This is a genomic window from uncultured Thiothrix sp. (assembly GCF_937873765.1).
Classification (GTDB): domain Bacteria; phylum Pseudomonadota; class Gammaproteobacteria; order Thiotrichales; family Thiotrichaceae; genus Thiolinea.
In genome coordinates, this window is record NZ_CALMZC010000014.1 from 57,349 (window position 1) to 170,062 (window position 112,714).

Genomic DNA, 112,714 nt, shown 5'->3' on the forward strand with positions numbered 1-112,714 from the left:
TTATCCGCTAAGGGTTCAAAACTTAAAATCTTGCTGGAATGTCCATCCGCTTGCTGATTATTAATATCGACCAAGCAAATCAGATTACTCAAGCTATAATGTGCCGCCGACATCGCGGCTTCCCATGTAGCACCTTCATCTAACTCCCCATCAGACATGGAGTTATAGACAAAGGCTGGGTTATTTTGATGGCGCAAACCTAACGCTATCCCAACACCAATAGCTAAGCCTTGTCCTAAAGAGCCGCCCGAAATTTCCATCCCCGGTGTATAAGCGGCCATGCCTGACATGGGTAAGCGGCTATCATCACAGCCATAAGTTTCTAATTCCTCAGCCGGAATAATCCCTGCTTCAATCAACGCCGCATAATGCGCAATCGCATAATGCCCGTGTGAGAGTAGAAAACGGTCGCGTTGCTGCCAATCAGGATCAGCCGCTTTAAATTGCATAGCATGGCAATAGGCGGTGGCTAAAACATCGGCATAACCCAAAGCTTGACCGATATAGCCTTGGCCTTGGATTTCACCCATCTGTAGGGCATAACGTCGAATATGATAAGCGTGTTCGGCAAGTGGGTTTAAATTGCTAGCTGTGTGCATTTTTTATTCCTTTAGTGAATCAACATGCCGCCATTGACATCCAAAGTAATACCCGTGAGGTAAGTGGATAAGTTACTGGCTAGGAATAAACAGGCATTGCCCACATCGGCTGCGTCACCTAAACGATTCAAAGGAATGCCTTTAAGAATATCGGTACGCATCTGATCAGTGAGCTTGCCCGAGGTAATATCGGTTTGAATTAAGCCGGGAGTGATTGAGTTAACCCGAATATTATCAGCACCCAATTCACGCGCCATCGCTTTGGCAAGGCCTAATACCCCAGCTTTTGCCGCTGAATAATGTGGGCCACCAAAGATACCGCCACCGCGCTGTGCAGAAACCGAAGACATGCAGATAATGCTGCCACTTCGACGACTGCGGAAATGGGGGACGAGGGCTTGACTCATGTACAGCGTACCGCGTAAAGATACGTCGGTAATCGCTTCGTAATCGCGCGGTTGAATGTCCATGAATTTGACAGGCTGAGTGATACCCGCGTTATTGACCAGAATATCGACTTGCCCAAAGGCAGCTAGGACTTGTTCGGCTGCTGCCAAGCAGGATTCGCGATGAGTCACATTGCAAGCTAAGCCAATATGCCCTTCACCTAAACTTGCTGCTGCATCGCTAGCCGCTTGAGCATCTAAATCCAGAATGGCGACTCGTGCACCGTGCTCGGCAAAAATTTGTGCGGTACGCCGCCCGATTCCACGTAAGGATGCCGCGCCCGTAATGACGGCAGTACGATCTTTTAACAGCATAAACACCTCTCCTAGGTTTAGCGGGGTTGATCCCCTTGCTTGATGTGGACTTAAGGTTATATGCTAGGACGCACAAGCTCAAACGAATAAAAATGGTAAATAGATGAATCTAATTCATGTGAAACGATGCGTAAAATCCCCCCTTTAAAAGCACTGCAAGCCTTTGAAGCTGCGTCTCGTTTAGGTTCTTTTGCCGCTGCTTCAGATGAATTGCATCTCACCCCTTCAGCGATTAGTCATCAAATACGCTTGCTCGAGCAACAATTAGGCGTGACCTTATTTCATCGGGTGCATCGAGCGGTGGAACTAACAGATATTGGGCGGCGTTATGCCGAGGTGATTGCCGAAGCCTTTGGTTTAATTGAGGCTAATACCCGTAGCATCGAACGCACGGGTAAAAGCGATATTCTAACCATTCACAGTGTGCCGAGCTTTGCGACGCAGTGGTTGATGCCGCGCTTATCACGCTTCTCGGCGCTTAATCCTGATATTGATGTGCGCTTGAATGCTTCAGTAGCGACCATTGATTTAGCGGCTGGTGAGGCGGATTTTGATATTCGCTATGGCAGTGTATTTCCCAGTTCTGGTATGGAGGTGCAGCCCTTTCCTGAAGAAACGATTGTTATCACCTGCTCACCGAAAGTCCTCGTGGGGCAAACACTCAATCTCGCCGAAACGGCTTTAATTCACTCTGAAATCAATCTGTATACTTGGCGCGAATGGCAGCGTGATCATCCTGAAACCAAGCTGCCTTTGGATCGCGGCTTACGTTTTGACCGCTCGTTTATGGCAATTAATGCGGCGGTGGATGGTTTGGGAGTGGCGATTGAAAGTCGCCTGATGATCGAGCGTGAATTAGAGGCAGGTAAGCTGATATTGCCGTTTGGCATGATCGGACCGAAGTTAGTATGCCATCGCTTAACTTATTTAAAGACCAAAGCGCATTTTCAGAAAATGAAAGCCTTTCGGCAGTGGTTGTTTGAGGAGTTGAATAAGACGATGGCGAATCTTACTTGAAACTAGGTGAGCGCAACATCTTCAAGCTCCTATGTTTAACTAATGATGCCCGTTCAGTTATAGGAAGTGAAATATGTCTGAATCGCTAGTGAGCTCGAAAGCACTAAACAAAGAGGTATTAGCCGCCGCTTTAGGACAGCTACCTGATTGGCAGATAGTTAGCTCCAACTCACCTAAATACCCTAGCCAACAGTATCAGGAGCTTTATCGGAGTTTCAAATTTGAGAGTTTCGAGGCGGCGATGGGCTTTATGACGCAAGCCACTCCCATTATTAGCCAGCTTGATCATCATCTGCGTTGGGAAAATAATTGGCGCACCGTTGCGGTTTGGCTAACCACTTGGGATGCAGGACATCAAATTTCTAGTTTGGATCTTGAATTGGCTAAGCAATTAACGCTGCTGTACCAGAAACTCTCTTAAACCAAAGCCAACCGCACCCGCCGATTCAATTTGCCTTTCTTTTCAATTTTCGTAATCGTGACTTGGCCGATTTCACCAGTATGTTTTAAATGTGTGCCACCACAAGGTTGTAAATCCACGCCTTGCACATTAATTAAACGCACTCGACCCGAACCACGGGGCGGCTGCACTGACATAGTTTTCACCAGTTCAGGATTAGCGTCCAATTCAGCATCCGTGATCCAACTTTCACTCACGGGTAAATCTTGGTCGATTAAGGCTTGCAGTTGTGTGGTAATCTGATCTTTATCGAGAATCGAATCGGGAATGTCAAAATCCAAACGGCCTTCGCCTGCACTAATTGAGCCACCCGTGACCGCATAAGGCAGCACCACTGACAGTAAATGTAAAGCGGTGTGCACCCGCATGTGGCTATAACGAGTTGCCCAATCGAGCTGCATCTCGATTCTATCACCAACACTTGGCAGCGCATTATTTTCAGTGGGCAGATGCACCACGCGTGTATGGCTAGCATCCTCCCAAACGGTCGTGGCGATCATGATTTCTCGACCACTACTTAAGCGTAAAATACCTTTATCGCCGGGTTGCCCGCCACCAGTGGGATAAAACAGCGTGCGATCTAAAATGATCCCACCTTGTTCCGAGAGTGCGAGCACGTGAGCTTGGGCCGTGGTTTGATAGGCATCGAGGCGGAAGAGTAATTCGGTGCTCATAGGGTGGGAGATTCTTGAAATAGAAACAAAGACTAATATGACAAATAAAAGCGCCTAAAGAAAGCAAGTCTTGAAGCATTGAGTTATGGTTTGATACTGCGTTAATTATATAAGCTAGTGTGCTCATCAATTGCCCGCACGCTTGCCCCATGCTTTAATGCTCATCCAACCACAGGGAGAGGCATTATGCTGAATGAACAACAACAAACGCAGTTAGTCATCGATCGTCTGCGTAGCCAATGGTTAGCGAAACGTGCAAGTGCAAAAACTAAGGCAGATTGGCAGCCTTTTGAGCAGCGTTTGCAACAATATTTGCCAGCATTAATCAACGAATTAAGCAGTGTGTACGGCGAACGCGCCGACTTTCTGAGTTTCCTTGAGACCCTATTAAAAGCTGCCTATCACGCATGGCTTGAGCGTGCTCCAGCTTTAAAAGCGCAAGATGCAGAGCATGAGCATCACCCTGATTGGTTCACGTCCGAAACGATGGTGGGTGGGGTGTGTTATGTGGATTTATTCGCGGGTAATCTACAAGGTATCATTGCCAAAATACCGTATTTCCAAGAGCTAGGTTTGACCTATCTGCATCTGATGCCGCTGTTTAAATGTCCCGAAGGGCAGAGCGATGGCGGTTATGCGGTGAGTAGTTATCGGGAGGTGAATCCCAGCTTGGGTACGATTGAAGATTTGCGCGCGGTGGCGCAAGCGTTGAAAGCGGCAGGCATTACTTTAGTAGTCGATTTTATTTTTAATCACACTTCCAACGAGCATCATTGGGCGCAGGAGGCGGTGAAGGGTAATCCACACTATCAGGATTTTTATTATTTTTTCCCTGATCGACGTATGCCCGATGCCTATGATCAAACCGTGCGCGAAATCTTCCCTGATCAGCATCCGGGTGCATTTTCGCAGTTGGCGGATGGGCGCTGGGTGTGGACGACGTTTAATAGTTTTCAATGGGATTTGAATTACAGCAATCCAGCCACCTTCACCGCGATGGCCGAAGAAATGCTGTTTATTGCCAATCTTGGCGTGGATATTTTGCGCATGGATGCGGTAGCCTTTATTTGGAAACAACTCGGTACCGATTGTGAAAATCTGCCCCAAGCACATGCCCTGATTCGTGCTTTTAATGCGGTGGCACGTATTGCTGCTCCGAGCTTATTATTCAAATCTGAAGCGATTGTCCATCCTGATAAAGTGGTGCAATACATCGCCCCGAATGAATGCCAACTTTCCTATAACCCCTTACAAATGGCCCTCTTGTGGAATTCACTCGCTACCCGTGAAGTCAATCTGCTCCAACAAGCTTTAGAGCGTCGCCACAATCTGCCTGCACATACCGCTTGGGTGAATTATGTGCGCTGTCATGATGATATTGGCTGGACGTTTGCGGATGAAGATGCTGCCGAGTTTGGTATTAATGGTTTTTTCCATCGCCAGTTTTTGAATCAGTTTTATGTGAATCGCTTTGCGGGTAGTTTCGCACGTGGTGTGCCTTTTCAAGATAATCCAGTGACTGGGGATTGTCGTATTAGTGGTATGTGCGCAGCTTTGGTCGGCTTGGAACAGCATGATCCATTAGCGATTGACCGCATTATGTTACTCCATAGCGTGGCCTTGAGTTCGGGGGGGGTACCTTTGATTTATCTGGGTGATGAAGTGGGCACGCTGAATGATTACGGTTTTGCTCAAGATCTCCATAAAGCTGATGACTCGCGCTGGGTACACCGCCCGCCCGCCGATTTAGTACGTTATGAACAGCGCCACGATCTACAAACTGATGCAGGTAAGGTGTTTAAGCGCTTACTGCATTTAATTCAACTACGCAAAAACACACCTGCTTTGGGGGGTACACAGTTAGTGACGTTTAATGCGCGTAACCCGCATGTTTTGGGTTATTGGCGTGGGGAGCAAGAGCGCGTCTTAGTGTTGGCGAATTTCAGTGACCATGCCCAAGGGGTGAATGCTTTAACACTTTCCGCCTTACCCAATAGAGTACTTGATCTAATTAGTGGTGAGACGGTCTCGGTGGTAAATGGTGTAAAGCTTGAGCCCTATCAGTTTATGTGGCTGAGTATGTCGAACAGCTAAACTGTCTAGCGTGAGCGAGTCTAAGTTGGGTAAAATGATGCATAACTATGCTTTATTATGGATGTTATTTCTGGTCTTACCTGTTTGGGCAGATGACTTTGCTATTGAGAACATTCGCCAAACCTATACGCAAATCCATAGCTCACTACCTAGCCTTAAAGCCTCTGAATTTGAGTCAGGATTGCAAAGTACTGAAGGTGTTCAGGCTGTAAAACACCAAGATCAACAAGGAAAAATTAAGCTCATCAAACTGACTGTGTTTGGTGAAATGGGCAATAACCTTAGCGAATACTATTATCAAGATCAGCAAGTAGTATTTGTTTTAACTAGCGAGCGCCGTTATAACGCACCTATTTATCTAAATGCTACTAAAGCTAAAGAATTAGGCATAGCAGCGTTTGATCCAAAGAAAACGACTCTCACGGAAAACCGTTATTATTTCAAAGCAGAGCAATTGCTCCGCTGGTTGGATAATAATAAATATCCTATCAAATCAAGCGAGCCGCGTTTTAAGCGAGAGGCTAAGCGCGTATTGAGTGAAAGTAAAAAATTATTAACTAAAGCTAAAAATTAACAGAAAAAGCAAATTATGAATCCTTTATGTATTTAGCTCCCCAAACTATAAGGCTTCAAATAAAGAATATGCAGATCTTTTGTTGGGGTGAAGTTGGTCTTTTCCATCACAAAAGTTCTCGCGTCAATCTTTTTTACACCTGAGCCGCAAAAGCTTAGTTTCTCGTTAGGATCAGATTTTTTCACCGTCAATTTGAATTTGCCGATCGGGCCTTTCCAATTTGCACCGGTGGTAAGGATATATTCGATGACATCAGTGGATACTTTGTAGTTAGTTTTTTCCAGTTGCTTCATCCAGCTTTGCAAATCCTGATCAATACAGAATTTACCACTGGCTTCATCTTGCATGCCGTATTCGACTGAACCACCTACACCCGGTGTATATTCATGCACAACAGAAACGATCTTTTTCGCTGGAAAAGTTTGCATCCAATGATGAGTAATTTTGTGCGCATAAGCTTGCACATCCTTATCAAAACGTTTTTTATCTTCACTTTCAAACGGCTGTTTTTTGCCATCGATGGTCACCGAAAATTTCAGAATATTTTTATCTTTTGGCAAGGTTTCTTCGGTGTAATAAGGTATAGAGGAACCATCGGCTTCTAAAATAACTTCAGGCAAAGGAAAAGCTACGCGGGTGGTAATCGGTTTATCACTGGAGTTATAGAATTGATAAGCCACTCGGATTTTGTCTTTGCTGATGAACAAATCTTCTGCCTGCATCACAATATGCTCAGATTTGGTAAAGACTAAACCACCTACACCAAATGCAGCAGTAGAGTCATTAGCAGAAGCAGTCGATGCTGCAAATAGAGCTAAACAGCTAGCTAGAAAAACTGGACGCATTTGAGATTCCTCGCCATTATTGTTGTTACTAAGATACCCATAATAGACCATTAAAGAGGTGATTAGTGCTAGAGCCATTGAACTATCTTTGCCCAGTCGTTTTTATAAGCTAAGTTCGACGATAATAGGATAATGGTCGGAGCCAATATTAGACCCGATGCGAGTAGTCAGTAATTGCCAATGCGAGCTTGCTAAAACTTGATCAATCGGAATTCCTATGATGCCTCTAAGTTTAGTAGGCCAAGTCGGCAACAGGCTCACACTGCGATAATAACCTCGCTTGGCTAAGCCCTGAAAAGCACTCGACCACGGTGTCGCATTGAAATCACCCGCAATGATACGCGGTTGCTGATGGGGTGGTTTAGTCAAATCCTGTAGCAGTTGATCCCGTACTCGATAGGCTTGCTCACTCACTGGTGGTAAAGGATGAAAGCCTACCAGTTGAAACGGTTGGCTAGCTTGCACTTGAGTACGTATGTGCTCGATGCCAAGGCTATCCGTAATGATCTGCGTCTCGCTTAAAGCAAAGCGTGACAAAATAGCCATGCCAAAAGCGCCTGAGCGTGCTTGTAGAATTTGATGCGGGTACGCTGTCCAAGTTTTTACAGGCGCTAAATGCTGCGGTGAAAACTCTAGAAGCACAATCACATCCGGTTGTTCTTGATCGATGAGAATTTTCAGGCGGTTCAAATCAGGATTATCTAAATATACATTGCTGCTAAGAATTTTGAAGGTATGGGTATGAGTGGTAGTCGAACTCAAAACAGGTGAAGCGGTAACCAAGGGTAAAGCCAGTGTAATCAAAGCCAGCAGCCACCATTTTTGTTGGCTAGCTAAAAATAAAATACTCAGTACGAGCAGCAAGCCATATAACCATTGCCAATGACTAGCCAGATCTAAAAGCCATGCTAGCTTGGGGACGCTTTCTGTAAACAAGGGCGTGAGTAATGGGCTAGTTAAGCCCAAAAAGCTAGCTAGCAATAATAAAATACTGAGTATTTTTAGCATGATGAGAAACTCGAAATTGTTTATTCGACACGGCAATAACAGTAGAGGAATTGTTGTGTCATACCGGTAGGCGTTTGGTGCTTAACGGTTAGGCTATCGAGTAGCCGAAAGGTCGCACCAAATTCATGATGTAAGCTGTGGCTGTCATAGCGCATCACCTCCAAACCACTACATTGCTTAGGCCCCTCAGTACCAAAAGTGGCCATAATTACATGCCCATTGGGTTTAACCGCATGCAAGACCTGTTGTACATAACGTTCACGTTGGGCTTTTTCAGTAAGGAAATGAAACACAGCTCGATCATGCCAAACATCCAAGGATTGCGGCGCAAATTCTATCTCTAAAATATCTCCAACCAACCACTGAACTTGCTTAGCTTGCTCACCTAAACGAGTTTGGGTAATTTCCAAAGCTTGCTTAGAAATATCCAGCATACTTAGCTGTCTATAGCCAGCGGCTAATAAATCATCCGGTAAAGTCGAAGCCCCTGAGCCGACATCTAAAATCCTAGCTTGTGTGCTCGGTGCAAGGCGCTTGATCAATTGCAAAGAAGTTTCCAGATGGGGTGCGTACCAACTGACTTGTGCAGAGTCTTTAGTGTGATAAACCGTTTCCCAGTGTTGATGTGTGTTCATTCTGTGGTAGCGACTTGTTTTATTTAAACTCAGTCGATTGTGGTGAGTTAGTTAACTCTTTGCAAGTACAGCTAAGCTTTGATAGGCCTTCATGTGATTAAAGTTTGCTTATTCGACTAGACTCAAGTTGCAATCTAATTAGGTTTTTACTTAAATTTCAGGAGTTGAATGTGATTTTTCGACAATTATTTGAAAAAGATTCCAGTACTTATACCTATTTACTGGCCTGTGAAGTTACAGGGCAGTGTGTGTTAATCGACCCAGTGATTGATACGGTAGAGCGCGATTTAAGAGTACTGCAAGAGCTTGGTTTAAAGCTCACTTACACCCTAGAAACGCATATTCATGCTGATCATTTAAGTGGTGGGAAAAAGCTGCGTGAATTCACAGGTTGCCAAATTGCCGTGCCGGCTTTAGATCAATTAGCATGTGCGGATATTGGTGTGCAGGAAGGTAGTCCGTTTCAGGTAGGGCAATTAACTCTACATCCTTTATTTACCCCCGGTCACACCAGCACGCATCATGCGTATTTATTTGCTAATGGCATGCAACAAGTCTTATTTACCGGAGATGCCTTATTGATTGAAGCCTGTGGGCGTACTGATTTTCAGTCGGGTGATGCACAGGCTTTATATCGCAGTGTGACTGAAAAATTCTTTAGCCTACCTGATGAGACTTTGGTGTACCCTGCGCATGATTATGAAGACCGCCAACTCAGCACGATTGGTCAGGAGAAACAGCGCAATCCACGCTTAGGCAATGGTAAAACAGAGGCTGAGTTTGTCGGGATTATGCAGGGCTTAAATCTGCCTTATCCGCGCAAAATTGATTTTGCAGTACCAGGTAATCAGCTCTGCGGGCAATGTCCTGATACTGTGCCCGAGCAGTATAGAGGGCCTTGTGATCTAATTGAGTTACCGGCTGATCTAAGGCGGGCTTACTGGTTGGGTGATCAAGGGTAGTATTTCAATAAGCTCTAGGTTTGAAGCTGCAGATAGAGTTGTTTTGCGAGGTGCTTTAAGCCTAGTTGTAGGTTATTTTCATAAATCCCATGCCCAGCCTCAACCACTAGCAATTGATAATTCTTAATATATTCCCGCAATAACTCTGCACTCTCAAGCCGACAGACTTGATCATATTTGCCATGCACCGTTAGCACCGGAGTAGCACCTAATTGATCTAAGTTATTCAATACGCCATTTACGGGTAAGAAAAATCGATTCGCCGCGTAATGTGCATAAACACGCATTCGTGCAATACGTGGAAACCAAGTTTGTGGGTCAGAATTAAAACTAGGTGTACCGGTCTGCATAATAGCCGCTTCCCACGCATCCCAAGCTAAAGCAGTTTGATAAGCGCTTTCTGGCTCTGCCTGTAGGCGCTCTAACAAGACACTGGCAGGATCGGTGTGGTAATAAATTTGTAAGGAGGCTAAGAGCGCTTGATAAGCTGCCGGAAACTGTTTACTCGCCCCATCTGTCAGGGCAAACCAGTTCCAATCTTCGTGCCGTGCTAAAAAAACGCCGCGTAATAGCACCCCTAAACTGCGTTCAGGAAAGCGTTTGGCATATTCCAAGGCCAAGACCGTGCCCCATGAGCCACCATAAATTACCCAACGCTCAAGCTGTAAATGCGTGCGTAAATGCTCCATATCCGCGACTAAATCGGCAGTAGTATTGGCTTCAATACTGCCCAAAGGTGTCGATTGCCCGCAGCCACGTTGATCCAGTTGAATAATCCGAAAACCTTCGGGATACAGCAGATTGGCTTGCACTGGATTACAGCCTGAACCAGGGCCACCATGCATAAATAGCAGTGGAATGCCTTGCGGATTGCCAGATTCAGCAAAGTAAAGCGTATGGCCGTGATCAACGCTGAGCCTACTCATAAACGCGCGACTTTAGCCTCCATTCCGCGTGTTTCGCCAGAAAGTTTGAAGAAGGCATCCAATAAGCTGGCAGCATTGGTTTGAGCAATCAATTGCGCTGGGCTGTCTTGCGCGAGTAGCTTGCCTTTATGTAACACCAAGACTTGTTTTGCAGCTTCGGCCTCGTCGATTAAGTGAGTCGCCCACAGTACACACAAGTTCTGCTGGTCACAGAGTTGATGCACATAAGCCAAGAGTGTAGCGCGAGATGCAGGATCGAGGCCAACGGTAGCTTCATCCATTAATAACAACTTCGGTTCGGTCATTAAAGCGCGTGCAAGTTCAACTTTGCGCCGATTGCCACCGCTTAAAGCGCGGCAGGGTGTGCTCGCAACTTCGCTTAATTCGAGTTGTGCTAACACCACTTGGCTACGGGTTTTGATTACGGCTTTATGCATACCATGCAATTTGCCGTGGAAGTCTAAATTAGTTTGCACGCTTAAATCTAAATCGAGGGCAGTTTGTTGAAACACGACACCCATTTGGGCTAAAGCCGCCGGTAAATCTTTTTTGATGGCTAGGCCATTGAGCACAATTTCACCTTGGTCGGGTGCGAACAAGCCTGTCAGTAGTTGGAATAGGGTGCTTTTGCCTGCACCATTGGGCCCGAGTAGCGCATAAAAGCCGCTGTCTAGTTCAAAGCTCACTTGCTGTAAGGCTTGCACCGAGCCATAGGATTTGCTTACTGATTGTACGCTAAGCGTCGCCATGTTTATTCCTTTGCCAAAGAGCCAGACAGCAGTTGCGGGTAGTGTTGCAATAATTGATTTTGCAGGCTTTGTAAATCGCTAGTAATCGCCGAATGTGGACGCGCTAAAGGTACAGGATAATCCAAAATCACTTGTGCAGGACGGCTGGAGAAAAACAGAATCCGATCCGCTAATTGCAAAGCCTCATTCAAACTGTGCGTGACGAATAATACGGTCGGGCGTGTGCTCTGCCATAATTGCATTAAGAGTTGACGTAGATCTTGCGCAGTTGGCTCATCCAAGGATTGAAAGGGTTCATCCATGAGTAGCAATTGCGGCTGTGTCACAAAAGCACGCACTAAAGCCACGCGGCGCTTCAAACCGCCCGATAATTGTTTGGGGAAAGCCGCGCGAAATTCGTTTAAACCCAGTTGCTGTAATAAGTTATTCATGCGTACAAAACGCTCACTATCTGCTTGCAAGGGGGGGGCATCCAGTACTAAACGAATATTATTTTCCACACTCAACCAAGGCATTAAACGGGGTTCTTGAAACATATAGCTCAAAGCATTACGCGGTGCTTGAATCTGGCCTTGAAAATCAGTTTCTAAGCCCGCAATCATATTTAAGAGCGTGGTTTTGCCGGTTCCTGAAGGGCCGACTAAAGCGACAAATTCGCCCGCTTGCACTTCAAATTGCACATCACGCACCGTTTGCACGCCATTCGCAAAGGTCTTATCGCGCAATTCAACTTGCAAAAAATTCATTCGCGCCACCGATTTAAGCGTTTTTCTAAGGGGCGCAAAAATAGTGCTTCGAGCATTAAAATTAAAGTCACAAAAGCAAAGGTATAAGCCAGAATACCTTTAATATCAAAGTAGTGAAAATAGTTACCCAGTTGAAAGCCGATTCCATTACTACGCCCTAGTAACTCGACCACCAGTACAATCTTCCAAATTAGGGCTAAGCCATTGCGCGCCGCCGCAAACAGATAAGGGTAGAGCTGCGGCCAATACACTCGCCAAAAACGCTGCAGGGAGGATAAGCGATATACCTGCGCGACTTGCAATAAATCTTTATCAATGGCACGCGCGCCTTCGCGCAAAGTCACCACTACCATCGGAATTTTATTGATTGCCACTGCTAAAATCGCTGCCGTTTCACCTAAACCCAGCCAGATATAGCAGAGAATAATGGTGACTAAAGCAGGAATATTCAGGCCAATAATCACAAGGGTATCGAGCCATTCATTCCAGTGTGCACGGCTACCCATCAGAATGCCAATGCCTACGCCAATCAACATGGCGAGACTGAAGCTGGCAATCACTCGACCTAAAGTTGCACTCAGGTGAGTAAATAAATCACCTGCTAAAATTTGCTCCCAAAGAGTCAATAAGACCGCACTAGGAGTTGGCAGATAACGACTTTGCAGCCACCATGCGAGCACTTGCCAGATCAGCACAAAGCTGATCAGCACGAGCACACGTGGCTGGAACAAAACTTTCATCAATTAAGGGCAGGCTGGCAAGCTAAAACCGGAGTAAAACACACCTTGTGGCAATTCTTTCAGCTCACCGACTAAATCTTTGCCGCCTAATTCGGCTAAGAGTTTAAAAGTTTGGATGGCAGCCATTTGTTGTTTTTCGCCAAAGCAAACAGGTATACCGGCACGGAAAGCATCACGGAGGGCAGTGAAGATGCTATCTTTATCCGCTTTCATTTTTGGGCGAATTCGCGCCCATTCTTCATCGCTATCTTGCATGACTTTTTTGGTGGCATAGGAGGCAGCTAAAAAGCCTTTAGCGGCAGCTTCATGGTCTTTTGCCCATTTTTCACTAAACACCCAGCCAATCATTGGTAGGTCTTTTTGAATACCTAAACCTTCCAAGACTTGCGGCACGGTGATCACCGTTTGTAAACCATCCTCTTGCAAACGTGCAGCGAAATTCCAGAAATTTAAGACGGCATCCAGCTCGCCTTTCTGCATCACTTCATTCAATAAGGGGGGAGCACCGTACTGAATCTCTGCTTCTTTGGCGAGGTCAATTTTTTCCTGTTGTTGAGCATAGGCACGTAATAACAGCCAACTTTTATCTTTAGCGCCACCGGCAACACCGAGTTTTTTACCTTTTAAATCAGCGAGAGTCTTAATATTTGCTTGCGGGCTAGCGAGCATGCTGCCGACCGCAGTGGAGTAGGGGAATAACACGTGATCTTGTCCTGCTGCGCGTTGTTGCGCGACCCAAATCCAGTCAGTGACGACGATATCGACTGAACCTCCCAATAAAGCCACAGTGGCGGCATCTGCTGAGGCGACGGGTACGACTTCTAATTCAAATTTATTCGCTGCATCCAGTTTATGCTCTTTCATCACGTCCAATTCCCAGTTCACCGTGCCAAACTCCAAGACACCGACGCGTACTTTGTCTACAGCATACGCAAATGGAGAAAGCAAGGTGAGGGCGAGGCTAAGAGCGAGTAGGCGTAAATAATTCATTGTAATTTCTCCATAATTCGGTAGCACTAGGCAGCGGTTAATGATGGGCAGAGCCTGTGCAACAGGGATACGATACTGGAATGTGCATAGACATATTCACCGCACAGCTAGGCCTGACGGGTTCGTTGAATGAGGCCACGTTGAGGATCATAACCCCAAACGGCGAGCAAGAAAAAAATACCTAAAGCGCCCAATACGACCAAAGAGGAGAGGAGATTCAATTGGCCGTAAAGGGCAAACCGGATCATTTCAACCGCATGGGTGAAGGGGTTGAAACTAGCTAGATAATAAACCCACATCGCGCCCGATTCTTTCAATTTCCACAAAGGGTAGAGTGCAGTGGAAATAAAAAACATCGGGAAGATCACGAAGTTCATCGTGCCTGCAAAATTCTCAAGTTGGCGAATGGAAACTGATAGCAATAAGCCCAAAGCGCCAAGCATTAAACCAGCTAGTACGAGTGTTGGAAAAGCCGTGATCCAACCGAACCACGGAATATCCACACGAAACACCAGACAGAGAACAAGAAAAGCATAAGCTTGTAGCACCGATAATAAAGTACCCGCCACTAGTTTACTAAATAGCAAAAACCACCGGGGTTGTGGTGCGGTGAGCAAGAGGCGCATTAGGCCCATTTCGCGGTCATACACCATCGCCAGCGACGACTGCATCCCATTGAATAGTAGTACCATCCCCAATAAACCGGGTACGACATACACTTGGTATTCAATATAAGTTTCGTAAGGAGGAATAATCGACACGCCAAAGATATTCTGGAAGCCTGCTGCAAACACGACCAGCCAGAGTGCAGGGCGCACTAAAGCCGATAGTAAACGTCCGCGCTGATGCCAGAACTTAATTGTTTCACGTTGACAGATGGCCACTAAGGCGGGCCAATGTCGGGTTGCCATACCCTCTCTCCTCTAAACTCGTCTAGTTTATTGATAGCCTAATTTTTTAAGGCGGCTACCAACTTTTTGCCAACCTAGAATTTACATTTGCTCTCAGGTTTATCGAAGCCAAGTGCATCTAAATTATTTGTTTGATGCAGAAAACCCTCTAGGGGAGCACGCTCAACGACCCAATTATGGGTCGCCAATAATAAGGGTTGACGTAATTGATTATCCCAAGGGCGGAAGTTAAGGCGATTGCCTTTGAAACCATCTAACACTAGGTCTTCACTGTGTAGATGTTTGCTCAAAACCGTAAAATCACGGCTTTGGGTACGCTGTACCGCTTCAGCAATGGCCTTAACAGCCATCCACGCTGCCCAATCGGCATCGCGCATAGGGCGACTAGCCTTATCCTCAAAGCGATTTTCTAATTGAGGAGCACCATGTCGTTCCCAAGCCCAATGCCAAGCTACGGGAGCTAAGCCTTCAGCGCCAACCACCAATTGCGGTTTAATGCTGGCATAAGGTACACCACGTGCAAATTCGCCTTGGGTATCAGCAATAAAAATCACATCATAATCTGCATCAGCCGTCAGCAAGCTAATATTATTCTGGTCACGTTGGCGCGGATCATTACCTAAAGCAAAGGGGCGATCTTCATCAATATCTAAGCCATAACGCTTAGCAGAGCGTTTAAAGGCTTGATTCAATTCCAGATCGTCTGCACCTTGCCCACTTAATACTAAGATTTCTTTCCATTTGCGAAACACTAAATATTGCGCAAGAGCATCGGTGAGCATGGCGTAGTTCGGAGTAATGTGTAGCAGGTGTGCTTGGCATTGCTCTTGGCGCAAGCGGTCTTCACGTGCTGATACATTGAACAAAATCAGGTTTTGGCCTTTAGTTGCGGTAGCGATTTCATGTACGGCATCAGCGGGTAAATCCAACAGGAAGAATTGTACACCCTTGGCGTGCATCTCTTTTAAGCTAGTCAAGAGAGCAGCATGATCTTTACCCTTAACCTGCTCCAACTTAAAAGTCGCGCCAATCCCCGAGGCGTGAAATTTACTTTCTTTTAAGGCAACTTCAGCACCGGCATAGGGTCGCCCCAGTGAACCCAGCAAATAGCGCGCAAAGCTTTGCTTTTTGCTATAACGTGCGTCTTTTTCCAATTGTAAGTAGCCAATCGTGAAATCATCAGCATAGCTAGGCATTGCCCAAGCAATACACATGACTAACAGTAGCTTGATTACGTGGCTAATCATCAACTAACACCGTATGAGGGACACGCGCAATCGGTACGGACTTCAAAACTTTACGGCTTGGAACATCAATCACTGACATATCATCGCTCAAGCCGTTAATCACAAAGAGCAGGCTATCATCTTTGTTCAAGGTGGTATTCCACGCACGTTTACCGACTAAGACATAATCTGTGACTTTGCGGCTCGCCACATCGACAAAAGCGACATGATTAGCACGACCTAAAGCAACTACTGCTGTTTTTCCATCTTTATTGAGGGTAATGCCAACCGGAGTCACGTCTTCAGTGCGAAATTTGGGCGGGAGGAAGTTAATGGTTTCAGTGAGTTTATTAGTGGCAAGATCAATGATAGAGACTGAACTACTGAGTTCATTAGAAACCCAGAGTTCTTTTTGATCGGGCGTTAAAGCAAAGCGGCGTGGGCGATTACCGACTACAATGTTGGCTTTGATTTCTTTGCTGGCGGTATCAACCACATGTACAGTGTTAGCAACTTCGGAGGTGACATAGGCAGTTTTGCCATCAGGGCTTACCAGAATACCTTCTGGTTCTTCGCCAACTTCGACGGTGGTCATGCCGGGAAGTTTTTCACCTTCTTCTTCCCCCCCGGCTTCATCATCGGCAGCATCGTCCTCTGCTTCTGAGCTTGCTCCCTCAGGAGCCGCTTCAGCCACTTTTAAATCGGGTTTGCCTTCACGTTTAGCGAAATACTCATCCAAATTGAGAATACCCAAAGCACCATCATCTTCCAGTGAGATATACATGATCTTGCCATCAGCACTTAGATCGAAGAGTTCGGGATCATCAATTTCACCAATCCGATCCACTAATTCGAGCTTTGCCACATCAATCACATCAATCGCATTACCATCACCGGCTGCTGCATAAATCTGGGTTTTATCAGCATTGAATTGCAAATGACGCGGACGCGCCTCAGTACCAATGCGCTTGATGACTTCGTAGGTTTTGCCATCTAAAACAGTGATATTGTTATCTTTTTCGCTGCTGATAAATAAGTAGCCAGTGCCTTTAGCGTACACAGGTAATGTGCAGGTAGTAATCAAACTCGCTAAAAAAATTTGGCGCGATAGACTTTTGTGCATCATTGACTCTCCTCTAGATATGCAGATGTAGATTAGAGCATATACCAGTTGGAAAAAGGTTGGGAAAACTAATGATAAATTTATTCAATAGATGTACGGGTGGTCTAGATTTCAAGCTTTGGAGTTTTGCCATGCTGACTGTCACGGTTATTCGTACTCCTAGCTGTTTTATGGTATCAAAGGCTGATTAGTCTTAATAATCAGGAAACTGTCTCATGTCCTTATTTGATAGCTTTAAACAAAAAGTACAAGAAGCTCGTGGTCAACTGACGGCTGAAGTCGGTAAATATCGTAATCGTGAATTCATGGAAGCCTGTGTAGCGGGCTGCGCTTTAGTCTCGGTTGCTGATGGCAATATCAATTCAGAAGAAAAGCAAAAAATGATGAAGTTCATCCAACAATCGGATGAACTCAAGGTGTTTGATACTAAAGAAGTCATCGACTACTTTAATAAGATTAATAGCAATTTCGACTTTGATTTTGAAATTGGTAAGGCAGAAGCTTTAAAAGTCATTGGTAAGTTGCGTGCTAAACCCGAGGCGGCGCGTTTGATGGTGCGTGTCTGTATCGCGATTGGTAATTCAGACGGCTCCTTCGATCTGAAGGAAAAGCAAATGGTGCGCGATATTTGCGCTGACTTAGGTATTCCTTCTGACGGCTTCAACCTCTAACTTGTCTCATCAAACAAGAAGGGTATTACGCCCTTCTTGCGCATATTTAGCCTTAGCGCCTTGCTGATTAAATAGCAGGGTTTTCTTGTGCTTTCTCCTTGTTTAGCCCTAACTAGTCAGGTAGTTTAATCACTTCAATCTAGCGAGGGTTTTATCTATGAAGGTTCTCTTCTCAGCAACACCGGCTGCAGTGGCTGCTTTATTCTCTACAGTCATTTCTCTGTCGTATAGCCCAGTCATCAGCGCTGAAGAATTTGGCGATGGCGTGGAAACACGTCCGGTTAAATGCTTATTGGAGGTCAAAGGTAAAACTTATCTGACAGGAACCTGTAAATATGATGTCGATGCAGATGGTTCTTTCCGTTTGTATGGCAAGCAATATTTTGTCTATTTGAATACCTTTGAAAAGAATAAGGCTGAAGCATCTTGGAATGCTTCTCCACAAAGTACGCATGCGCAAGCGCCTTTAGGTGAGCTAAAGCGGGAGGGTGCGTGTTGGGTGAATAAAACCACTAAGATTTGCGCTTCGGATCAAGCTCCTAAACCTGCAACAGCGGAGGCTAGTATTCGCGTTAAGTTTGCGCCCGGTGCAATGAGTGCAGTAGTGAACGGTAAACTGAGTAACTACAAGGATCAGGAAACTTATTTGCTAGAGGTGCGTAAAGGTCAAACTCTGCAGGTCGAGCAGCTAAATCCGGGTAATCAGCGCGTCACCCTAGGCATCACTGCGCCCAATGGGGAAGATGCGAGCGATATGGATTTATCCTGCAATAATAAGAAAACGGTCAATCCCACGTTAGCAGGGGATTACAGCATTAGCGTGCACGAATGTATGAAAGCGGATGAGTGGAAAGGCAATTTCAAATTGAAGATCACTGTGAAATAAGCACTCAATCATTAGGCTTTTGCCACCCTAGAGACAGCTTAATAGCAACTAGGGTGGAATCGCGCCATAATCAGGCAAAACCGACTCTATTCGACCGTTAGGAGTGCATTCTATGGTGTATCAAGCTGAGGCTAAGCGTTACGACTCCATGCCTTATCGCCGCTCAGGGCGTAGTGGCTTGCGTCTACCGCTGATTTCGATTGGACTATGGCATAATTTTGGCGGCACGAGTTCGCTAGAGTTAGGCCGTGCTATGTTGCGGCGTTCCTTTGATTTAGGGATTACTCATTTCGATTTGGCGAATAATTATGGCCCACCCCCCGGCTCGGCAGAGTCCGCGTTTGGCAAATTGCTGCAACAAGATTTTCGCCCTTATCGTGATGAGCTGATTATTTCCACTAAAGCGGGTTATGATATGTGGCCGGGGCCTTATGGCGAGTGGGGTTCGCGTAAATATTTGCTGGCCAGTCTTGATCAAAGTCTCAAGCGCATGGGCTTGGATTATGTGGATATTTTTTATTCGCATCGTTTTGACCCTGATACTCCTTTAGAGGAAACGATGGGTGCGTTGGATACTGCAGTGCGTCAAGGTAAGGCTTTGTATGTGGGAATTTCTTCCTATTCACCGGCTAAAACGCAGGAAGCCGTCGCTATTTTGCGGCAAATGGGTACGCCTTGCCTGATTCATCAACCGTCTTATTCGATGCTCAATCGTTGGATTGAAGAGGCACTACTTGATACTTTGCAACAAGAAGGCATGGGCTGTATTGCATTCTCGCCCTTAGCGCAGGGCTTGCTCAGCGATAAATACTTACAAGGCGTACCAGAAGGGTCACGCGCTAGCAAAGGTGGTTCATTCTTAGGCGAGTTTTTAAGTGAGCAGAACTTAAAAATGGTCGCTGATCTGAATCAAGTGGCGGCTGAGCGTGGGCAATCTTTAGCGCAAATGGCCTTGGCTTGGGCTTTGCGCGATTCGCGTATGACCTCGGTCTTGATTGGAGCAAGCAGTGTGCAGCAGATTGAAGAGAATGTCGCTGCTTTGAATAATTTAGCGTTTAGCACTGAGCAATTAGCGCGAATCGATCAAATTGCTCAGGATGGTGGGATTAATCTCTGGGCTAAGTCGAGCGCGCATTAAGCAATCATTTGCCGGTTTAGCCCCCATAAACTGGCAAATGCCAATTCGGCCCTTGGCTGTGTGCATATGCGACGGCTTGCTGGATTTGGGCAAGTAGTTTCGCTTTGTCCTTACCTAAAGCACCTTTCAGCACCAAATTATTAGAAATATGATCACTACGGAAAATCGTTTGTTTTAATTCTAAATGCTGAATAAACGTCTGCATTTCAGTGAATAAATCCAAAGTAGAGCAGGGCGTATAGTCTTCACCGAAAATCTCGGTAAAACGCCGCTCGCCATAACGGAAGAATAAAGCCAAAGTCGCGAGGTATTCTGGCTGGGTGGCGTTAATTAATTCGGCCGAAGCTAGCGCATGCTGTTCACTATACTGCTTGCCGCCTAAGCCATTAATAATCATCACTGAAGTTTTAATTCTCGCAGCCTTAAGCTTTAAAATGGCATCCCGCGTGCTGGCAAAGGTTTCGCTTTTTTGTACTTTTTGCAGCACTGTATCATCGCCACTTTCCGCACCAATATAAACCAAGCTTAAACCTAATTCGCGTAAGGTTTGTAATTGCTCTGGCGTTTTATTAGCAATATTCTGTGGTAGGCAATAGGAAGAAACGCGGCTCACACTGGGTAAATAAGTACGAATTGCTTGCAAAATCGCTTCAAGGCGACGGAAAGATAAAACCATCGCATCACCATCGGCTAAGAAAATGCGCCGTACGCCTTGCAAGCTCTCACCACAGCGCTGAATTTCAGCTAAGACTTCCGTTTCAGGGCGCGGCTTAAACTTTTTCTGCGGCTGGGTATACATCTCGCAAAACGAACATTGATTCCAACTACAACCATTGGTGACTTGCAGAATCAAAGAATCCGCTTCGCTGGGTGGGCGGAACAGAGGCTCGATGTAATGGACGGGGGTGGTGAAGTACATAAGGGTTACCTTGGCAGATGAGCATCATTACTATAGTGAAGCTGAGGTGAGCTATGCAATATTCAGTTGATTCCGGTTGTCGGTCTGTGCATCAACCACCCTCGCACCCGCCGTTTTCCCAACACATTCACTGCCAATGACCACAGCACCACGCGCGTATCTAGCCACCACGACATTTGCGCTTGATACACCTGATCCATATGCCATGACACCTTCGCACTACGCCCACCATATAATTGTGCTAAGCCGGTAATGCCGGGTTTAATCGCCCAACGTTTCGCGTGATAGACATCATCCCAGCCAAGGCGCAGCACATCCGCTTGAGTCAAAGGCCGTGGGCCTACCACACTCATATCGCCTTGTAGAATATTTAAAATCTGTGCTAATTCATCCAAGCCCGTTTGACGCAAAAACTGACCGCTTTTAGTCACCACTTCATTCTGCATAGTACGGAACTTATAGATAGAAAACGGCTGCTTGTGTAAACCTAAACGCTGCTGGCGGAATAAAATCGGGCGACCATCCAAAATCCAAATGCTTAAAGCAATCAGCCCTAAGACCCAGCCTATCAGGATTAAACCGACCACGACAGCTAAGCCATCAAAGCACTTTTTCCAGAACATCTCGATTCCTTGGTTTGGGTTGAGGTGTGCGCCCGTCTAACACAGTTTCTAGGACTTGAAGCATCGGGCTGAGTAGCTGGTGTTGAATCATGAAATTCCACACAGGCTCGGCTTTTTTCCAGCCTGCGCTATAGGCAAAATGACGTAAGCGTTGATTGAAAGCAGCATGATTTTGACTGGCTTTAGCAATATTCGCCCAACTATAAAACGCTTGATAAGCCCAATCATAACCTTCTTTCAGTTGGGTGCGGCTCATGCTTCTAGGTTCAAACACGACATGGCGAGTGTTGTATAAGTCCCAATCCTGAGTAATGAGCCGCCCTTGTGCCTGCATCTGCTGATAATATTCCGTACCCGGATAGGGGGTCGCGATATGAAAGGTCGCGGTCGTTAAACCTTGTGCTACTGCCCAATCCACGGTGCGCTCAAATACATCTGGGGCGTCACCATCTAGTCCAAAGACAAAGCTGCCATTGATTTTAATACCCAAGCTATCGAGGCGTTGAATCGCTGCTGCATAATCGCGCCCCAAGTTTTGGGCTTTATTAGAAAAGCTCAAACTATCTGCCGCTAGCGATTCAAAACCAATGAAAATACTCCGCAACCCAGCGTCTGCGGCTTGCTCAATCAAGTTACCTTTCAAGATGGCATTCACGGTAGAAGCACCTTGAAATAGCCGCCCCATACCGCGCATCCCACTAAATAATTGGCTCGCAAAGCGCGGATCACCGAGCAAATGATCATCCAGAAAATACAAATGTTTACCGGGTAAGCGCTCAATTTCCGCCAGAGCAGCATCAACTTTTTGGGTATAAAACGAGCGTCCGTGCTCAAAAAACGCATCCTTATAACAAAAACTACAGTGATAGGGGCAGCCGCGACTCACTACGATGGAATTAGGTACTAAGTAGTGCTGGCGTTTAATTAGATCACGTCGAATTGGCGGCAAAGTTGCCAGCGTGCGTAAGGTCGATTGATAACGCTTTTGAGGGGTTCGCTTATGAAAATCAAGTAGAAATTGTGGGAAGGTATCCTCCCCTGGCCCTAGAAAAATCGAATCGGCATGTAAAGTGGCTTCATCGGGTAAAGAGGTGACATGCAAACCACCTAAACAGACATAACAGCCTTTAGCACGATAATGATCAGCAATTTGATAAGCACGTTTAGCGCTGGTGATATAGACCTGAATGATCACTAAATCAGGGCAATCATCGGTGTGTAAGGTTTCCACATGCTGATCGACTAGCTCAATCTGATCGCTAGGGTCTAAGTAGGCGGCTAAAGTGGCTAAGCCCAAAGGTGGAAACAGTGAATATTTAATCGGTCGCCAATCCGGTGAACCCGCTTCTTGAAGCGAGGGAAGAATGAGTTTGACGTGCATAGCGCTGGCTCAGTAGTACGATGAACAGAAGTTTGAGCGCTAGCTTTGCAAGGGGTGTGCAGGGGATTTGGAATTGTGGCGGGGATTTGGTGGAGAAACCATTTCATTCTAATCAAGTGTTATACTGCTGTTATAAGCCAGCTTGTTTAGTCCAAAATCAATAGCGCGAGCCATATTTATGTCTGAAAATATCTATCCTATCGGTTTAAGCATTTTGTTCTGGTTCTTGTGGATTGTCGGTTTAGCGGTCTTGTTGCTGTTTGGATTCTTTACGCTAGCGACTGCTACTGATGCTAAAGTCATGGCGATTTGGAATGGCCTAGTGGTTTTAGTAGAAGGTTTTTTGCTGTTCAACACTGGCTTGCATTTCGTGCGTAAGGCTATGCCGTTGCCGAAATTGTTGTTATGGATTGCTGTGGCAGCGATTGCAATACCCTTCGTTGCTTTTGGTGGCTGCTTCATGTTGGAGAGTATGAGCTTTGGCCTACGTTTTGCTGGTTAAGTGGTATGTTTATCCACCTGCTTTTTGATCTACTCGCGCTTCTCAGTGGCGTGTTGATGAGCGTTTGGTTTCGGCGCAAATACGGTTTACAGCGTCCGGCGGGTGTCACACAAGAGTCTCAACATCATTATTATTTGCTCGCACTGCTCTTCGGTTTAATCGCTGGCAGTATCTTATTTGGTACTTTGAACTTGCATTGGTCTGGGCAAACAGGCGTGGCAAAAAGCATGCTTGGTGGGGTATTTGGGGCAATTGTCAGTGCTGAGGTTTTTAAATATTTTGCAGGGATTCGCCAGTCGACTGGGCTTTATTTTGTGCCCGGCTTGATGGTTTTGATTGCGGTGGGGCGTATCGGTTGCTTTCTGGCAGGTTTGGAGGATTTCACCTATGGGATTGAAACGACTCTGCCTTGGGGTGTGGATTTTGGGGATGGTCTCAAGCGTCATCCGGTACAACTTTATGAAACGTTGATGATCCTCGTTGGCTTACTCATCCTGCTCGTCAGTTATCCTAAGCATCCTCATTTTTGGCAGGCACAAGGTTTTTATATTTTCGTCTTGTTCTATGCAGGGCAACGGTTTTGGTGGGAAAACCTCAAGCCTTATTCAGCGGTTTTCGGCACGGTTAATCTTTTCCAGTTGTTATGTTTGGGCTTAGTCGGCTACGCTGTACTCATGCTCATCACCCTAAGGAAAAATCATGGTTGATCCTACACAAGTACCCACCAGCTATGTGCGCTCCATGAGTGATCAAGTGGCATTTTGGATATTGTGGGTGTTATTACTGATACCAGCAATTGTTCTGCTGATAATGGCCGTGGGTAGTGGCGGATTTAGCATTATTCTCTTACCACTATTGGTTCAACTGGTGATTCATGGCTTGGCGCTGAAATGGTTTTTAGAATTAGCTAAGCCCATGTCTAAAGTATTACTGATGCTACTAGGTGGTACAGGTTTACTGTATTTTCTATCCTTTAGTGGCTGTGTCCTTCTGCTTTTCACCGCTTAGAGACTGATTGCTTTGAGTAATAAAGTTCGCCCTTACATTTTTTATGGTCACACCCAATCACTCTGCGAAGAATGTCTGGCGGTGGTGCCGACCAAAATTCTTTTTCAAAATGAGAAGGTTTATTATCAAAAGCGCTGTGCTGAGCATGGGGTGCAAAAAACCTTAGTCTCTACCGATATCGAATATTTCAAGCGTTGCAAAGAATATCTCAAGCCGGGCGATATGCCGAGCCAGTTTCAAACCGCGATCAATAAGGGATGCCCACATGATTGTGGTTTGTGTCCTGATCACGAGCAGCATTCTTGCTTAGCTCTGTTTGAAATTATTGATGAATGTAATATGCGCTGTCCGGTGTGTTTTGCCAATTCTGCCCCGGGTTTAGGCAATCCGCGTAGTATGGAACAGATCGAAACCATGCTACAAACCTTATTGGCTAGTGAGCAACAACCGGACTTAGTGCAAGTTTCTGGTGGCGAACCCACTTTACATCCGCAACTCATGCCGATTTTGCGTCGTCTTAAAGCTAGCCCGATTCGGCATTTAATGCTCAATACTAATGGGATTCGTCTTGCACGTGATCCACATTTAGTTGAAGAGTTAGCCAGCTTAAAACCTGGTTTTGAAGTGTATTTGCAATTCGACTCTTTAAAAGCCGCAGCCTTACAGAATATTCGCGGGCAAGATATGCGTAATATTCGCCGTCAAGCTTTGGAGAAATTAGAACAGTATAATATTTCCACGACATTAGTTTGTGTAGTGCGCAAAGGCGTGAATGACGACGAAATCGGTGACCTGATTCAATTCGCCCAGCAATGGAAATGTGTACGCGGCATTACTTTTCAGCCGGTACAAGATGCTGGACGCAATGAAGACGGCAAGCTAGCGAATCGAATGACCTTAAGTGAAATTCGCACCCGTATTATTGAAGCAGATAATCCATTTGGCGATACGGATATGATTCCCTTGCCTTGTCATCCTGAAAATATTTCTATTGGGTATGGCATTCGTATGGATGAAAAAATTATTCCGGTCACGGGTTTATTGCCGCGTGAGGAGTTACTCAAAGGCGTTGATAATACGATCACTTTTGAGAAGAGTGCTGGCTTAAAAGAAACTTTCTTTAAGCTATTTTCGCTTGATGCTTGTAGCGAGCAAACCACTGAAAAATTAGAAACCTTACTCTGTTGTTTGCCTAAGATTCAAAGCAATGGCGGCCTTACTTACGATAATGTCTTTCGCATTGTGATCATGTCGTTTATGGATAAATACGATTTTGATCTAGGCTCAATCAAACGTTCCTGTACGCACTTTGTCGAGCCAAATGGCAAGATTTATCCGTTTGATACTTGGAATTTGTTTTATCGGGAGAGAGTACGTTCAGGCTATTAATTAGGTGTATCATTCTTGTGAGAAGTTATCGTTATAAATAACCTCGGAAAACGAGTTTTGAATAATTTGCCAACGCCCATTTTCGAAATTTCTAGGTAAAAGATTGTTTTCTGTATCTACATAACACATTCTAATAAGCAAATTTCTATTAATAATTTTGCTCTCTATTTCAAAGCTAAATTCTACTAAAACATTAGAAATGGCAGATGTTTCATCATTAACATCTAGTATTACATATGATGTTGGTGTGTATTTACTAAAGTCTTGTTTAGCTCTACCTGCTTTAATGCCTTGTGAAGGATTTGTGTAGTTTAACAAATCTTCGGATAAGAGACCGAAGCGTTTAGCTTGCCAATTATTTATAAACCGACCAACTATTGCCTCTGGAGTATTAGATGGCAATTCGCTTATATTCCCATTGAAAGGTAAGTAGGGCATATCACTAACAGAGCGTGCTTTCCAGTTTTCTAATGCCTTATTAATCTGATTTGTTTCGTTAATTTTTGAAAAAAATTCTTGCCAACTAAGTTCTTTTTTATGCGATGCTTCTTTTTTACCATCTTGAAGAGCACTTGCCCAGTCTCTAATAGCAAATAAAGCCGCCCAACATTTGGCAGCAACTATCTTATTATCAAATGCTAGATCACGACCATGTAATATGCCATTTCGATAGGGGATTGTAATTGAATCTTCACTCGTTTTATTTCTACCTTTGTTCAAAAGCCCTGCTAAATTTTGAAGTCCTGTTTCATGTCCAGCTATACAATCCCATGCAGTTAAGTTTGTATTGCCAGCAAAAAATCCAACATGTTTAGATACATCATTAACTATGCCATCAAGTAAGCTCAATAAAAGGGGAACACATGCATGATAGCGACCTTCTAAGTAATCAATCTTAGCTAACTCTGCTAACCGCATTCTTCTACGAAATTCAAAATAGCTGGTAAAACGCATTATTCCCCAATTGAGAATCGCTTCATCATAAGTTTCAGCTAGGTATGCATCAGCAACGTCTAATCCACTAGTTTCATGTAAATGAATGGCATTCTTAATGACCTCGGCACTCATGCTTTCATATGCAATCCAGCCGTGAGTGGAAAATAATTCGTTAAACTTATCAGGTAATAAAAGTATTGAAGTTTGATCTTTGAGTTGAGCGAATGAAGAAAGCACATTTTCAAATTTAGGAAAGATTTTTTCTGAAAATGGGATTGCTTCACAGATAGATTTGGCTTCATCTAAAAACTTAACCGTATCGAGTAACTCTTTAGTTGATTCATTGTCAGTAATTTTAGGTTTGTTAGTCATAAGCTTTGTAAATTTATAAGATTACCAGTGCATCACTAAGGGCAGGTGTGGGCGAAAATCATAATCTAAGCCAGCTTGCTCATGATCAAAGCTTAATTCTACCAATTGCTCCTTGCCTTTTTTGATATGAAAGCTGTCAAGAGTATTTGCTTGTGTTGCTGCTATGGATAAAAGTGCAGAGGGTTGGGTAATTTGTACTTTAGTTAATTGCCGAAAACCTTTTTCATGTTGCAGTGGCTGCAGTTTATCAGTTGCCGCTAATGCAGGTGCTATCCCAAACGGCAGTACAAACCATAAAGGCTCAGTCAGGGGATTATCAAGCGCCATCGTGATACTCAAATGTGACGGCAAATAGGTTGGACGATAATCCCAACACGGAAAAGGAGTTTGCTTTTCAACGCCTTGCTGATAGCGAAAACACACACCAAACGGTGAAATCGACGGGGTATCTTGCGTTAAGCGCTCGTATAAATGTGTCTCCCGCATTACTTCACTTTGTGCTTCTGCTGCATCCGTTAAATACAGTAATTCAACAAAAGCATTTTCAAAGAAAAAGCGTCGATTCGCAGTACCTTGTCCCAAATGTTGATTGGGTGTGCCTTCTATTAAACCGAAGTCTCTGAATAGCTCAGCTTCTGGAGCATTAGGCGCTACTGCTATGAAAATATGATCGAGTTCTAAAGTCATTTTGCTAAGAGTTTTTAAAGGTTTTTAATAAAGTAGTCATGTCTAGCACGTTGCCATAAGTGTGATCTAGTATATGCGTGAATTGATGCAAGTTGCTTTCGTTTTCACTAATGCGGGGCCAAGGTGGAGGATGTGCTAACCAACCTTGGGGTGTTTGCATATGCCTACGATCTGATTTTAGATGCTTCACATAATCCTGTGCGCTGAGGACGCGAAATAGCGGTACATATTCAGGATCAAGCAAATCCTCTGCTAAAAACGATTGCTGCATATAGTCTTCAAGTGGTGTACAAAAGGCTAAGCACGTATCGAAATCGATCAGATAATTGCGTTCAGCGTTTTGCCATAGCAACACCACATGATAATCCCAGAGTAAAGGCTCTTGTGCTGAATTAGCCGCACGTTGGCAGAGCATTGGAAAGCAGCCGGCCTGTGCCGCAATCACAATGACCCAGCTTCGAGCAAGTTCAGGGCATTGACACAAATGCCAGATATTTTCCTCACAATAACGGGAGTGGTAAAGATACGATTCGCGTTGGGGTAATGACATAGTTTTACCGCTTAACGCTGTTCTGGAGTCAAGCCTTGGAGTTTATTTAATAATTGCTGATGGGCAGTAAAATCTACAGGTCGGAATTTAACCTTGGCACTAGCAGGGTATTGACCCAAATAATTATTACCTAGCCAATTATTTGCAGGTCGGATAGGGCGTAGGGTAAAACCGCCGCCACAATTGGGGCAAGTATTTTGTAATAAAGCCACACAATCGCTACAAAAAGTACATTCAAAGCTACAAATCATGGCGTCTATTGTATTAGGTGGCAGCGATTTATTGCAGTTTTCGCAAGCAGGGCGTAGTTCTAACATAACACATCCTTTTAACAATGGCTCAGCACGGTGGGAGTGATTCAACTAAGTTTTTCCCATCTAGCTGTTTACGTAAATCATAATCCACTAGCACTGGTAAATAACCTTGTTCGGCATTTAAACGCAAGTAATTACTCACCAAGATAGCCCCATCTTTTAATTCACCCTTGCGACACCCCTTCATACCCGCACTCATGGATCCCTTAGTTTTTATACCGGCTGCTTTTTGAGCTTTAACCGTTTCACGAAAGGCTTCAAGGCGAGGTAAATCAGTCGGGTTGAGGCGATAGACATAGAGCTTATACCCCAGTTTGGCTTCAGCCTGTAAATTACTTGATTCCAAAGACAAAGGGATAGGTTGTAGAATAAAAATTTCTTGTTTTTCCTTGCCAGCGAATTCCGCTTTGATCTCTAAGCTAGCGCCATTAGTGCGTGGCTCAAGCCAATCTGGCATGCGAGCTGCAGTCCGAATGATTTTGGGGTCAACGGTGATAGGGTCAGTGGTGGCAAGTGTATATATGGTTTTGACCGGAATGGCAGTGCAGGCACTTAGGGATAAGGTTAGGCCTAATAGGAGGAGTTTGTTCATAAAGTTTACCTAAATACGGTTTAATTTGTAAAAATTATTGTATTACGATAATATTTTAAAATGCAAATTTAACTTAGAGGCCAGTATGTCTGCTTTTAATCCACGTGTGGCGCGTTGGTTGGCTTTCCTAACTAAAGCTTTGGTTAGTGTCTGTTTACTTGCCAATCTGTTCGGCTGGTTCATTCCAGAAGCTGCTGAAACGATTGCACGAAATATCACAACTCTCATCACTGAACCCATCAGTTTGACAACTCGAGCCTTAGTGTTGGGTGGATTGATTTCTACTGTCCAATTAGGAATTCTGACCATAGGTTTCTGGGCGATGGCAGCCGTTTTTAAGTTGTTTGCGCAAGGGGATTATTTGCACCCAGATATAGGTAAACAGGTACAGTGCTTTGGCAAATCCCTAGCCCTCTTTGGAGTGCTTAGTCCTTTGATGCGTACCTTATTGGCCTTAGTCATTACCTTGGATAATCCTGAAGGTCAGCAGATCCTGATGATTCGTTTGGTGACCAATGATTTTGTAATCATACTGGTGGGAATGCTATTAATTATGCTGGGCTATGCACTCAAACAAGCAGCCATGATTGCTGAAGAAAACCGGCAGATTGTGTGATTTTTATGCCAATTATTGTCAATCTCGATGTGATGCTCGCTAGGCGCAAAATGCGTTCTAAAGAACTTGCCGAGCGCATTGGCCTTACTGAGCAAAATGTATCACTGCTAAAGTCAGGTAAAGTGAAGGGCATACGCTTTGAAACTTTGGAAAAGATTTGTGAAGTATTGGCGTGTCAACCGGGGGATATTTTGATGTTTGAACCTACCGTGAAGAGCGACTGAAAGACTATGCTAACTAACATATTGTTGTTAATACTAGCAACTGGTTTTGCTGGGGGTTTCTATCTGCGTTATCGCTTACGTACACTCAAGGATCGAGGCAATTTAGCGGCTGCTATTGATCAAGAGTTCCATAAAGTCACTAAGCGACATCAGTGTGGTGGCTTAGTTCTTGGAGTTTATAAATCAGGAAAAACTTTATTTAAAAGCTATGGCTCGGTTAATGCAGCTAATCCTCATCTACCCAATGCTCAAGCTATTTTTCAAATTGGCTCAGTAAGCAAGGTTTTTACAGGAGTGACTTTACAAATTTTATGTGATGAAGGTATTGTCAGCCTAGATGACAATTTAGAGCAGTTAATCGGGCATAAAATTCCATTAGCGGCGGCTATCAAACCGATTACTTTGCGTCAGCTCGCCACGCATACGTCTGGATTCCCACGTGTTCCGAAAATATTACTAGAGCAACTGGAAGCTAAGGTTGGTAAACAACACCTGCTAGATAATCCCTATAATGAAACAGCATTGGCAGATATTTATGCTTACTTACAAAAACCTAGCGACTTGGGAAAGGCAGGAGATTTTTTTTACTCCAATTATGGCATGGGTTTATTAGGGCATATTCTGGAGCAGGCGACTGGACAGAGTTTAGAAACGCTGGTACAAGAGAAAATTTTCCAGCCTTTGCAGATGCAACATAGCGGCATTAATTTGAATAAAGAAAATCCCACGCAAATTATGCAAGGTTATACTGCTAATGGTGAGTTAGCTCAAGTTTGGACTTTTCAAGTACTAGCAGGGGCAGGTGCTTTTTATTCCACGGCTGAGGATATGCTGCAATTTATTCAGGCGAATTTAAGTAAAGATAATCCTTTGATGCATAGCTTACAAAAAACACATCTACCTCAAGCGAGTGGGAAAACGGGTATAGCTTGGATGCAGGCTAGTGGTTTAGATCGCTTTATCGGCAATCAACATACTATTTGGCATGATGGACAAGTCGGTGGGTTTACTGCCTATTTAGGCTTTGATCCTAAACAAGACTGTGGCCTAGTCGTTTTATCAAGTCGCTCAATAAGTATAAATATGCTAGGCATGATGGTGATGCGTCAATTACGTTCACAGTCGTGGGCAAGCTAGTTGTATATTTGCTGATAAACCTAAGCCGAGGAGTTTTGTATGCAGTCTTTCGCTATTCTTTATCCCGCTTTTGCTATGGCATTTCTCACGTTTGGCGTAGGTGTGTGGTTGTTAATGATGCGCATCAAGGCTTACAAATCGGGGACACACCCAAGCTACTTTAAATTTAATGAAGGGGATTTGCCTGCCTATGCCAAGCAAGCTGAGCAGCATTATGCGAATCTGTTTGAAATGCCAGTGCTGTTTTACGTGATCGTGCTGCTAGCCTTTGTCACCCAAACCGCTAATCTGGGTTTAGTCTTACTCGCATGGGTTTATGTGCTGCTTAGAGCAGGGCATAGTTATGTGCATTTGGGTACGAATAAACTGCTACTGCGTCGTAATATGTTTTTAGCCAGCTTTATCATTTTAGTGGTGATGTGGGTTTGGGTTTTGTTGGCTTTGTTGATGCGTTAAGTAGACAGATTAGGCTGAAATTGTTCAGTCCAATCTGTAAGTAATGCATTTTTGACTGAGTCTGTTGCGCTTTACGGGTTTGGCCTTGGTGGTTTAAAAGATTGGCATAGCACCAACGTGCTTCCTCACCGCAGAAGGTTAGTATTCCTCTAAAGCACGGAGTAGCTCATTGTTTGCTGAGCTAAAAAATCGCAAGATGCATGATTCATAGTTGGATAGCTTTACGCTTTGAAGCTTTAGTCGGCGTATTCCGCGCAGACTGAATCGCTGCTTTAGCCCATCTCAGTAATATCCCATGATCTGCTAGCACTTCTTCAGGTACAGCAAAATAGCGTCGCACTTGTACACGACTTTTTTTCGTATCGTAAGCGAAGCAAGACATGCCATAGGCTTCATATTGGGGGCGAGTCAGCTCATCCACCACAAAGTACAAACCCTCGTTGGGCATAATCGCGAAGGCCAAACCATATTGTGTGAAGCAGACACCACCAAACATGCGTTTCATTTGGATGCCGCCGAGAACTTCAAGTTGCTCTAAGAGATAAAGTGCGTATTCTGAATAGTTACTCATCCATTCAGTTTAGGTGTAATAGGTTAGATGTTCATTGAGGATAGTGGCTTGATGTGAGTCAATGCGCTGGTCGCTGTAGCTACTTAGTCTTAAGTGTTTTGATTCATTCCTTAGGTTTCGTGCATGCTGCAAATCACAGAACCCTCCACCCCTATACCACGCTACGCATTGTGGCAATTAGGGTTTCGCCCGTTTTTTTTCGCGGCCAGTTTGTTTGCAGTACTTGGCACGATGTTGTGGACGGCTTTATATAGTTTTCATTGGGTGGGTTTACCAGCCTCATATCCGGCGATGACTTGGCATGCGCATGAAATGATTTTTGCCTATGCCCTAGCCGTGATTGCGGGCTTCTTACTGACGGCAGTAAAAAATTGGACTGGGATAGCTACCTTACAAGGCTATGGCTTGGCAGCGTTGGTGAGTGTTTGGCTGCTAGCTCGCTGTTTACCGTTTACAGGCTTGCCTCTGATTTGGACAGCTTTAGCTGATTTAAGCTTTTTAGTCGGTTTATTCAGCGCTGTGGCTCGTCCCATTGTACTGGCTAAACAATGGAAGCAAGTTGGGATTCTAGCCAAAGTTGCTCTGTTAACCCTTGCCAATAGTCTATTTTATTTGGGTTTGTTAGGTTATTGGCCGTTGGGATTAGTCTTGGGTTTGTATTTGAGTTTTTATTTAGTGATTGCGCTGATTTTGACGATGGGGCGGCGGGTCATTCCATTTTTTATTGAAAAAGGTATTGGCGTTCCCTTTGCAGCACGCAATTATCCATGGCTTGATCGGGCTAGCTTAGTTCTATTTTTGGCTTTTGCTCTCCTCGATTTAGCGGCGATGAGCACCGGCAATCAACTCGTCATTTATCTGGTTGCTACTTTGGCTGTGCTTCAGGTGGTGTTGCACAGTATACGCTTGCGAGGCTGGTATCATCCCTTGATTTGGAAAAAGCCACTGCTCTGGGTGTTGTATCTGGCTTATGCGTGGCTGGTGCTTGGGTTTTTACTGAAATTCTTGAGCTTAATGGGAAATATTTCACCGTGGCTGGCGGTACATGCCTTCGCTTATGGTGGGATTGGCATGATGACATTGGGGATGATGGCGCGTGTCAGTTTAGGGCATACTGGACGCGATGTGGCTAATCCACCAGCGATACTATTTGTGTTGTTTGCTGTATTAGCTTTAGGTACCTTGATTCGGGTATTTTTGGTCTGGTGGCTACCGGATGCACAGGCCATCTGGATTCTAGCTGCACAATATCTATGGACCACAGCCTTTGCTGGTTTGGTTTGGGTCTATGCGCCGATGTGGTGGTCTGCCAGAGTGGATGGACGCCCCGGCTAAGCTTGCTTGACTCACATCAAGGTGAGAACTGCACAAACTCCTTAATTTGCTATTTTCAAATGCAATTAAGGAGTTTCTATGTCGAGTGATACTTTAGATTTATCAGCTAGTCACCTGCCACAAGTGGCTTTAGCGTTTATGAATAGCGTACATAGTGAGGAACTAGCGCTGGTCAGTGAACTACTTACACAGCTCGATGACGACACTAATAATGCAGATATTAGTATGCAACTAAACGCTTGGGTTGCTCACACGCAAGCCCATTTTGAGCGCGAAAATTTCTTGATGCAGGAGTATCATTTCTTCGCTTATCCCATGCATGCTGCTGAGCATGTGCAAGCTTTGCAACAGTTAAACTCCGTGCAGGCCTTCTGGGATGAGGCCGCAGATCGTGAGGTTTTACGCGGCTATATTCAGTCGTGGCGGCAATGGTTGCAGCAGCATATTTCCACCATGGATTTTGTCACTGCGCAGTTTTTAAGCCAGTTTCCGCTTCCTAATGAGGCGATTCGGATTGATGAATTACGCGGGCATGATACTCACTGAACCTAGTTTAAGTTTATTAAAGCAAGCTCCCCTGTTAAATGCGCTAGAACCTGAACAATTTAAGGCGCTCTTAAACACAGCTACCGTTTACGATTTAGCGGAAGGCGAGTTTTTATTCCAACAAGGCCAGCGTTTAGAGCAAATTTTTATTTGCACGGAGGGCTTTATCAAGCTGTTCCGTTTAACACCGAATGGTGATGAGAAAATTGTTGAAATTATTAGCGTAGGGAATAGCTTTGCTGAAGCAGTCTTATTCCTTGGTGGACAGCAATATCCTGTGCATGCCGTTGCTTTAAAAGCGGCACAAGTCGTTGGGATTAATGCTGCACAATATCAACAAACGCTGCGTGCTTCGGTCGATGTTTGCTTTAATTTAATGGGTTTAATGAGCAAACGAATGCATTGGTTATTAACTGAAGTTGACCGTCTGACTTTACATAATGCTACTTTTCGCTTGTTGACATGGTTATTGGAAGCTCCCACCCACTCAGCCGATACCATTTTGCTGGATGTGCCTAAGCATGTGCTGGCTTCGCGCTTATCGATTAAACCCGAAACCCTTTCCCGGATTTTAAAGCGTTTAAGTGAGCAGCAATTGATTCGGGTTGAAGAGCAGATGATTGAATTATTAGATCGGGCGGCGTTGCAAACAATGGTGGCCTTGGAGGCTTAAGCTGCACTTGACCGGTTTCTAGGCAAGCGCTTAAAGTCATCCTGTTAATATCTTCAATAAAATGGTGGAAGAGAGGGCAATATGCAAGCGCGTCATGCCAAACTAGGAGGGTGTAAAATTGGAGCGGTTCCACCCCAAGCGAAACGGCGTAAAGTCGGGCGTTCTGCCGCGAAGCCTTTACCATCCAAAGTCGATTTACGTCCTTTCTTAACCAAGATCGAAGAGCAAGTGGGGATGAGTTGCGTGGCGAATACTTGTGCGGGTGCGTATGAGTATTTGGCGAAACGTAATTTGGGAAATGCCAGCGATGTGAGCCGCTTGTTTATTTATTATAACGCGCGTGCCGAGTCAGATAGTCAAGAAGAAGACGATGGCACGAGCATGATTGACGCGATTGAAGCACTGAAAAAATATGGTGCTTGTCGCGAAGATCTGTGGCCGAATGAAGAAGATGCGATCAATGAAGAGCCTTCCACGGAAGCCTATACGCATGGCGAACATTTCAAAATTGCTGAAGCCGAATACGTATCCACCGATTTAGACCTGTGGAAGCACACGCTCGCCGATGGTTATCCGATAGCCTTTTGCTTGAATACCTTCACTTCCTTTGATCAGGCTACGAAAAGTCGTGGGCGTGTGCCTTTGCCGAAACAAGCAGAGCAAGAGCGTGAGGAGCACGGTTGGCATGCGATGTTATGCGTAGGTTATTTGGAAAAAGATCAGCTATTCATCGTGCGCAATTCTTGGGGGACTGAATGGGGGGATCGCGGTTACTGCTATATTCCTTACAAATATGTGATTCATTCAGAACTCAATGGGCATGATAGCTGGGTAGTGAAATCGCTTGAGGATTTGGATTTCAGCCAAGAGATCGAGTCGGAAGATGATAGCTCCTATTTCGCGGAAGAAGGCTCGATTCAACTTTTCGATTTTTATGTGGCGACTGAGGATGTGGAAGGCTTTGCTAGCGCTTTGGACGAACTGTGTGATGAATACGCTACGGATGAAGATTACTACTTCGATTATGAAGAAACGGAAGAGGATGATACGACTTACGCAGAAATGAGTAATTTTGATATTACTTTAGAAGACCCCGATGGTTTCCTTGAAGCGTTAGAGGAGTTATGTGATGACTGGGCTGAAGACGAAGATTATGACTATTCGGTCGAAGGCGTAGATGGTAGTGCGGAAGATGCGGAGGAAGATGAAGAGTCTGAGGATGAAGACAGCGACGGTGAAACTTTAAGCCTCACTGATTTTTATATCTACACCGAAAATGGCGAGCAAGTCGTCGAGAAAATCGACAAGCTGTGTGCCAAACACAGCCAAGATAGTGAGCATTACGCCTACGATTGGGAAAAGGAAGAAGACGCAGATGGCACTTATGTATCCTTCACTCGTTTCGAGATTATTCCAGATGATGAGGACAAGTTCTTAGCCGCACTTGAAGTGTTGTGTGAGAAGCTGGCGGAGGATGGGGGATATGATTGGGGGTAGAGGCTGTTGCTAGGTATAAAAATCGAAGTTTCTACTTATCAGGAGATAGGTAAGAAGTAACCCCTCCCAGCCTCCCCTTGTCAGGTGAGGAGTTAAGCGATTGCTCCCTTCCCTGACAAGGGAAGGGTTGGGGATGGGTTGCTAAAGTGTCCTGGAAATACGAAAACCAATATTGTTGTTACGACCAGACGGATTGATCCCGTTACGGAGAGCCGAGCGCAAGCCCCGTGGTAAGCTGTACCAAGAACCACCGCGCAACACACGGGATTCACAATTTTTTTCTAACCACGCGCTACCATCTTCCGGCGCACCTTTGTAGCTATTATGATAACAGTCTTGAGTCCATTCCCAAACATTGCCATGCATATCTACCAAGCCCCATGAATTAGCAGGAAAACTTGCTACGGGAGCAGTTTGCTGATTATCCCATTGACTACCGCATCCATCACAGTTAGCTTTATTTTTACCTATATTATCACCCCCAAAATAACTGGTTTTAGTACCCGCTCTGGCGGCATATTCCCACTCAGCTTCAGTCGGTAAACGATAATTTAAACTCGTTTTCCTACTTAGCCACCGCACATAGTTTTGAGCATCTTCCCAACTGACATTTATCACAGGGCGATTATTTCGTCCCCACTTCTCATCACTTGGCTTATAATTATCGCAACTATTATCGGCGACACAGGCATCCCACTGAGCAAACGTCACTTCAGTTTTGCTCATCTCAAAAGCAGCTACTTGTACAGTTCGCACTGGCTTTTCATCATCATAACAATCTTTGCTATTGCTACAGCCCATTTCAAAAGAGCCTGCTTCAATCTTAATCATTGCTGGCAGTGGAATCGTGGGTGCGGCTGGTTCAGCTACTGCTGTTTGAGTGGTTGCAGGTGCAGTCATGGGTATAGCTACTTCTGTTGATTGAGGGGCAGGGCTTGATCCTTGCATTTTCCACGCGACCACACTGACCAGCGCGGTTATTCCAATCCCACCCCAGAACCATTTCGCTAGATTAAGGCGCACCTTGCGCTTTTTGCTCCTCTCGCGCCTGTCGCTTTAATGCTGCCTGTTCCCGCGCTAAGCGCTCTTTTTCTGCTTGTGCCGCCGCCGCTTGCTCCCGTTGGATTTGCTCCAAGCGGGCACGTTCAGCAGCTTGTGCTTGTTCCTGTGCCAATTGCTCACGTTGAGCTTGTTCAGCGCGTTCCTGTTGAACTTGTAATTCAGCTTGGCGAACTCGTTCTGCTGCTTCACGCTCGGCCTGTTCTTGTGCCAAGCGTTGTTGTTCAGCTTGTCGGTTTAAACGTTCTTGTTCTAAGCGTTGCTGTTCGGCTTGTTTAGCTAAGGCTGCTAAGCGTTTGGCTTCTTCAGTTTGTTTTGCTGCTTGTAACAGCTCATAAACTTTCAGAGTAATTTCACTAAATGCTTGTTCCGATTCAAATGACCCTAAGGTAAATTGCGCCAATGGGCGATTATCCTTGGTTCCCCCTTGTAAGGCTGCCAGCCACGGTACGGTCGTCCAAGCACAAGGGCGGATAATAATCGGAACGACTTGTAAGCCTTCAGCCTCACGGCGTTGTAAAAAGCGCGGAATTTCTTTGCGCGTAACAAACTCCGAAGTTAAAAAATCACTACTGACGAGGAGTAAAGCGACTTTGGCTTGCTCAATCGCGCCTTCAATCGCAGGCAGCCAATTCGCACCCACTTCAATTTGCCTGTCATCCCAAATCGAAAATTTATTATGCGCCTGCAATACCTTCAGATGGCGTTGTAAAGCCTCTTTCCATGCTTCATCTTTATGGCTATAGCTAATGAAAATATCGGTCATAGCAGGCGATTAAATGGGGGTTGATTCCAGATAAACGGAATCATAACGAATTTTGTGCAAAGGGTTTAGCCGCTTACAGTAAATAGTGAAGCAAGATAAGGATTTAAGCCCTTTTAAAGCTGCTGGATACAATCAATACGGCTTAGTGCATAGTACAGTTTCAGATGAAATTGAGCCTAAATCAGCTTTTTAATTATTAATCGGCTTATAAAATAAACAAAAATGACCTGCTATCACTGCTTATTGCCCACCTATCAGGAAAAAGCCTAGGTTTCTCTGCGAGCTATACCACCCTCTAGTGTAAGTAGTGCAGGACGCACTGCGATTAGAAATAAAGTCATTATGGATAGATGAGGTGTTTAATCATGACATTCGGTGCAATTGGTAGTGTTGGTTTAGGTGCATTAACAGGTGTCTCAGCCAACCAACAGGTGAATCAAGTTAAACCTAACGATGTGAATTATGGTTCAGGTTTTAGTACACACGCCAGTTCTGGCGGTAGCTTCGCTAGTCATATGCAAGGTGCTGGCGCTATGGGTAATTTATGCTCGCAATGGTCACAAGGTATTTGCGGCTCAGAGGGGGCAAAAGGTAGCTCAGGTTCTTGGGGTGTAGATGGCTCGAAAGGTAGCTCAGGTTCTTGGGGTGTAGATGGCTCCAAAGGTAGTTCAGGTTCTTGGGGAACTGAGGGTTCTAAAGGCAGCGGCGGCGTCGATGGTTCTAAGGGTAGTTCTGGCTCTTGGGGATCTGAGGGTTCCAAGGGCTGTCATGGTGTTGATGGCTCCAAAGGCTCTGATGGTTCTAAAGGTGGTGGCAGTGTTGATAGTCCGAAAGGTAGTTCAGGCTCTTGGGGATCTGAAGGATCGAAGGGGTCGGATGGTTCAAAAGGTGGCGGCGGGGTAGACAGTTATAAAGGTGGTGGAAGTGTCGATGGTTCTAAGGGGAGTTCAGGTTCTTGGGGAACTGAGGGTTCTAAAGGCAACGGTGGAATCGATGGCTCTAAAGGTAACGGTGGCGTAGACGGCTCCAAAGGCTCTAATGGTTCCAAAGGTAGTTCTTGGGACATGAATATGGGCGGTTCTAGCCCTTGTGGTGTGGGTGGTAAAGGTGGTTCTAGTTCATGGGATTTCAGCTTTGGTGGCAGCAAAGGCATGAACTGCTAAGTTTGGATTAATAATTCCTATATAACTAAGGCTTTGGCCCTATTCGTAAGGGTAGGGTCAAATTACGGTCAGTATTTTCCTAGTTCTTCTTGTGCTTATTCGCGGAGTGTTTGCAGCAGCTCATGGCCTTGGGTAGAGTTAGCGCATTCTTGGTGAGTTTGAGTTTTTTCATGTCCCAGCATCCTCTTATGCAGCGTCATCGCACAGTTCCGGTCAGAGTCGGTCATGTTATGGTTGGTGGCAATGCGCCTGTGGTTGTGCAATCGATGACGAATACAGATACAGCCGATCCAGTCCGCACGGCGATTCAATGTGCTGAATTAGCCCAAGCCGGTTCTGAGTTAGTGCGGATTACGGTCAATAGCCTAGAAGCCGCGCAAGCGGTTCCAGAAATTCGTGAGCGTTTAGATAAGCTCGGTTGTAATGTCCCGTTGATTGGCGACTTTCATTTTAATGGGCATAAACTCTTGAGTGCAGTCCCCGAATGTGCGCAAGCTTTAGCTAAATATCGGATTAATCCGGGTAATGTGGGGCGCGGCAAAAAGCGTGATGAGCAATTTGCGCAAATGATTGAGTTGGCTTGCCGTTATAACAAGCCAGTACGGATTGGGGTGAATTGGGGTTCGCTAGATCAAGAATTATTAGCGCGTAAACTGGATAGCAATTCGCAGCTTGCCCAACCGCTAGAGTTGTATGATGTGATGCATGAGGCCTTAATTGAGTCAGCGCTCACCAGTGCTAATAAAGCCGAAGAGTATGGTTTGCCGCATGATCAGATTATTCTGTCTTGTAAACTCAGCGAAGTACAGGGTTTGATTCGCGCTTATCGGGACTTAGCCAGTCGCTGTGATTATCCATTACATTTAGGTTTAACTGAAGCAGGTATGGGTAGTAAGGGGATTGTGTATTCGACCGCTGCTTTATCGGTGCTGCTACAAGAGGGGATTGGTGACACGATTCGCATTTCTCTTACCCCTGAGCCACATGCAAAACGTGAAAAAGAAGTGCTTGTTGGGCAGGAAATTCTTCAAGCTTTAGGTTTGCGCTCGTTCACTCCACAAGTAATTGCTTGCCCGGGTTGTGGGCGGACGTCGAGCGATTATTTTCAGCGCTTAGCGGAGAAAATTCAAACATGGCTGCGTGAACAAATGCCGGTATGGCGTACTCAATATGCGGGTGTAGAAACTATGTCCGTAGCAGTGATGGGTTGTGTGGTGAATGGTCCTGGAGAAAGTAAACATGCGAATATTGGGATTAGTTTACCGGGTAGCGGGGAAGTGCCAGTCGCACCGGTGTATGAAGATGGCGAAAAGACTGTGACCTTAAAAGGCGAACATATCGCGACTGAGTTTCAAAGTTTGGTGGAAGCCTATGTACAACGCACCTATCGCCAAACGTCTTAAGTGAGCTTAGACTGAATTTTGAGAAAATAGTTAGCGCATTGCCTTGACAAAAAAAGCCTAAAACGCTTTAATAGCGACCTCTTGATGAGGCCGGGTAGCTCAGTCGGTAGAGCAGCGGATTGAAAATCCGCGTGTCGGCAGTTCGATTCTGCCCCCGGCCACCAAGATTCAAATTTTTTGTTTCATTGCATTTCCTTTTAGTTTTATCTCCTTTTCTTGATTTTTCATTGTCGAACTTGCGGTTGCTTGTAATCACGACAATCATTTAGTTCGTAACCGAGTTAAATAAATTTAACTCGGTTTTTTCTTTTTGGCATCCGAGATTTACACTAAATTTCTCCGTTAATCCACCGCGTGAGTGTCGATTGCCTATAGTCAACTCAAGAATCTGCTACACTAGGCACGCTTGAGTAGGGGTTGAGCGAAACTCTTTCCAAAAACGCTGTACCTAGGCAGCACGCTACCCAAGCTGGCTTTTTAAAAGGCACTGTTGACCGGAGTGCCTAACAAATTACCCATACTAACTTAGAGGGCCATTCAAACTATGCGATTTCGTTTTCCTGTTGTCATTATTGACGAAGATTTCCGCTCTGAAAATACTTCGGGTTTAGGTATCCGGGCTTTAGCTAAGGCTATCGAAGATACTGGCATGGAAGTATTGGGTGTAACCAGTTATGGTGACTTGTCTACCTTTGCACAACAACAAAGTCGGGCGTCAGCGTTTATTCTTGCGATTGATGATGAAGAATTTGCAGCTGCTGCGGAAACAGATGAAAACGGGAATAGTGAGCCTTTGGCCTTAAAAGCTTTACGGGGTTTCGTAGAGGAAATCCGTTGGCGCAATGCAGAGATTCCGATTTTCTTACATGGCGAAACCCGCACTGCACGGCATATTCCCAATGATATTTTGCGCGAACTCAATGGTTTCATTCATATGTTTGAAGATACCCCAGAGTTTGTTGCGCGCTATATTATTCGTGAAGCCAAGGCTTACTTAGATAGCCTAGCTCCACCCTTTTTCCGCGCACTCACGCATTACGCAGCGGATGGTTCTTATTCTTGGCATTGTCCGGGGCATTCGGGCGGGGTCGCATTCTTAAAATCTCCAGTAGGGCAGATGTTTCACCAATTCTTTGGTGAGAATATGTTGCGAGCCGATGTTTGCAACTCAGTCGATGAACTCGGTCAATTACTGGATCATACCGGACCAGTGGCTGCGTCGGAACATAATGCAGCACGGATTTTTAATGTTGATCATTTGTTCTTTGTGACTAACGGAACGTCGACTTCCAATAAAATGGTTTGGCATTCGTGTGTGGCGGACAATGATATTGTGGTGGTTGATCGTAACTGTCACAAGTCGATTCTGCACGCGATTACTATGACGGGGGCGATTCCGGTGTTTTTAACCCCTACCCGCAATCATTTCGGGATTATTGGGCCAATTCCCCATAAATCATTTGATCGGGATGCCATTGAAGCAAAAATTGCCGCGCATCCATTGGCTAGTAAACTCGGGACGAACCCACGGATTCTGACTATCACCCAAAGTACGTATGACGGGGTGCTCTACAACACCGGCATGATTAAAGAACGTTTGGATGGCTGGATTGACAATCTACTCTTTGATGAAGCTTGGCTGCCCCATGCTGCTTTCCATGATTTTTATAAAGGCATGCATGCCATGTCGCGTAATGGGGAGCGTACTCAGAAGTCAATGGTATTCGCGACCCAATCTACTCATAAATTATTGGCTGGCTTATCCCAAGCCTCACAGATTCTAGTGCAGGATGCGAAAGAAACTAAGCTCGATCAGCATGTCTTCAATGAAGCGTATTTGATGCATAGCTCTACCAGCCCACAATACGCGATTATTGCTAGTTGTGATGTAGCAGCAGCGATGATGGAAGCTCCCGGCGGAACTGCTTTAGTGGAAGAGTCAATTTCTGAGTCCTTAAACTTCCGGCGGGCGATGCAGAAAGTCGATGCTGAGTACGGTGAAGCGTGGTGGTTCAAGATTTGGGGCCCAGAAATTGTTGATGAGGAAGGCATTGGGACGCGCGATCCGTGGTTATTAAAGGCCAATGATCGTTGGCATGGTTTCGGTAATTTAGCCGATAACTTCAATATGCTTGATCCGATTAAAGCCACGATTATTACTCCGGGCTTAGATGTGGATGGGGCATTTAGTGATGAGATTGGGATTCCAGCCGCCATCGTGACGAAGTATTTAGCTGAGCATGGAGTTATTGTTGAGAAGTGTGGTTTATATAGCTTCTTTATTATGTTCACTATCGGCATTACTAAAGGCCGCTGGAATACTTTATTGACGGCTTTACAGCAATTTAAAGACGATTTTGATAAGAACCAACCGCTCTGGCGGGTGTTACCTGAGTTTATTGCCCGCAATCCACGCTATGAGAAAATCGGCTTACGCGATTTATGCTTACAAATTCATGCTTTCTACGCGGAATATGATGTGGCACGCTTGACGACGGAAATGTATCTCTCGGATATGGAGCCTGCCATGAAGCCCTCGGATGCTTTTGCGATGATGACGCACCGGAAGATTGATCGCGTACCTGTTGATCAATTAGAAGGCCGAATTACCGCGAGTTTAGTCACGCCTTACCCACCGGGGATTCCACTCTTAATTCCGGGCGAGCGTTTTAATAAAACTATTGTGGATTATTTGAAATTCACCCGAGTTTTCAATGAGAAATTTCCGGGCTTTGAAGCCGATGTACATGGTTTAACCGTGGATACGGTGGAAGGCGTGAAGCAATATTACGTAGACTGTGTGAGACAATAAGTCTTAACACTAGCGGCTAGTTCTTGCAACTAGCCGCTTATTTTGCATTAGTAGTGTTTTTCCAGCCAGTCTTTCACCCAAGGTTTATGTTCACGGATTTCCTCCTTGCTTAAGCCTTTAAGCTCATGTGGGAACACTAACCATTCATCCGTTTCATGCACAAAATAATCAGGACGCAGCGTTGTCTTGTTTTTATTCGGCTTGAAATAAGGGGTGGCGATGCGAATATCATGTGGTGTATTTAAACGCGCTTCTGAGCGGATTTTATCTAAAGCAGCTTTAATACTATTCCCTGAATCAAACACATCATCCACGATTAATAAAGAATCGGGCGCGTTAATATGCTTAATCAAATATTCTAAGCCATGTACTTTGACTTCACGCGCCGTTTGATTTAAGCCAGTGTAATAAGAAGTGCGAATCGCGATATGATCAGTGGAAACACCAAAGTACTCAAATAACTCCTGCACCACAATCCCGACGGGAGTACCACCGCGCCAGATTGCCACAATAAAGTCGGGGCGAAAGCCACTATCGTAGATTTTTTCCGCTAACTGAATGGAGCTATCCATTAAGTCTTGCGGGGTCAAAAAGACTTTTTCAATTGATGCAGACACGCTGTGATCCTTTCGCTGAACGCCTGAAACTGGAGTCAGGACGTTAGCATCATTTTGGAGATTTCTCTATGCCGCTGTAAGGGTTTTGTCATATCTAAACTCAAAAGCTGACCCTGTTCGACAACGACCCGCCCATGAATGATAGACAGATCCACACTGAAGTTATGACAAAATACCGCTGCTGCCACCGGATCATGTCCAGCCCCAACATAATTCAGGCGATTCAAATTAATCGCAATCAGGTCGGCACTTTTCCCCACTTCTAACGAGCCAATATCAGTACGTCCAAGGGTGGCAGCTCCCCCACGAGTCGCTAAGCGTAAGGCTTCACGAGCGCTCATCGCTTGGGGATCACCTGCAAACCCTTCACGCCCGCCTAAGGGCATACTGGCTGAATATTGATGGGGTGCAATGCGTTGAAGCAACATAGCTTGGCGGGCTTCAGCTAGCAGGTGGCTACCGTCATTGGAAGCAGAGCCATCCACGCCTAAGCCTATTTTTACACCGGCTCTAGTCATCTTCGGAATAGGGGCAATCCCACTGGCTAAACGCATATTGCTGGTCGGGCAGTGCGCAACTCCTGTTCCAGTGTGTGCGAATTTAGAAATTTCAGTCTCGTTCATATGCACACAATGCGCATGCCAACAGTCGCAGCCCATCCAGCCTAACGACTCCACATAGTCCACAGGGCGCATACCAAATTTAGCCAGACAAAACTGTTCTTCATCTAAAGTTTCTGCAAGGTGGGTATGTAAATGCACCCGTTGATATTGACGCGCTAAGTTCGCCGTTTCGCGCATTAAATCGGCTGTTACTGAGAAAGGTGAGCAGGGCGCGAGTACCAGTCGTAACAGACTATGCTCGCTCGCATCATGATATGTTTCAATTAGGCGCTGCGAGTCTTTCAGAATAGCTGCTTCGTTTTCGGTGACATGATCCGGGGGTAAGCCGCCTTTGCTCTCACCTAAAGACATAGATCCACGTGACGCATGAAAGCGTATACCGATTTCTCGAGCTGCACGAATTTGACTATCAAGGGTGCAATCATTGGGGTAAATATACAGATGATCACTGCTTGTGGTGCAGCCAGAAAGCATTAACTCTGCTAAACCCGTAAGAGTGCTGATATACACTCCCTCATCGGTGAGTTTTGCCCAAATGGGATAGAGGGTTTTCAGCCACGTAAAGAGATTAGCATCTTGAGCGACTACGCGTGTCAATGTCTGATAAAGATGATGGTGCGTGTTCACTAAGCCCGGCAAGATTAAGTGATCGCGTAAATCGAATACCTGATCAGCGCTCTTAGGTAAATCTTTGCTAGCACCTACCTGCTTAATGAGATGATCTTCAATATATACGCCCGCATCGGCAAGCTCAGTCCCTGCATCGTCGAAGCTGGCAAGCAGGGTAGCATTTTTTAAAAGAATTGAAGTCAAATTGGTTACTCAGTGAATGAAATCTTTACTTGCAGCCAGCTGTATTTGCAGTGGGGCAAGCTTCTTTCATTAAGATTACTATATTTTCACTGGTAAAGGGGCTAGCCCCTATGAACTTAATGCCATTGTCTGTCGGCGCCCAGCCGGTAGTGCCAATCACAATGTTGGGTTTACCTGCCGTACCTACATTAGTCCCCTGTAATTTAGCCACCTCACCAAAATTCACTAACCAAGGCCCGCCGCTAGAGCCTCCAGTTTGTCGTGAACCAATAATGGTGTTGTTCGATAAATCTGCGACGATTTGGCCGCCTGCATCAGTGCGCTGCATCAATTCGCCCTTATCATGAGAAATTGGATAGCCTAATTGAGTCACTTGGGTTTTACCTTCGACAAAACCATAGTTATTCCAACCATAGCCAAACCAGCCCGTATAATCACCCGCATATTGACCAGCTTGTGGCGCTAATTTGATAACAGCGATGTCATTGGTACAAACCACACCGGGTTGAGCACAACTTGCAGTCCCATTGATATACGAATTCATCAAGTAAATATTGGCCGCACTCCAAACCCCATAAGGTGCTTGGCCTTTGAAATAAGCCGGCACATACTGAAAACCGCTGTACCACGCATTAGCACCAAACTCAGCCACACAATGCGCAGCAGTGACTACTACCCCTGGTTTAATCAAAGCGGCTGAACAAAACCCTGTATTCGCGCCAACTTTAAAAAATAAGCGCCCCGCACGCCGGAAATAATCGACTTTTGAAAGTTGTAAGCCACCCATATCCACGCGTGAGGTGGTAAAAGGTAAACCCGCTGTGCCAAAAGCACGATTGGTGGCCTCAGTCGTTTTATGGATCAGATCTAAGCTTGTTTCGGTGCTTAGCAATTGTATAGCTAAGGTTTGCCCATTGCCTGCCCCACCTTCCACGGCTCCCGCTTTAGCAGTGAAACGAGGAGCCTTAGCAGATACATCAATGTTGCTTAGTCCACTGAGTTTGGGTTGAACTGAGAGCGCATGTGCATAATCAAGCGCTTCAAGACTGCGTACTTGTGCTTGAGGGAGTTCAACCACGAAATCAGTTTGTGCAAATACAGACGAGCTAGCCAAGGCCAAGATGGCAAGGCTTATAGCAGGCAGGGTAATTTTCGCCATCTAGCAACACTCCAGTTGGTTAAAGGGGGTAACATTGGACGTTTTAGTTTAGAGTTTACAAGTCTAGATTGCGCTAATTCGCAAAGTTTTTCCAGCCAGAATAAACTCTTAAGCCAGTACTGATGAAGCATAGGCTTGCAAAACCATAGGCTAAACCGCTAAACCAAGCGGGGACTAAACACATCAATGCAAATACTAAAATAGTTTCTGCGGCTTCAGTGAGACCGCCAAGATAGTAGAAGCTTTTATGTGGATAATGCGTACTGGTCAATTGACGTTTGGCGGCAAAGATAGCAAAAGCTAAAAAACTACTGCCTGTGCCAATAAAACTATAGATTAAGACCGCCGCCGCCAGCGCATTCTCATGGTGATTTGCAAGCGCAAAACCTAAAGGAATCGCTGAGTAAAATAAAAAATCCAATACAATATCTAAAAATCCACCACGATCTGAAGTCTGAGTTAAGCGCGCTAAAGTACCATCTAAGCCATCGAGTAAACGATTCAGCAAAATAACGATGAGTGCCCACCCATAATGTTCAAAAGCTAGCAGCGGCAAGGCCGAGATACCGATTAGAAAACCAAGCACGGTCACTCGATTAGCCGTGAATCCCCATTGGAGGAGTTGCTTAGCGAGTTGCTGTTGATACTGTTTAGTCTGCTCTAAAATGAGCCGGTCAAGCATAGCAAGCTCCTATAGCTGAATGATGCAGTCCTTATTGGGGGCATCGGCTAGATCATGGGTGACGAGTACTGCAGGAATCTTCATCTGGGTAATTTGGGCAAACACGAAGCTCCGAAATTGCTGTCTTAACTTTGCATCCAAACGTGAAAAAGGCTCATCTAGAAGCAGTGCTTGTGGTTCGGCTAATAAAGCGCGCAAGACACTAACCCGCGCCCGTTGACCACCCGATAAACTATTGGGATCACGTTTGGCAAAGCCAACTAAACCTGCTTGCTCAAGTGCCGTATCAATCCGTTGCTGGCGGTCTAGTTCTTTAATTGTTGCAGGCAAAGCAAAGGCTAAATTGGCTCCCACACTCAAATGCGGAAAGAGCAGATCATCTTGAAATAAAATACCGACGCGGCGCTGCTCGGTTGGCAGTATATCAATGCGCTGCTGGTTTAATAAGCATTGACCAGTAGCGGTGAAAGCCGCAGGTAATGCACCAATCATCCAAGCTAATAAAGTTGATTTGCCAACACCTGAAGCGCCCATTAGCGTCAATATCTCGCCCGGTTGTACTTTAAAGCTAAGATTCTGAATTAAGGTCTGGCTTGTTTGTTGAATACTGAGCTGCTGAACTTGAAGCATTAGTTTAATCCGGGGTGTCGCCGAGCATACCAACGACTTAAGCCACTGGCTAAAATAAAACCGAGTAAAGGCAAGAGCGTTTGTAAAACCGCTTGTATGGCTAAGGTCGAACGATTGCCACCTGAACTTAAACTGACGGCCTCAGTGCTGATGGTTTCAATCCGTCCACCGCCGACAAATAAAGTAGGTAAATATTGCGCCACACTCACCGCAAAACCTACTGCACAAGCTGCTAAGATCGGGCGTAGTAAGAGCGGCCATTTAATATAAAGGCAGGCTTGCCAAGTCTTATAACCTAAGGTCTTAGCGGTCAGTAGATAACGCGCATCCAAACTTTGATAAGCGCCACTCAAAACCAACAACATATAAGGTAAAACCCAAGCTAAGTGGCTCCAAATCACGGCGAGTAAACTGCCATCTAAGTTTAATAGTAAGGCGATTTGGTATTGGGCGGCTGTAAAGGGGAGTGCGGGAATAATTAAGGGCAGGTATAAATAAGCTTGGTGTTTATTTCCCCATTCTAACCAAATTAAAGCTAAAGGCAGACTGATCAATATACTGCAACTGGCGATAAATAAGGTAAGCAATAATGTTTCAAGTTCAGCTTTTTGCCAAGCGTTAAGGCCAAGATTGGCTGGCAAGATTTGTGGGAAAAACCATCCATCTGCTAATGACCAAAGTACTAATAAACTTAGGCTTAACCAAAATGGTAGCGTGACTAAGTATTTAACTAAGGGCTTAAAAATAAACGTCCCATACGCTCGCTTTCGTCGCCCCTTAGGTCTAGCGAGTAGAGTATGTAAGAGCTTATAAAGCGAATAAGCGCAACTAGCACCCAGCACTAATAAGCCAATTAATAGCAGTGCTAAACTTTGAGCTTTTAATTGTTGACTAGGGTCAGGATCAGCAAACCATTGCCAAGCTAATACGGCTAAAGTAGGTGGAGTCGACGGCCCCAAAATCAAGGACATATCTACCACCGATAAGCCATAAGCAAACACAGCTAATAAAGGCCAAGCTAAAGGCTTTAATAATTGTGGAAATAAAATTTGCCAACCCGCTTGCCAGCGGGTATAGCCTAAAGTTTGGGCGACTAGACTTTGTTTCATAAGCCATTGCTGATTGATTAAACCAGTGAGCACCCACAGTAGAAACCAAGTCTCTTTGAGCAGCAACGCCAAGCTTAAACTTAAGGCATAAGGGTCTTGAGTCGTGATCAACCCGGTGGGTGGGGCTGTCCAAGCAAATACAGGGCTAACTACACGTACTAGCCAACCAGAAGGCGCTAACAAGAACACTAAGCCAATCGCAAACGCAGCATGAGGAATAGCTAGAAAAATCGGTGCTTGCTGTTGTAAGCGCTGCCAAGTTTTTGCAGGGTAAAATAAAAATACGAGCGCACAAGCGAGTAGTAAGGCCAAAATAGTCGAAAGACTGGCTGAAAACAGAGTCAGCTTTAACGCCGGCATGACTTGTGGGTCAGCCCAAAGCAACTGCCAAGCGCTAGCCTGCAAACCTGCACCAAAGATCGGCACTAAACCTAAGAGTGGTAACCCAAGAATAAGTAACACACCCAACCAAGCTACACAGCTCAGCCCACTATCCATAGCAAGTAGCCGCATGCCTTGCTTAACTACCGTAACGCTTGATCCATTCTTTTTCTAAAGCCTCCACCCAGCTTGCATGGGGTTCGGCTAGCGTGGGTACATCAGTGGGTAACACACTCGGATTAAGCGCTTGATTCGGTAGTTTACTGGCTAATAAAACACTAGGGTCGCCCCAAGTTTTTAGATCCGCTTTGTGTGCTTGTGCCTCAGGTGACAGTAGGAAGTTGGCAAAGACTTGTGCGGCTTCTTTGGCTTTTGCATTGAAAGGAATCGCTAAGAAATGCACATTGCCAATCGTACCTTTCTTAAAACCAAAACTATAAGCCGTCTCTGGTAAGCGCTTGGACGCTATTAAGCTTGCGGCTTCATTTGGATTAAAGCTTAAAGAAATCAATAGCTCGCCATCTGCTAATTTTTGATGCATTTCAGCATCGCTGGCTGGGAAACTTTTACCCTGTTGCCAAGCAACGCTGTGCAATTCATCTAAATAAGCCCATAAAGGTTGAGTGAGCTTAGCAAAGGCTTCAGCCTCCACGGGTTTGCCCAATACACTAGCCTCTGGGTTTAGCTCCAAGAGTAATTGTTTAAGAAAGGTGGTGCCGTGAAAACTAGGTGGTTTCGGGTAGCTGACACGCCCCGGATTTTGCTTAGCAAATACTAATAAGGCGGCGGCTGAATCGGGTGGCGTGGGGAGTTTGCTACGGTCGGCGATGAAAGTAAGTTGCGCAGTGCCCCAAGGCGCTTCTAAACCGTCGGTACTTTCAGAAAAGTCTTGTTGCACGGGCTTGGTGGTATCGACATTCACCCAGTTAGGTAGTTGCTCCGCCCAAGGTCCATAGAGCAATTGCTCCCGCTTGAGCGCACTAAAATTTTCACCATTGACCCAGATTAAATCCACTGAGCCATCACTAGTACGTCCTGCTTGTTGTTCGGTTTGAATGCGTTTGACCACTTCAGCCGCATCAGTGATTTTTACATGCTTCACGGTAATCGCGTAGCGCTGCTTCGCTTGCTCGGCTGCCCAGTCGATATATTGATTAATAGCTTCACCGCCACCCCAAGCATTGAAATACACGGTTTGGCCTTTAGCCGCTTGTTCGATCTTGCTCCAATCTTCAGCCGCATGGGTCGTTAAACTAACACTACTGACGAGTACTAAGCCCACTAAACTTAAACTTTTAAAAGGCATGTCTGATTTCCTAGTTTATGATTGATTCTTAGCCACGGCGCCACGTATGGTAGCGGGCAATCCAAGCTAAGAGCACTTCTGGTGCATGCTGGCGCTTCCAAGTGCCTGCTACATATTTATTGGCTTCGGCAAGGGTAGGGTAACTATGAATAGTGCCGAGAATTTGGTTCAAACCTAGCCCCTGCTTCATCGCCAACACATATTCGGCCAACAGCTCTCCAGCTTGAGCACCCACAATAGTCACCCCTAAAATTTTATCTTTATGAGGCACGGTGAGGACTTTAATAAAACCTTGAGTGTTGCCATCGGCGATGGCTCGATCTAACTCACCTAGTTCAAACTTACTAAGTTCATAGCTAATATTTTGTGCTTGCGCCTCTTGCTCATTGAAGCCCACTGTGGCGATTTCTGGATCGACAAAAGTGACACGTGGAATGACCCGATAATCCACTTTAAAACGTTTGAAAACGCCAAATAAAGCATTCACGCTGGCATACCACGCTTGATGGGCTGCGACATGGGTAAATTGATAAGACCCCACTACATCGCCCGCTGCATAAATATGCGGAAATAAAGTTTCCAAATACTCATTACTTATCAGCTTGTGTTCAGTTGAAAGACCTAAGCTTTCTAAGCCAAAACCAGTCAAGCGTGCTTTGCGGCCGAGTGCTAAAATCACTTGATCATAAGGAATACTGTGCTCTTGACCTTGATGCTCAACCACAAGGGTTTTGTTCTCAGCTTCCCCTACAAAGCGCAAAGCTTGATGGGCGGTGAGCAGTTTGACTCCATCAGCGCTTAAAGATTGTGCAACAAGTTGTGCTACATCCCGATCTTCACGCGCAAGAATGCGTTCAGCTTTTTCAATAATCGTCACTTGCGAACCAAGGCGCGCAAAAGCTTGAGCAAGCTCGCAACCAATCGGCCCTCCACCCAGAATAGCCAGCCGTTGCGGAGCAGCTTCTAGCTCAGCAAAGCGTTCCCATAAGGTATCGCTAGTGACATAAGCGGAGGCTTCTAAGCCCGGAATAGCAGGCACTACCGCTCGCGCACCTGTGGCTAAAATAAGGCTGCGTGCGCTACGCGTCTGTGTGCTGCCATCCTGTAGTTTAATTTCCACCGTCCACGGATCGATGAGCTTGGCATAGCCTTGAATAACTTCTACGCCCAGTTGGTTGTAGCGTTCGACACTATCGTGAGGTTCGATAGCACGAATCACTGCTTGAACACGTTGCATTACCTGTCGAAAATTAATTTTAGGCGGGTTAGTAGCAATTCCGTAGTCGGCAGACTGTTGGATTTGCTGAACTAGTTTGGCGGTTTTAATCAGTGCTTTGCTAGGGACACAGCCATAGTTTAAGCAGTCACCCCCCATTTTATGGGCTTCAATTAAAGTCACTTTCGCCTTGACTGCCGCTGCAATATAAGCTGAAACCAAACCTGCAGCACCCGCACCAATGACAATTAAATTCCGGTCAAATTTTACGGGTCGCTTGAAGTTTTTATAGATATGTCGTTTTTGGATAAAGCTTAATAAGGCTTTGGCGATCCAAGGAAACAGGCCAAGTAGCGTAAAAGACACAATCAGGCTAGGCGCTAGAATAGCTGGTAAGCTGGTAATTTGCGCAAGTTGTGTCCCTGCATTCACATACACTAGCGTACCCGCTAGCATGCCTAGTTGGCTCACCCAATAGAAAGTACGGGTAGGTAATTGGGTCAAACCCATGAGTAAGTTAATAATAAAGAACGGGAACAGTGGCACTAAGCGCAGGGTGAAGAGATAAAACGCACCTTCTTTAGTAATGCCTTGATTAATTGCCTTGAGCTGTTTGCTAAAGCGCTGTTCTACGGATGCGCGAAATAAATAGCGTGAGGCTAAGAAAGCTAGGGTAGCCCCAATGCTGGAAGCAAAGGAGACGAGGACTAGACCTTGCCATAAACCAAATAGTGCTCCTCCTGCTAAGGTTAAAATAGCAGCACCGGGTAAAGATAAAGCCGTAATCAGGATATAAAGGCAAAAATAAGCCAGCGCGACTAAGTAAGGATGGGCTGCTTGCCAAGTCGCAAATTGAGTTTGACTCGCTTTTAGCTGCTCTAAAGTGAAATAGCGATCTAAATCTAAGGCAAAGAATAAAACGATTACACCCGTACAGATCAGCAGGAATAAAATCTTCTTCATAGTTGCTGCTCGCTGGCGTGTAATTCAGTGCTATGGCTTCTGTATTGCTGCATAAAGCTTTGATCAATATGATTTTTCCAGCACCATACCCAAGCGCCGCTGGCACTAAAACCTCCCCATGAGGCAATCGCTGTTTTGGAGCCAGTGGCTAATAAATACAGGGAGCATTGTTTGGGGCGATAACTGCGTAGTGGTGTTTGGGCGAGATAAGCGGGTAAATTATGGGCTAAAACCTTACCCGCATACACAGCATGCACGCCAGAGCGCCCAAACGTGGGTTCAGGGCGCGAGCACACATCACCGGCTGCAAAGATATTGGGATGGGAAAGGCTTTGATGTTGTGGATTAACTTTAATATACCCCGCTGAGTCTAGGGCTAAACCAGAGCTACTTAGCCACCTTGCTGCTTTGGCTCCGGTCGCTGCAAGTACTTGATGTACTGGCAGGTTTACACCTATGTTAAGAATTAAGCCAGTCGGTTCAAGCTGTGCACGACTGGCATGCCATTGTATCCCTGCTTCCAAGAGTTTTTTATGCACGCGTTTTTGTACAGCTGGTGCATGATCGGCTAATAATTGCGGTGCGACCAAATGTACTTGTGCTGCTGCTGATTGTTGCTGAAAGGCATATTGAATAGCAAAAGCGAGTTCTACGCCGGCAGCCCCCCCACCTAAAACGGCTAGTTGGTAAGCAGGCTGCTGTTGAGCCTGTTTGAGTAGCTGCGGCCATGCTTTGATTAAACCCTCTAAAGGGCGAATCGCTAGGACATTTTCGCTAGCTATAGAAGCGGGTAAAGCCGTTTCGCTGCCGGTATTGATCGAGAGTAAATCATAAGCAAGTACTCGACCGCCTACCGTTTTTATGAGCTGTTGATCGGTATTGAGCTGTGTAGCCTGATCAAGAATCAGCTCCCCCCCAATGACTGTGACTAGCGGGCGTAGATTGATTTGGCAATCAGCTAAGTGGTAATGCCCCGCTAACCAGCCCGGAAGCATTCCTGAATAAGTTTGACTGAGTGCCGGTGTGATTAAGCTCAAGCGCAGTTTGGGATTGGGTTGTTGAGCTAATGCCTTCAAAACTGCTAAATGCGCATGCCCCCCGCCGATTAAGACTAAATGTTTCATAAAGTGCTGAGTGGTTTCCTCACTAAGTGATTGCATCTATACGTATCTCAGTCGCGTATTAGATGCAAAGCTAGGCTTTAATTATTATCAATGGGTATACAGCATGAAAGTATGGATAGGGATTTTAGGGTTTGTTGGCTTATTAAGCACGTCTTTAATCGCGGCTGAGTCGAAAGTTGTCATTAGTGATTTTGCTAATCAACAATTGAAGGCTTGGGAAACTAAGACTTTTAAGGGTCAAACCCAGTATCAACTGGTAAAAGAGGGGCAACGCTGGGTTTTGAAGGCACAGGCGAAGGCGGCTGCTTCTGGTTTAACTCGCAAAATTAAAGTCGATTTAACGAAGACCCCATTTTTAAACTGGTCATGGCGGGTTGATCAAGCGCTACCCCCATTAAATGAGCAAACTAAAGCAGGTGATGATTATGCAGCGCGGATTTATGTAATTGTCGACGGTGGTTTGTTGGTGTGGAATTCAAAAGCCGTCAATTATGTTTGGTCTGCTAGTTCAGCACGCGGCAGTGCTTGGGGGAATGCTTATTTACCTAAGAATGCGCATATGTTAGCAGTGCGCGGTAAACAGGATAAAACGGGTGTCTGGGTCACTGAAAAGCGCAATGTGCGCGCAGATTTCCAAAGCTTATTAGGTGTGGATATTCAAGCTATTGATGGCGTTGCTTTGATGAGCGATAGCGATAACAGTGCCACTGAGACGGCAGCTTCTTATGGGGATATTTTCTTCTCTGCGCACTAAGGTTGGACAGTATCGCTTGATTAATTCACAATGCAGCGTCTTTTTGCAGCGTCTTTTTAGAGGGTAGCTAGCGGCTAATTCTCCCGATTCTTTCTGTATCTGTCTACGCTTAAGAGGTCCCGTCATGAGCAAGTCTGAATCCTTATTCCAACAAGCCCAAAAAACCATTCCGGGTGGGGTGAACTCCCCCGTACGTGCCTTTCGTGGAGTAGGTGGCACGCCGCGTTTTATTGCTCGTGCGGAAGGGGCTTATTTATTTGATGTCGACGGGCAGCGTTATATTGATTATATCGGTTCATGGGGGCCGATGATTGCTGGGCATGCCCATCCTGAAGTAGTGGAGGTCGTGCGTGAGGCGGCGCTATTAGGCTTAAGCTATGGTGCACCGACTGAACAAGAGGTGCAGATGGCGGAAAAAATTAATGAAATCATGCCCTCGATGGAAATGCTGCGCATGGTCAGTTCAGGCACTGAAGCCACGATGTCAGCGATTCGCTTAGCGCGTGGTTTTACCGGGCGGAATTTCATTGTGAAATTTGAAGGGGGGTATCATGGTCATGGTGACTCTTTATTAGTGAAAGCTGGTTCGGGTTTATTGACCTTTGGTCAGCCTAGCTCTCCCGGTGTACCGGCTGAACTTGCACAATACACCCTAACCCTCAATTTTAATGACAGTGCGCAAGTACGTGAAGTTTTTGCAGCACGCGGCCAAGAAATTGCCTGCATTATTGTTGAACCGGTCTGTGGGAATATGAATTGTATTCCGCCAGTGCCGGGCTTTTTGGAAACCTTGCGAGCCGTTTGTAATGAACACGGCACGGTCTTAATTTTCGATGAAGTCATGACCGGCTTTAGGGTAGCGCTGGGTGGTGCTCAGGAGTTATATGGCATTAAGCCTGATCTGACGACCTTAGGCAAAATCATTGGTGGTGGCATGCCAGTGGGAGCATTTGGTGGGCGACGTGACATTATGTCGAAATTGTCGCCTTTAGGTGCGGTTTATCAAGCAGGTACGCTCTCAGGAAATCCGATTGCGATGGCGGCAGGCCTGAAAATGATGGAAATTATTAGCCGTCAGGATTTTTATACACAGTTGAACTCTAAGACCACTCAACTGGTCTCAGGTATACAGACGGCTGCGGAGGAATCCCAGCTTCCGTTTACGACTACACAAATAGGTGGAATGTTTGGTTTGTTTTTCACCCATGAACCCCAAGTGACTAGTTATCGACAAGCAACCAATTGTGATGTGCCAAAGTTTAATCGTTTCTTTCATGGCATGTTAGAGCGTGGCGTTTACCTTGCACCGTCTGCGTTTGAAGCGGGCTTTATGTCAACTGCGCATTCAGCAGAGGATATAAATACAACTATCGCTGCCGCCCGCGAGGTATTTACGCTGTTGAAATAAACGAAGGGTCGTGATTCGAGGTTTTTGTGATTGGTATAGGCAATTATTACTATAGTCAGCTACCAAGACTCTGCTGTTTATTACTGATTTTAGGTTTTCTTTGGCAGCCTGTCAGTGTGCAGGCTGTAGATCGCTCGTCAAGTTTGTATGCTGAAGTCCAACAGTCGATTTATCAGGTGAGGATTATCAATCGCAAAACGGGTCATAAGCGCACAATTGGCTCAGGCTTTGTGATTGAACGCCCGAATTTACTCGCTACTAATTATCATGTGGTCAGTGCTTATATCAATGACCCAGACAATTATTCAATGGAGTATTTGGCGACTAATGGCGCAACGGGCTTGCTGGAGTTGATTGATGTCGATGTTTTGCATGATCTAGCGGTCTTGGTTGCAGACAAAGAGTTAGGTAAACCACTTAAAACGGCTGCGCTTCCGGAAAAGGGTGCGACCTTATATGCGTTTGGGAATCCACTGGGTTTAGGCTTTTCGGTGGTAACTGGCACAAATAATGGATTGCTAACCGAAAGTGAAGATAAAAATATCTTATTTTCAGGCAATCTAAACTCTGGGATGAGTGGGGGGCCTGCCCTCAATGAGCACGGTGCGGTAGTCGGCGTGAATGTAGCGACGGCGGGTAATGCGGTGAGCTTTTTAGTAGCGAGTGAATATCTAAATGATTTACTGGCTCAACTTAGGTTGACTGACTTCAAGCCACGCCCTAATTTGCATGAATCTATCGTGCGGCAATTAAACTTTAGCACTACTGAGATGCTGCAGCGTATGCGCAGTAACCCTTGGAAATTAGTTTCCGTAGGGAATTTTAAGGTTCCAAGCCGCCTAGATAAAACCATTAACTGCTGGGATGGTAGCGAAAGTAATGAAGATCATGGTTTAGTCAATGTTATTTCGGTGAATTGCTCAAATGAGCGCGAAATTTACTTAGATGACAAGCTCAGTGTTGGTAATATGCAATATCAATATACTTGGTATGACAGTGATAAAATGATTCCACCACGGTTTTATCGCATGTATGAAGCACAAAATATGGATGAAACGGATAATAAAACAACTAAAGAAAATGTGAGTGCCTTTAAATGCTCGACTAATTTCCTCGCTATTGCCAACCAAACATTTAAAATGACCATTTGTCGCCGTGGCTATATCCGCTATCAAGGTTTAAGTGATGTGCTAGTTACAGGTGCTATGGTTAGCCAAAAGCGGCAAGGTTTTTTATTCGAGCTATTTATCACTGGTGTTGATTTCAAAGAATCTATTAGTTTAGTGAAAAAAATGTTTGAGAATTTCCAATGGCAGAATTAGCTAACTTGTTATTTGAAATTCAAATGCGACCACTCAATCAGTATTTTCGATTGACGAAATTTCCAGTACGTATTGGTCGCGCTTTAGATAATGATATTATCCTCTCGGATCCTACCATTTCGCCCTATCATTTAGAGATTGATCAACATGATACAGGGGTTTTGTTGTTTCGTAATTTATCAAGAGAAAATGGTAGCCGTTTGAATGGCAAGCGTTTGCAATCAGCTAGCTTGACATTAACGCAACCAGTGAATCTAAAGTTAGGTAACCGGCGTATACGTTTGCTAACTAACAGCATGCAAGTCGCACAAACTCGTGTTAATAACTGCCGTGGCTGGTCGCGAGTATTTTGTTGTTCGTTTTGTGCATTGAGTTTAGCTCTTATTACTATCTTAGCTTTCTTTTTTGAAGCCTATTTGCAAAGTATTTTTACCAAAGAACTGGTGTATTACTTAAGTAGTGTCATGCCCTATATTCTCGGTATGCTCGCCTTAGCTTTACTGATTGCGGGGATCAGTCGTTTAGCGAATCAGCGCTGGGAGTTTTTTCCAGCTTTAGGTTTAGTTGCTTTGTGTATGTTGGTGCCTCATTTGTTGGGTGAAGTGGGGCATGCACTGAATTATCTGTTTACCGCGAATTGGCCTTTGGATAGTTTATTATTGCTCAGTAATTTTTTGCTGATCCCCTTATTGTTTTACAGCTATATTCGTATGATACATCATGCAGAACACTGGTCAGCTTTTGGTGTAGCACTCTTGTTTAGTGCGCCGCTGTTAGTTTATCAGGCGATGGATTTAACTGATCAATGGACGCTAGGGCATGAGTTTACTGGGCAGGCAGAGTTTAATCGCAATCTGAGCGCTTGGGATTTACGCTTAAAGCCTACTTTAAATGTCGATGAGTATTTTGCTGCGATAGAAAAACAATTAGGCAGTTAAATCCCTAAATCACCGTGCAATAGTTGTAAAATCGCTAAGACACTGGTGCTGGCGGTTTCAGCGCGCAAAATACGCTTACCTAAAGCGATGCCTTGCATCTTTGCCGCTAAGCAAGCCTCGACTTCTTCAGTAGTGAAGCCACCTTCTGGGCCGATGAGAACCGCCAAGTGATTAGTTCTAACAGTGACTTGGCTTAAATCCTGAGTGCTTTCCGGAGCTAATAGCAAATAAGTGGTGCTGTCACTCAACTCACTAAGGTATTGATCCAAAGTTTGTGGGGCATAGATTTTCGGAAGTCTTGTACGCCCTGATTGTTCACAAGCGCTAATCGTCACGGCTTGCCAATGCTGGAGTTTTTTTTCGATTTTTTCTTTATCAGTCCGCACCACACTGCGTTGGGTAATGAGGGGCTGGAACGCACTCATGCCTAATTCGACGGCTTTCTGTAAAGCAAAATCCATTTTGTCCGGTTTAACTAAGGCTTGAACTAAAGTCAGTGCTAATGAGGATTCACGTTCACTTGGGTCAAAGCTCTGGATCAGCACAGTTGCTGAGCGTTTATTAATCTCAGTGAGATTAGCCAAATACTCGCCACCTTCGCCATTAAATAGCAGCAGTGATTCGCCCACTTGTAAGCGCAAGACTTGAATCGCATGACGAAAAACCTCTTCAGGTAAGGTAAGCGACTGCTCGACAGTTAGTAGGCAGGGACAGTAAAAACGGGGAATACGCATCAGTTTAAGGCTCAAGCTTAATTGGGGCTGATCATACTCATTGCGGTAGCTTGACTCAAATGCTGGCTAAGGCTGGGAGTGCTGAAGTAGAGCTGGTATGCTTCTGCCTACTCAGTGCTTCTTGGATGCGAAGATGAATTTAGAAAAAGTAGTATTTGGCTTCTTCATTGTGTTGGCCTTAACTTTGAACTTTGCTTTTTTTGTAGGTGATATGACTAATCCACTGTATCACAATACCTTTATTCTCTTTGCTGCCTTGATTGTTAGCATGATTACCACTGTGCTGAAATTTGGGGATAGTACCCATATGGGCGCCATTTTCTTTGCCACCAGTTTGGTTGCTGATATTCAGCTTTTAATCGCCGCAGTGATTTGGGGGTGGGCAGCCCATATTAGCCCTGATGGAGTCACTCCAGCCGCCATGGTGGCAGTGGTATCGATTTCTGGCGGAGCACTATTAGCTAATATTGTTTCAGTAGTGTTACTAGTGGCTGAAACTTTAAGTATTCGTCGTTAATGTCTCGACCCAATATTTATTATATTTTGCTCAAGCGCTTGCGAGTGCCGTTGATCACGCTGATTCTGATCTATGCCGTTTCAATAGTGGGTTTTGTGCTAATTCCGGGGCGAGATAATGACGGCAATATATGGATGATGTCCTATTTCCATGCCTTTTATTTCGTCAGCTACATGGCATCCACTATTGGTTTTGGCGAAATTCCCTATGCTTTTACTGATGCGCAACGCATGTGGACGACCGTAACCATCTACGCTAGTGTGATTGGCTGGTTGTATAGCATAGGCTCGCTGTTATCGGTGATACAGGACCCAGCTATTTATCGTTTGCGCCGAGAATCTAAATTTCGTAGCCAAGTTAAGTTATTACGTGAACCTTTCTATCTGGTATGTGGTTATGGGGATACGGGTGCTCGCTTGGTACAAGCCTTAGGGCAGGAGGGGGTACGTACCGTTGTTCTGGATAAAGATGAAAATCGCATCAATGAACTTCAGATGCGTGACATATTAGGACGTCCTTTAGGTTTAGCTGCCGATGCTTCTAAGCCAGTGATATTAGAAGAAGCCGGTGTACTCAATATTTATTGCAAGGGGGTGATTGCCCTCACGGATTCGGATCAAGCCAATTTACTGATTGCCTTAAGTACCGAATTGTTTAAACCCCATTTACGCTTGATTGCACGCGCTGAAAGCCCCGAATTTATAAATTCAATTAGTTCCTTTGGGGATAATGAAGTCATTAGTCCTTTTGAGGTGTTTGCTGAGCGCTTAGAAATGCTAATGACTAAGCCGAGCCATTATTGGTTGAATGAATGGCTCACTGGGATTCCCAATCAGCCCCTACAGGATTCTGCGTTCCCTAAACGAGGTGCATGGGTGCTGATTGGTTATGGGCGCTTTGGACAAGCGGTGTATCGGCGTCTGCATGCTGCAGGAATTCCAGTACAAGTAATCGACCCAAAAACGGATGCAGAAGATTTACCGGAGCAGAGCATCATTGGTTTGCAAGCAAACATGAAGTCGCTGCAATTAGCGAACATCGACTCTGCAGTAGGAATTATTGCTGCCACCAGTGATGATGCGATCAATCTTTCGGTATTGATGACCGCACGCGAACTCAACGCTAAATTGTTTATGGTAGCACGGCAAAATCAGCAGGATAATAATCTTATTTTTGAACGTGCTCACTTTCACTTAACTATGAATCGCGGTGATGTGATAGCACACCAAGTATTCACCTTATTAAGAACACCTATGACTCGAGATTTCCTGCGTCTAGCGCAACAGGAAGATAAAGTTTGGGTGGATCAGCTCCTGAGCCGAATTATTGGTATCACGCAAGATAAACTACCTTATTTGTGGGAAACTAAGATTACGCCGCGTTATTCGCCTGCTTTATATAGTGCCTGTGTAGCAGGTCACCGCGTATCCCTTAAGTATGTGATTGCACACCCTGAACAGCGCGAGCACACTTTACCGATTATTCCGCTGTTATTAAAACGTGTTGATACTTTTTTATTACTACCGGATGAGGAAGCTTTGCTACAAGCGGGTGATCGCATCCTCATGTGTGCACCTTATCAAGCTTATAAGCAGATACAATGGGCGACACAGAATCAAAAAGCATTGCACTATTTGCTGACAGGTGAGGAGTGGGTCAGTAGCACGCTATTAAGGCGTCTTTTGCCCAATAGCTGATATCTAAAGGATCTTAATAAGCAGTAGGGAGCATCTTCATGTTTAAGTCTTTTTTCCCGAACCCCAAATTGTTTTTTTGGAGCTTTGCGCTGTGGTCGCTGGTTTGCGTACTCACTTGGTTTTTTTGGGGGGAGTCCTTAGGCCAACATTTAAGTTTTGGCGGCTTATTTGGTTATGATTATGTACCGCCTCTTCCACCTGCTGAGGGAGCTGCTGCCGCTGAACCATCCGTCAATCCGGGGGCTGATTTTTGGTTTTATCAATACATGTTCTATTGCTACGCACTCTTTGTCGGTGTTTGGCTATATATCTCGCCACATAAATGGGCGCGCTGGTCGGTCTTAGGCATGGCTTTAATCGTGTTTGTGACTTGGTTCCAAGTGCACTTGGATGTGATGATTAATGATTGGTTTGGTGGTTTTTATGATTCTATCCAACAAGCTCTAGGTAAACCGAATAGCATTACTGCCGAAGATTATTATGGGCAATTACTAACCTTTGGCCAGATTGCCTTGATTGCAGTAACTTTGTCGGTGTTTACGCGGTTTTTTGTGAGTCATTGGATTTTTCGCTGGCGGACAGCCATGAATGATTATTATACCGGCATGTGGTCGCGAGTACGGCATATCGAGGGGGCTTCTCAGCGTGTGCAAGAAGATACCATGCGCTTTTCAAGCATCATGGAAAGCTTAGGAGTTAGCTTGATCGATTCGGTAATGACTTTGATCGCTTTCTTGCCGATTTTATGGGCGTTGTCTGTTCATGTAAAAGCTTTGCCAGTGGTGGGTGAAATTGCCCATGCTTTGGTTTGGGTTGCTTTGATTTGGTCAATTTTTGGAACTGGTTTGTTAGCCTTAGTAGGGATCCGTTTGCCTGGTTTAGAGTTTAAAAACCAGCGTGTGGAGGCAGCCTATCGTAAAGAGCTAGTCTATGGGGAGGATAATATTAATCGTGCTAGCCCACCCGTTATTAAGGATTTATTTATTGATGTGCGCAAAAACTATTTTCGCCTATATTTCAACTATTTATATTTCAATGTAGCACGTTATAGTTATTTACAAGTGGGCGTACTCGTTCCTTATATCGCACTTGGCCCCACCATTATTGCTGGTGGTTTCACTTTAGGGGTGATGCAGCAAATCTTGCGTGCATTTGGACGGGTACAGGATTCTTTCCAATATTTGGTGAACTCGTGGACAACCATTGTTGAATTGTTGTCGATCTATAAGCGTTTAAAAGCTTTTGAATTAGCCATTGCTAATCAGCCACTGCCCAGTATCGAACAAGTTCCAGAGCAGAAGCTCCTAGACTCTCACTAGATAGCTCCTTGAGCGTTTAATCATATTTTGGTTCTTGCTCAGTAAGTCTGAGCAAGAGCTAAAAAAATATCAGCCTTGCCAAATCCTTGTAGTTGCTAAGTGTTCAGTACTGAGCTAATGGATGTCTAAACGTATGGGTTTGCTTGTCCTAGGCAGTGAAGACGAGAAAACGAAATTTGTAAAGTACCCAATTAGATAATTTTGCAGAGTGCATACATATATTTCTTATGGGGTAGTCTTTTGGTCATTCCTTCTATATAGTTCTGCTGCAGTACACAAAATCCGAGCTAAGGTGAGTGTTGCTCAATAATTAAGCAGTACAAAGCTGGAAAGTTGTCAGGAGTCAGCAATGTTGCAGGCCTATTTGCCAGTATTTATATTTCTTGCGGTCGGCATTGGCCTTGCCGTCGTGCTTCTGTCGCTTGGTTTATTAGTGGGGCCGCGTCGCCCTGATCCGGCGAAAGACTCTCCTTTTGAATGCGGTTTTGAAGCATTTGAAGATGCGCGGATCCGCTTCGATATCCGTTATTACTTAGTTGCTATCCTCTTCATTATCTTTGACTTGGAAATTGCCTATCTCTTTTCTTGGGCTATTGTGCTCGATAAAATAGGGGCGGCAGGTTTGATCGCTATGTGTGTCTTCTTAGGTATTCTAGGGATTGGCTTCGTTTATGAGTGGAAAAAGGGAGCAATGGAGTGGGAATAGAAGGTATCCTTGATAAGGGCTTCGTGACTACGACCGCTGATAAACTCATTAATTGGGCGCGCACTGGCTCTATGTGGCCTGTGACCTTTGGTTTAGCTTGTTGTGCAGTGGAAATGATGCAAGCTGGTGGTGATCGTTATGATCTTGACCGCTTTGGGATTATCTTCCGTCCGAGTCCTCGTCAATCCGATGTGATGATTGTTGCGGGTACACTGACCAATAAAATGGCTCCTGCATTACGCAAAGTTTATGACCAGATGGCTGAGCCACGTTGGGTGATCTCGATGGGATCCTGTGCAAATGGTGGCGGCTATTATCATGATTCGTATGCAGTCATGCGCGGTTGTGATCGGGTATTGCCAGTTGATATTTATGTGCCCGGTTGCCCACCCACGGCCGAAGCTTTGATTTATGGTATTTTGCAATTGCAGAATAAGATCCGGCGCACCAGTACGATTGCACGGCAGCTATCATGAGTTCAAAAATCGAAGAGCTACAAGTTTATTTAAATACGCATCTAGCGGGTAAGTTTACTTCTAGTGTTTTAGCCTTGGGCGAGCTGACTTTAGAAATTCCAGTGCGTAGTTGGTTAGATGTGTGCAATTTTCTGCGTCATGATGAGCAGACTCAATTTGAGCAATTGTCAGATCTTTGCGGTGTGGATTATATCGCTTACGGCCAAGCCGAATGGGATACGCAGGCTAGCTCTACTGGCTTTAGCCGTGCAGTACAAGTAGCTGATGTCGATCTTTTTGATTTTGATCAAGTCAAGCTTAAAGATGAGCCGAGTGAAGCCGAAGCTGGCAAACGTTTTGCGGTCGTGCTGCATCTCTTATCGATTAAACGCAATATGCGGATTCGCTTGCGTACTTTCTGCGAGGATAGTGCCTATCCGGTGGTGCCGTCCGTAGTGCGCATTTGGAATTCTGCTAATTGGTATGAGCGTGAAGCTTTCGATTTGTTTGGGATTATGTTCAACCATCATCCAGATTTGCGCCGTATTTTGACAGATTATGGCTTCATTGGTCATCCTTTACGTAAAGATTTCCCTTTGGCTGGACAAGTTGAAATGCGTTATGACCCACTGCAAAAGCGGGTGATTTATGAGCCAGTTTCTATTGTTACTCAGCCTAACGTGCCACGAGTTATTCGCCAAGATCAGCCTTCTATTGCTTCGCAGGAGCGCGATAACTAATGCCAGAGATTCGTAACTTTACACTGAACTTCGGTCCGGCTCATCCAGCTGCGCATGGTGTACTGCGTCTAGTTTTAGAGATGGACGGGGAGATGATTGTGCGGGCTGATCCACATATCGGTCTCTTACATCGCGGCACTGAAAAACTCGTTGAAAGTAAACCGTATAATCAAAGCATTGGCTACATGGATCGTTTGGACTATGTATCCATGATGTGCAATGAGCATGGCTATGTACTCGCGATTGAAAAGCTTTTAGGTATTGAAGTGCCAATTCGTGCACAGTATATCCGCACGATGTTTGATGAAATTACCCGTATTCTCAATCACTTGCTTTGGATTGCAGGTCATAGCCTCGATGTAGGCGCGATGACGATGTTTCTGTATGCATTCCGTGAGCGCGAGGATTTGATGGATGCTTACGAGGCGGTATCCGGTGCACGTTTACATGCCACTTACTATCGTCCTGGTGGTGTGAACCGTGATTTGCCCGATAGCATGCCGCAGTATGAAAAAACGCGTTGGCGCGATGAGGCTGAAGTCAAACGCCAAAACGCCAACCGCCAAGGCAGCTTACTGGATTTCCTTGAGGATTTTACGAATCGGTTTCCAAGTAAGGTGGATGAATATGAAACCCTGCTGACTGATAATCGGATTTGGAAGCAGCGTTTAGTCGGTGTCGGTGTGGTGTCTCCAGAACGTGCTCTGCAAATGGGTTTTACCGGGCCGATGTTACGAGGTTCTGGAATTGAATGGGATTTACGTAAAAAACAACCTTATGCCGCTTATTCGCAAGTTGATTTTGATATTCCAGTCGGTACAAACGGTGATTCTTATGACCGTTATCTAGTGCGGATTGAGGAGTTTCGTCAGTCGAATCGGATTATTAAGCAGTGTATTGATTGGCTACGTCATCATCCAGGCCCTGTTCGTTCAGGTAATCATAAAGTTACCCCTCCTAAGCGTGCAGATATGAAGCACGATATGGAGGCTTTAATCCATCACTTTAAACTGATGACTGAAGGTTATTGTTTGCCTGCAGGTGAAGCTTATGCTGCGATTGAGCACCCTAAAGGTGAGTTTGCTTGTTACTTAATTTCAGATGGGGCGAATAAGCCCTATCGTTTAAAGATTCGCGCGCCCGGTTTTGCGCATTTGTCGGGGATGAATGAAATGGCGCGTGGACATATGTTGTCGGATGTTGTGGCGATTATTGGTTCCCAAGATATCGTCTTCGGGGAGGTAGACCGTTAATGACGGCTGCAGATACTTCAGATAAAGCGGTGGTTTTATCTGCTCATGAGCGGGATGAAATTGATAGCTGGTTAGCACGTTATCCAGCTGATCAACGCCAATCGGCACTGTTAGGTGCACTGCGTGCAGTGATGCATGAAGATCATTATTTATCAGTGCCCAAAATGGACGCAGTGGCTACTTATCTAGGTTTGCCACCGATTGCTGTCTATGAAGTGGCGAGTTTCTACTCGATGTTTGAGACGGATGAACGTGCTGCTGCTCGCCATAGTATTTCGGTTTGCACTAATATCTCCTGCATGTTGAGCGGGGCGGATGACATTCTGGCTCATATCGAGAAAAAGCTTGGTGTACGCTTAGGTGAATCTACACCCGATCACAAATTTTATCTCAAACGTGAAGAAGAGTGCTTAGCGGCTTGCTGTGGTGCGCCGATGATGCAAGTCAATCACGTTTACTACACGGAGCTGACGCCTGAAAAAGTCGATAGCATCCTTGATGGATTGGAGTAAGCATGGCCAATCAAGTTTGTTTTAGTACCCGTCAGTTTGGCGACCAATCGCATACTTATGAAAATTACCTAAAGATTGGTGGCTATGAGTCTTGGAAAAAGATTCTTGCTAATAAAACACCACAGACTGAAGTGATTGATGAGATCAAAAAATCGGGCTTACGTGGGCGCGGTGGTGCGGGCTTTCCGACAGGGATGAAGTGGAGTTTTATGCCACGCACTATGCCGGGACAAAAGTATTTAGTTTGTAATGGTGATGAATCTGAGCCGGGTACTTGTAAAGACCGCGATATTCTACGTTTCAATCCGCATGCTTTAGTGGAGGGGATGGCGATTGGCGCTTACTGCATTGGTGCGACGGTTGCCTATAACTATATGCGCGGTGAGTTTATGGATGAGCCTTTCCTGCGCTTTGAGCAAGCGGTGCGCGAAGCTTATGCAGCCGGTTTACTCGGTAAAAATATTCTTGGTAGCGGCATTGATGTTGATATTTATGGGTCACTCGGTGCAGGTGCTTATATCTGTGGTGAAGAAACAGCCTTACTGGAGTCTTTAGAAGGTAAGAAAGGTCAGCCACGTTTTAAGCCACCTTTCCCAGCGAGTTTTGGTCTATACGGTCGCCCGACCACGATTAATAATGTCGAAACTTTATCCTCTGTACCAACTATTCTGCGGAATGGTGGTGATTGGTTTGCCAGTTTAGGGGTAAAGAATGCGGGTGGTGAAAAGCTGTTCTCTGTTTCCGGTCATGTGAATCGACCTGGTAACTACGAGATTGGTTTAGGTACACCTTTCCGTGAGCTTTTAGAGATGGCGGGTGGTGTGCGTAAAGGCCATCAGCTCAAAGCCGTTATTCCGGGTGGTTCTTCAGTGCCGGTTGTGCCTGCAGAAATTATGTTAGAGCTGAATATGGACTATGACTCGATCTCTAAAGGGGGATCGATGTTAGGTTCAGGCGCTGTGATTGTGATGGATGAGACCACCGATATGGTGAAGGTTTTGCAGCGTTTGTCACGCTTTTATCATTTTGAGTCCTGTGGTCAGTGTACACCCTGTCGTGAAGGGACGGGTTGGCTGTACCGGATGCTCACCCGCATGATCGAAGGTAAAGGCACGATGGCGGATATTGAGCGCCTTGAAGCGGTGTCGCATAAGATTGAAGGCCGTACTATCTGTGCTTTAGGAGATGCGGCTGCCATGCCAGTTTGGAGTTTTATTAAGCATTTCCGCCCAGAGTTTGAGCACTACGTGCAATATGGCCGTAGTAGGATGGATGCTCCTGCGATGAAGGGGGCAGCATGAGTGATGAATTAGTCAGCTTTGAAGTGAATGGCCAAACCTTGCAAGCCCGCCCCGGTAGCATGCTGATTGCTGCTACGGATGCTGCTGGTATTACGGTTCCTCGTTTTTGCTATCACAAAAAACTTTCGGTTGCTGCAAACTGCCGGATGTGCCTAGTTGAAGTTGAAAAAGCGCCCAAACCCATGCCAGCTTGTGCTACACCGATTATGGCAGGGATGAAAGTTTGGACGAATTCACCCAAAGCGCGTGCAGCACAAAAAGATGTGATGGAGTTTTTACTCATTAACCACCCTTTAGATTGCCCGATTTGCGATCAAGGGGGGGAGTGTGAGTTACAGGATCTATCGGTTGGTTTTGGCAATAGCACTTCTGAGTATGTCGAAATCAAGCGAGTGGTGCGCGATAAAGACATTGGGCCTCTAATCGAAACTGCGATGACACGTTGCATTCACTGCACCCGTTGTGTGCGATTCGGTGAGGAAATCGCGGGCATGCGTGAGTTAGGTGCAACCGGTCGTAGTCAGTACACTGAAATTGGTACTTATGTAGCCAAGACAGTCACCTCTGAATTATCTGGCAATATCATTGATGTTTGTCCAGTAGGTGCTTTAACCGCTAAGCCTTCGCGTTACACAGCACGCCCTTGGGAACTGCGTTCGTATGACAGCATTGCACCACACGATTGTGTAGGCTCGAATATTCACGTACATACTGCGCGTGGCAAGGTTGTACGGGTAGTCCCACGTGAGAATGAGGCGATTAATGAATGCTGGATTTCAGATCGGGATCGCTTCAGCTATGAAGGTTTACACAGCCAAGAGCGTTTATTAAAGCCACAAATTAAGCGTGATGGTCACTGGAAAAAAGTCAGTTGGCAAGAGGCTTTAGATGCTGTTTCAAGTATTTTACGTAAGCAGCTAGCTTTTAATGTCGCAGCTTTTGCAGGGCCAAGTTCTACTTTAGAAGAGTTTTTCCTTTTCCAAAAATTGCTACGCGCTCTGAATATCAAGAATATTGACCATCGCTTACGTCAAGTCGATTTCAGCGATCAAGCCTTTGTGCCTTCTGGTTTAGGGGTGAGTTTCACCGAATTAGAACAGCAGCAAGCGATTTTCCTGATTGGTGCGAATCCACGTCATGATCAGCCCATGTTGAATTATCGGCTTCGAAAGGCGAGTTTAGCAGGTGCAAAAGTTTTAGCTTTAACGCCGCGTAAACTCGCTTTCAACTATACTGCTGAGCAGATTGTGGCTGCGCCCTTAGCGATGGTGACTGAACTTGCAGTGTTAGTCAAAGCTGCTTTAGAGGCAGCGAGTCAAGCTGCGCCAACAGTATTAGCTGATTTACTCGCTAGTGTGGAAATCAGTGACACTGCAAAGAGTCAAGTTGAAAATTTTAAGGCTCCAAATTCGCTAATTTTGCTAGGGCAGATGGCCGTACAGCATCCAGCTTTTTCTAGTTTACGCAGTCTAGCAACGGTATTAGCGCAAGCAACAGGAGCCAAATTGGGTTATTTGCCAGAAGCGAATAGTCTTGCTGCTAACTTGGTTGGTGTGTTACCTCATCGCGGTTTAGCAGGTGAAGCTATTGCAGCCCCCGGCTTGCCTGTGAGTGCAGCTTTAGATGACAAAAATCTCACAACCGTTGTTTTAATGAATGCTGAGTTAGATGATTTTGCTAATCCTCAGCAAGTACTTAAAGCTTTGCGTGCAGCTAAAAATGTTATTGTCTTCGCGCCTTTTGCAGATACGCAAGCGCGTGATTATGCCACCGTGCTTTTGCCGACTTCGACCTTTGTTGAAACTTCTGGCACGCTGATTAATGCTGAAGGTTTGTGGCAATCCTTTAAAGGGGTAGTCAATCCTCCCGGTGAAGTACGTCCCCTGTGGAAAGTTTTGCGTGTCTTAGGCAATGCTTTGAATCTGCCAGATTTTGATTATGTCGAAACTAGCGAAATTGTGGCTGAACTGAAATTAGAACTACAAGCTGTGCCACTAACCGCTATGGGTCAATTATCCGCGCCTTTAGTAGTTGCTAAGCAAGACGCGAACACCATGCAGCGGATTGGTGATGTACCGCTGTATCGTACGGACGCGTTAGTGCGGCGTGCTAAATCTTTGCAAGCGATGTTAGCCTCGCCAGTAGTGCGTATGCATCTAGCTGATATGGAGCGCTTAGGGATTGTTGCCGGTGACTTAGTGCGACTAGGGCAAGGCGATAGTTATGTGCAATTGCCAGCAGAAGCCGATGAGGCAGTGCCGAAAGGTTGTGTATGGGTGCAGTCAGCGACTGAGGTGGCGCGAGCCTTAGGGGCTGCGTTTGGGTCAATCATGGTCGATAAGGGTTAAGCAATGGAGTTTATTAGCTCACTATGGTATGCAGTCCCTGAAACCTTACGGATCGTGATTGTCATTCTGTTGCAAATTGTGGCAGTTGTTATCCCCCTGATTCTGACGGTGGCTTACACCACTTATGCTGAGCGCAAAGTTATCGGTTTTATGCAGGGGCGAATGGGGCCGAATCGGGTAGGGCCGCGTGGTTTGTTACAGCCCTTTGCTGATACGGTTAAGCTCCTGCTAAAAGAAGTTATTATTCCGACTAAATCGGATCGCTATTTATTCTTACTTGCACCTATTTTAGCCTTAGCGCCTGCTTTTTCAGCTTGGGTAGTGATTCCATTTTCCGAAAATATGGTCTTAGCGGATATTAACGCCGGGCTACTCTTTATTCTGGCGCTGTCTTCTTTAGGGGTTTATGGGATTATAATTGCAGGCTGGGCTTCCAACTCAAAGTATTCTATGTTGAGTGCCATGCGGATTGGTGCACAGATGGTATCGTATGAAATTGCGATGGGCTTTGCGCTAGGTGGGGTTCTGATTGCTTCTAATAGCTTGAACTTAAATGATATTGTGCGTGCCCAGTCAGGCAGTATTTTTTCTTGGTTTGCATGGCCGCTGTTTGGTTTATTTATCGTCTATTTTATTTCAGGTGTGGCTGAAACCAACCGTGCGCCTTTTGACGTGGCTGAAGGTGAATCTGAAATCGTCGCAGGTTTCCATGTTGAGTATTCTGGGATCGCCTTCGCGTTGTTCTTCTTAGCCGAATACGCGAATATGATTATGATCTCGGCTCTGACCTCAATCATGTTCTTAGGTGGTTGGCTTTCACCTTTCCAAGGTTTGGATTTTTTAATCAATATTCCCGTCATCGGTTTGTTTTTTGGGAATGGCATTCATTGGTTAGCGCTGAAAATCGCCTTCTTCTTGCTACTTTATCTCTGGTTCCGGGCAACTTTTCCACGCTATCGCTATGACCAGATTATGCGTTTGGGCTGGAAGGTATTAATTCCGGTTACTTTCGTTTGGATCTTTTTTGAAATTATCGCTGTCGCCCTCGGCTGGCAGCCTTGGCTGTAAGGAGTCTGACATGGGTGTTCCTTTGAAAGACAGCTTAAAACATTACTGGAAAACCTTCTCTTTAAATGAGTTATTGAAGGGGATGCGAGTAACGGGCAAGTATTTGTTCGACCGTAATAAAATTACCATTCAATATCCAGAAGAAAAGACGCCTTTATCACCTCGTTTCCGAGGTCATCATGCTTTGCGCCGCTATCCAAATGGGGAAGAGCGCTGTATTGCTTGCAAGTTATGTGAGGCAGTTTGTCCAGCCCTAGCGATTAAAATTGAGCTAGAGGAACGCCCTGATGGGACTCGTCGCACCACACGCTATGACATCGATATGTTTAAGTGCATTTATTGTGGTTTCTGTGAAGAAGCTTGCCCTGTAGATGCCATTGTAGAAACCAGTCTTTTCGAATATCACTTTGAAAATCGCGGAGAGAACATCATCAACAAGCAAAAGCTGTTAGCGATTGGTGATAAATATGAAGCTGAAATCGCTCGGATGAAAGCAGCGGATGCCCCTTACCGCTAACGGAGTGACGAGATAATGTTTGAGCAGATTTTGTTTTATTGGTTTACTGCGGTGTTACTCCTCGCTGCGATCGGTGTGGTGGTAGCGCGTAATCCAGTGTATTCGGCTTTAAGTTTGATCTTGGCTTTCTTCACTATGACGGCTTTATGGTTGTTGATGGAAGCTGAGTTCTTAGCCATCGCTTTAATTCTGGTCTATGTTGGTGCTGTCATGGTCTTGTTTCTTTTCGTGATCATGATGTTGGATCTCAAAATTGTCGAGCGAGAAGGTTTTATTCGCTATCTGCCGATCGGTTTGGGGGTTGCAGGCATGGTAGCTCTAGAAATGATTATGGTTTTGCAACGTTCTAATTTTGACAGTGAACGTTATGTAGCACCGGATATTCCTGCTGATTTTAATAATGCTGAAGCACTAGGTGAGTTACTTTACACGCATTATTTATATCCTTTTGAAATTGCGGCAGTAGTGCTGTTAGTGGCAGTGATTGCCGCGATTCTTCTGACTTTACGTAAGCGCGATGCAGCGGATCAAGCAGCGAAGACTCAGGATATTGATCAGCAAGTGCGTGTTAAGCGTGAAGATCGCGTGCGTTTAGTTAAGATGAAAAGTGAGTAATCATGAACAGTAACGGGAGTTGTGTGTAGTGATAAACTTGACCCATTACTTGATTGTGTCAGCCTTGCTGTTCGCGATTAGTGTTGCTGGTATTTTCCTGAATCGGAAAAATATTCTGATTTTGCTGATGTGCATCGAATTATTGTTGCTTTCAGTGAATTTAAACTTTGTTGCCTTTTCGCATTTCATGAATAACCTAGATGGACAAGTGTTTGTCTTCTTTATCTTGACCGTTGCAGCGGCTGAGTCAGCGATTGGCTTAGCAATTCTGGTGACGATTTTCCGTAATCGACGTTCGATTAATGTCGAAGACCTGCATAGTTTAAAGGGATAAATATGAGTTTTATGTTAGTACTCATTGTTATTGCCCCTTTACTTGCCTCTATGGTAGTGGGTTTATTTGGGCATAAATTAGCTAAGACTTGGTCGCATCGGCTCACGACGGGTTCAGTAGCTTTATCCTTTTTACTCTCACTGTTTGTATTCAAAGTCGTAGCCCTAGATGGCGTTATTTTGCATGAGAATGTCTATCTTTGGGCCGAAGTCGATAGCATTAAAATGCAGTTTGGGTTCCTGATTGATAATCTTTCTGTATTAATGATGGTCGTGGTCACCTTTGTATCTTTGATGGTGCATATTTATACCATCGGTTATATGCATGATGATCCGGGCTATACGCGGTTCTTTAGCTATATTTCTCTATTTACTTTTGCCATGTTGTTATTGGTTATGAGTAATAACTTCCTGCAATTATTTTTTGGTTGGGAGTTAGTGGGCTTAGTTTCTTATTTATTGATTGGCTTCTGGTATAAGAAAGAAACTGCTGCCTATGCCAGCATGAAAGCTTTCATCGTGAATCGGATTGGTGATTTTGGATTTATTCTGGGGATTGCGGTCATTGTCGGCTATACCAGTACCTTTGATTATATTGAGGTTTTTTCAAAACTAGGTGTCTCTGTTGTTAAAGGCTCTATTGATTCTCCTTTGGATCCCCTCACTCAGGCTCTAGGTTTAAGTAATCAGGACTTAATTGCTTTACTGCTATTTATTGGTGCAATGGGTAAGTCTGCGCAAGTGCCCTTGCATGTATGGTTGCCGGATTCGATGGAGGGGCCAACACCGATTTCTGCTCTGATTCATGCAGCCACTATGGTGACTGCTGGCATCTTCTTGGTTGCACGTATGTCACCCTTCTATGAGCAATCGGATATGATATTGAATTTTATCTTAATTATTGGTGCGACTACAGCCTTCTTTATGGGACTGATTGCCATTGTTCAAACCGATATTAAGCGTGTGGTGGCTTATTCCACTTTATCTCAACTTGGGTATATGACTGTTGCTTTGGGAGCTTCTGCTTATTCAGCAGCGATATTTCATTTGATGACACATGCCTTTTTTAAAGCTCTGTTATTTTTAGCCGCAGGTTCAGTGATTGTAGCTATGCATCATGAGCAGGATATGCGCAAAATGGGTGGCCTACGGCGGCATATGCCGATCACCTATTGGACTGCAGTAGTTGGTGCTTTAGCTTTAAGTGGTATTCCGGTTTTCTCTGGATTCTTCTCCAAGGACCTCATTATTGAAGCCGTGCATCATTCGGAATTGCCTGCAGCTAGTTACGCTTATGTGATGGTGCTTTTAGGGGTAATAGTGACGGCTTTTTACACTTTCCGAATGATTTTTATGGTCTTCCATGGTGACGAACGTATGGATGATTCGACTTTAGTTCATCTAAAAGAATCACCACGTGTCATTACTATACCGCTAGTTGTATTAGCAGTTCCTTCGATATTAGCTGGCTTTTTCATTGGGCCAATAGTGATGGGGGATTTCTTCTCACAGGTCTTAGTTCAAGCCCGCAGTGTGATGTATGGTTCAGAAGATGTAACGACAATTATGGTTAATTCAATCAGCCATCAATCCATGCTTATGCTGCGTGAAAGTTATCACGGGGTGTTAAGCTTCATTGGGCATGGCTTATCATCTTTACCGTTTTGGTTAGCTTTAGCTGGGATTGGTTTGGCTTGGTGGGTCTATGTTAAAGACGATACGTTAGCTGATAAAGCACATGACAAACTACCTTGGCTCTATCGCTGGCTAGACAATAAATACTATATCGATAGCTTTAACCAAAAGTTTTTTGCTAATGGTTTGGTCTATCTAGGGACAGGACTATGGAGCTTTATTGATCGTCTGCTCATTGATGGTTTGTTAGTGAATGGTGTAGGGCGTGTGATTGGATGGAGTGCAGGTTGGGCACGTAAGGTGCAAACTGGTTATGTCTATCATTACGCCTTTGCGATGGTGGTGGGCTTAGCATTAATGCTGGGCTGGATTTTGTTAGCCTTGAGATCAGCCTAGGGTTGGCGGAACATAATGCGAGATAGTAATTTATGATGGAATGGCCAATCCTTAGTTTTTTGATTTGGCTGCCAATTATGGGTGGCTTGGGCGTGCTTATTGTCGGTGATCGTTACGGTGCACGGCAGGCTGCTTTATTGTTGGCAGCAATAGCTTTTTTGCTCAGCTTACCCTTGTATTTTGCCTATGATGCAGCAGCCGGCACAATGCAATTCACTGAAACCTTTAGTTGGATTGACGCGCTCGGCGTGCATGTTAATTATGATCTGGGGGTGGATGGAGTTTCGATTGCTTTAATTTTACTCAATACTTTCATGACGTTGTTGGTTTTAACGGCTTCGTGGGACTCTGTTAAGGAACGAGTCGATCAATATATGGCTGCTTTCTTGATTATGGAAGGCTTAGTCAATGGCGTATTCATGGCACGTGATGCTTTATTGTTCTACGTGTTTTTCGAGGGGATGCTGATTCCTTTATTCCTGATTTTAGGGGTTTGGGGGGGAGCACAACGCATTCATGCTACTATTAAATATTTTATTTATACGTTTGCAGGTTCGGTCTTTTTATTAGTAAGTCTAATTTATCTTTATACCCAGACTAGTAATGGTAGTTTCTTTTTGCCTGATTTATATGCACTCACTAATTTAAGTGAAAATGCACAGATGTTAGTCTTTTTATCTTTTTTAGTCGCTTTTGGGGTTAAAGTTCCTTTATGGCCTTTGCATACGTGGTTGCCCGAAGCTTACTCACAAGCACCAACGGGTGGTTCGGTGATGTTAGCTGCGATCAGCGTTAAGGTAGGTGGCTATGCCTTTTATCGCTTAGCCATGCCGATTGTGCCTGAGGCCTCGCATGACTGGGCTTTGTTAGTAGTAAGTCTTTCCTTAGTCGCGATTGTGTATATGAGTTTGCTTGCTTTAGTTCAGACTAATTTAAAGAAATTGGTGGCTTATTCTTCTGTTGCGCATATGGGTTTTGTCACCCTAGGTTTCTTCTTAGTATTCAAATTACAAGGTTTGGCCTTTGTTGATGCCAATACGAGTGGCAGTATACTGGCTGTACAAGGTGCAATGATTCAAATGGTTTCGCATGGCTTTGTTGCCGGTGCTTTGTTCCTTGCCGTCGGTATGTTATTTGAGCGCATGCAAACAGTTGAGATCAGCGCCTATCAAGGTATTACTAGTCGCATGCCGCTTTTCGCAGCTTTCTTTATGCTGTTTGCGATGGCAAATGTGGGTTTGCCGGGCACTTCAGGTTTTGTGGGTGAGTTTTTTGTGATTTTGGCCAGTGCTAAAGCACACTTCTGGGTAGCTTTCATTGCTGCAACCACCCTGATTCTGGGTGCTGCTTATACTTTATGGGCAGTTAAGCGGGTGCTGTTTGGTGAAGTGAATAGCAGCGAAGTGAATAAGTTAAACGATCTCAATCGTCGAGAGTTTGCAATTTTGGCGGTTTTAGCACTTGCGATTTTAGGCTTGGGTTGGTGGCCTGAGCCACTAACTCGATTAATGGAAGGCTCGATTCGCGAGTGGATGATGATTGTGTCGCCATCAGACCTGATGCCTGTAGTGAAGGGGAGTTCATGATGGCCGCTTTTGAAATTGCTCGTCCCGAAATCTTCTTATTAGCTGCCCTGTGTGTAGTTTTATTGTTGGATTTATTTTTAGGTAAAGAATCACGAGTGATTACTTATTTAGCTACTCAAGCTTCTTTACTGACTACAATTTTATTGGTTTATAGCTCTTTCTTTAATCGTCCTGATAAAACAGTTGGCCTTGATGGGATGTATATGGTCGATGAAATGGCTGGTGTACTGAAAATAGCTATTTTATTGATTTCTATTTTAGCGTTTGCCTGTGCACGTAAATATCTGCGTGATCAAGATATGTGGAGAGGTGAGTTCTTTGTGCTAGGGATGAGTGCTATTTTAGGTATGCTGATCATGGTATCTGGCTATCATCTATTAGTGCTATATCTTGGTTTAGAGCTACTATCGTTATCGATGTATGCGCTAGTTGCGATGCGCCGCGATGATGCTCAAGCCACGGAAGCCGCGATTAAATATTTTGTACTTGGCGCGGTAGCTTCTGGTTTCCTGCTATATGGGATGTCAATGCTGTATGGTATTAGTGGTTCTTTAGAACTCAATACCATTCGTGAGTATTTTACTAATCAGCCTGATATTGCGACTAACTTGCCTTTAATGTTTGCCTTGACTTTTATTGTTGCAGGCTTAGCTTTTAAATTAGGTGTAGTGCCTTTTCATATGTGGTTACCTGATGTCTATCAGGGTACACCTACAGCGGTTACCTTATTCTTAAGTAGCGCCCCTAAAATCGCTGTATTTGCTTTAGTGATTCGCTTAATGGCAGAGGCTTTGGAGCCTGCCCAAAGTGCATGGTCACAAATGATTATACTGCTGGCGCTTCTGTCGATTGGTTTAGGCAATATCTTAGCGCTGGCACAAAATAATTTAAAACGTCTATTTGCTTACTCAGCGATTTCTCATATGGGCTTCATGCTGATGGGGATAGTGATGAATACCCATGTGGGGCATAGCGCAGCGATGTTCTATATTTTACTCTATGCGATGATGTCTGCTGGGGCTTTTGCGATGCTTATCTTATTAGGCCGCAAAGGTTACGAAGTGAGCCAGCTAGAGGATTTAAAGGGCTTAAGCGGTCGCCATCCCTGGTTCGCTTTAATGTTCCTGCTGCTACTATTTTCAATGGCGGGGATTCCTCCGACGGCTGGTTTCTATGCGAAATTCGCAGTGATCGAAGCCGTGGTACAAGCTAAGTTTGTTTGGGCTGCGGTGTTCATGGTCGTCATGTCTGTGGTAGGTGCTTTCTATTATTTGCGGATTATTAAGGTCATGTATTTTGATAAACCTAATGATCAACCGCCAATTGAAGCCGATATGGATATTCGTATACTGGTGAGCGCGAATGGCTTGCTCATGATTTTATTAGGAATTTTCCCCGGTGTGCTCATGGGTATTTGTGATTTAGCTTTAATCGCGAGCCGTTTATGAGTTTGCAGTCTTATCAATGGATTTATTTAGCAGTGGTGATAGCTTTAGCTAATTTGCCTTGGCTGAATGAGCGTTGTTTCTTTGTATTACAATGTGCAAAAAAGTCGGCTTGGATACGTTTATTTGAGTGGTTGATTTTGTACTTTGTAGTAGGAAGCTTTGGCTATTTGCTAGAGCAACGTGTCATGGGTAGCAATCATGCGCAAGATTGGGAATTTTACGCGGTTACTGTGGCCTTGTTTATGGTGTTTGCTTTCCCCGGTTTTGTTTATCGTCATATTCGTTAAAACTATTTTAGTTATTTTTAAATTAGAGCTTGCATCTGCTCCTGAAAGTCTCTATAGTTCACAACCTCTGATGCGGGGTGGAGCAGTCTGGCAGCTCGTCGGGCTCATAACCCGAAGGTCGTAGGTTCAAATCCTGCCCCCGCTACCAAACATATAAAAAGCCCCTTTATGGGGCTTTTTTATTACCTCGTAAAATAGCTCTAACGGTTACTATGCAAGAACGTTTAAATGCGCTGATTCACACCACGGTCACAGGTCTTGGCTATGAGTTGTGGGGCTTTGAATACCGTCCGTATGCGGAAAGTGCTTTATTGCGCATTTTCATCGATTCACCGAATGGTATTACCGTCGATGATTGTGGAAAAGTCAGCAACCAGCTAGGTGCTGCTTTAGATGTAGAGGATTTAATTCCAGTGGCCTATGTACTGGAAGTCTCTTCGCCCGGAGTGGATCGAGTGTTATTCACTCCAGAGCAATATCAACGCTATATCGGCGAAAAACTCAAAGTTCGGACGCAATTACCGGTGCAGGCACGGCGTAATTTTGTGGGTGTGCTGTGTGCAGCCACTGCCGAAGCCATTACGCTTGAGCTAGAGGATGGGAGCTGCGAAATCCCGTATGCAGTGATTGATCGGGGTCGCTTGGTCTATGAGATGAAAACAACGCCTAAAAAAGGAAAAAGGAGCGGTGCACATTCATGAATAAAGAAATCCTCTACGTTGTTGATGCAGTTTCCAACGAAAAAAACGTCGGTAAAAGTTTAATTTTTGAAGCCGTTGAAACCGCTTTAGCCATGGCGACTCGTAAGCGCTTCGGCATGCATATGGATGTCCGGGTCGCAGTTAACCGCAATACAGGCGATTATGATACTTATCGTCGTTGGTTAGTGGTGGATGATGAAGATCCCAACTTTGAAAGTCCTGAGCGCCAAATTTTATTGAGTTATGCACAAAATCGCGGTTTGAGTGCGCAAGTTGGCGAATATATCGAAGAAAAAATTGAGTCAGTAGAATTTGGGCGGATAGCTGCACAAACCGCTAAACAAGTGATTGTGGCTAAAGTACGTGAGGCAGAGCGTGAGAAATTAGTCTCTAGCTATCGCGGCAAAGTAGGTCAGCTTATTATGGGCACGGTAAAGCGTGTTGATCGTAAAGGTGTTTTCTTGGATTTGGGCGATAATGCTGAGGCTTTAATTCCAAGAGAAGAGATGATTCCGCGTGAAATGGTGCATAATAGCGCGCGCATGCGTGGCTATCTGAAAGAAATTCGTCAAGAACAGCGTGGGCCACAAATTATTGTGAGCCGTAGCGATGTCAATTTCTTGATTGAACTCATGAAGCTTGAAGTTCCTGAAATCAATCAAGAGATGATTGATATTATGGGGGCTGCGCGTGATCCTGGTTCACGTGCTAAAGTAGCCGTGCGTGCTAATCTGCCGAACATTGATCCGGTGGGGGCCTGCGTGGGGATGCGTGGTTCGCGTATTCAGACTGTTACTACCGAATTAAATGGTGAACGGGTCGATATTGTGCTGTGGAATGACGATATCGCGACTTACGTGATGAATGCAATGGCTCCTGCGGAGGTCTTATCAATTGTGGTCGATGAAGACAAAAAAACTATGGATATTGGGGTTGATAAAGACAAGCTTTCCCAAGCCATCGGTAAAGGTGGGCAGAATGTACGTTTGGCTAGCGAATTAACTGGCTGGACTTTGAATGTGATGAGTGTAGAAGAAGCTGAGGCGAAAACTGAGGCTGAACAGCAAGCAGTTTTGGAGTTATTTATTAATCGCCTTGATGTGGATGAAGAAGTGGCCATTATCTTAGTCGAAGAAGGCTTTTCGACTCTTGAAGAAGTCGCTTATGTACCTCGTGAAGAGTTTTTAGAAATTGAAGCTTTTGACGAGGAAATCGTTAATGAGCTGCGAGAGCGTGCGCGTACTGCCTTATTAACTGAGGCAATTGCCAAAGATACGCCTATCCCAGCAGATGACTTATTGACGATGAAAGGTATGGATACTGAATTAGCTTATAAACTAGCTGAAAAAGGTGTCCGTACCATGGAGGATTTAGCCGAGCAATCGGTTGATGAATTATTAGAGATTGAGGGTATGGACGAGAGTCGTGCTGCTCAATTGATCATGACTGCGCGTGAGCCTTGGTTTAAGGACAGCGAGTCGGCCTAACTCAACAGGAGGACAATAAATGTCAGATATTCAGGTAAAAGCACTCGCCGCGATGGTGAAAGCTCCTGTTGATGTATTGATGCGACAGCTAAAAAAAGCAGGCATTGAGGTCAACAGCCCAGAAGATAAAATTACGGATGCGCAAAAGCTGATGTTGTTAGAGCGTATTAAAAACGAAGCAAGTAGTGGACGAACTGAGACGGTGGATAATCGTAATACAGGTGCAGGTAAAATTACTTTAAAGCGTGCTACTCCTGGTGGAGCTGGTGGTAATGACCGCAAACCGCAGGGTGTCGAGGTAAGACGCAAGAAAACTATTAACCTGCGTAATAGTGAAGCAGAGGCTCAGGCGGATCGTGCTGCAGAGCAGCGTGCTGAGGTTTTAGCCCGTCAAGCACAGTCTGATCGTCGTACCCGTGAAGCTTTAATTGAAAAAGCTGAACGTGAACGGCGTGAACTCGAGCTACAACGTATTCGCCGTCAAAAAGAAGCTGCTGCACAAGTACAGGTACCTGTTACAGTCGCTCCCGTTGAAGTGGTTGTGGCATCTCAAGCAGTCATTGTTGAGCCAGTAGCTGTTGAAAATACTGCTAATTTGGTTTCGGTAGCAGAAGCTACGCCTGTTTCAATACCATCTGTGGAAATTGAGCAGCCAGTGGTGGCTCCGGCATCACAGGATGCAAATCCTGAGTTTATCGAAGAGAATGAGTCTCCGGAAGCAGTTGCAGGTAGAGATGTAGCGCCGGTTTCAGGGATGGAGCAACGTCAGATCGTAGCAGATGCGGCTCGTCAAGAGGCTTCAGATGCTCTCAAACGTCGTCCGTCGCGTGCCAAGCCTAAGCAGTCGTTAGCACCGAAACATGTGATTGGTTTAGAGGATGAAGAGCCTGCTGAGCGTGTTGCTTCGCCTTTAGTCGATAACGATGAGGGTGATGAAGCTAAACGTGGTGAGAAGAAAAAAGTTAAAACCCGTGGACGTGAGAATGAGCGTGGGAATACACCGGTTATTCAACATAAGGGCAACAAACGTAAACCGGGTCGTGCTCCAGAGCGCGAGGTAAAACACGGTTTCGAGAAACCGACTGCGCCAGTGATTCGGGAAATCGAAATTCCATCGACCATTCTTGTTTCTGACTTAGCACAGAAGCTGGCGATTCGTGCCACAGACATCATTAAATCGATGATGAAAATGGGCATGATGGTGACAATTAACCAATCTATTGATCAAGAAACTGCAATTCTGGTCGCAGAGGAGTTGGGTCACAAAGCTACTCCAATGCAAGTAATGGATGATGAGGCGATCTTAGCGTCTGTATTAGGTGACAACAGTGATGTTGAGGTAGAAACGCGTCCACCCGTGGTTACTATCATGGGTCACGTTGATCACGGTAAAACCTCCTTGCTGGATTATATCCGCAAAACACGGGTTGCTTCGGGTGAAGCTGGTGGGATTACTCAGCATATCGGGGCTTATCATGTGGATACGAGCCGTGGGACTGTTACTTTCTTAGATACGCCCGGTCATGCGGCCTTTACTAAAATGCGCGCGCGTGGTGCACAAGTCACCGATATTGTTATTCTGATCGTGGCTGCTGATGATGGTGTCATGCCACAAACCAAAGAAGCGATTCAGCACGCAAAAGAAGCGAATGTACCGATGGTGGTGGCGATTAATAAGATCGATAAACCACAAGCTGATGTGGATCGGGTTTTAAACGATCTATCGCAAGTTAATGTACTTACGGAAGAGTGGGGCGGCGATGTCCCAGTAGTACGCGTATCAGCGAAGACGGGAGTTGGTATTGATGAACTGCTTGAGACTATTCTGTTGGTAGCCGAAGTGCAAGAACTTAAAGCTCCAGTCGATGTACCTGCTAAAGGTACAGTGATTGAAGCGAGTATTGAGCGCGGTCGAGGTGCGGTCGCGACAGTATTGATTCGTGAAGGCACATTACGCAAAGGCGATATTCTCCTTTGTGGTACTCAATATGGGCGGGTACGTGCATTGTTTGATGAGACCGGTCGTTCAGTGAAAGAAGCGGGGCCATCGATCCCAGTTGCAGTGGTTGGTTTATCTTCTGCGCCTGAAGCGGGTGACGAGGCTTTCGTCGTGAGTGATGAGCGTAAAGCTCGTGAAATTGCTGAGCTGCGCCAAGAGAAGTTACGTGATAGCCGCTTCGCTGCACAAAACAGTTCCAAGCTGGATAATATGTTTAGCCAGATGCAAACCGGTGCACGTGCACAGATTAATCTCTTGGTTAAAGCGGATGTGCAGGGTAGCGTCGAGGCGATTCGTAGCGAGTTACTCAAGCTTTCAACCGACGAAGTTGAAGTGCGGATTATCTCTTCAGGCATTGGTGGCTTGAATGAGAGTGATATGGACTTAGCAGCCGCCTCTAAAGCGATTGTGGTAGCCTTTAACGTGCGTGCCGATGCAGGGGCACGCCGCTTAGCGCAAGATAATGATGTAGAGATTCGTTACTACAGCATTATTTACGACGTCATTAATGATGTACGTGCAGCGATGAGCGGTATGTTGTCTCCAGAAACTCGTGAAGTCTTCTTAGGCTTGGCTGAAGTTCGCAATGTGTTCCGCGCTTCTGGCTTTGGTCAGGTTGCAGGTTGCTTGGTGGTTGAAGGTGTAGTGCGCCGTGGTAACCCTATCCGTGTATTGCGTGATAATGTGGTTATCTATGAAGGTGAATTGGAGTCTTTACGTCGCCATCGTGATGATGTGAAAGAGGTTCAGGTCGGTACTGAGTGCGGTATTGCGGTGAAAGACTACAACGATGTGCGGGTAGGCGACCAAATTGAGGTCTTCGAGCATGTACAAGTGGCGCGGAGTATCTAATGCCCTCACATTCACCTCGTCAGGGTTATTCACGTAGTGACCGTGTTGCTGAGCAGTTACAGCGTGATTTAGCTCAGCTAGTGCGCGAGTTAAAAGACCCGCGTCTTGGCATGGTTACACTGTTAGATGTGGTTGTTTCTAAAGACTTAGCGCATGCGAAAGTTTGGTTTGATGTCTTAGATGTTGATCAGGCGAAACCAGCGGAAGAAATTCTCAATCATGCAGCGGGCTTCCTGCGGCATGAATTGGGGCGTGGCTTGAAACTGCGCGTTACGCCAGAGCTTAAGTTCTTCTATGATGATACTCAACGCCGTGGTAATGAACTCTCCGCGATTATTGATCAAGCGGTTGCTTCAGATCGTTTGAATCATCCCGATGATGAGCCTGAGCAGGCTAAGCCAGACTTAGACTCTGAAAAGTAATCCTCTTGGCACCCTGTCAGTTTCGCAAACTCGATGGAATTTTATTGCTAGATAAGCCTTTAGGCATGTCTAGCAATAAGGCTTTGCAAGAGGCGCGTTTCCTATTTGCTGCCGAAAAAGCGGGGCATACGGGTAGTTTAGATCCTCTCGCTAGCGGCCTGCTTCCTCTCTGTTTTGGTGAAGCTACCAAAGTTTCTGGCTTTCTCCTCGATGCAGATAAATCCTATATCACCACCGCACGTTTTGGTTATACCAGTAATACGGGCGACGAGGAGGGTGAGAAGCAACTCATTCAAGCCCATCCCAAGATCACTTCTGAAAAACTTGAGGTGGTTTTAGCTCAATTTCGTGGTGAAATTCAGCAAATTCCCCCCATGTATTCCGCTTTAAAAAAAGATGGCCAGCCGCTTTATAAATTAGCTCGCCAAGGGATTGAGGTGGAGCGTGTACCGCGTAATGTAGTAATTCATGATTTAAAGCTTTTAGACTGTTCCGCTGAAAGTGCCACTTTAGAGGTGCAATGTAGTAAAGGCACTTATATTCGTAGTTTAGTAGAGGATATTGGAGCGACCTTAGGGGTTGGTGCTTATGTGGCTAGTTTGCGGCGTACAGCAGTCTCCCCATTCAATAGCTTGCCGATGTATAGTTTAGAGGCATTGACAGCTTTTAAAGATCAACGAGAGCACTTAGATGAGCTATTACTGCCTATTGATCAAGCGCTCATGCATTTGCCTGAATTGGATTTAAATGAAGCAGAATCTTTGTTAATTCAGCAAGGACAAAAGCTCGCTTTAGAGAAAAATATTCAGCCCGGACTTTATCGCTTGTATAAAAATATCAATGAGCAGGCACAGTTTATGGGTATGGGGGAACTCAGCAATAATGTATTGCGAGTCAAGCGCTTATTAGCCTATTGAGCAGTCAAATCCAATAGGTCTAAGTGAATGCTTGCTTGGTTTTTATCTCAAACTTTTAGCTCTTAAGCATTCCACGTGCCCTTGCAGTATGCAGCTTTTTGTAACTTTCAATTAGGCGTAAATGTTTATCCAAACCTTCAAGCTGGCTATTAGTAGGCGTCAGCCCATAAAAACGTACACTGCCTTCCACTGAACCTAGCACGGCATCCATGACTGTTTGGCCAAACAGTCGAGTTAAATTAGGTAGAAAATCTGTTATGGCTAGTTCTTCATCCAATTCAATGGTTAATACGGTTTGCAGTGCTCGATAAAACAAGCCACGTTCAACTGTATTAGTATTGTATTGCAAGAATTGTTCAACTTTTTCGAGCGCTTCTTCATGCTGAGCTAGAGCTAAATGGATCAGGAGTTTTAGCTCTAAAATAGTTAGCTGACCCCAGACCGTGTTTTCGTCAAACTCAATACCAATCAGGGTAATAATATCTGTGTAATCATCAAGTTGGCTATCCTCTAATCGCTCAACTAAATCATTTAATTGCTCATCGGATAGTTGATGTAAGTTCAAAATATCATGGCGATAATCCAAGGCTTTATTGGTGTTATCCCAGATTAAATCTTCAATCGGATACACTTCAGAATAATCCGGCACTATAATCCGGCAAACAGGCAGACCCAAATCTTCATGAACTGCCATGTAAACTTCTTTGCCTAGTGCTTCTAAAATGGCGAATAAACGCTGCGCCTCTTGTGCAGTCGTACCGGAAAAATCCCACTCACAGAACTCATAATCAGCCTTGTTACTGAAAAAACGCCAAGAAATTACTCCTGAAGAATCAATAAAATGCTCGACGAAATTATTCGGTTCAGACACCGCTAAGCTATTAAAAGTAGGGGGCTGAAAATCATTTAAGCCTTCAAAGCTGCGCCCCTGCAATAGTTCAGTTAAGCTACGCTCTAACGCAATTTCTAAGCTTGGATGTGCGCCAAAAGACGCAAATACGCCGCCATTGTGTGGATTCATTAAGGTCACACAAGCAACAGGAAATTGCCCGCCTAAAGATGCATCTTTAACCAGCACCGGAAAACCTTGCGCTTCGAGTGCCCTAATGCCGTCTATTAGTTTGGGGTATTTGCTCAAAACTGCAGGTGGCACATCAGGTAGGGTTAATTCATTTTCAATAATTTCTTTTTTGACCGCACGCTCGAAAATTTCCGATAAACATTGTACCTGCGCTTCAGCGAGGGTATTACCCGCACTCATGCCATTACTGAGATACAGGTTTTCCAACAAATTAGAGGGGAAATAGACGATTTCACCATCCGATTGACGCACAAAGGGCAAAGCACAGATTCCGCGTGTTTTATTGCCGGAGTTGGTATCAATTAAATGCGCGGTACGCAACTCGCCATCAGGGTTGTAAATGGCAAGGCAGTAATCATCCAATAATCCTTTTGGTAAGCGTCCATTTAAGCCTGCTTTGAACCAACGTTCATTCGGATAATGTACGAAAGCACTATTTGCGATGGCTTCACCGAAATATTGGTCATTATAGAAAAAATTACAGCTTAAGCGTTCAATGAACTCACCTAAAGCTGAACAGAGTGCACTTTCTTTACTAACACCTTTGCCATTGGTAAAGCACGTGGGGGAGGCTGAATCACGAATATGTAAAGACCACACATGCGGGACGAGATTTCGCCACGAAGCAATCTCAATTTTCATGCCTAAATTCGCCAGGATTTGAGTCATGTTGGCAATCGTTTGCTCTAAAGGTAAATCCTTACCCGCGATAAACGTACGTGCTTCGCTATCTGGCTTGAAGGTTAGTAAAGCTTGCGCATCTTCATCTAAATTATTGACGGTTGCAATCTGAAACTCAGGCTCGGCTTGCACTACTTTTTTGACGGTACAGCGTTCAATCGAACGCAAAATGCCTTCCCGATCTTTCGCAGAAAAGCTTTCTGGCAACTCCACTTGAATCTTAAAAATCTGCTGATAACGATTTTCAGGGTCGACGATATTGTTTTGTGACAGGCGAATCTGCTCGGTCGGCAAATTACGTGCTAAACAGTAGACGCGTACAAAATAGCCTGCACAGAGTGCTGAAGACGCTAAAAAGTAATCAAAGGGGCTAGGAGCAGAACCATCGCCTTTATAACGGATTGGCTGATCCGTGATGACCGTAAAATCATCAAATTTGGCTTCAAGCCGCAGATTTTCAAGAAAGTTAACTTTAATTTCCATGCACGGAGGTTCCGAGATAAAAGTGAGCCAGATTGTGGCAATAACCTAGCTTAACGATGACAGTAATGCATGCTGATTGGGTCAAGAATCGTAGGCGTCTTTTCAAATTTCGGATTCGGCTTTGGATAGTCTAGGGTATAATGTAAACCTCGACTTTCCTTACGGCTCAAGGCAGAGCGGATAATCAACCAAGCCACCATGGCTAAATTACGCAGCTCGATCAAATCGCTGGTAATGCGGAAATGAGCGTAATACTCATTAATTTCGCTAAGTAATAGCTCAATCCGATGCTGGGCGCGTTGTAAGCGTTTAGTAGTGCGTACTATGCCTACATAGTCCCACATGAAGCGGCGAATTTCGTCCCAGTTGTGAGTGACTACGACGAGTTCATCGGAGTCAGTGACGCGGCTTTCATCCCAAGCAGGCAATTCTGGTGGGGTAAATTCCTCATCTAAGCGCTGCGCAATATCCGTACTAGCCGCCTGACCGAACACAATGCACTCTAATAAAGAGTTACTCGCCATGCGGTTGGCGCCATGTAAGCCGGTGTACGCAGCCTCACCAATGCAGTAAAGGCCGTCAATATCCGTTTTACCGTGTAGATTAGTGAGTACACCGCCGCAGGTATAATGTGCAGCAGGTACTACCGGAATGGGTTGCTTAGTCATGTCATAGCCAAATTCTAAACAGGTGGCATATACATTCGGGAAATGGCTTTTAATGAACTCAGCAGGCTTATGGCTAATATCCAGATAAACACAGGCAATCCCTAAGCGTTTCATTTCATGGTCAATGGCACGGGCTACAATATCGCGCGGGGCTAACTCGGCACGCGGATCGAATTTAGGCATGAAGCGTGTGCCATCCGGTAATAATAAATGTCCACCTTCACCGCGTACTGCTTCCGTAATCAGATGTGATTTAGCACGTGGGTGATAGAGACAAGTCGGATGGAATTGCATGAATTCCATGTTCGCGATTCGACAACCTGCTCGCCAAGCCATTGCTATTCCATCACCGCTTGCCCCATCTGGATTGCTGGTATACAAATAAACTTTACTGGCGCCACCGGTGGCAATCACTGTGAAACGTGCACGCATGGGTTCGATGCTTTGATCTTGGCGATTGTGTACATACGCGCCAACCACGCGATTGCCAGCCATGCCGAGTTTACGGGTAGTAATCAGATCAATGGCGATATGCTGCTCGAAAGTGTGAATATTTTCACGCTGCCGTAAGCGCTCGACTAACGTAGTTTCTAAAGCATAACCACTAGCATCGGCTGCATGCGCAATCCGGCGATGACTATGCCCCCCTTCACGGGTTAAATGCAGCGGTGAATTTTGGTCGTGATCATCTTCGCGGGTAAAGGGGACACCTTCATCCAGTAGCCAATTAATCGATTGAGCACCATGTTCAACCGTAAAGCGAACTGCATCAACATTGCACAGGCCAGCGCCTGCATTTAAGGTATCAGCCACATGCGACTCCGTGCTATCGCGCACATCTAGGACGGCTGAAATCCCCCCTTGTGCATAATACGTGCTACCTTCAGTAATAGCATTCTTGCTGAGTACAGCAATTTGACAGGTTTGGGGTAGATTAAGAGCCAAAGTTAAACCGGCGGCTCCACTGCCTATTATCAACACATCATACATAGTGTGCGTTTATCCTTGATACCCTGAATTAGCGGTTGAAAATATTCTATTCTTAACTCGCACACTGTAGCATATAACGCTTTCGGAAATGACCGAAACACACTAACCGTAAGGAGTAATGCCCGCATGGGCACGAGTTTAACTGATCTTGAGCTAGTTCAACGTGTTCAAGCCGGGGATAAAAAATCTTTTGATGTTTTAGTATTAAAATATCAGCATAAAGTGATTAATCTAGTCATGCGCTATATGCACGACCCCGATACTGCACAAGATGTTGCTCAAGAAACCTTTATTAAGGCTTATCGTGGCTTAAAGAATTTCCGTGGTGAGTCCGCTTTTTATACATGGTTGTATCGGATTGCGATTAATACCGCGAAGAATCATCTCGTCTCACAAGGTCGGCGTGCGCCAACCAATGATATTGATGCAGATGAAGCGGAACAATTTGAGGGTGAGTCGGCTCTAAAGGAATACGGCACACCAGAAAATGAAATGCTGCGCGATGAAATCCAATCCATCGTCAGTAATGCCATCGATGCATTACCGGATGATTTGCGCACGGCAATTGTGCTACGCGAGCTAGAAGGGATGAGCTACGAAGAAATAGCAGAGGCAATGGATTGCCCCATTGGTACTGTGCGTTCACGGATTTTTCGTGCGCGTGAGTCAATTGATAAGGTTTTGCAACCCTTATTGCGTTAGGCAGTCTAAGGCATGTAGAACTCAGGTAAAATATTATGAATGCTAGTAAAGAAGAATATCTATCAGCGGTCTTAGATGATGCCGTTGATGGTGTTGAGCGCGCTTCAGTTTTGAATGCGCTCAGAGAAGATGCAGAGTTGGGGAATACTTTAAGTCGTTATGCGCTGATTGGCGAAGTCATGCGCTCCAGCAATAAACCCGTGGTGGCTAAAGCGGACTTCTTAGCAGGAATCCACGCTAGCTTAGATGATGAGCCTGTCTACGATGAAAAAGTAATCGACTTATCCAGTCGTACTCTTAAACGTGAAACCCAAAGTGCAACTAGCTTACCCCCACTGCAGTTCAAGCGACCCAAGAAGCAAGCTTATGTGATTGGCTTGGCAACAGCGGCGGCTGTAATAGCCGTGGTAGGTGGATCGATCTGGCTGAATCAGCCTCTTAAGCAAACCGAAATGGTCGATAATGCACCGCTTCAACCAGCCGCTTTAGTGCAATTAGCACAGGCAAAACCGATCCGTTCAGCGAATCAACTAGATCCTCAGAGCCGAGATGTGCTCAAACAGTATGTAGCACAGCATGTTAAATATGCCTCAACTACAGCGATTGTTCCTTCGGTCAGGGCTGTCTCTTACTCGAATGATTACTAAATATAAGCTTAAGTTAGTCGTTGCTACACTCGGTCTGCCATTCTTTTGGGTTCAGCCGAGTATGGCTGCTGATGCCTTGGAGTTGCTAGATCGCATGCAATCGGCAGTTTATGATTTAGATTACACAGGGCAAGTGGTGTATTCCAAAGGTGATGAGTTATCAACCTACCGAATTACACATCAAGCTGGGCAAGAACAAGAAAGCGTGGTGCGACTAAATCAGGGGGATGGCGAAACTGGTAGTCAAGTTGAGAGCTTTTCGCTGTCGAAGTTTGGCAATCCGCATGCTTCTGGCACTAAGGCCTATGCCTTTGATTTAGGTGGTACAGCGCGTGTAGCCGAGCATGATTGCCAAATAGTAGTCGTGCGCCCTAAAGACAAAATGCGCTACCTGCAGCGTTACTGCATAGACCCTAAAACTGGCATGTTGTTGAAATATTCACTCATGGATCGTGAGCAACAAGTACTCGAACAATTAATGTTCACTCAGCTTTCCATTGATATTAAAGCAGCAATGCCAGCAAGTGATTTAAATGTGGGTAGTACTCAAGTGGCACCTATACCAGTTGCAGCAGCTACTATGACTATGGATAGAGCTAGAATGGCGAAGGCAAGTGAGTCTGCAAGTCCAGTGGCAAAACCGATTTCGACCGATCCTAATAATCTAGGCAATTGGCGCTTTGAGAACCTGCCTGCAGGCTTCAAAGTGGTTAAAGTGATTCCTCAAGCCGACAATAATAACGTTCATCAGATTGTGCTATCGGATGGCATGGCCTCTGTGTCAGTATTTGTTGCACCGGCCGCTGCGGCTAAAGATATCGATCAGTTGTCTTATGCCAATGGTGCAACGCATATTTTGGGTTTAGAACTAGCGGGACATTTAATTACTTTTGTCGGTGAAGTGCCTGAATCAACCTTGCAGGCAATTCAGAAAGGCTTAAGGTATGTTACTCGATAATACGCCGGAAAGATCAAAAAATGATCTATTGAATACCAACAATAATCGGCAAAGGCTAGAAGGGATGATTGAACAAACTGCACGGGTTGTGAGCACGCAGCATGGACATGCTTGGGTTCTACCTTCAAATTCGACTAACTGTAAAGCTTGCTCGGTAAAGTCAGGTGCAGGCTGCTCTAATGCATTTAGCTTTTTTAATTCCTCAAAAGCAAAATGTGAGCCTATCTATGTGCAAAATCCTTTGCATGCTAAGCCCGGCGATGAAGTCATTATTGGTACTCAAAGCACTACCTTAGTGCTCTATTCCTTATTGGCTTATCTTTTACCTTTAGTCAGTATGTTGGTATTTTCTATTTTAGGCTCACAAGTGTTTCAAATGCTGAGCTTTCCTCAAGAGGCTGGTGCAATTCTTGCTGGAGTCGCAGGTTTATTGAGTGGCTTTAAATTGGCAAACTGGCTGGCAGTGCATATGCATCAAACGCATGAAGGTATGCACCCAGTTATTCTGCGCCATAAAGACCACTTTATTTATCCAGCTAGTGGTATTTCTCACGTTTAAATACTAGGCAGTTTTTCAACTAAGCTAAGCTGCCCCATTCTCCAATCAAGTCTCTACTATTTTCCTCTAAACATAAAATAGACCGCGCCTACTAAGCATAAACCTGCCCAGAGATAATCAAGCTTAAGGGGTTCACGCATATAGAAATAGGCGAAGGGTACGAATAGCGAGAGGGTGATGACTTCTTGAATCACCTTGAGCTGCCCTAGCGTCAATACCGTATAGCCAATCCGATTCGCAGGAACTTGTAGTAGGTATTCAAATAGGGCAATGCCCCAACTAATTAACGCAGCGATAATCCAAGGCTTATTATTCAGTTCTTTGAGGTGTGCATACCAAGCGAAAGTCATAAATATATTGCTACATAGCAATAAGCCAATCGAGACGACTACTGGGTTCATAAAACGCGCCCTTGATTAAAAGCGCGTTACTATAAGAGCAAAAAACTAGCCAGACAAGCTACAGGAGCTAATGCTTAGAGGGCACAACTACGCTTACCTACACAAGGTAAATTACCGCGATGTGCCCCTACGACATTGGCTAAGCTTTTAAGACGTCTTTCACCATAGGTATCACCTTGTGCACGCCGCTCTGCTGCTAAGCGATTTAGACGGGTGATTTTAGCACCTAACTCTTGGGCAATCGCGGCACAAGGCTTATAGCTTGCCGCATTTGCACTAGGGCTTACGGCAAGACCCGCTAATAACAGGCTTGAACAGCTAACAGCTAAAGTTTTTTTATAATTACGCATGATTTCGAACTCCATGTTCTCAAATTTATTCCCAGTGATTCCATCTAAATCACCCTTTAGAGTGTAATCAGCCACAGACTGTTGTGTTTGAGCAACTGATAAAAGGTCGAGTTTTTACTTTAAACCTATCGATGCATTATTTTTCTAAGAAGACTCGGGTAGAATACCGTCTTAATTATTCATTTAATGCTAGTTTCTTTATCCATTAACTCATCTTCAAAAACCATTATGACCCAAGTTTTCTCTATTATTCTCGCGGCTGGTCAAGGTACGCGGATGCGCTCTGATTTACCCAAAGTACTCCATCCAGTTGCTGGTAAACCTATGTTGCAACATGTCATCGATACCTGCAAAAAATTAACTAATGACCGCTTGGCAGTTGTTTATGGGCATGGAGGCGAACGGGTCAAGCAATCGATTCAAGAGGATGGTATTGTTTGGGTATTGCAGGCTGAGCAGAAAGGCACCGGTCATGCCGTGGCTCAGGCAATTGAGTTAGTACCGGATGAACTGCCTGTTTTAATTGCTTATGCAGATACGCCTTTAATCCGTTCGGAAACTTTGCAGCAACTAGTCAATAGTTTAGAGCAAGCAGCTTTAGCCGTCTTGACAACTAAGCTCGCTAATCCGACAGGTTATGGGCGTATTGTGCGTAATGAGCAGGGATCTATCCTAAAAATTGTCGAAGAAAAGGATGCTGATGAGCCGACTCGTGCTATCCAAGAAATTAATACCGGTTTTATGGTCGCCAAAGGCGCAGATTTTAAGCGTTGGCTCAAGCAGCTTACTCCAAATAATGCCCAAGGCGAATATTATTTAACCGACTGTATTGGGATGGCTGTAGCCGAGCAGCGCGAAGTCAAGGCGGTTATTTGTGCTGACCCTCTGGAAGCAGAGGGTATTAATAATCGGGTGCAATTAGCCCGCTTAGAGCGAGTGGCTCAGCAACGCCAAGTAGAGGCTTTGATGCTTGCAGGGGTGACGGTTGCTGATCCAGCGCGTTTAGATATTCGTGGACAGCTTAAAGCTGGCAAAGATTGCTTTATCGATATTAATGTTTTGTTCCTTGGTGAGGTAGAGCTAGGCGAGCGCGTCATTATCGACGCGAATTGTGTGATCCAAGATGCCAAAATTGGTGATGGCGTTCATATCAAAGCAAATACTTGCATTGAGTCTGCAGTCGTAGCGGCTGATTGTGAGGTAGGTCCGTTTGCGCGCTTACGACCTGGCACAGTTCTCGCAGAGCAAGCTAAGATTGGCAACTTCGTCGAAACCAAAAAAGCTAAGATTGGCAAAGGCAGCAAAGTGAGCCACCTCAGTTATATCGGTGATACTGAGATGGGGCAAGATGTGAATATTGGTGCAGGTACGATCACCTGTAATTATGATGGTGTAAATAAGTTCAAAACGACTATCGGGGATCGAGTGTTTGTCGGCTCATGTACTCAATTAGTAGCCCCCGTGACAATTGAAGAGGATGCGACCATTGGTGCAGGGTCGACTATTACCAAAACGGCACCCGCTGGTCAATTGACCTTGGCAAGAGCAAAGCAAATGACAGTTAAAGGCTGGCAACGTCCAGTCAAGGAGCAAAAATAATGTGTGGTATTGTCGGTGCAGTTGCACAACGCCCAGTGACAGGCATTCTTCTGGAAGGTTTGCGGCGCTTAGAATACCGTGGCTATGATTCAGCGGGGGTTGCCTTAATGACTACAGGCAATAAACTCAAGCGGGTACGCTCCTTAGGCAAAGTTGCTGCCTTAAGCACTAAACTAGAGTCAGAGCCTGTTGAGGGGAAAATTGGAATAGCGCATACCCGCTGGGCTACGCACGGTAAACCTGCCGAGCATAATGCTCATCCGCACTTTAGTGGGGAGAGTTTAGCGGTAGTCCATAATGGAATTATTGAAAATTATTTAGAACTGCGTGAGCGTTTAGGTACTTTAGGCTATGTATTTAGTACTGAAACCGATACGGAAGTCGCTGCGCATTTGGTCGACTATCACACCAAACGTCATGAAAGTTTACTGAAAGGGATGTTGAGTGCGCGTCAAGAGTTTACGGGTGCTTATGCTTTGGCAGCACTGAGCCCTACTGAGCCGAATACTTTAGTCGTCGCCCGCCAAGGCAGCCCTTTAATTATTGGCATCGGTATTGGTGAGCATTTTATCGGCTCTGATATTCAGGCCATGTTACCTGTGACGAATCGTTTTATTTACTTAGAAAATGGTGATGTCGCACGCATCAATCAATACAAAATTGAGATTTTTGATGCTGAGGGGCAAGCGGTTGAGCGTCCGATTCGTGAATCGAAAGCAGGCGATAGTTCAGCCGAGCTAGGTGAATATCGTCACTATATGCTTAAGGAAATTTTTGAGCAGCCCCGTGCGATTACGGCGACTTTAGAAGGACGCTTGGCCCAACATCAAATTTTATCTTGTCTGAGTGGAGATCGCCCACTGGAGGTACTCGCTAAAGTAGAGGAAATCCAGATTGTGGCTTGTGGTACTAGTTATCATGCGGGGTTGATTGCACGCCATTGGTTTGAAACCTATACCGATCTACCTTGCCATGTAGAGGTCGCTAGTGAATATCGTTATCGTCGCCAGCCTAAGCGCGATAATTTACTATTGATCACCATTTCACAGTCCGGCGAAACCGCTGATACTTTAGCGGCTTTAGAAAAAATGAAGCAAGCGCAGGCTTGTTTAGCATCGCTGACTATTTGTAACGTGTTAGAAAGTTCTCTAACTCGTGAGTCAGATATGTCTTTGATGACCTTAGCCGGTCCAGAGATTGGGGTCGCTTCCACTAAAGCCTTCACTACACAACTAGTCGCCTTACAAATGCTCTTAGGTTTAGTGATTCAAGCTAAACAAGGGGAAACGGCAGTGAGTCGGCAGCTGGTGGCTGACTTAAGCTTGCTACCCAAATTGGTGCAGCAAGCGCTCGATTTAAATCCAAAAATTGAAGCTTTGGCTGAGCAGTTTATTGAAAAGCACCACGCTTTATTCTTGGGGCGGGGTGAGCAATATCCGGTGGCCTTAGAGGGCGCTTTGAAGCTCAAAGAAATTTCTTATATTCATGCGGAGGCTTATCCGGCTGGGGAATTGAAGCATGGCCCCTTGGCATTGGTTGATAGTGAAATGCCCGTGATTGCGGTTGCACCGAATACTTCGCTCTTAGAAAAACTGATGTCTAATTTAGAGGTAGTGCGCGCGCGCGGAGGTGAGTTGTATGTCTTTGCCTGTAAGAGTGCGAATATCGTACCCCATGAGCAAATGCATCTCATTGAGCTACCTGAAGTGCCCGAGTTGCTAGCACCGATTGTTTACACCATTCCCTTGCAATTGCTGGCTTATCATGTAGCCGTTCTCAAAGGCACTGATGTGGATAAGCCGCGCAATTTGGCAAAATCGGTTACGGTGGAGTGAGCACTATCTCTTCTAGGTGATGAACCGTTTTTGTGCATTGCATTATGATGCTACCTTTTGGCAATGACTAGCTCAATCTAGTCATCAGTGATGTTGGAGTGCTAAAAGGAAGGCCTTAGATGAATGATTGGCTGGCTGCTTTACTAAGTAGTTGGAAGAGACGGTTTACCCCCTTTCATGCATGGATAGGGGAGTTAAAAGATCCAACGACTTTGCGTGCGGATGCCTTGGCAGGTTTGACCGTTGCTTTAGTTTTGATTCCTCAGTCAATGGCCTATGCACAATTAGCTGGTTTACCCGCTTACATTGGTTTGTACGCTTCTTTTTTGCCCGTCATGATTGGTGCTTTATTTGGTTCTTCGCGCCAATTAGGCACTGGTCCTGTCGCTATTGTTTCTTTGATGTCTGCAGCGGCTATGCAGCCTTATATTAGCCAAGGCGTTGAAACAATTGTAGTTTATTCAGCACTGTTGGCGATTATGATTGGATTTTTTCAGCTCAGCCTTGGCTTACTGAAGCTAGGCGTATTAGTCGATTTTTTATCTCATCCAGTGGTGATTGGGTTTACTAATGCTGGCGCATTGATTATTGGTACTTCACAAGTGCCGAAACTATTTGGCTTGAATGTTAAGGCTGACCAATTTGATCATCATTATGAGTTTTTGTGGGCGATTTTAAGTTCACTACCTAAAACCCAAGTCATCACTGTACTAATGGCGATCATTGCTTTAGGCATGTTGCTCACTTTGCGCAAATACTTTCCACGCCAACCTAATGTACTGATTACGGTTGTCGTAACAACTTTATTGTCTTGGGCTTTAGGCTATCAAACGGCAGGTGGTAGTGTGGTTGGGGCAATTCCACAAGGTTTACCGAGCTTTAATCTGCCCAGTATTTCAATGAGTATCCAAACTTTAGGCTCGTTAGCCACTTCAGCCATGATTATTGGTTTACTGGGCTTTGTAGAGGCTATTTCAATTGCTAAAGCGATGGCAGCACAAACTCGCCAACGCTTATCCGCCAATCAAGAGCTGGTGGGTCAAGGCTTAGCTAATATTTCCGCAGGTTTATTCAGTGGTTATGCAGTATCAGGTTCTTTCTCGCGTTCGGCAGTGAATTTTGCAGCAGGTGCGGTGACTGGTTTCTCTTCAGTAATTACGGGGATTCTAGTAGCGATTACTTTATTGTTTTTGACTCCACTCTTGTATGACTTGCCACAAGCTACTTTAGCCGCTGTTATTATTATGGCAGTAATTAATCTGCTGAAATTTGCACCCATCAAGCATGCATGGAAAGTGGAAAAGCATGATGGAGTTGTGGCTGTAATCACCTTGGTTGCAACTTTAGTCTTCGCGCCCCATTTGGATCAAGGTATTTTCTTAGGTGTGATTTTGTCTTTAGGCTTATTCCTCTACCGTACGATGAGTCCGCGTTTTGTAGAGGTATCACGTCATGCGGATGGTTCAATGCGTGATGCTGAGCGCCACCATTTAAAGACCAGTGATACTGTCGCTATTTATCGGTTTGATGGTGATCTGTACTTTGCCAATACGGGTTATTTAGAAGGTAAATTGCTGAATGCTATTGCACAAAAGCCGAATTTAAAAGTGCTAGTCCTAGATATGGAATCGGTTGATCAGGTCGATTCAACAGGGGAAGAAATGTTGCATAAATTAGCTGAGCGCTTACGCTTTAATGGTATTTGGTTTTATGTAGCACGTATCAAATTGCCAGTTTATGAAGCTTTTCAACGCTCTGGTCTAGCTGAGCAAATTAGTGAGAACCGCTTTTTCCGCGAACGAACCCAAGCGATTAAAGATGCAAAAAAACATTTAGGGGATACGATTGATATTGAGCCTTTTTTGAAATATACACCTGCTGAATTGAGTGTGGCTCAACAAGTACAACAACAGAGCAGTTCAGAGCTAGAGCCTAAAGCTAAACCCTTAACGGCTTAAGGCTATACATCGGCTGTCCAAGTGCCAGATTTGCCGCCTGATTTGTGCACTAGATGTATCTCGCTCATACACATGCCCCGATCTACGGCTTTGCACATATCGTAAATGGTTAAAAGCGTGACTTGCACGGCAGTGAGTGCTTCCATTTCCACGCCAGTTTGCCCCTTAGTTTCCACTGTTACTTGGCAAACAACGGCCGGTTCCTGCTCTTCAGCGGCTAAGTCTAATTGCACATCTACGTGTGTTAGAGCTAAGGGGTGGCAGAGCGGAATTAAATCAGCAGTGTGTTTACTCGCCATAATGCCCGCGATTCGGGCAATCCCTAGTACATCGCCTTTCTTATGTTTACCCTGCTGAATGAGTGCTAAAGTAGCTGCTTGCATAGTAATTTTGCCGCTAGCAATAGCACGCCGCGTTGTAATATCTTTTTCACCCACATTGACCATGTGAGCTTCGCCTTGAGCATTAAAGTGAGTTAGTGACATAGAATCCGCCGATGAAATTAGCCCCTTGGTATCAAGGGGCTAGAGTTTTGAACTTACAAAGGTTTACTTTCAGCAGGCGGAGTATTACTTGCTGCAGGAGTTGCTGGCTTCGTTTTGTTTAAGACTAAATCCATGCCCTTCAGAATGTTTAGAGCTTCAAACAATTGATAGTCTTCAGAAGCTAGTGATTTATCTTTCGCCTCACCTTTCTTCACAATCGCTGCAGCCGAGTCGTTTTCAGTAGGTACTGCTGGTGTGCTTGAGCTGCTATCCGGTGGTGCAGATTCATCCGGTTTGACTGTTGTAGTGGCTTCTTCGGGTTTTTTATTCGGGTTACTTAAGTGCTTATTGAAATCGGCTTCTGATAAAGGCGCGATCTCCTCATCAGCCGTTTGATTATCAGCAGCGACTTTCAACGGTTTCATTTCAATGTCTGGTTTAATACCTTCCGCTTGAATCGAGCGGCCAGAGGGTGTGAAATAGCGTGCAGTGGTTAATTTCAATGCAGTCTTTTCATCTAAAGGTAAAACAGTTTGTACTGATCCTTTACCAAAAGTTTTTTGGCCGACGATAATAGCACGTTTGTGGTCTTGTAAGGCGCCTGCGACAATTTCGGAGGCTGAAGCAGAGCCTTGGTTAACTAAGACAACAACAGGTGCACCGTCCAATTCATCACCGGCATTGGCGGTGTATTCCATCTTCGCATCTTCAACGCGGCCTTCAGTATAAACAATTTTGCCATCATTCAGGAAAGCATCAGAGACGCCCACGGCAGCATTGAGTACGCCACCGGGGTTATTTCGCAAATCTAAAATAATCCCACGCAGATTCTGTTTATTCTCTGCCTTGAGTTTATTTAAGGCTTCGATTAGCGCATCTGTGGTTTTTGCTTGGAAGCTAGAAATACGGACATAGCCATAACCCGGTTCTAACATGCGACTTTTTACGCTTTGAACTTTAATGACATCACGTGTTAGGGTGACTTTGAAAGGCTTATCTTTGCCTTCACGTACAATCAATAGATCAATTTGGGTACCAGGTTGACCACGCATCATTTTAACTGCATCGTTGAGCGTCATACCTTTCACAGGCGCTTCATCTAAACGAATAATCAAATCGCCAGTCATCAAGCCCGCTTTTTGAGCTGGAGTATCATCAATGGGAGAAATAACTTTAACGAAGCCATCTTCCATCCCCACTTCAATACCTAAGCCACCAAATTCGCCGCTAGTACCCACTTGCAGTTCTCTGAATGACTCTTCGTCTAAATAGTCAGAATGGGGGTCTAAGCCTGTCAGCATGCCACGGATGGCATTATTGATCATTTCTTTGCTATCGGGTGTTTCTACATAGTCTTGCTTGATTCGTGCATAAACTTCTGTGAATTTTTGTAGTTGTTCGAGAGGTAGCTCAGTTTGATCAGGAGTTTGTTTAAACGCAAATACACTGAGGCTCAAGCTAGCGCTGACGCCGACTATAGCGCCTGCGAGCACACCGACTGCAAGACGATGATTGGGATGCATGCTATTTCTTCTCCAGGCTTTTTGAAGCCATTTTCTTTAAATATATCTAGTGCATTAGCCCGGAATCGAGGAGTTTAACCCTTATCGACAGGCACTGATTTCAGGTAAGTGCAGGCTCATAGTTTAGCGTATTAGCGTAACCATTGCGCAGGATTTTGTAATGAGCGGCCCTTCCTAACCTCGAAGTAGAGTGCGTCCTGTTCTTGCCCACCGGAGCTGCCTACGGCTGCTATGACCTCGCCTGCTTTTACTAGATCGCCAACCTGTTTATAGTTAGCGCGGTTGTAGGCATACAATGTCATATAGTTGCGGTCATGTTCAATAATTGTTAAAAAACCGTAACCATCCATTTGCCCGACATAAGCAATTTTACCGGGTGCGATAGCTCGTACTTTAGAACCACCTTGAGCTGCAATCACCATCCCTTGCCAATTTTGTTTCTCATTCCGTTGGCTGCCATACGCATGTAAAACCTGACCCGATACCGGTGCTGGCAAACGTCCTTTTAAATTAGAAAAGGACTTATTTGAAGTGAATTCACTGGTAACTGATTGAGTTGGCGTTTTTTCAACTTTTTGCGCGACTTCAGGATTTTCCGGCTCAACTGACTTAGCCGAATTTGGCTCACTTTGGAGTTTTGGTTCGGGTTTTTCTGGTGCAGTTGGCGTCTGTACTATAGAGCGTGCGGCTAATTCATCAAATTTGGTCTGTAGTTTGGCTTCTTGCACACGTAAGCGCTCAACTTGATCTTGCTTAATGCGGATTTCATTCTTTAAACGCTGCAAAACGGTTTCGCGTGAGGCAACCGTGCTTTGTAAGGACTTTTTTTGCCCATGCAGATTCTCTTCTAAACTAGTGAGTTGCAGACGATCTTTTTCCATTTGATTGGTTAAATCTTGGACTTTAATAATAGACGCATTGAGTGCTGCTATTTTGGTACTGCGATGTGCATTCAAATACTCGAAATAGTGCAAGGTACGGCTAATATCAGAAGGGTTATCTTGGCGTAGCAGTAAGCGTAGATAGGATTGATCACCAGCGGTATACATGGCTACCAGTTGCTGGGCTAAAGCCGCGCGTTGAGTTTCGACGTCAACATCTAGTTTTTCTTTTTGTTTATTTGCAGTTTGTAAGCGATTTAACAGTGCTTCGATTTTTTGCTCATTGGCATACACAGTTTTATCGATATCGCTGATTTTTTTCTCCATCTGATTAACTTCATCATTTAAATTTTCAGACTGTTGTTGTTGACGATCAATTTGGGTTTTTAAACGATCAATTTCTTGGCTGACCGCTGAATTTTCAACACTTTGTCCCCAAGTCACGCTGCTCAACAGTAAAAAAAATAAGCCAGCTAGCAGTAGCTTGCTAGTTGCATGGGTGAGAGGTAAGAGCTGGGTTTGAAGTTTCATACTGCTAGTATATCGGTCATAGTGACATTAATTTTGTGCAAATTGATCATAGGTAGCTCCTTTCTGCTTGTCCAGCCTTGAATCGACTCGTGCTTTTGAGTATATGATTGTATTTGTGTATGCTAATATACAAATCATTAGAGCAAGTTAGCGCTTGCGATGGAATTAAAAGTTTAGGTGCTAGTGCCGTAGATTAATGGGTCAGTGTATGCAAATAGAACTAAGAGACAGCGCAAATTTGGAAAACAGTTGTGATATTACTAGCCCCATGTTGGCACGTGATGAGGATATTGACCGTGCTTCACGCTCTTTGAAGGCAATTTCTCATCCTTTACGCTTAAAGATCCTTTGCGTGCTAGGTAACCAAGAAGTCAATGTGCAAGACATTGTTGATAGTGTGGGTACTTCACAAAGCAATATCTCGCAGCATCTAGCTATTTTGCGCGATAAAGGTATTCTGACTTCACGGAAAGACGCCAACCGTGTGTACTATAAAGTTGGTGATTATCGGACTTTGCGCTTGATTAGTATGATGCAGGAAGTGTTCTGTCCTTCGCACTAATTATGTTGGTTAACCATAAGCTAACTGCGCAAAGCTCTTTACGCTCTGCGCACATCTGTATATCTTAAGCTCCACTTTCTGGAGGACTTCAATTGAACGAATATATGGCATTTGTCCAAAACCATTCTCTATTGGTGATGGGCTTTATGGGTGTGCTTGGTCTGATTATTTGGACAGAATTTAATCGGATGACCCGCAAATATAAGCAAGTGGATGTCAACCAAGCTGTCAAATTGATGAATAATGATGAATCGCTAGTGCTAGATGTGCGCGAAGATAATGAGGTACGCGAAGGTAAAATCCAAGGTGCTAAGCATATTCCTTTAGGGCAGCTAGATAAACGCATTGCTGAGATTGAAAAAAGCAAAGAAAAACCTATCTTAGTGTATTGCCGCTCAGGGAATCGTTCAGCACACGCTTGTGCGACCTTGACTAAACATGGTTTTGCGCAAGTTACTAATTTGTCCGGCGGTTTTAGCGCTTGGCAATCTGCAAATTTACCGGTAGTGAAAAAGTAATTGTCATGCCTGCTATTAAGCTCTATGGCACACGTTTTTGCCCTTATTGTGTAAGAGCACGTTTGCTATTGAAACAAAAACAAGTTGAGTTTGAAGACTTAGCTGTAGGTGGGGCAGGTATTACTTGGGCTGAATTAGAACAGATGACTGGACGTGATACGGTTCCACAAATTTACATTGGGGATCTACATGTGGGTGGTTACGACGATTTAGCAGCTTTAAATCGCTCTGGTGAGTTAGACAAATTATTAGGGTTAGTGTGATATGTATATTGTTTGCCCTCATTGCCATAAGACAAATCGAGTTTCAGAAGATAAATTAGCAAGTGATCCACATTGTGGTGCTTGCGCTAAGGTTTTATTCACTGGGCAGCCGACAGAATTTAAATTCGCTGGTTTGCAACGGCATATTCAAAAAAGTGAATTGCCTATTCTTGTGGATTTCTGGGCACCTTGGTGTGGGCCTTGCCGAGTGATGGCACCAGCTTTTGCTGAGGCAGCCGCGCGTTTAGAGCCGAAGATTCGCTTTGCTAAAGTAAATACCGAAGATGATCAACAAGCGAGCATGATTTATGGCATTCGCAGTATTCCAACCATGATATTATTTAATGGTGGGCAAGAGGTAGCGCGTGTTTCTGGTGCTATGAATGCACAGCAAATTCAAAACTGGGTTCAGCAAAATCTGGCCTAAGCTTTAGTAAGATCAACAAAAACGAGTTTACCGTACTTTCAAGGAGTCAAAGTCCGTCATGGCTGAGCAAGAGAACCAACAAGAACCCCAGTTCATTATCCAACGTATTTACGTGAAAGATGTGTCCTTTGAAGCACCAAATTCACCTCAGGTCTTTACTGAAGAGTGGAATCCAGATACCAACTTGGATTTGAACACGAATGTGAATGTGCTAGCCAATAGTAACTACGAAGTTGAGTTGTCACTGACGATTACTGTGAGTAGTAATAGCAAAACCGCGTTCTTAGTTGAAGTAAAGCAAGCGGGCGTATTCTTCATTAGTGGTTATGGTCAAGAACAACTCAATCACTTATTAGCGGCTTATTGCCCCAATACCTTATTCCCGTATGCGCGCGAAGTAATTGCAGGTATGGTCTCGAAAGGTAGCTTCCCAGAAATGCATCTATCCCCTATTAATTTTGATGCACTCTATGCTAAGCGTTTACAAGAGCAAACAGCTACCCAAGCCCCAGCTGCTCCTGCCACTGTAGCAGCCTAGTGAGCTCTGTGCAGTCGATTGCTGTTTATGGCGCAGGCTCTTGGGGAACTGCGCTTGCTTTACAATTAGCACGAAATGGTAGTGAAGTTTGGCTTTGGGATATTGATACTGAGCATGTCCGCCAAATTGAGCAAGAGCGGGTGAATACACGCTATTTGCCGCAAATTCCCTTCCCAGACAAGCTCCATGTCCATCCCGATTTAGCTCAAGTAGCACAACACGCACATTGGCATCTGGTGGTAGTTCCCAGTCATGGCTTTCGCAGCTTGCTGATGGAGTTTAAAGATTTGCTGCCCAGCAGTGATAGTATTTGCTGGGCAACTAAGGGCTTAGAGCTGAATACTGGTAAGCTCCTGCACGAGGTCATGAATGAAACCTTGCCAGATTTTAACAATTACGTAGTTGTTTCGGGGCCAACTTTTGCTTTAGAAGTCGCTAAAGGTTTACCCACAGCCATGACTGCAGCTGCGACTCACGCTGAGTTAGCTCAGCAAGTTGCAAGTGCTTTCCATGGTCAAAACTATCGGGTCTATATCAGTGATGACATTGTCGGGGTAGAGCTGGGTGGTGCGGTAAAGAATGTGTTAGCCATTGCGGCGGGTATTTCTGACGGTTTGGGCTTCGGGGCGAATGCGCGGGCGGCTTTGATCACGCGTGGTTTAGCGGAAATGATGCGCTTAAGCCAACATTTGCGAGCCAAACCAGAAACCCTAATGGGTTTAGCTGGTTTAGGTGATTTAGTTTTAACCTGCACCGATGATCAGTCACGTAATCGCCGTTTAGGTTTAGCTTTGGGGCAAGGCAAAGATTTACAAACGGCCTTAACTGAAATTGGTCAAGCGGTGGAGGGGGCTAAGTCAGCGCATTCTATTGGCAAGCTGGCTGAGCGTGCGGGTGTGGAAATGCCTATCTGTCGGCAAGTTACCCGTATTCTGTATGAAGGTTTACCGCCTTGCCAAGCTGTGCAAGAGCTGATTGGGCGCGATTTAAAAGCTGAATTCTGAGGTGAGTATGTCAAAGGCTCCGTATGCTCTTGGGGTAGTTATGGACCCGATTGCTAGCATCAATACTAAAAAAGATAGTACGTTCGCGATGATGCTAGAGGCACAACGCCGGGGCTGGGCGCTGTTTTATATGCTGCAAGACAGTTTATTTGCGGATAACGGCATCACTTTTGCGCGTATGCAGCCTGTACAAGTCCAAGATGATCCTAAGAGTTGGTTTAGTCTAGGTGAGCCTGTCACCCGCGAATTACATCGCCTTAATTGCGTATTGATGCGTAAAGATCCTCTTTTCAATATGGAGTATATCTACACTACTTATTTATTGGAGCTAGCACAGCGCCAAGGCTTATTAGTGGTTAATCGTCCCGAAAGTATTCGTGCTGCTAACGAAAAGTTGTTTACTGCATGGTTTCCTGAGTTTTGTCCAGCCACTCGTGTGACTCGTGACATGCAACGGATCAGAGAGTTTTTAGCAGAGCAAGGTCATATTGTGGTCAAGCCGTTAGATGGGATGGGTGGCTCAATGATTTTTCAGGTACACCAAGGTGATCCCAATCGTAGCGTGATTCTAGAAACTATTACCGATTATGGTCGCCGCACGATAATGGCTCAGCGTTTTTTACCGGAATTTAAACAAGGTGATAAGCGTATTCTGGTGATTGATGGTGTGCCATTTCCTTATGGTTTAGCACGCATTCCAGCAGAGGGGGAAAGTAGGGGCAATCTAGCAGCAGGTGCGACCGGAGTCGGTTCGCCCTTAACAGAACGCGAACAGGCGATTTGTGCAGCTATCGGGCCAGTTTTAAAAGAAATGGGCTTGTTGTTTGTGGGCTTAGACGTCATTGGCGATTATGTGACTGAGATCAATGTCACTAGCCCTACCTGTATTCGTGAGTTAGACAAAATCTATAATACTAATATCGCCGCTTTGTTATTCGCGGCGATAGAGCAGCGCTTAGCAGCTTGAGACTAATGCTGAGTAATCATCGCGAGCAGTTCATCTTTTAAGTGCAGACGTTTCTTCTTTAAACTTTCCACGACTTCATCTGCTGGAGTTTCGATCTCTTGTTGAATGCGATGGAGTTGATGCTCCAGCTCATCATATTCACCAAACAAACGCGCAAAGTGATGATTTTCCAATTTTAGCTGATGAATACGCTCCTTATGCTCTGGGAATTCGTGCAATAAGTCGTGTGACTCTCCAAACATTTTCTATATCTCCTATATGTAAATCTATTAAGGATCCTCAAAGATACCATATTGCTCTAGTGGCGACCTAAGAAAAATCAAGCTTAGTACGGCCTAGCATCCGACAGATGCTCTGTTTAGAATGCTGGTTTTTACACATGCATGCGAGCTAGGGATGAAAGCACGGGTTAAATGGTTAGATCATATGAGTTTTGTCGGTGAGTCAGGCAGTGGTCATTCAGTGGTAATGGACGGTGCTCAGGAAGCAGGGGGGCGTAACCTAGGTATTAGGCCAATGGAAATGCTGCTTTTAGGCTTAGGGGGCTGCTCTTCCTTCGATGTAGTAATGATTTTACAAAAATCGCGTCAAGCTATCAGTGATTGTGAAGTGCTGTTAGAAGCTGAGCGTGCGAATGAAGATCCAAAGGTTTTTACGCGTATTCATATGCACTTTATTGTCAAAGGGCATAATCTGTCTACTGATAAAGTCGAGCGCGCTGTCAAATTGTCAGCAGAAAAATACTGCTCTGCCTCTATGATGTTAGGCAAAACTGCTGAAATTACACATGGCTTTGAAGTAATTGAAGGTTAGTCTTTGTAGGAAAAATGTGCATATTACCTAAATTAACTTGCGCTGTATCCTTGAGTTCTGCATAGTTCGCAACTTTGGAGGTAGAGGAAAAGATAGTCAGATTTAGTAGCTAATAAAAACAGTTGTAGTTCGCTTAGATTTTGATCGAACTATCAAGTCTCCAAAAAATTTACCTATACTCAACTTACCAAGTATTTTATTAGAATGAGACTGATGATTAATCAAGATAACTATCAGACTGGGCTAAATAAAAGTGGAATGTCAATAAAGAATTTTAGTAAGTATTAATATTTTAATAATTAACTAATTTCACTCAAAACTGATATTTTTTATGCTTTCTATAGAAACAAAGTAAATATTTTGCTAGTTTCGTTTGTGGGGAAGTCAGTGGGGTTGAGTATGTATCCGGATTGATACATAGTCCTGAGTGAAATGGATTTCGATGATCGTTGTATCCGAGGGAATTCATGAATAAAAGTAGTAGTCTTAGGGGAGTGTCGGTTTGTTCTTTGGGATTATCAGCTGCCATTTTAGGTGGTTGTGCGGCAACGCCCGAATCGATGAAACCAACAGTCCAGCCAGCTGTCGCTAACAGTAACAATACCACTTACGTCGTTAAAAAGGCTTCAATCCGCCACTATAGCTCAACTAGCTACAAACATAACGCCCAACGCGAGGTTAATCGCCAAGCTCGCCGTCAAATTCAAGCCTATCAAAGTACTGATACAGTTAGTCGCAGAACCGCAGCAGTCGGCCTAACACGCGAACAATACCAAGCCCGTTTTGAAGCAGAAAAAGCAGCGCGCGCTGCTGAAGCCTTACGTATTCAACAAGCCAAAGCGGCTGCTGAAGAGCGTCAGCGCATTGCGAGAGAGAATGCAATTCGCGAGGAATACGTGCAAAAATGGGAAGCGAATAAAGCAGCTATTAAATCTCGTCAAGCGAAAGCCAAAGCTAAACGTGCTCGTCAACAAGCTGAAATCCAAGTTAAGCAAGAACGCGCCCAAGTGATGGTGAAAAAAGTCGAGAATGTCATTCGTACGGCTGCGAGTGAAATCGGTACGCCGTATGTGTGGGGCGGTAAAATGCCAGGTAAAGGCTTCGATTGTAGTGGATTAGTGCAACATTCTTTGGCTCAGGGCGCTAATGTGCGTATTCCACGTACTGCTGCTGAGCAATATGCAGCTGCGATAAAAGTAGCGAGTGGCAGTGCCAGTCGTGGTGACTTAGTGTTCTTTAGAACACGTGGCAATGGGGTTAGCCATGTAGGAATTTATTTAGGTAATGGCAAGTTTTTACATGCTCCTCGTAAGGGTAAAACAGTGACAGTGAGTACGATTACTGGTTACTGGCAAGACCGTTTAATTGGTTTTGGTCGTATCCCTGGTGCTTGTAAGCTGCCGATTCAAATGGTCTAAACTTGTTAGTTTCTTTAGATTAAAAGGCCGCAACAGCGGCCTTTTGCTTGAGCAGAGAGTTTTAGTTGACTGAAGTGCTAGTAGGCTGTGTATTGGAGGGAGTACTGCTATCTTTAGGCGGTTCATTAGGAGTGGTGGTTTCGGCAGGCAATTGATCAAGTATAACAGGCTCAGTTCTTGCGGGGCTTGCAGCCTCGTTGGTTGATATAGGTGGATTAGTTGGCTTATTACTGGAGGGTTCAATAACAGGCCGGTTTACCATTAATGCAAAGAAACCAATAGCTGCTAAAGTGTAAAGCGTAGCTGATAAATTCATTGCTAATTCCTTGAAGCGTTAAAATTTTGCTGTTGTTGAGTATAAGACATCAACAGGTGCTTTTCAGACTTCTCACTGAAGTTTAACACAGGTTACTAAATTCGGTTTATTCGATGAATATGTTCAAAATATACGATTGGACATAAAAAGCGCAGTTGGCTAGATTAGACTCAGGTGTATCATTCATAGATTGATTTGTTAACCCAAAAAAGAGGAGTCAAAAATGGAGTTAAAAGGAAGTAAAACCGAGCAGAGCTTAAAAGATGCATTTGCCGGTGAGTCTCAAGCCAATCGCCGTTATTTATACTTTGCAGCAAAAGCTGATGTTGAGGGTTATAACGATGTAGCGGCCGTGTTTCGCTCTACCGCTGAAGGTGAAACAGGTCATGCTCACGGGCATTTAGAGTATTTAGAGGTCTCTGGTGATCCAGCCACTGGTTTACCGATTGGAGGCACTGCCGATAATCTACGTTCTGCAGTCGCAGGCGAAACCCACGAGTATTCCGATATGTATCCCGGGATGGCGAAAACTGCTCGTGAAGAAGGTTTTGACGAAATTGCTGATTGGTTTGAAACTCTAGCTAAAGCTGAGCGTTCACACGCTAATCGTTTCCAAAAAGCTTTAGATACTCTAGACGCTTAAGCATTTTGATCTCAGTCCCTCTGCATCTTCGAGGGAGGTTTAAACAAGCTCTATAAACTCCTCCCCTATGCTGCAGGGGAGGCTGAGGGTTCGTGTTTACTTATGGAGCAACAGCGATGGCAACTCCTAAACGTGAAGGCAGCCTTGAAGCTGCCACTCGCCACCCACTCGATTGGAAAAATCCCGACTTCTATAATGAAGCTTCAGTACTCAAGGAAATGGAGCGTGTCTTCGACTTGTGCCATGGCTGTCGGCGATGTGTAAGCTTATGCAATTCATTCCCTACTCTATTTGATCTAGTCGATAATTCAGCCTCGATGGAAGTGGATGGTGTTAAGCAAGAGGATTATTGGCAGGTGGTTGATCACTGCTATTTATGTGATCTCTGTTATATGACTAAATGTCCGTATACCCCTCCACATGAATGGAATATCGATTTTCCACATCTGATGCTGCGTGCTAAAGCAGTACGTTTTAAACAGCATGGAGCGAGTGTTCGCGATAAGCTGCTGACCTCGACTGACTTGGTGGGGAGTCTTGCAGGGATCCCAGTCGTATCTCAGGTAGTGAATAGTTTTAATCAGAATAAGACTTTCCGCAAAGGTTTAGCCAAATTAGGGATTCACCCAGATGCCATTGTGCCTGCTTATCATAGTAAAACAGCGCGTAAATTAATTAATGCAGAGAAAACTCTAGAACCTAGTGTTGCTAAGCCAACGGCACGCACCACCGGTAAGGTAGCCATCTTCACAACTTGCTATGGCAATCGTAATGCGCCAAATATTGTCGAAGATTTAATGAAAGTGTTTGAGCATAATGGGATTCCAGTTACCTTGCTGGCTAAGGAACAGTGCTGTGGTATGCCTAAATTAGAATTAGGTGATTTGGATGCAGTGGCTGCGGCTAAAGAGGCTAATATTCCACAAATGCTCGTGCTGCTGAAGGACGATTGGGATATTGTTGCCCCTATACCTTCATGTGTATTGATGTTTAAACAAGAGCTGCCTTTAATGTTCCCCAATGATGAAGATGTGAAAGTAGTCAAACAGCGCATCTTTGATCCATTTGAATATCTAATCCTGCGGCATCGTGAGGGTAAGCTCAAAACTGATTTTAAGCAGTCTTTAGGTAAAGTGGCTTATCACACCGCTTGCCATTTGCGGGTACAAAATATTGGCTATAAAACTCGTGAAGTGTTGGAGCTGGTGCCTGAGACTAAAGTTGAGCTGTTAGAGCGTTGTTCTGGGCATGACGGTACTTATGCAGTGAAGACCGAATTCCATGAAATTTCCATGAAAATTTGTCGACCGGTTGTGAGTAAGCTTAAACAAGTAAAACCAGATTATTATGGCAGCGACTGCCCGATGGCGGGTGATCAGATCGAAAATGGTTTAGACGAAGGTGCTGATGCGCCAACCCATCCGCTAACGATGCTAAGGATCGCTTACGGACTCTAATTCACAGGAGGACAGGATGACTAAACTCACGCGTGCAGATTTAATGAGTCTGGAACAGTATGCGGAGCAGCGCCCCGCATTTCGAGAAAAAGTGATTGCACATAAAGCCGCTCGCAAAATTGCGCTTGGCCCCAATGCGACCTTATATTTTGAAGATCGTCTAACGATTCAATATCAAATTCAAGAGATGCTAAGAGTTGAGCGGATCTTTGAAGCAGCCGGTATTGAGGAGGAACTGGAAGCTTACAATCCCTTGATTCCAGATGGCTCTAATTGGAAAGCCACCTTCATGTTGGAATTTCCTAACCCTGAAGAGCGTAAGTTGTGGTTGGCTAAATTACTGGGAATTGAGCGCCAAACTTGGGTACAAGTAGTGGGTTTTGAAGCCGTGTTTGCGATTGCGAATGAAGATTTAAGCCGCGAAACAGAAGAAAAAACCGCTGCTGTACATTTTTTGCGTTTTGAATTAAGTGCTGGAATGAGCGCTGCAGTCAAAGCAGGTGCGGGGGTATTGATGGGAATTAATCATGTTAATTACACACATAGCATCGAAATCAAGCAGGCTTCACAACTATCCTTGGCAGCTGACTTAAATTAAACGATGACAACACTCATTACTCAAGCTAGCGTCAATCAGTTCGCTGGCCAGCTTGCAAATCATCCAATCTATTCAGCACTGCAGACCCTAAAAGATTTGCAGCGCTTTATGGAGCATCATATTTATTCAGTATGGGACTTCATGTCTTTGATTAAATATTTGCAAGCGGCCGTGGCGCCCACTGTAGTACCTTGGCTACCAAAAGGCGATAGTTCCATTCGCCGCTTTATCAACGAATTAGTGCTCGAAGAGGAAAGTGATCAGCTTGAAGATGGTAATTATTCTAGTCATGTTGAGTTGTATTTACGGGCGATGCATGAGGTTGGAGCAAATACAGAGCCGTTTCTTGAGTTTTTAAGTACAGTGGATGCTAAAGGCGTCGGTACTGCTCTAGATTTGCCTAGTGTTCCAGAAGCATCCCGTATTTTTACCCAACAAACATTTGCCTTTCTAGCCAGTCAGCAGGCACATCAAGTGGCAGCGGCTTTAGCTTTAGGGCGCGAGCATATTATTCCTCTCATGTTTCGCTCCTTGCTTAATCGCATGCAAATCACTACAAGTGATGCTCCGATCTTTCATTTCTATTTAAATCGGCATGTGCACTTAGATGAGGATTTCCATGCGCCTTTATCTCTACGTCTGCTGAATAGTTTGTGTGCAGATGATCCAGTAAAAACCGATCAGGCTTTACAGACCGCTCAGCAAGCGGTGCAAGCTCGCCTGCAGTTTTGGGATGGCGTGTTAGTGGCGCTTAAAGCTTAAACTACTAGTGACTACGATTCGTCGAAAACCAAGCTAGAGCTTCTAAAGCTTGACGATGTGGGCTAGCAGGAAGATACTTTAAATGCTCAATCGCCAGTTGTGCTTCGCGCTTGGCTAGTTCGGCAGTGTAGTTTAAAGCGTTTGTGTCACGGATAGCTTGAATGATTTGTGCTAAGTTCTCTAGTCCACCATGCTCAATTGAGTCACGCAACATTTGAGCGGTAGTACCATTACTTTGGCGCAAAGCTACAATTAGGGGTAGGGTAGGTTTACCCTCAGCTAGATCATCACCAACATTTTTACCCATGGCTTCGCTGCTAGCGGTGTAGTCAAGCATGTCATCAACGAGCTGAAAGGCAGTGCCTAAATGCATACCATAGCGCGCCATGGCTTGTTCTTCTTCAGGGGATTTGCCTGCTAAAACCGCTCCTAATTGACAAGCCGCTTCAAAAAGACGCGCCGTTTTAGAGTGAATGACTTCCATATAACGCTCTTCAGTCGTATCGGGGTCGTGACAATTAAGGAGCTGAAGCACTTCACCTTCAGCAATCACATTCGTCGTGCTGGCAAGAATTTCCATCACGCGCATACTGCCAACATCGACCATCATCTCGAAAGAGCGTGAATAGAGAAAATCACCCACTAAGACCGCAGCTTGATTTCCCCAAACATTGTTGGCAGTTTCTTTTCCCCGCCGTAAATCGGATTCATCCACCACGTCATCATGCAGTAAAGTTGCGGTATGGATAAACTCAATAATGGCAGCCACATCAATATGTCGATCACCTTGATAGCCACAGGCGCGTGCACAGATAAGCGCTAATAAGGGACGCAGACGTTTACCACCACTATTAATAATATAGTGGCTGAGTTGGTTGACCAAAGCGACGTCAGAGTGTAAACGCTGTTGGATGAGCGTGTTGACGGCACGCATATCGTCTGCGGTCAGTTGGAGTATTGTGGTAAAGTCCATTATCGAGCAGCTAGCTGAAAGCACTGCATGCTAGAAACAGCTAAGGATTGTGTCAAGCAATAGTCGCTATCTATCTTGCTTTACCTAGATGAAGTTGAATTCGTTTGACCTAGACCGCTTAAAACAGTAGAATTTCGCGGCTCTTTAACAGGACATTTTTCTGGAGAATCTTAATCATGTACGCGATCATCGTAACCGGCGGTAAACAATACCGCGTCGCTCAAGGCGACACACTGCTAGTTGAAAAGCTAGAAGTGGAAGAAGGCGCAAGCATTGATTTTGAGAATGTCCTGATGGTCGGGGAAGGTGAATCAGTGCAAATTGGTACACCTTACCTTGCAGGAAGTAAGGTGACTGCAACGGTAAAGGCCCAGACTCGCGGCGAGAAAGTGCGGATTATGAAGTTCCGCCGCCGTAAGCACCATCAGAAATGTACTGGTCACCGCCAGTATCTGACAGAAATCGAAATCACTGGTATTTCAGCGTAAGGGGTAATTATCAATGGCACATAAAAAAGCAGGCGGTAGTACCCGCAACGGACGCGATTCAGAATCCAAACGTTTGGGTGTGAAGCGTTTTGGCGGTCAATTTGTATTGGCTGGCAATATTCTCGTGCGTCAGCGCGGGACTCACTTCCACCCCGGCGACAATGTTGGCTGCGGTAAAGATCATACTTTATTTGCGAAAGCAGATGGCGTGGTTACTTTCCAAGTCAAAGGTGAGAAAGGCCGCAAGTTTGTCAGTATTCAGCCCTTATCTGCTGAAAACGCCTAAGGCAAGTTTCGGACACGAATCCTAGAAGCCCCGCCTGTCGGGGCTTTTTCGTGTATGCTTCACAGACGCAAGTCGAGGCAAGGTTATGCAGTTTGTTGATGAAGTCGTCATTCAAGTGAAAGCGGGTGATGGCGGGAATGGCGTAGTTAGTTTTCGCCGGGAAAAAAATATTGAATTTGGTGGCCCCGATGGC

Annotated in this window: 118 protein-coding genes and 2 tRNA genes (2 of these 120 running past the window's edge); 75 read left to right on the forward strand and 45 right to left on the reverse strand. The window is 45.0% G+C overall.

What is annotated here, in order from left to right:
* Positions 1 to 599: the 5' portion of a transketolase gene (locus Q0307_RS03460; RefSeq protein WP_298656611.1), read on the reverse strand. Its footprint begins 253 nt before the window's first position; the window shows 599 of its 852 coding nt (coding positions 1–599); its start codon is at positions 597 to 599; its stop codon lies off the left edge, out of view.
* Between the two features lie 11 nt (positions 600 to 610).
* Positions 611 to 1,360 carry a glucose 1-dehydrogenase gene (locus tag Q0307_RS03465; RefSeq protein WP_298656614.1) on the reverse strand — a complete coding sequence of 250 codons (750 nt, stop codon included), beginning with the start codon at positions 1,358 to 1,360 and terminating at the stop codon, positions 611 to 613.
* A gap of 126 nt (positions 1,361 to 1,486) precedes the next feature.
* Here Q0307_RS03465 and Q0307_RS03470 point away from each other — a divergent pair, with 126 nt between their 5' ends.
* Together Q0307_RS03470 and Q0307_RS03475 are read left to right on the forward strand one after the other, a co-directional pair.
* Complete coding sequence (locus Q0307_RS03470; protein WP_298656617.1) at positions 1,487 to 2,377, forward strand: LysR substrate-binding domain-containing protein; 891 nt, start codon at positions 1,487 to 1,489, stop codon at positions 2,375 to 2,377.
* Between the two features lie 73 nt (positions 2,378 to 2,450).
* Positions 2,451 to 2,798: a 4a-hydroxytetrahydrobiopterin dehydratase gene (locus tag Q0307_RS03475; RefSeq protein ID WP_298656620.1), complete on the forward strand. Its 348-nt coding sequence runs from the start codon at positions 2,451 to 2,453 to the stop codon at positions 2,796 to 2,798.
* On the opposite strand, the gene Q0307_RS03480 is transcribed toward Q0307_RS03475, so the two are convergent.
* On the reverse strand, positions 2,795 to 3,511 hold the full coding sequence (locus Q0307_RS03480; RefSeq protein WP_298656623.1) for an alanyl-tRNA editing protein: 717 nt from the start codon (positions 3,509 to 3,511) through the stop codon (positions 2,795 to 2,797). The two genes, Q0307_RS03475 and Q0307_RS03480, sit on opposite strands and share 4 nt — an antisense overlap.
* A gap of 186 nt (positions 3,512 to 3,697) precedes the next feature.
* Here Q0307_RS03480 and Q0307_RS03485 point away from each other — a divergent pair, with 186 nt between their 5' ends.
* Positions 3,698 to 5,605 (forward strand): alpha-amylase family glycosyl hydrolase, encoded by a 1,908-nt coding sequence (locus tag Q0307_RS03485; RefSeq protein WP_298656626.1) that lies wholly within the window; start codon positions 3,698 to 3,700, stop codon positions 5,603 to 5,605.
* A 10-nt stretch (positions 5,606 to 5,615) separates the two neighbouring features.
* The gene (locus tag Q0307_RS03490; RefSeq protein ID WP_298656629.1) at positions 5,616 to 6,179 is read left to right on the forward strand and encodes a hypothetical protein; all 564 of its coding nucleotides are present in this window, start codon (positions 5,616 to 5,618) and stop codon (positions 6,177 to 6,179) included.
* 32 nt (positions 6,180 to 6,211) lie between these two features.
* On the opposite strand, the gene Q0307_RS03495 is transcribed toward Q0307_RS03490, so the two are convergent.
* From Q0307_RS03495 to Q0307_RS03505, 3 genes are all read right to left on the reverse strand, one after another.
* Entirely contained in the window at positions 6,212 to 7,024 is an 813-nt protein-coding gene (locus Q0307_RS03495; protein WP_298656632.1) for a DUF4424 family protein, read from the reverse strand.
* Positions 7,025 to 7,126: 102 nt separating this feature from the next.
* Positions 7,127 to 8,032, reverse strand: a complete 906-nt coding sequence (locus tag Q0307_RS03500) for an endonuclease/exonuclease/phosphatase family protein (protein ID WP_298656634.1) — start codon at positions 8,030 to 8,032, stop codon at positions 7,127 to 7,129.
* A gap of 20 nt (positions 8,033 to 8,052) precedes the next feature.
* Positions 8,053 to 8,667 (reverse strand): class I SAM-dependent methyltransferase, encoded by a 615-nt coding sequence (locus Q0307_RS03505; protein ID WP_298656636.1) that lies wholly within the window; start codon positions 8,665 to 8,667, stop codon positions 8,053 to 8,055.
* Between the two features lie 170 nt (positions 8,668 to 8,837).
* Here Q0307_RS03505 and Q0307_RS03510 point away from each other — a divergent pair, with 170 nt between their 5' ends.
* Positions 8,838 to 9,629 carry an MBL fold metallo-hydrolase gene (locus Q0307_RS03510; protein ID WP_298656639.1) on the forward strand — a complete coding sequence of 264 codons (792 nt, stop codon included), beginning with the start codon at positions 8,838 to 8,840 and terminating at the stop codon, positions 9,627 to 9,629.
* Positions 9,630 to 9,643: 14 nt separating this feature from the next.
* Here Q0307_RS03510 and Q0307_RS03515 read toward each other — a convergent pair whose 3' ends face one another.
* The 8 genes from Q0307_RS03515 to Q0307_RS03550 all read right to left on the reverse strand — a co-directional run bounded on the left by Q0307_RS03515 (position 9,644) and on the right by Q0307_RS03550 (position 17,043).
* Entirely contained in the window at positions 9,644 to 10,555 is a 912-nt protein-coding gene (locus tag Q0307_RS03515; RefSeq protein WP_298656642.1) for an alpha/beta fold hydrolase, read from the reverse strand.
* On the reverse strand, positions 10,552 to 11,304 hold the full coding sequence (locus Q0307_RS03520; protein WP_298656645.1) for an ATP-binding cassette domain-containing protein: 753 nt from the start codon (positions 11,302 to 11,304) through the stop codon (positions 10,552 to 10,554). Before Q0307_RS03520 ends, Q0307_RS03515 begins: the two co-directional genes overlap by 4 nt.
* Before the next feature lie 2 nt (positions 11,305 to 11,306).
* Positions 11,307 to 12,050, reverse strand: a complete 744-nt coding sequence (locus Q0307_RS03525; protein ID WP_298656647.1) for an ATP-binding cassette domain-containing protein — start codon at positions 12,048 to 12,050, stop codon at positions 11,307 to 11,309.
* The gene (locus Q0307_RS03530; RefSeq protein ID WP_298656650.1) at positions 12,047 to 12,790 is read right to left on the reverse strand and encodes an ABC transporter permease; all 744 of its coding nucleotides are present in this window, start codon (positions 12,788 to 12,790) and stop codon (positions 12,047 to 12,049) included. The genes Q0307_RS03525 and Q0307_RS03530 overlap by 4 nt, the downstream gene beginning before the upstream one ends.
* 3 nt (positions 12,791 to 12,793) lie before the next feature.
* Complete coding sequence (locus Q0307_RS03535) at positions 12,794 to 13,780, reverse strand: ABC transporter substrate-binding protein (protein WP_298656653.1); 987 nt, start codon at positions 13,778 to 13,780, stop codon at positions 12,794 to 12,796.
* Between the two features lie 107 nt (positions 13,781 to 13,887).
* Positions 13,888 to 14,691, reverse strand: a complete 804-nt coding sequence (locus Q0307_RS03540; protein ID WP_298656657.1) for an ABC transporter permease — start codon at positions 14,689 to 14,691, stop codon at positions 13,888 to 13,890.
* A 74-nt stretch (positions 14,692 to 14,765) separates the two neighbouring features.
* A complete protein-coding gene (locus tag Q0307_RS03545; protein WP_298656660.1) occupies positions 14,766 to 15,938 on the reverse strand; it encodes an ABC transporter substrate-binding protein in 1,173 nt (390 codons plus the stop codon).
* Entirely contained in the window at positions 15,931 to 17,043 is a 1,113-nt protein-coding gene (locus tag Q0307_RS03550) for a beta-propeller fold lactonase family protein (protein WP_298656663.1), read from the reverse strand. The genes Q0307_RS03545 and Q0307_RS03550 overlap by 8 nt, the downstream gene beginning before the upstream one ends.
* A 212-nt stretch (positions 17,044 to 17,255) precedes the next feature.
* Here Q0307_RS03550 and Q0307_RS03555 point away from each other — a divergent pair, with 212 nt between their 5' ends.
* From Q0307_RS03555 to mgrA, 3 genes are all read left to right on the forward strand, one after another.
* Entirely contained in the window at positions 17,256 to 17,711 is a 456-nt protein-coding gene (locus Q0307_RS03555) for a tellurite resistance TerB family protein (protein ID WP_298656666.1), read from the forward strand.
* Between the two features lie 157 nt (positions 17,712 to 17,868).
* Positions 17,869 to 18,597, forward strand: coding sequence for a hypothetical protein (locus tag Q0307_RS03560; protein WP_298656669.1), 729 nt, complete (start codon positions 17,869 to 17,871; stop codon positions 18,595 to 18,597).
* A gap of 112 nt (positions 18,598 to 18,709) precedes the next feature.
* The gene (gene mgrA, locus Q0307_RS03565) at positions 18,710 to 19,735 is read left to right on the forward strand and encodes an L-glyceraldehyde 3-phosphate reductase (protein WP_298656672.1); all 1,026 of its coding nucleotides are present in this window, start codon (positions 18,710 to 18,712) and stop codon (positions 19,733 to 19,735) included.
* A gap of 16 nt (positions 19,736 to 19,751) precedes the next feature.
* On the opposite strand, the gene Q0307_RS03570 is transcribed toward mgrA, so the two are convergent.
* The 3 genes from Q0307_RS03570 to Q0307_RS03580 form a co-directional block, all read right to left on the reverse strand.
* The gene (locus Q0307_RS03570) at positions 19,752 to 20,654 is read right to left on the reverse strand and encodes a radical SAM protein (RefSeq protein WP_298656675.1); all 903 of its coding nucleotides are present in this window, start codon (positions 20,652 to 20,654) and stop codon (positions 19,752 to 19,754) included.
* Between the two features lie 62 nt (positions 20,655 to 20,716).
* The gene (locus Q0307_RS03575) at positions 20,717 to 21,277 is read right to left on the reverse strand and encodes a sugar transferase (protein ID WP_298656678.1); all 561 of its coding nucleotides are present in this window, start codon (positions 21,275 to 21,277) and stop codon (positions 20,717 to 20,719) included.
* A complete protein-coding gene (locus Q0307_RS03580) occupies positions 21,255 to 22,658 on the reverse strand; it encodes a radical SAM protein (RefSeq protein ID WP_298656681.1) in 1,404 nt (467 codons plus the stop codon). Before Q0307_RS03580 ends, Q0307_RS03575 begins: the two co-directional genes overlap by 23 nt.
* 178 nt (positions 22,659 to 22,836) lie before the next feature.
* Between Q0307_RS03580 and Q0307_RS03585 the strand changes: the two genes are divergently transcribed.
* Genes Q0307_RS03585 through Q0307_RS03600 form a run of 4 tightly spaced genes read left to right on the forward strand, consistent with a single transcriptional unit; the run spans position 22,837 to position 25,557 of the window.
* A complete protein-coding gene (locus Q0307_RS03585) occupies positions 22,837 to 23,160 on the forward strand; it encodes a hypothetical protein (protein ID WP_298656684.1) in 324 nt (107 codons plus the stop codon).
* A 5-nt stretch (positions 23,161 to 23,165) separates the two neighbouring features.
* Positions 23,166 to 23,867, forward strand: coding sequence for a prolipoprotein diacylglyceryl transferase family protein (locus Q0307_RS03590; RefSeq protein ID WP_298656687.1), 702 nt, complete (start codon positions 23,166 to 23,168; stop codon positions 23,865 to 23,867).
* The gene (locus Q0307_RS03595; RefSeq protein WP_298656689.1) at positions 23,860 to 24,168 is read left to right on the forward strand and encodes a hypothetical protein; all 309 of its coding nucleotides are present in this window, start codon (positions 23,860 to 23,862) and stop codon (positions 24,166 to 24,168) included. Before Q0307_RS03590 ends, Q0307_RS03595 begins: the two co-directional genes overlap by 8 nt.
* 12 nt (positions 24,169 to 24,180) lie before the next feature.
* Positions 24,181 to 25,557 carry a radical SAM protein gene (locus tag Q0307_RS03600; RefSeq protein ID WP_298656692.1) on the forward strand — a complete coding sequence of 459 codons (1,377 nt, stop codon included), beginning with the start codon at positions 24,181 to 24,183 and terminating at the stop codon, positions 25,555 to 25,557.
* A gap of 9 nt (positions 25,558 to 25,566) precedes the next feature.
* Here Q0307_RS03600 and Q0307_RS03605 read toward each other — a convergent pair whose 3' ends face one another.
* Genes Q0307_RS03605 through Q0307_RS03625 form a run of 5 tightly spaced genes read right to left on the reverse strand, consistent with a single transcriptional unit; the run spans position 25,567 to position 29,008 of the window.
* On the reverse strand, positions 25,567 to 26,865 hold the full coding sequence (locus Q0307_RS03605; RefSeq protein WP_298656694.1) for a hypothetical protein: 1,299 nt from the start codon (positions 26,863 to 26,865) through the stop codon (positions 25,567 to 25,569).
* 21 nt (positions 26,866 to 26,886) lie between these two features.
* Positions 26,887 to 27,552 carry a hypothetical protein gene (locus Q0307_RS03610; RefSeq protein WP_298656696.1) on the reverse strand — a complete coding sequence of 222 codons (666 nt, stop codon included), beginning with the start codon at positions 27,550 to 27,552 and terminating at the stop codon, positions 26,887 to 26,889.
* 4 nt (positions 27,553 to 27,556) lie between these two features.
* Positions 27,557 to 28,102 carry a hypothetical protein gene (locus Q0307_RS03615; protein WP_298656699.1) on the reverse strand — a complete coding sequence of 182 codons (546 nt, stop codon included), beginning with the start codon at positions 28,100 to 28,102 and terminating at the stop codon, positions 27,557 to 27,559.
* An 11-nt stretch (positions 28,103 to 28,113) separates the two neighbouring features.
* The gene (locus Q0307_RS03620) at positions 28,114 to 28,419 is read right to left on the reverse strand and encodes a DUF1272 domain-containing protein (protein ID WP_298656701.1); all 306 of its coding nucleotides are present in this window, start codon (positions 28,417 to 28,419) and stop codon (positions 28,114 to 28,116) included.
* 22 nt (positions 28,420 to 28,441) lie between these two features.
* Positions 28,442 to 29,008, reverse strand: coding sequence for a hypothetical protein (locus Q0307_RS03625; RefSeq protein ID WP_298656704.1), 567 nt, complete (start codon positions 29,006 to 29,008; stop codon positions 28,442 to 28,444).
* 85 nt (positions 29,009 to 29,093) lie between these two features.
* On the opposite strand from Q0307_RS03625, the gene Q0307_RS03630 reads away from it, so the two are divergent.
* The 4 genes from Q0307_RS03630 to Q0307_RS03645 are packed head-to-tail and all read left to right on the forward strand — an operon-like array spanning position 29,094 to position 31,441.
* On the forward strand, positions 29,094 to 29,624 hold the full coding sequence (locus Q0307_RS03630; protein ID WP_298656706.1) for a hypothetical protein: 531 nt from the start codon (positions 29,094 to 29,096) through the stop codon (positions 29,622 to 29,624).
* Positions 29,625 to 29,629: 5 nt separating this feature from the next.
* On the forward strand, positions 29,630 to 29,848 hold the full coding sequence (locus Q0307_RS03635; protein WP_298656709.1) for a helix-turn-helix transcriptional regulator: 219 nt from the start codon (positions 29,630 to 29,632) through the stop codon (positions 29,846 to 29,848).
* Positions 29,849 to 29,854: 6 nt separating this feature from the next.
* A complete protein-coding gene (locus tag Q0307_RS03640) occupies positions 29,855 to 30,985 on the forward strand; it encodes a serine hydrolase (protein WP_298656711.1) in 1,131 nt (376 codons plus the stop codon).
* Between the two features lie 39 nt (positions 30,986 to 31,024).
* Positions 31,025 to 31,441, forward strand: coding sequence for an MAPEG family protein (locus Q0307_RS03645; protein WP_298656714.1), 417 nt, complete (start codon positions 31,025 to 31,027; stop codon positions 31,439 to 31,441).
* Between the two features lie 205 nt (positions 31,442 to 31,646).
* On the opposite strand, the gene Q0307_RS03650 is transcribed toward Q0307_RS03645, so the two are convergent.
* Positions 31,647 to 32,012: a TfoX/Sxy family protein gene (locus Q0307_RS03650; RefSeq protein WP_298656717.1), complete on the reverse strand. Its 366-nt coding sequence runs from the start codon at positions 32,010 to 32,012 to the stop codon at positions 31,647 to 31,649.
* 123 nt (positions 32,013 to 32,135) lie between these two features.
* Between Q0307_RS03650 and Q0307_RS03655 the strand changes: the two genes are divergently transcribed.
* From Q0307_RS03655 to Q0307_RS03670, 4 genes are all read left to right on the forward strand, one after another.
* The gene (locus Q0307_RS03655; protein WP_298656719.1) at positions 32,136 to 33,347 is read left to right on the forward strand and encodes an NnrS family protein; all 1,212 of its coding nucleotides are present in this window, start codon (positions 32,136 to 32,138) and stop codon (positions 33,345 to 33,347) included.
* Between the two features lie 78 nt (positions 33,348 to 33,425).
* A complete protein-coding gene (locus Q0307_RS03660; protein ID WP_298656722.1) occupies positions 33,426 to 33,893 on the forward strand; it encodes a hemerythrin family protein in 468 nt (155 codons plus the stop codon).
* Positions 33,865 to 34,566: a Crp/Fnr family transcriptional regulator gene (locus Q0307_RS03665; RefSeq protein ID WP_298656724.1), complete on the forward strand. Its 702-nt coding sequence runs from the start codon at positions 33,865 to 33,867 to the stop codon at positions 34,564 to 34,566. Before Q0307_RS03660 ends, Q0307_RS03665 begins: the two co-directional genes overlap by 29 nt.
* An 81-nt stretch (positions 34,567 to 34,647) precedes the next feature.
* Positions 34,648 to 36,063, forward strand: a complete 1,416-nt coding sequence (locus Q0307_RS03670) for a C1 family peptidase (protein WP_298656727.1) — start codon at positions 34,648 to 34,650, stop codon at positions 36,061 to 36,063.
* A 141-nt stretch (positions 36,064 to 36,204) separates the two neighbouring features.
* Here Q0307_RS03670 and Q0307_RS03675 read toward each other — a convergent pair whose 3' ends face one another.
* Positions 36,205 to 37,086: a formylglycine-generating enzyme family protein gene (locus tag Q0307_RS03675; protein ID WP_298656730.1), complete on the reverse strand. Its 882-nt coding sequence runs from the start codon at positions 37,084 to 37,086 to the stop codon at positions 36,205 to 36,207.
* Positions 37,076 to 37,888: a TIR domain-containing protein gene (locus Q0307_RS03680; RefSeq protein WP_298656733.1), complete on the reverse strand. Its 813-nt coding sequence runs from the start codon at positions 37,886 to 37,888 to the stop codon at positions 37,076 to 37,078. The genes Q0307_RS03675 and Q0307_RS03680 overlap by 11 nt, the downstream gene beginning before the upstream one ends.
* Positions 37,889 to 38,253: 365 nt before the next feature.
* On the opposite strand from Q0307_RS03680, the gene Q0307_RS03685 reads away from it, so the two are divergent.
* The 4 genes from Q0307_RS03685 (at position 38,254) to Q0307_RS03700 (ending at position 43,266) form a co-directional block, all read left to right on the forward strand.
* A complete protein-coding gene (locus Q0307_RS03685) occupies positions 38,254 to 39,051 on the forward strand; it encodes a hypothetical protein (protein ID WP_298656736.1) in 798 nt (265 codons plus the stop codon).
* A gap of 188 nt (positions 39,052 to 39,239) precedes the next feature.
* Entirely contained in the window at positions 39,240 to 40,454 is a 1,215-nt protein-coding gene (ispG, locus tag Q0307_RS03690; RefSeq protein WP_298656739.1) for a flavodoxin-dependent (E)-4-hydroxy-3-methylbut-2-enyl-diphosphate synthase, read from the forward strand.
* 88 nt (positions 40,455 to 40,542) lie between these two features.
* A tRNA-Phe gene (locus Q0307_RS03695) sits at positions 40,543 to 40,618 on the forward strand.
* 380 nt (positions 40,619 to 40,998) lie between these two features.
* Positions 40,999 to 43,266, forward strand: a complete 2,268-nt coding sequence (locus Q0307_RS03700) for an arginine/lysine/ornithine decarboxylase (protein ID WP_298656742.1) — start codon at positions 40,999 to 41,001, stop codon at positions 43,264 to 43,266.
* A 47-nt stretch (positions 43,267 to 43,313) separates the two neighbouring features.
* Here the strand turns inward: Q0307_RS03700 and Q0307_RS03705 are convergent, their stop codons facing one another.
* The 9 genes from Q0307_RS03705 to Q0307_RS03745 all read right to left on the reverse strand — a co-directional run bounded on the left by Q0307_RS03705 (position 43,314) and on the right by Q0307_RS03745 (position 53,925).
* On the reverse strand, positions 43,314 to 43,883 hold the full coding sequence (locus Q0307_RS03705) for a phosphoribosyltransferase (protein WP_298656745.1): 570 nt from the start codon (positions 43,881 to 43,883) through the stop codon (positions 43,314 to 43,316).
* A gap of 35 nt (positions 43,884 to 43,918) precedes the next feature.
* Positions 43,919 to 45,319 carry an 8-oxoguanine deaminase gene (locus Q0307_RS03710; protein ID WP_298656747.1) on the reverse strand — a complete coding sequence of 467 codons (1,401 nt, stop codon included), beginning with the start codon at positions 45,317 to 45,319 and terminating at the stop codon, positions 43,919 to 43,921.
* 25 nt (positions 45,320 to 45,344) lie between these two features.
* Entirely contained in the window at positions 45,345 to 46,478 is a 1,134-nt protein-coding gene (locus tag Q0307_RS03715) for a trypsin-like serine protease (RefSeq protein ID WP_298656750.1), read from the reverse strand.
* A 73-nt stretch (positions 46,479 to 46,551) separates the two neighbouring features.
* On the reverse strand, positions 46,552 to 47,160 hold the full coding sequence (locus Q0307_RS03720; protein ID WP_298656753.1) for a CDP-alcohol phosphatidyltransferase family protein: 609 nt from the start codon (positions 47,158 to 47,160) through the stop codon (positions 46,552 to 46,554).
* Positions 47,161 to 47,169: 9 nt separating this feature from the next.
* Entirely contained in the window at positions 47,170 to 47,790 is a 621-nt protein-coding gene (locus Q0307_RS03725; RefSeq protein WP_298656756.1) for an ATP-binding cassette domain-containing protein, read from the reverse strand.
* Complete coding sequence (locus Q0307_RS03730) at positions 47,790 to 49,397, reverse strand: hypothetical protein (protein ID WP_298656758.1); 1,608 nt, start codon at positions 49,395 to 49,397, stop codon at positions 47,790 to 47,792. Before Q0307_RS03730 ends, Q0307_RS03725 begins: the two co-directional genes overlap by 1 nt.
* Before the next feature lie 22 nt (positions 49,398 to 49,419).
* Complete coding sequence (locus tag Q0307_RS03735) at positions 49,420 to 50,586, reverse strand: ABC transporter substrate-binding protein (protein ID WP_298656761.1); 1,167 nt, start codon at positions 50,584 to 50,586, stop codon at positions 49,420 to 49,422.
* Between the two features lie 28 nt (positions 50,587 to 50,614).
* Positions 50,615 to 52,765 (reverse strand): FAD-dependent oxidoreductase, encoded by a 2,151-nt coding sequence (locus tag Q0307_RS03740; RefSeq protein ID WP_298656765.1) that lies wholly within the window; start codon positions 52,763 to 52,765, stop codon positions 50,615 to 50,617.
* Complete coding sequence (locus tag Q0307_RS03745) at positions 52,762 to 53,925, reverse strand: FAD-dependent oxidoreductase (protein WP_298656768.1); 1,164 nt, start codon at positions 53,923 to 53,925, stop codon at positions 52,762 to 52,764. Before Q0307_RS03745 ends, Q0307_RS03740 begins: the two co-directional genes overlap by 4 nt.
* 67 nt (positions 53,926 to 53,992) lie before the next feature.
* On the opposite strand from Q0307_RS03745, the gene Q0307_RS03750 reads away from it, so the two are divergent.
* The 4 genes from Q0307_RS03750 (at position 53,993) to Q0307_RS03765 (ending at position 58,311) form a co-directional block, all read left to right on the forward strand.
* Positions 53,993 to 54,643, forward strand: a complete 651-nt coding sequence (locus tag Q0307_RS03750) for a DUF3047 domain-containing protein (protein ID WP_298656771.1) — start codon at positions 53,993 to 53,995, stop codon at positions 54,641 to 54,643.
* Positions 54,644 to 54,767: 124 nt separating this feature from the next.
* Positions 54,768 to 56,051: a glutamate-1-semialdehyde 2,1-aminomutase gene (gene hemL, locus Q0307_RS03755; protein WP_298656774.1), complete on the forward strand. Its 1,284-nt coding sequence runs from the start codon at positions 54,768 to 54,770 to the stop codon at positions 56,049 to 56,051.
* 116 nt (positions 56,052 to 56,167) lie between these two features.
* Positions 56,168 to 57,373, forward strand: a complete 1,206-nt coding sequence (locus tag Q0307_RS03760; protein ID WP_298656776.1) for a serine protease — start codon at positions 56,168 to 56,170, stop codon at positions 57,371 to 57,373.
* Entirely contained in the window at positions 57,361 to 58,311 is a 951-nt protein-coding gene (locus Q0307_RS03765; RefSeq protein WP_298656779.1) for an FHA domain-containing protein, read from the forward strand. The genes Q0307_RS03760 and Q0307_RS03765 overlap by 13 nt, the downstream gene beginning before the upstream one ends.
* On the opposite strand, the gene Q0307_RS03770 is transcribed toward Q0307_RS03765, so the two are convergent.
* Positions 58,308 to 59,045, reverse strand: coding sequence for a 16S rRNA (uracil(1498)-N(3))-methyltransferase (locus Q0307_RS03770; RefSeq protein ID WP_298656781.1), 738 nt, complete (start codon positions 59,043 to 59,045; stop codon positions 58,308 to 58,310). The genes Q0307_RS03765 and Q0307_RS03770 overlap by 4 nt on opposite strands.
* A gap of 133 nt (positions 59,046 to 59,178) precedes the next feature.
* Here Q0307_RS03770 and Q0307_RS03775 point away from each other — a divergent pair, with 133 nt between their 5' ends.
* The 24 genes from Q0307_RS03775 (at position 59,179) to truB (ending at position 84,156) form a co-directional block, all read left to right on the forward strand.
* Entirely contained in the window at positions 59,179 to 59,562 is a 384-nt protein-coding gene (locus Q0307_RS03775; protein ID WP_298656784.1) for a DUF6394 family protein, read from the forward strand.
* Complete coding sequence (locus Q0307_RS03780; protein WP_298656786.1) at positions 59,562 to 61,259, forward strand: TrkA family potassium uptake protein; 1,698 nt, start codon at positions 59,562 to 59,564, stop codon at positions 61,257 to 61,259. The genes Q0307_RS03775 and Q0307_RS03780 overlap by 1 nt, the downstream gene beginning before the upstream one ends.
* A gap of 38 nt (positions 61,260 to 61,297) precedes the next feature.
* Positions 61,298 to 62,578 (forward strand): peptide antibiotic transporter SbmA, encoded by a 1,281-nt coding sequence (gene sbmA, locus Q0307_RS03785; protein WP_298656789.1) that lies wholly within the window; start codon positions 61,298 to 61,300, stop codon positions 62,576 to 62,578.
* Between the two features lie 349 nt (positions 62,579 to 62,927).
* On the forward strand, positions 62,928 to 63,284 hold the full coding sequence (ndhC, locus tag Q0307_RS03790) for an NADH-quinone oxidoreductase subunit A (RefSeq protein WP_298656791.1): 357 nt from the start codon (positions 62,928 to 62,930) through the stop codon (positions 63,282 to 63,284).
* Complete coding sequence (locus Q0307_RS03795; protein WP_298656794.1) at positions 63,275 to 63,760, forward strand: NADH-quinone oxidoreductase subunit B family protein; 486 nt, start codon at positions 63,275 to 63,277, stop codon at positions 63,758 to 63,760. Before ndhC ends, Q0307_RS03795 begins: the two co-directional genes overlap by 10 nt.
* Entirely contained in the window at positions 63,757 to 64,479 is a 723-nt protein-coding gene (locus Q0307_RS03800; protein ID WP_298656796.1) for an NADH-quinone oxidoreductase subunit C, read from the forward strand. The genes Q0307_RS03795 and Q0307_RS03800 overlap by 4 nt, the downstream gene beginning before the upstream one ends.
* Positions 64,479 to 65,732, forward strand: coding sequence for an NADH-quinone oxidoreductase subunit D (locus Q0307_RS03805; RefSeq protein WP_298656799.1), 1,254 nt, complete (start codon positions 64,479 to 64,481; stop codon positions 65,730 to 65,732). Before Q0307_RS03800 ends, Q0307_RS03805 begins: the two co-directional genes overlap by 1 nt.
* Positions 65,732 to 66,244: an NADH-quinone oxidoreductase subunit NuoE gene (nuoE, locus tag Q0307_RS03810; protein ID WP_298656802.1), complete on the forward strand. Its 513-nt coding sequence runs from the start codon at positions 65,732 to 65,734 to the stop codon at positions 66,242 to 66,244. Before Q0307_RS03805 ends, nuoE begins: the two co-directional genes overlap by 1 nt.
* A gap of 2 nt (positions 66,245 to 66,246) precedes the next feature.
* Positions 66,247 to 67,545, forward strand: coding sequence for an NADH-quinone oxidoreductase subunit NuoF (nuoF, locus tag Q0307_RS03815; RefSeq protein WP_298656804.1), 1,299 nt, complete (start codon positions 66,247 to 66,249; stop codon positions 67,543 to 67,545).
* Positions 67,542 to 69,893, forward strand: a complete 2,352-nt coding sequence (gene nuoG / locus Q0307_RS03820; RefSeq protein ID WP_298656807.1) for an NADH-quinone oxidoreductase subunit NuoG — start codon at positions 67,542 to 67,544, stop codon at positions 69,891 to 69,893. The genes nuoF and nuoG overlap by 4 nt, the downstream gene beginning before the upstream one ends.
* 3 nt (positions 69,894 to 69,896) lie before the next feature.
* The gene (nuoH, locus tag Q0307_RS03825) at positions 69,897 to 70,961 is read left to right on the forward strand and encodes an NADH-quinone oxidoreductase subunit NuoH (RefSeq protein WP_298656810.1); all 1,065 of its coding nucleotides are present in this window, start codon (positions 69,897 to 69,899) and stop codon (positions 70,959 to 70,961) included.
* A 10-nt stretch (positions 70,962 to 70,971) separates the two neighbouring features.
* Positions 70,972 to 71,478 (forward strand): NADH-quinone oxidoreductase subunit NuoI, encoded by a 507-nt coding sequence (gene nuoI, locus Q0307_RS03830; protein ID WP_298656813.1) that lies wholly within the window; start codon positions 70,972 to 70,974, stop codon positions 71,476 to 71,478.
* Positions 71,479 to 71,493: 15 nt separating this feature from the next.
* On the forward strand, positions 71,494 to 72,093 hold the full coding sequence (locus Q0307_RS03835) for an NADH-quinone oxidoreductase subunit J (protein ID WP_298656816.1): 600 nt from the start codon (positions 71,494 to 71,496) through the stop codon (positions 72,091 to 72,093).
* A 28-nt stretch (positions 72,094 to 72,121) separates the two neighbouring features.
* Positions 72,122 to 72,427, forward strand: coding sequence for an NADH-quinone oxidoreductase subunit NuoK (gene nuoK, locus Q0307_RS03840; RefSeq protein WP_298656819.1), 306 nt, complete (start codon positions 72,122 to 72,124; stop codon positions 72,425 to 72,427).
* A gap of 2 nt (positions 72,428 to 72,429) precedes the next feature.
* Positions 72,430 to 74,457, forward strand: a complete 2,028-nt coding sequence (nuoL, locus tag Q0307_RS03845) for an NADH-quinone oxidoreductase subunit L (protein WP_298656822.1) — start codon at positions 72,430 to 72,432, stop codon at positions 74,455 to 74,457.
* A gap of 32 nt (positions 74,458 to 74,489) precedes the next feature.
* Positions 74,490 to 76,043, forward strand: a complete 1,554-nt coding sequence (locus Q0307_RS03850) for a NuoM family protein (RefSeq protein ID WP_298656824.1) — start codon at positions 74,490 to 74,492, stop codon at positions 76,041 to 76,043.
* Positions 76,040 to 77,491, forward strand: coding sequence for an NADH-quinone oxidoreductase subunit NuoN (gene nuoN, locus Q0307_RS03855; protein ID WP_298656827.1), 1,452 nt, complete (start codon positions 76,040 to 76,042; stop codon positions 77,489 to 77,491). Before Q0307_RS03850 ends, nuoN begins: the two co-directional genes overlap by 4 nt.
* Positions 77,488 to 77,778 (forward strand): DUF2818 family protein, encoded by a 291-nt coding sequence (locus tag Q0307_RS03860; protein WP_298656830.1) that lies wholly within the window; start codon positions 77,488 to 77,490, stop codon positions 77,776 to 77,778. The genes nuoN and Q0307_RS03860 overlap by 4 nt, the downstream gene beginning before the upstream one ends.
* Before the next feature lie 71 nt (positions 77,779 to 77,849).
* Positions 77,850 to 77,926: transfer RNA gene (locus Q0307_RS03865), tRNA-Met, on the forward strand.
* Positions 77,927 to 77,990: 64 nt separating this feature from the next.
* Positions 77,991 to 78,479 carry a ribosome maturation factor RimP gene (gene rimP, locus Q0307_RS03870; RefSeq protein ID WP_298656833.1) on the forward strand — a complete coding sequence of 163 codons (489 nt, stop codon included), beginning with the start codon at positions 77,991 to 77,993 and terminating at the stop codon, positions 78,477 to 78,479.
* On the forward strand, positions 78,476 to 79,966 hold the full coding sequence (nusA, locus tag Q0307_RS03875) for a transcription termination factor NusA (RefSeq protein ID WP_298656835.1): 1,491 nt from the start codon (positions 78,476 to 78,478) through the stop codon (positions 79,964 to 79,966). The genes rimP and nusA overlap by 4 nt, the downstream gene beginning before the upstream one ends.
* 19 nt (positions 79,967 to 79,985) lie before the next feature.
* The gene (gene infB, locus Q0307_RS03880; protein WP_298656837.1) at positions 79,986 to 82,817 is read left to right on the forward strand and encodes a translation initiation factor IF-2; all 2,832 of its coding nucleotides are present in this window, start codon (positions 79,986 to 79,988) and stop codon (positions 82,815 to 82,817) included.
* Entirely contained in the window at positions 82,817 to 83,239 is a 423-nt protein-coding gene (gene rbfA, locus Q0307_RS03885) for a 30S ribosome-binding factor RbfA (RefSeq protein ID WP_298656841.1), read from the forward strand. The genes infB and rbfA overlap by 1 nt, the downstream gene beginning before the upstream one ends.
* Entirely contained in the window at positions 83,239 to 84,156 is a 918-nt protein-coding gene (truB, locus tag Q0307_RS03890) for a tRNA pseudouridine(55) synthase TruB (RefSeq protein WP_366936746.1), read from the forward strand. The genes rbfA and truB overlap by 1 nt, the downstream gene beginning before the upstream one ends.
* 55 nt (positions 84,157 to 84,211) lie before the next feature.
* Here truB and Q0307_RS03895 read toward each other — a convergent pair whose 3' ends face one another.
* A complete protein-coding gene (locus Q0307_RS03895; protein ID WP_298656847.1) occupies positions 84,212 to 86,401 on the reverse strand; it encodes an OsmC domain/YcaO domain-containing protein in 2,190 nt (729 codons plus the stop codon).
* A 50-nt stretch (positions 86,402 to 86,451) separates the two neighbouring features.
* Positions 86,452 to 88,059, reverse strand: coding sequence for an L-aspartate oxidase (gene nadB, locus Q0307_RS03900; protein WP_298656850.1), 1,608 nt, complete (start codon positions 88,057 to 88,059; stop codon positions 86,452 to 86,454).
* Positions 88,060 to 88,185: 126 nt separating this feature from the next.
* On the opposite strand from nadB, the gene rpoE reads away from it, so the two are divergent.
* Genes rpoE through Q0307_RS03920 form a run of 4 tightly spaced genes read left to right on the forward strand, consistent with a single transcriptional unit; the run spans position 88,186 to position 90,925 of the window.
* Positions 88,186 to 88,761, forward strand: coding sequence for an RNA polymerase sigma factor RpoE (gene rpoE / locus Q0307_RS03905; RefSeq protein ID WP_298656851.1), 576 nt, complete (start codon positions 88,186 to 88,188; stop codon positions 88,759 to 88,761).
* 35 nt (positions 88,762 to 88,796) lie between these two features.
* A complete protein-coding gene (locus tag Q0307_RS03910; protein ID WP_298656854.1) occupies positions 88,797 to 89,408 on the forward strand; it encodes a sigma-E factor negative regulatory protein in 612 nt (203 codons plus the stop codon).
* Entirely contained in the window at positions 89,398 to 90,366 is a 969-nt protein-coding gene (locus Q0307_RS03915; protein ID WP_298656857.1) for a MucB/RseB C-terminal domain-containing protein, read from the forward strand. The genes Q0307_RS03910 and Q0307_RS03915 overlap by 11 nt, the downstream gene beginning before the upstream one ends.
* Positions 90,353 to 90,925, forward strand: a complete 573-nt coding sequence (locus Q0307_RS03920; RefSeq protein WP_298656860.1) for a SoxR reducing system RseC family protein — start codon at positions 90,353 to 90,355, stop codon at positions 90,923 to 90,925. Before Q0307_RS03915 ends, Q0307_RS03920 begins: the two co-directional genes overlap by 14 nt.
* Before the next feature lie 56 nt (positions 90,926 to 90,981).
* Here the strand turns inward: Q0307_RS03920 and Q0307_RS03925 are convergent, their stop codons facing one another.
* Positions 90,982 to 91,326 (reverse strand): DMT family protein, encoded by a 345-nt coding sequence (locus tag Q0307_RS03925; RefSeq protein ID WP_298656863.1) that lies wholly within the window; start codon positions 91,324 to 91,326, stop codon positions 90,982 to 90,984.
* A gap of 74 nt (positions 91,327 to 91,400) precedes the next feature.
* The gene (locus Q0307_RS03930) at positions 91,401 to 91,676 is read right to left on the reverse strand and encodes a hypothetical protein (protein ID WP_298656864.1); all 276 of its coding nucleotides are present in this window, start codon (positions 91,674 to 91,676) and stop codon (positions 91,401 to 91,403) included.
* 228 nt (positions 91,677 to 91,904) lie between these two features.
* Between Q0307_RS03930 and glmU the strand changes: the two genes are divergently transcribed.
* The 3 genes from glmU to Q0307_RS03945 all read left to right on the forward strand — a co-directional run bounded on the left by glmU (position 91,905) and on the right by Q0307_RS03945 (position 97,068).
* Positions 91,905 to 93,275, forward strand: a complete 1,371-nt coding sequence (glmU, locus tag Q0307_RS03935) for a bifunctional UDP-N-acetylglucosamine diphosphorylase/glucosamine-1-phosphate N-acetyltransferase GlmU (protein WP_298656867.1) — start codon at positions 91,905 to 91,907, stop codon at positions 93,273 to 93,275.
* Positions 93,275 to 95,110, forward strand: a complete 1,836-nt coding sequence (gene glmS / locus Q0307_RS03940) for a glutamine--fructose-6-phosphate transaminase (isomerizing) (protein ID WP_298656870.1) — start codon at positions 93,275 to 93,277, stop codon at positions 95,108 to 95,110. Before glmU ends, glmS begins: the two co-directional genes overlap by 1 nt.
* A 119-nt stretch (positions 95,111 to 95,229) precedes the next feature.
* Positions 95,230 to 97,068 (forward strand): SulP family inorganic anion transporter, encoded by a 1,839-nt coding sequence (locus Q0307_RS03945; protein ID WP_298656873.1) that lies wholly within the window; start codon positions 95,230 to 95,232, stop codon positions 97,066 to 97,068.
* A gap of 2 nt (positions 97,069 to 97,070) precedes the next feature.
* Here Q0307_RS03945 and moaC read toward each other — a convergent pair whose 3' ends face one another.
* From moaC to Q0307_RS03960, 3 genes are all read right to left on the reverse strand, one after another.
* Positions 97,071 to 97,553 carry a cyclic pyranopterin monophosphate synthase MoaC gene (moaC, locus tag Q0307_RS03950; protein WP_298656876.1) on the reverse strand — a complete coding sequence of 161 codons (483 nt, stop codon included), beginning with the start codon at positions 97,551 to 97,553 and terminating at the stop codon, positions 97,071 to 97,073.
* 53 nt (positions 97,554 to 97,606) lie between these two features.
* Positions 97,607 to 99,076 (reverse strand): S41 family peptidase, encoded by a 1,470-nt coding sequence (locus Q0307_RS03955; protein WP_298656879.1) that lies wholly within the window; start codon positions 99,074 to 99,076, stop codon positions 97,607 to 97,609.
* Between the two features lie 131 nt (positions 99,077 to 99,207).
* Complete coding sequence (locus tag Q0307_RS03960; protein WP_298656882.1) at positions 99,208 to 100,488, reverse strand: peptidoglycan DD-metalloendopeptidase family protein; 1,281 nt, start codon at positions 100,486 to 100,488, stop codon at positions 99,208 to 99,210.
* A 268-nt stretch (positions 100,489 to 100,756) separates the two neighbouring features.
* On the opposite strand from Q0307_RS03960, the gene Q0307_RS03965 reads away from it, so the two are divergent.
* From Q0307_RS03965 to gshB, 7 genes are all read left to right on the forward strand, one after another.
* Positions 100,757 to 101,050, forward strand: a complete 294-nt coding sequence (locus Q0307_RS03965; protein WP_200807021.1) for a metalloregulator ArsR/SmtB family transcription factor — start codon at positions 100,757 to 100,759, stop codon at positions 101,048 to 101,050.
* A gap of 104 nt (positions 101,051 to 101,154) precedes the next feature.
* Positions 101,155 to 101,568 (forward strand): rhodanese-like domain-containing protein, encoded by a 414-nt coding sequence (locus Q0307_RS03970; protein ID WP_298656885.1) that lies wholly within the window; start codon positions 101,155 to 101,157, stop codon positions 101,566 to 101,568.
* 5 nt (positions 101,569 to 101,573) lie between these two features.
* Positions 101,574 to 101,831 (forward strand): glutaredoxin 3, encoded by a 258-nt coding sequence (grxC, locus tag Q0307_RS03975; protein WP_298656888.1) that lies wholly within the window; start codon positions 101,574 to 101,576, stop codon positions 101,829 to 101,831.
* Between the two features lies 1 nt (position 101,832).
* Positions 101,833 to 102,258, forward strand: a complete 426-nt coding sequence (gene trxC / locus Q0307_RS03980) for a thioredoxin TrxC (protein WP_298656891.1) — start codon at positions 101,833 to 101,835, stop codon at positions 102,256 to 102,258.
* 58 nt (positions 102,259 to 102,316) lie between these two features.
* Positions 102,317 to 102,796 carry a protein-export chaperone SecB gene (secB, locus tag Q0307_RS03985; protein WP_298656893.1) on the forward strand — a complete coding sequence of 160 codons (480 nt, stop codon included), beginning with the start codon at positions 102,317 to 102,319 and terminating at the stop codon, positions 102,794 to 102,796.
* Complete coding sequence (locus Q0307_RS03990; RefSeq protein WP_298656895.1) at positions 102,796 to 103,800, forward strand: NAD(P)H-dependent glycerol-3-phosphate dehydrogenase; 1,005 nt, start codon at positions 102,796 to 102,798, stop codon at positions 103,798 to 103,800. The genes secB and Q0307_RS03990 overlap by 1 nt, the downstream gene beginning before the upstream one ends.
* Before the next feature lie 40 nt (positions 103,801 to 103,840).
* Entirely contained in the window at positions 103,841 to 104,767 is a 927-nt protein-coding gene (gshB, locus tag Q0307_RS03995; protein ID WP_298656898.1) for a glutathione synthase, read from the forward strand.
* Between the two features lie 2 nt (positions 104,768 to 104,769).
* Here gshB and Q0307_RS04000 read toward each other — a convergent pair whose 3' ends face one another.
* A complete protein-coding gene (locus Q0307_RS04000) occupies positions 104,770 to 105,009 on the reverse strand; it encodes a DUF465 domain-containing protein (protein ID WP_298656900.1) in 240 nt (79 codons plus the stop codon).
* Between the two features lie 154 nt (positions 105,010 to 105,163).
* On the opposite strand from Q0307_RS04000, the gene Q0307_RS04005 reads away from it, so the two are divergent.
* Positions 105,164 to 105,580 (forward strand): OsmC family protein, encoded by a 417-nt coding sequence (locus tag Q0307_RS04005; RefSeq protein WP_298656903.1) that lies wholly within the window; start codon positions 105,164 to 105,166, stop codon positions 105,578 to 105,580.
* A 467-nt stretch (positions 105,581 to 106,047) separates the two neighbouring features.
* Entirely contained in the window at positions 106,048 to 106,998 is a 951-nt protein-coding gene (locus Q0307_RS04010) for an NlpC/P60 family protein (protein ID WP_298656906.1), read from the forward strand.
* Between the two features lie 61 nt (positions 106,999 to 107,059).
* On the opposite strand, the gene Q0307_RS04015 is transcribed toward Q0307_RS04010, so the two are convergent.
* The gene (locus tag Q0307_RS04015; RefSeq protein ID WP_298656908.1) at positions 107,060 to 107,314 is read right to left on the reverse strand and encodes a hypothetical protein; all 255 of its coding nucleotides are present in this window, start codon (positions 107,312 to 107,314) and stop codon (positions 107,060 to 107,062) included.
* A 223-nt stretch (positions 107,315 to 107,537) separates the two neighbouring features.
* Between Q0307_RS04015 and Q0307_RS04020 the strand changes: the two genes are divergently transcribed.
* The 4 genes from Q0307_RS04020 (at position 107,538) to Q0307_RS04035 (ending at position 110,774) form a co-directional block, all read left to right on the forward strand.
* Positions 107,538 to 107,957, forward strand: a complete 420-nt coding sequence (locus tag Q0307_RS04020; RefSeq protein ID WP_298656911.1) for a rubrerythrin family protein — start codon at positions 107,538 to 107,540, stop codon at positions 107,955 to 107,957.
* A gap of 116 nt (positions 107,958 to 108,073) precedes the next feature.
* Positions 108,074 to 109,414: a heterodisulfide reductase-related iron-sulfur binding cluster gene (locus Q0307_RS04025; RefSeq protein ID WP_298656914.1), complete on the forward strand. Its 1,341-nt coding sequence runs from the start codon at positions 108,074 to 108,076 to the stop codon at positions 109,412 to 109,414.
* A gap of 16 nt (positions 109,415 to 109,430) precedes the next feature.
* Positions 109,431 to 110,012 carry a DUF3501 family protein gene (locus tag Q0307_RS04030; RefSeq protein ID WP_298656917.1) on the forward strand — a complete coding sequence of 194 codons (582 nt, stop codon included), beginning with the start codon at positions 109,431 to 109,433 and terminating at the stop codon, positions 110,010 to 110,012.
* Positions 110,013 to 110,015: 3 nt separating this feature from the next.
* Positions 110,016 to 110,774 (forward strand): DUF3050 domain-containing protein, encoded by a 759-nt coding sequence (locus Q0307_RS04035; protein WP_298656920.1) that lies wholly within the window; start codon positions 110,016 to 110,018, stop codon positions 110,772 to 110,774.
* 4 nt (positions 110,775 to 110,778) lie between these two features.
* Here the strand turns inward: Q0307_RS04035 and ispB are convergent, their stop codons facing one another.
* On the reverse strand, positions 110,779 to 111,747 hold the full coding sequence (gene ispB, locus Q0307_RS04040; RefSeq protein ID WP_298656923.1) for an octaprenyl diphosphate synthase: 969 nt from the start codon (positions 111,745 to 111,747) through the stop codon (positions 110,779 to 110,781).
* Between the two features lie 176 nt (positions 111,748 to 111,923).
* On the opposite strand from ispB, the gene rplU reads away from it, so the two are divergent.
* From rplU to cgtA, 3 genes are all read left to right on the forward strand, one after another.
* The gene (gene rplU / locus Q0307_RS04045; protein ID WP_298611711.1) at positions 111,924 to 112,235 is read left to right on the forward strand and encodes a 50S ribosomal protein L21; all 312 of its coding nucleotides are present in this window, start codon (positions 111,924 to 111,926) and stop codon (positions 112,233 to 112,235) included.
* Positions 112,236 to 112,248: 13 nt separating this feature from the next.
* Positions 112,249 to 112,521: a 50S ribosomal protein L27 gene (rpmA, locus tag Q0307_RS04050; protein ID WP_298611714.1), complete on the forward strand. Its 273-nt coding sequence runs from the start codon at positions 112,249 to 112,251 to the stop codon at positions 112,519 to 112,521.
* Between the two features lie 85 nt (positions 112,522 to 112,606).
* Positions 112,607 to 112,714 carry the 5' portion of an Obg family GTPase CgtA gene (gene cgtA, locus Q0307_RS04055; protein ID WP_298656926.1) on the forward strand. Its footprint extends 909 nt past the window's final position, so 108 of the gene's 1,017 nt are visible here — the first part of the coding sequence; the start codon lies at positions 112,607 to 112,609; the stop codon falls past the right edge of the window.

Excerpts from the sequence above, each read along its gene's own strand:
- Q0307_RS03860 (WP_298656830.1), top strand. The coding sequence starts at position 77,488 with ATGAGTTTGCAGTCTTATCAATGGATTTATTTAGCAGTGGTGATAGCT.
- Q0307_RS03465 (WP_298656614.1), bottom strand. The coding sequence starts at position 1,360 with ATGCTGTTAAAAGATCGTACTGCCGTCATTACGGGCGCGGCATCCTTA.
- rimP (WP_298656833.1), top strand. The coding sequence starts at position 77,991 with ATGCAAGAACGTTTAAATGCGCTGATTCACACCACGGTCACAGGTCTT.
- Q0307_RS03560 (WP_298656669.1), top strand. The coding sequence starts at position 17,869 with ATGAAGGTTCTCTTCTCAGCAACACCGGCTGCAGTGGCTGCTTTATTC.
- Q0307_RS03715 (WP_298656750.1), bottom strand. The coding sequence starts at position 46,478 with ATGGCGAAAATTACCCTGCCTGCTATAAGCCTTGCCATCTTGGCCTTG.
- Q0307_RS03920 (WP_298656860.1), top strand. The coding sequence starts at position 90,353 with ATGTTACTCGATAATACGCCGGAAAGATCAAAAAATGATCTATTGAAT.
- Q0307_RS03915 (WP_298656857.1), top strand. The coding sequence starts at position 89,398 with ATGATTACTAAATATAAGCTTAAGTTAGTCGTTGCTACACTCGGTCTG.
- rpmA (WP_298611714.1), top strand. The coding sequence starts at position 112,249 with ATGGCACATAAAAAAGCAGGCGGTAGTACCCGCAACGGACGCGATTCA.
- Q0307_RS03625 (WP_298656704.1), bottom strand. The coding sequence starts at position 29,008 with ATGAACAAACTCCTCCTATTAGGCCTAACCTTATCCCTAAGTGCCTGC.
- Q0307_RS03730 (WP_298656758.1), bottom strand. The coding sequence starts at position 49,397 with ATGGATAGTGGGCTGAGCTGTGTAGCTTGGTTGGGTGTGTTACTTATT.
- nuoE (WP_298656802.1), top strand. The coding sequence starts at position 65,732 with ATGACGGCTGCAGATACTTCAGATAAAGCGGTGGTTTTATCTGCTCAT.
- Q0307_RS03515 (WP_298656642.1), bottom strand. The coding sequence starts at position 10,555 with ATGAGTAGGCTCAGCGTTGATCACGGCCATACGCTTTACTTTGCTGAA.
- Q0307_RS03630 (WP_298656706.1), top strand. The coding sequence starts at position 29,094 with ATGTCTGCTTTTAATCCACGTGTGGCGCGTTGGTTGGCTTTCCTAACT.
- Q0307_RS03545 (WP_298656660.1), bottom strand. The coding sequence starts at position 15,938 with ATGATTAGCCACGTAATCAAGCTACTGTTAGTCATGTGTATTGCTTGG.
- nuoN (WP_298656827.1), top strand. The coding sequence starts at position 76,040 with ATGATGGCCGCTTTTGAAATTGCTCGTCCCGAAATCTTCTTATTAGCT.
- Q0307_RS03505 (WP_298656636.1), bottom strand. The coding sequence starts at position 8,667 with ATGAACACACATCAACACTGGGAAACGGTTTATCACACTAAAGACTCT.
- secB (WP_298656893.1), top strand. The coding sequence starts at position 102,317 with ATGGCTGAGCAAGAGAACCAACAAGAACCCCAGTTCATTATCCAACGT.
- Q0307_RS03665 (WP_298656724.1), top strand. The coding sequence starts at position 33,865 with ATGAATTACGCGGGCATGATACTCACTGAACCTAGTTTAAGTTTATTA.
- Q0307_RS04030 (WP_298656917.1), top strand. The coding sequence starts at position 109,431 with ATGACTAAACTCACGCGTGCAGATTTAATGAGTCTGGAACAGTATGCG.
- rplU (WP_298611711.1), top strand. The coding sequence starts at position 111,924 with ATGTACGCGATCATCGTAACCGGCGGTAAACAATACCGCGTCGCTCAA.
- Q0307_RS03470 (WP_298656617.1), top strand. The coding sequence starts at position 1,487 with ATGCGTAAAATCCCCCCTTTAAAAGCACTGCAAGCCTTTGAAGCTGCG.
- infB (WP_298656837.1), top strand. The coding sequence starts at position 79,986 with ATGTCAGATATTCAGGTAAAAGCACTCGCCGCGATGGTGAAAGCTCCT.
- Q0307_RS03655 (WP_298656719.1), top strand. The coding sequence starts at position 32,136 with ATGCTGCAAATCACAGAACCCTCCACCCCTATACCACGCTACGCATTG.
- Q0307_RS03645 (WP_298656714.1), top strand. The coding sequence starts at position 31,025 with ATGCAGTCTTTCGCTATTCTTTATCCCGCTTTTGCTATGGCATTTCTC.
- Q0307_RS03610 (WP_298656696.1), bottom strand. The coding sequence starts at position 27,552 with ATGACTTTAGAACTCGATCATATTTTCATAGCAGTAGCGCCTAATGCT.
- Q0307_RS03955 (WP_298656879.1), bottom strand. The coding sequence starts at position 99,076 with ATGCATCCCAATCATCGTCTTGCAGTCGGTGTGCTCGCAGGCGCTATA.
- Q0307_RS03535 (WP_298656653.1), bottom strand. The coding sequence starts at position 13,780 with ATGAATTATTTACGCCTACTCGCTCTTAGCCTCGCCCTCACCTTGCTT.
- moaC (WP_298656876.1), bottom strand. The coding sequence starts at position 97,553 with ATGTCACTAACTCACTTTAATGCTCAAGGCGAAGCTCACATGGTCAAT.
- ispG (WP_298656739.1), top strand. The coding sequence starts at position 39,240 with ATGCAGCGTCATCGCACAGTTCCGGTCAGAGTCGGTCATGTTATGGTT.
- Q0307_RS03640 (WP_298656711.1), top strand. The coding sequence starts at position 29,855 with ATGCTAACTAACATATTGTTGTTAATACTAGCAACTGGTTTTGCTGGG.
- Q0307_RS03780 (WP_298656786.1), top strand. The coding sequence starts at position 59,562 with ATGTCTCGACCCAATATTTATTATATTTTGCTCAAGCGCTTGCGAGTG.
- Q0307_RS03580 (WP_298656681.1), bottom strand. The coding sequence starts at position 22,658 with ATGCACGTCAAACTCATTCTTCCCTCGCTTCAAGAAGCGGGTTCACCG.
- nuoI (WP_298656813.1), top strand. The coding sequence starts at position 70,972 with ATGGGTGTTCCTTTGAAAGACAGCTTAAAACATTACTGGAAAACCTTC.
- Q0307_RS03525 (WP_298656647.1), bottom strand. The coding sequence starts at position 12,050 with ATGAATTTTTTGCAAGTTGAATTGCGCGATAAGACCTTTGCGAATGGC.
- ispB (WP_298656923.1), bottom strand. The coding sequence starts at position 111,747 with ATGGACTTTACCACAATACTCCAACTGACCGCAGACGATATGCGTGCC.
- Q0307_RS03670 (WP_298656727.1), top strand. The coding sequence starts at position 34,648 with ATGCAAGCGCGTCATGCCAAACTAGGAGGGTGTAAAATTGGAGCGGTT.
- nuoH (WP_298656810.1), top strand. The coding sequence starts at position 69,897 with ATGGAGTTTATTAGCTCACTATGGTATGCAGTCCCTGAAACCTTACGG.
- Q0307_RS03960 (WP_298656882.1), bottom strand. The coding sequence starts at position 100,488 with ATGAAACTTCAAACCCAGCTCTTACCTCTCACCCATGCAACTAGCAAG.
- Q0307_RS03495 (WP_298656632.1), bottom strand. The coding sequence starts at position 7,024 with ATGCGTCCAGTTTTTCTAGCTAGCTGTTTAGCTCTATTTGCAGCATCG.
- Q0307_RS04005 (WP_298656903.1), top strand. The coding sequence starts at position 105,164 with ATGAAAGCACGGGTTAAATGGTTAGATCATATGAGTTTTGTCGGTGAG.
- Q0307_RS03850 (WP_298656824.1), top strand. The coding sequence starts at position 74,490 with ATGATGGAATGGCCAATCCTTAGTTTTTTGATTTGGCTGCCAATTATG.
- Q0307_RS03800 (WP_298656796.1), top strand. The coding sequence starts at position 63,757 with ATGAGTTCAAAAATCGAAGAGCTACAAGTTTATTTAAATACGCATCTA.
- Q0307_RS03965 (WP_200807021.1), top strand. The coding sequence starts at position 100,757 with ATGTTGGCACGTGATGAGGATATTGACCGTGCTTCACGCTCTTTGAAG.
- Q0307_RS04035 (WP_298656920.1), top strand. The coding sequence starts at position 110,016 with ATGACAACACTCATTACTCAAGCTAGCGTCAATCAGTTCGCTGGCCAG.
- Q0307_RS03700 (WP_298656742.1), top strand. The coding sequence starts at position 40,999 with ATGCGATTTCGTTTTCCTGTTGTCATTATTGACGAAGATTTCCGCTCT.
- ndhC (WP_298656791.1), top strand. The coding sequence starts at position 62,928 with ATGTTGCAGGCCTATTTGCCAGTATTTATATTTCTTGCGGTCGGCATT.
- grxC (WP_298656888.1), top strand. The coding sequence starts at position 101,574 with ATGCCTGCTATTAAGCTCTATGGCACACGTTTTTGCCCTTATTGTGTA.
- Q0307_RS03720 (WP_298656753.1), bottom strand. The coding sequence starts at position 47,160 with ATGCTTGACCGGCTCATTTTAGAGCAGACTAAACAGTATCAACAGCAA.
- hemL (WP_298656774.1), top strand. The coding sequence starts at position 54,768 with ATGAGCAAGTCTGAATCCTTATTCCAACAAGCCCAAAAAACCATTCCG.
- Q0307_RS03590 (WP_298656687.1), top strand. The coding sequence starts at position 23,166 with ATGTTTATCCACCTGCTTTTTGATCTACTCGCGCTTCTCAGTGGCGTG.
- Q0307_RS03620 (WP_298656701.1), bottom strand. The coding sequence starts at position 28,419 with ATGTTAGAACTACGCCCTGCTTGCGAAAACTGCAATAAATCGCTGCCA.
- Q0307_RS03970 (WP_298656885.1), top strand. The coding sequence starts at position 101,155 with ATGGCATTTGTCCAAAACCATTCTCTATTGGTGATGGGCTTTATGGGT.
- Q0307_RS03835 (WP_298656816.1), top strand. The coding sequence starts at position 71,494 with ATGTTTGAGCAGATTTTGTTTTATTGGTTTACTGCGGTGTTACTCCTC.
- Q0307_RS04015 (WP_298656908.1), bottom strand. The coding sequence starts at position 107,314 with ATGAATTTATCAGCTACGCTTTACACTTTAGCAGCTATTGGTTTCTTT.
- Q0307_RS03765 (WP_298656779.1), top strand. The coding sequence starts at position 57,361 with ATGGCAGAATTAGCTAACTTGTTATTTGAAATTCAAATGCGACCACTC.
- Q0307_RS03550 (WP_298656663.1), bottom strand. The coding sequence starts at position 17,043 with ATGATGCACAAAAGTCTATCGCGCCAAATTTTTTTAGCGAGTTTGATT.
- trxC (WP_298656891.1), top strand. The coding sequence starts at position 101,833 with ATGTATATTGTTTGCCCTCATTGCCATAAGACAAATCGAGTTTCAGAA.
- Q0307_RS04020 (WP_298656911.1), top strand. The coding sequence starts at position 107,538 with ATGGAGTTAAAAGGAAGTAAAACCGAGCAGAGCTTAAAAGATGCATTT.
- Q0307_RS03685 (WP_298656736.1), top strand. The coding sequence starts at position 38,254 with ATGACATTCGGTGCAATTGGTAGTGTTGGTTTAGGTGCATTAACAGGT.
- Q0307_RS03480 (WP_298656623.1), bottom strand. The coding sequence starts at position 3,511 with ATGAGCACCGAATTACTCTTCCGCCTCGATGCCTATCAAACCACGGCC.
- Q0307_RS03615 (WP_298656699.1), bottom strand. The coding sequence starts at position 28,102 with ATGTCATTACCCCAACGCGAATCGTATCTTTACCACTCCCGTTATTGT.
- Q0307_RS03485 (WP_298656626.1), top strand. The coding sequence starts at position 3,698 with ATGCTGAATGAACAACAACAAACGCAGTTAGTCATCGATCGTCTGCGT.
- nusA (WP_298656835.1), top strand. The coding sequence starts at position 78,476 with ATGAATAAAGAAATCCTCTACGTTGTTGATGCAGTTTCCAACGAAAAA.
- nuoG (WP_298656807.1), top strand. The coding sequence starts at position 67,542 with ATGAGTGATGAATTAGTCAGCTTTGAAGTGAATGGCCAAACCTTGCAA.
- Q0307_RS03930 (WP_298656864.1), bottom strand. The coding sequence starts at position 91,676 with ATGCGTAATTATAAAAAAACTTTAGCTGTTAGCTGTTCAAGCCTGTTA.
- Q0307_RS03925 (WP_298656863.1), bottom strand. The coding sequence starts at position 91,326 with ATGAACCCAGTAGTCGTCTCGATTGGCTTATTGCTATGTAGCAATATA.
- glmS (WP_298656870.1), top strand. The coding sequence starts at position 93,275 with ATGTGTGGTATTGTCGGTGCAGTTGCACAACGCCCAGTGACAGGCATT.
- rbfA (WP_298656841.1), top strand. The coding sequence starts at position 82,817 with ATGCCCTCACATTCACCTCGTCAGGGTTATTCACGTAGTGACCGTGTT.
- Q0307_RS03770 (WP_298656781.1), bottom strand. The coding sequence starts at position 59,045 with ATGCGTATTCCCCGTTTTTACTGTCCCTGCCTACTAACTGTCGAGCAG.
- Q0307_RS03570 (WP_298656675.1), bottom strand. The coding sequence starts at position 20,654 with ATGTACTTCACCACCCCCGTCCATTACATCGAGCCTCTGTTCCGCCCA.
- nuoF (WP_298656804.1), top strand. The coding sequence starts at position 66,247 with ATGGCCAATCAAGTTTGTTTTAGTACCCGTCAGTTTGGCGACCAATCG.
- Q0307_RS03895 (WP_298656847.1), bottom strand. The coding sequence starts at position 86,401 with ATGGAAATTAAAGTTAACTTTCTTGAAAATCTGCGGCTTGAAGCCAAA.
- nuoL (WP_298656822.1), top strand. The coding sequence starts at position 72,430 with ATGAGTTTTATGTTAGTACTCATTGTTATTGCCCCTTTACTTGCCTCT.
- Q0307_RS03660 (WP_298656722.1), top strand. The coding sequence starts at position 33,426 with ATGTCGAGTGATACTTTAGATTTATCAGCTAGTCACCTGCCACAAGTG.
- Q0307_RS03520 (WP_298656645.1), bottom strand. The coding sequence starts at position 11,304 with ATGGCGACGCTTAGCGTACAATCAGTAAGCAAATCCTATGGCTCGGTG.
- Q0307_RS03555 (WP_298656666.1), top strand. The coding sequence starts at position 17,256 with ATGTCCTTATTTGATAGCTTTAAACAAAAAGTACAAGAAGCTCGTGGT.
- Q0307_RS03500 (WP_298656634.1), bottom strand. The coding sequence starts at position 8,032 with ATGCTAAAAATACTCAGTATTTTATTATTGCTAGCTAGCTTTTTGGGC.
- rpoE (WP_298656851.1), top strand. The coding sequence starts at position 88,186 with ATGGGCACGAGTTTAACTGATCTTGAGCTAGTTCAACGTGTTCAAGCC.
- Q0307_RS03775 (WP_298656784.1), top strand. The coding sequence starts at position 59,179 with ATGAATTTAGAAAAAGTAGTATTTGGCTTCTTCATTGTGTTGGCCTTA.
- Q0307_RS03945 (WP_298656873.1), top strand. The coding sequence starts at position 95,230 with ATGAATGATTGGCTGGCTGCTTTACTAAGTAGTTGGAAGAGACGGTTT.
- Q0307_RS03735 (WP_298656761.1), bottom strand. The coding sequence starts at position 50,586 with ATGCCTTTTAAAAGTTTAAGTTTAGTGGGCTTAGTACTCGTCAGTAGT.
- Q0307_RS03725 (WP_298656756.1), bottom strand. The coding sequence starts at position 47,790 with ATGCTTCAAGTTCAGCAGCTCAGTATTCAACAAACAAGCCAGACCTTA.
- mgrA (WP_298656672.1), top strand. The coding sequence starts at position 18,710 with ATGGTGTATCAAGCTGAGGCTAAGCGTTACGACTCCATGCCTTATCGC.
- Q0307_RS03680 (WP_298656733.1), bottom strand. The coding sequence starts at position 37,888 with ATGACCGATATTTTCATTAGCTATAGCCATAAAGATGAAGCATGGAAA.
- Q0307_RS04000 (WP_298656900.1), bottom strand. The coding sequence starts at position 105,009 with ATGTTTGGAGAGTCACACGACTTATTGCACGAATTCCCAGAGCATAAG.
- Q0307_RS03530 (WP_298656650.1), bottom strand. The coding sequence starts at position 12,790 with ATGAAAGTTTTGTTCCAGCCACGTGTGCTCGTGCTGATCAGCTTTGTG.
- nadB (WP_298656850.1), bottom strand. The coding sequence starts at position 88,059 with ATGTATGATGTGTTGATAATAGGCAGTGGAGCCGCCGGTTTAACTTTG.
- Q0307_RS03475 (WP_298656620.1), top strand. The coding sequence starts at position 2,451 with ATGTCTGAATCGCTAGTGAGCTCGAAAGCACTAAACAAAGAGGTATTA.
- Q0307_RS03650 (WP_298656717.1), bottom strand. The coding sequence starts at position 32,012 with ATGAGTAACTATTCAGAATACGCACTTTATCTCTTAGAGCAACTTGAA.
- Q0307_RS03585 (WP_298656684.1), top strand. The coding sequence starts at position 22,837 with ATGTCTGAAAATATCTATCCTATCGGTTTAAGCATTTTGTTCTGGTTC.
- Q0307_RS03575 (WP_298656678.1), bottom strand. The coding sequence starts at position 21,277 with ATGTTCTGGAAAAAGTGCTTTGATGGCTTAGCTGTCGTGGTCGGTTTA.
- Q0307_RS03745 (WP_298656768.1), bottom strand. The coding sequence starts at position 53,925 with ATGCAATCACTTAGTGAGGAAACCACTCAGCACTTTATGAAACATTTA.
- Q0307_RS04010 (WP_298656906.1), top strand. The coding sequence starts at position 106,048 with ATGAATAAAAGTAGTAGTCTTAGGGGAGTGTCGGTTTGTTCTTTGGGA.
- Q0307_RS03635 (WP_298656709.1), top strand. The coding sequence starts at position 29,630 with ATGCCAATTATTGTCAATCTCGATGTGATGCTCGCTAGGCGCAAAATG.
- Q0307_RS03740 (WP_298656765.1), bottom strand. The coding sequence starts at position 52,765 with ATGAAGAAGATTTTATTCCTGCTGATCTGTACGGGTGTAATCGTTTTA.
- gshB (WP_298656898.1), top strand. The coding sequence starts at position 103,841 with ATGGACCCGATTGCTAGCATCAATACTAAAAAAGATAGTACGTTCGCG.
- Q0307_RS04025 (WP_298656914.1), top strand. The coding sequence starts at position 108,074 with ATGGCAACTCCTAAACGTGAAGGCAGCCTTGAAGCTGCCACTCGCCAC.
- Q0307_RS03540 (WP_298656657.1), bottom strand. The coding sequence starts at position 14,691 with ATGGCAACCCGACATTGGCCCGCCTTAGTGGCCATCTGTCAACGTGAA.
- Q0307_RS03595 (WP_298656689.1), top strand. The coding sequence starts at position 23,860 with ATGGTTGATCCTACACAAGTACCCACCAGCTATGTGCGCTCCATGAGT.
- sbmA (WP_298656789.1), top strand. The coding sequence starts at position 61,298 with ATGTTTAAGTCTTTTTTCCCGAACCCCAAATTGTTTTTTTGGAGCTTT.
- Q0307_RS03750 (WP_298656771.1), top strand. The coding sequence starts at position 53,993 with ATGAAAGTATGGATAGGGATTTTAGGGTTTGTTGGCTTATTAAGCACG.
- Q0307_RS03910 (WP_298656854.1), top strand. The coding sequence starts at position 88,797 with ATGAATGCTAGTAAAGAAGAATATCTATCAGCGGTCTTAGATGATGCC.
- glmU (WP_298656867.1), top strand. The coding sequence starts at position 91,905 with ATGACCCAAGTTTTCTCTATTATTCTCGCGGCTGGTCAAGGTACGCGG.
- Q0307_RS03805 (WP_298656799.1), top strand. The coding sequence starts at position 64,479 with ATGCCAGAGATTCGTAACTTTACACTGAACTTCGGTCCGGCTCATCCA.
- Q0307_RS03605 (WP_298656694.1), bottom strand. The coding sequence starts at position 26,865 with ATGACTAACAAACCTAAAATTACTGACAATGAATCAACTAAAGAGTTA.